At 70.1% G+C, this 113,079-nt stretch carries 111 protein-coding genes and 2 pseudogenes (2 of these 113 running past the window's edge); 58 read left to right on the forward strand and 55 right to left on the reverse strand.

Translation table 11 applies throughout. The features are described from left to right. Both Pph01_RS06435 and Pph01_RS06440 read left to right on the forward strand, forming a co-directional pair. Positions 1 to 94, forward strand: partial view of an MFS transporter gene (locus tag Pph01_RS06435; RefSeq protein ID WP_204072025.1) — the end only. Its footprint begins 1,367 nt before the window's first position; the window shows 94 of its 1,461 coding nt (coding positions 1,368-1,461); its start codon lies beyond the left edge, outside the window; its stop codon occupies positions 92 to 94. Between the two features lie 207 nt (positions 95 to 301). Next, a complete protein-coding gene (locus Pph01_RS06440) occupies positions 302 to 991 on the forward strand; it encodes an alpha/beta fold hydrolase (protein WP_204072026.1) in 690 nt (229 codons plus the stop codon). Here Pph01_RS06440 and Pph01_RS06445 read toward each other — a convergent pair. Beyond that, complete coding sequence (locus Pph01_RS06445) at positions 984 to 1,640, reverse strand: hypothetical protein (RefSeq protein ID WP_204072027.1); 657 nt, start codon at positions 1,638 to 1,640, stop codon at positions 984 to 986. The two genes, Pph01_RS06440 and Pph01_RS06445, sit on opposite strands and share 8 nt — an antisense overlap. 187 nt (positions 1,641 to 1,827) lie before the next feature. On the opposite strand from Pph01_RS06445, the gene rnhB reads away from it, so the two are divergent. Continuing rightward, a complete protein-coding gene (gene rnhB / locus Pph01_RS06450; RefSeq protein WP_204072028.1) occupies positions 1,828 to 2,577 on the forward strand; it encodes a ribonuclease HII in 750 nt (249 codons plus the stop codon). Positions 2,578 to 2,588: 11 nt separating this feature from the next. Here rnhB and Pph01_RS06455 read toward each other — a convergent pair whose 3' ends face one another. Beyond that, positions 2,589 to 3,422, reverse strand: coding sequence for an alpha/beta fold hydrolase (locus tag Pph01_RS06455; protein WP_204072029.1), 834 nt, complete (start codon positions 3,420 to 3,422; stop codon positions 2,589 to 2,591). A 125-nt stretch (positions 3,423 to 3,547) separates the two neighbouring features. Beyond that, a complete protein-coding gene (locus Pph01_RS06460) occupies positions 3,548 to 4,414 on the reverse strand; it encodes an NAD-dependent protein deacetylase (RefSeq protein ID WP_204072030.1) in 867 nt (288 codons plus the stop codon). Between the two features lie 142 nt (positions 4,415 to 4,556). On the opposite strand from Pph01_RS06460, the gene Pph01_RS06465 reads away from it, so the two are divergent. From Pph01_RS06465 to Pph01_RS43255, 3 genes are all read left to right on the forward strand, one after another. Then, positions 4,557 to 4,946 carry a PPOX class F420-dependent oxidoreductase gene (locus tag Pph01_RS06465; RefSeq protein ID WP_204072031.1) on the forward strand — a complete coding sequence of 130 codons (390 nt, stop codon included), beginning with the start codon at positions 4,557 to 4,559 and terminating at the stop codon, positions 4,944 to 4,946. A 226-nt stretch (positions 4,947 to 5,172) separates the two neighbouring features. Continuing rightward, positions 5,173 to 5,820 (forward strand): SRPBCC family protein, encoded by a 648-nt coding sequence (locus tag Pph01_RS06470; protein WP_204072032.1) that lies wholly within the window; start codon positions 5,173 to 5,175, stop codon positions 5,818 to 5,820. A gap of 160 nt (positions 5,821 to 5,980) precedes the next feature. Then, positions 5,981 to 6,349: a ClpX C4-type zinc finger protein gene (locus Pph01_RS43255; RefSeq protein ID WP_204072033.1), complete on the forward strand. Its 369-nt coding sequence runs from the start codon at positions 5,981 to 5,983 to the stop codon at positions 6,347 to 6,349. Between the two features lie 157 nt (positions 6,350 to 6,506). Here the strand turns inward: Pph01_RS43255 and Pph01_RS06480 are convergent, their stop codons facing one another. The 3 genes from Pph01_RS06480 to Pph01_RS06490 all read right to left on the reverse strand — a co-directional run bounded on the left by Pph01_RS06480 (position 6,507) and on the right by Pph01_RS06490 (position 9,058). Next, on the reverse strand, positions 6,507 to 7,316 hold the full coding sequence (locus Pph01_RS06480; RefSeq protein ID WP_239116481.1) for an SAM-dependent methyltransferase: 810 nt from the start codon (positions 7,314 to 7,316) through the stop codon (positions 6,507 to 6,509). 124 nt (positions 7,317 to 7,440) lie between these two features. Next, positions 7,441 to 8,202: an SDR family NAD(P)-dependent oxidoreductase gene (locus Pph01_RS06485; RefSeq protein WP_204072034.1), complete on the reverse strand. Its 762-nt coding sequence runs from the start codon at positions 8,200 to 8,202 to the stop codon at positions 7,441 to 7,443. A 211-nt stretch (positions 8,203 to 8,413) separates the two neighbouring features. After that, entirely contained in the window at positions 8,414 to 9,058 is a 645-nt protein-coding gene (locus Pph01_RS06490; protein WP_204072035.1) for a carboxymuconolactone decarboxylase family protein, read from the reverse strand. A 174-nt stretch (positions 9,059 to 9,232) separates the two neighbouring features. On the opposite strand from Pph01_RS06490, the gene Pph01_RS06495 reads away from it, so the two are divergent. The 5 genes from Pph01_RS06495 (at position 9,233) to Pph01_RS06515 (ending at position 13,595) form a co-directional block, all read left to right on the forward strand. Continuing rightward, on the forward strand, positions 9,233 to 10,099 hold the full coding sequence (locus tag Pph01_RS06495; protein WP_204072036.1) for an AraC family transcriptional regulator: 867 nt from the start codon (positions 9,233 to 9,235) through the stop codon (positions 10,097 to 10,099). Next, positions 10,096 to 10,506 carry a VOC family protein gene (locus Pph01_RS06500; protein ID WP_204072037.1) on the forward strand — a complete coding sequence of 137 codons (411 nt, stop codon included), beginning with the start codon at positions 10,096 to 10,098 and terminating at the stop codon, positions 10,504 to 10,506. Before Pph01_RS06495 ends, Pph01_RS06500 begins: the two co-directional genes overlap by 4 nt. A gap of 62 nt (positions 10,507 to 10,568) precedes the next feature. Further along, positions 10,569 to 11,699, forward strand: coding sequence for a WD40 repeat domain-containing protein (locus Pph01_RS06505; protein ID WP_204072297.1), 1,131 nt, complete (start codon positions 10,569 to 10,571; stop codon positions 11,697 to 11,699). 104 nt (positions 11,700 to 11,803) lie between these two features. Next, positions 11,804 to 13,015 (forward strand): PP2C family protein-serine/threonine phosphatase, encoded by a 1,212-nt coding sequence (locus Pph01_RS06510; protein WP_308441877.1) that lies wholly within the window; start codon positions 11,804 to 11,806, stop codon positions 13,013 to 13,015. A gap of 58 nt (positions 13,016 to 13,073) precedes the next feature. Further along, complete coding sequence (locus tag Pph01_RS06515; RefSeq protein ID WP_204072039.1) at positions 13,074 to 13,595, forward strand: HAD domain-containing protein; 522 nt, start codon at positions 13,074 to 13,076, stop codon at positions 13,593 to 13,595. A 26-nt stretch (positions 13,596 to 13,621) separates the two neighbouring features. On the opposite strand, the gene Pph01_RS06520 is transcribed toward Pph01_RS06515, so the two are convergent. Next, entirely contained in the window at positions 13,622 to 14,083 is a 462-nt protein-coding gene (locus Pph01_RS06520) for a MarR family winged helix-turn-helix transcriptional regulator (protein WP_204072040.1), read from the reverse strand. A gap of 61 nt (positions 14,084 to 14,144) precedes the next feature. Between Pph01_RS06520 and Pph01_RS06525 the strand changes: the two genes are divergently transcribed. Beyond that, the gene (locus Pph01_RS06525) at positions 14,145 to 14,903 is read left to right on the forward strand and encodes an SDR family NAD(P)-dependent oxidoreductase (RefSeq protein WP_204072041.1); all 759 of its coding nucleotides are present in this window, start codon (positions 14,145 to 14,147) and stop codon (positions 14,901 to 14,903) included. 94 nt (positions 14,904 to 14,997) lie between these two features. Here the strand turns inward: Pph01_RS06525 and Pph01_RS06530 are convergent, their stop codons facing one another. Continuing rightward, the gene (locus Pph01_RS06530) at positions 14,998 to 15,216 is read right to left on the reverse strand and encodes a DUF3099 domain-containing protein (RefSeq protein ID WP_275412801.1); all 219 of its coding nucleotides are present in this window, start codon (positions 15,214 to 15,216) and stop codon (positions 14,998 to 15,000) included. Positions 15,217 to 15,396: 180 nt separating this feature from the next. Here Pph01_RS06530 and ccmA point away from each other — a divergent pair, with 180 nt between their 5' ends. Further along, positions 15,397 to 16,023 carry a heme ABC exporter ATP-binding protein CcmA gene (gene ccmA / locus Pph01_RS06535; protein ID WP_204072043.1) on the forward strand — a complete coding sequence of 209 codons (627 nt, stop codon included), beginning with the start codon at positions 15,397 to 15,399 and terminating at the stop codon, positions 16,021 to 16,023. Next, positions 16,020 to 17,564, forward strand: a complete 1,545-nt coding sequence (locus Pph01_RS06540; protein ID WP_204072044.1) for a DUF6297 family protein — start codon at positions 16,020 to 16,022, stop codon at positions 17,562 to 17,564. Before ccmA ends, Pph01_RS06540 begins: the two co-directional genes overlap by 4 nt. A gap of 131 nt (positions 17,565 to 17,695) precedes the next feature. Here the strand turns inward: Pph01_RS06540 and Pph01_RS06545 are convergent, their stop codons facing one another. The 3 genes from Pph01_RS06545 to Pph01_RS06555 are packed head-to-tail and all read right to left on the reverse strand — an operon-like array spanning position 17,696 to position 20,317. Beyond that, positions 17,696 to 18,316 carry a PepSY domain-containing protein gene (locus Pph01_RS06545; protein ID WP_204072045.1) on the reverse strand — a complete coding sequence of 207 codons (621 nt, stop codon included), beginning with the start codon at positions 18,314 to 18,316 and terminating at the stop codon, positions 17,696 to 17,698. Between the two features lie 46 nt (positions 18,317 to 18,362). Further along, on the reverse strand, positions 18,363 to 19,640 hold the full coding sequence (locus Pph01_RS06550; protein WP_204072046.1) for a sensor histidine kinase: 1,278 nt from the start codon (positions 19,638 to 19,640) through the stop codon (positions 18,363 to 18,365). Further along, positions 19,637 to 20,317 carry a response regulator transcription factor gene (locus Pph01_RS06555; protein WP_204072047.1) on the reverse strand — a complete coding sequence of 227 codons (681 nt, stop codon included), beginning with the start codon at positions 20,315 to 20,317 and terminating at the stop codon, positions 19,637 to 19,639. Before Pph01_RS06555 ends, Pph01_RS06550 begins: the two co-directional genes overlap by 4 nt. A 93-nt stretch (positions 20,318 to 20,410) precedes the next feature. Here Pph01_RS06555 and Pph01_RS06560 point away from each other — a divergent pair, with 93 nt between their 5' ends. From Pph01_RS06560 to Pph01_RS06585, 6 genes are read left to right on the forward strand one after another with little or no spacing between them, the layout of a single operon-like run. After that, positions 20,411 to 20,899 (forward strand): hypothetical protein, encoded by a 489-nt coding sequence (locus Pph01_RS06560; protein ID WP_204072048.1) that lies wholly within the window; start codon positions 20,411 to 20,413, stop codon positions 20,897 to 20,899. Positions 20,900 to 20,956: 57 nt separating this feature from the next. Next, entirely contained in the window at positions 20,957 to 21,577 is a 621-nt protein-coding gene (locus Pph01_RS06565) for an RNA polymerase sigma factor (RefSeq protein WP_239116482.1), read from the forward strand. Continuing rightward, complete coding sequence (locus Pph01_RS06570) at positions 21,574 to 22,422, forward strand: cupin domain-containing protein (RefSeq protein ID WP_204072049.1); 849 nt, start codon at positions 21,574 to 21,576, stop codon at positions 22,420 to 22,422. Before Pph01_RS06565 ends, Pph01_RS06570 begins: the two co-directional genes overlap by 4 nt. Continuing rightward, positions 22,407 to 23,264: an ATP-binding cassette domain-containing protein gene (locus tag Pph01_RS06575; protein ID WP_204072050.1), complete on the forward strand. Its 858-nt coding sequence runs from the start codon at positions 22,407 to 22,409 to the stop codon at positions 23,262 to 23,264. The genes Pph01_RS06570 and Pph01_RS06575 overlap by 16 nt, the downstream gene beginning before the upstream one ends. Then, entirely contained in the window at positions 23,261 to 24,709 is a 1,449-nt protein-coding gene (locus tag Pph01_RS06580) for a hypothetical protein (protein ID WP_204072051.1), read from the forward strand. Before Pph01_RS06575 ends, Pph01_RS06580 begins: the two co-directional genes overlap by 4 nt. Further along, a complete protein-coding gene (locus Pph01_RS06585) occupies positions 24,700 to 25,389 on the forward strand; it encodes a hypothetical protein (RefSeq protein WP_204072052.1) in 690 nt (229 codons plus the stop codon). Before Pph01_RS06580 ends, Pph01_RS06585 begins: the two co-directional genes overlap by 10 nt. A gap of 69 nt (positions 25,390 to 25,458) precedes the next feature. Here the strand turns inward: Pph01_RS06585 and Pph01_RS06590 are convergent, their stop codons facing one another. From Pph01_RS06590 to Pph01_RS06600, 3 genes are read right to left on the reverse strand one after another with little or no spacing between them, the layout of a single operon-like run. Further along, entirely contained in the window at positions 25,459 to 26,475 is a 1,017-nt protein-coding gene (locus tag Pph01_RS06590; RefSeq protein WP_204072053.1) for a TolB family protein, read from the reverse strand. Further along, a complete protein-coding gene (locus tag Pph01_RS06595) occupies positions 26,472 to 27,857 on the reverse strand; it encodes an MFS transporter (protein WP_239116483.1) in 1,386 nt (461 codons plus the stop codon). Before Pph01_RS06595 ends, Pph01_RS06590 begins: the two co-directional genes overlap by 4 nt. A 2-nt stretch (positions 27,858 to 27,859) precedes the next feature. Further along, positions 27,860 to 28,747 (reverse strand): alkaline phosphatase family protein, encoded by an 888-nt coding sequence (locus Pph01_RS06600; protein WP_204072054.1) that lies wholly within the window; start codon positions 28,745 to 28,747, stop codon positions 27,860 to 27,862. Positions 28,748 to 29,171: 424 nt separating this feature from the next. On the opposite strand from Pph01_RS06600, the gene Pph01_RS06605 reads away from it, so the two are divergent. Next, positions 29,172 to 29,573 carry an NUDIX hydrolase gene (locus Pph01_RS06605; RefSeq protein ID WP_204072055.1) on the forward strand — a complete coding sequence of 134 codons (402 nt, stop codon included), beginning with the start codon at positions 29,172 to 29,174 and terminating at the stop codon, positions 29,571 to 29,573. Here Pph01_RS06605 and Pph01_RS06610 read toward each other — a convergent pair. The 5 genes from Pph01_RS06610 to Pph01_RS06630 form a co-directional block, all read right to left on the reverse strand. Next, positions 29,533 to 30,501, reverse strand: coding sequence for a cytochrome c oxidase assembly protein (locus Pph01_RS06610; RefSeq protein WP_204072056.1), 969 nt, complete (start codon positions 30,499 to 30,501; stop codon positions 29,533 to 29,535). The genes Pph01_RS06605 and Pph01_RS06610 overlap by 41 nt on opposite strands. A gap of 6 nt (positions 30,502 to 30,507) precedes the next feature. Then, positions 30,508 to 31,023, reverse strand: a complete 516-nt coding sequence (locus tag Pph01_RS06615; protein ID WP_204072057.1) for a DUF2243 domain-containing protein — start codon at positions 31,021 to 31,023, stop codon at positions 30,508 to 30,510. Positions 31,024 to 31,064: 41 nt separating this feature from the next. Next, entirely contained in the window at positions 31,065 to 31,385 is a 321-nt protein-coding gene (locus Pph01_RS06620) for a plasmid stabilization protein (RefSeq protein WP_204072058.1), read from the reverse strand. A 76-nt stretch (positions 31,386 to 31,461) separates the two neighbouring features. Then, complete coding sequence (locus tag Pph01_RS06625; protein WP_204072059.1) at positions 31,462 to 32,277, reverse strand: helix-turn-helix transcriptional regulator; 816 nt, start codon at positions 32,275 to 32,277, stop codon at positions 31,462 to 31,464. A gap of 210 nt (positions 32,278 to 32,487) precedes the next feature. Beyond that, positions 32,488 to 33,516, reverse strand: a complete 1,029-nt coding sequence (locus Pph01_RS06630) for an aldo/keto reductase (RefSeq protein WP_204072060.1) — start codon at positions 33,514 to 33,516, stop codon at positions 32,488 to 32,490. 198 nt (positions 33,517 to 33,714) lie between these two features. Here Pph01_RS06630 and Pph01_RS06635 point away from each other — a divergent pair, with 198 nt between their 5' ends. Beyond that, a complete protein-coding gene (locus Pph01_RS06635) occupies positions 33,715 to 34,626 on the forward strand; it encodes an NADP-dependent oxidoreductase (protein ID WP_204072061.1) in 912 nt (303 codons plus the stop codon). Positions 34,627 to 34,716: 90 nt separating this feature from the next. On the opposite strand, the gene Pph01_RS06640 is transcribed toward Pph01_RS06635, so the two are convergent. After that, positions 34,717 to 34,854 carry a hypothetical protein gene (locus Pph01_RS06640; RefSeq protein ID WP_204072062.1) on the reverse strand — a complete coding sequence of 46 codons (138 nt, stop codon included), beginning with the start codon at positions 34,852 to 34,854 and terminating at the stop codon, positions 34,717 to 34,719. 331 nt (positions 34,855 to 35,185) lie between these two features. On the opposite strand from Pph01_RS06640, the gene Pph01_RS06645 reads away from it, so the two are divergent. Beyond that, positions 35,186 to 35,668, forward strand: a complete 483-nt coding sequence (locus tag Pph01_RS06645) for a cupin domain-containing protein (RefSeq protein ID WP_204072063.1) — start codon at positions 35,186 to 35,188, stop codon at positions 35,666 to 35,668. A 105-nt stretch (positions 35,669 to 35,773) separates the two neighbouring features. After that, positions 35,774 to 36,637: a helix-turn-helix transcriptional regulator gene (locus Pph01_RS06650; RefSeq protein WP_204072064.1), complete on the forward strand. Its 864-nt coding sequence runs from the start codon at positions 35,774 to 35,776 to the stop codon at positions 36,635 to 36,637. A gap of 66 nt (positions 36,638 to 36,703) precedes the next feature. Here the strand turns inward: Pph01_RS06650 and Pph01_RS06655 are convergent, their stop codons facing one another. Then, a complete protein-coding gene (locus Pph01_RS06655; RefSeq protein WP_204072065.1) occupies positions 36,704 to 37,975 on the reverse strand; it encodes an amidohydrolase family protein in 1,272 nt (423 codons plus the stop codon). 61 nt (positions 37,976 to 38,036) lie between these two features. Here Pph01_RS06655 and Pph01_RS06660 point away from each other — a divergent pair, with 61 nt between their 5' ends. Next, the gene (locus tag Pph01_RS06660) at positions 38,037 to 38,549 is read left to right on the forward strand and encodes a MarR family winged helix-turn-helix transcriptional regulator (protein ID WP_204072066.1); all 513 of its coding nucleotides are present in this window, start codon (positions 38,037 to 38,039) and stop codon (positions 38,547 to 38,549) included. 44 nt (positions 38,550 to 38,593) lie between these two features. On the opposite strand, the gene map is transcribed toward Pph01_RS06660, so the two are convergent. Then, positions 38,594 to 39,361 (reverse strand): type I methionyl aminopeptidase, encoded by a 768-nt coding sequence (map, locus tag Pph01_RS06665; protein ID WP_204072067.1) that lies wholly within the window; start codon positions 39,359 to 39,361, stop codon positions 38,594 to 38,596. An 82-nt stretch (positions 39,362 to 39,443) separates the two neighbouring features. Here map and Pph01_RS06670 point away from each other — a divergent pair, with 82 nt between their 5' ends. Continuing rightward, positions 39,444 to 39,719, forward strand: a complete 276-nt coding sequence (locus Pph01_RS06670; protein WP_204072068.1) for a helix-turn-helix domain-containing protein — start codon at positions 39,444 to 39,446, stop codon at positions 39,717 to 39,719. 56 nt (positions 39,720 to 39,775) lie between these two features. Here the strand turns inward: Pph01_RS06670 and Pph01_RS06675 are convergent, their stop codons facing one another. The 9 genes and pseudogenes from Pph01_RS06675 to Pph01_RS06715 form a co-directional block, all read right to left on the reverse strand. Then, positions 39,776 to 40,771 carry an AraC family transcriptional regulator gene (locus Pph01_RS06675; protein ID WP_204072069.1) on the reverse strand — a complete coding sequence of 332 codons (996 nt, stop codon included), beginning with the start codon at positions 40,769 to 40,771 and terminating at the stop codon, positions 39,776 to 39,778. Between the two features lie 189 nt (positions 40,772 to 40,960). Continuing rightward, a complete protein-coding gene (locus tag Pph01_RS06680; RefSeq protein WP_239116484.1) occupies positions 40,961 to 41,935 on the reverse strand; it encodes an ABC transporter substrate-binding protein in 975 nt (324 codons plus the stop codon). A gap of 26 nt (positions 41,936 to 41,961) precedes the next feature. Beyond that, complete coding sequence (locus Pph01_RS06685) at positions 41,962 to 42,792, reverse strand: ABC transporter ATP-binding protein (RefSeq protein ID WP_204072070.1); 831 nt, start codon at positions 42,790 to 42,792, stop codon at positions 41,962 to 41,964. Further along, entirely contained in the window at positions 42,792 to 43,832 is a 1,041-nt protein-coding gene (locus Pph01_RS06690; RefSeq protein ID WP_204072071.1) for a FecCD family ABC transporter permease, read from the reverse strand. Before Pph01_RS06690 ends, Pph01_RS06685 begins: the two co-directional genes overlap by 1 nt. Next, positions 43,829 to 44,827 (reverse strand): FecCD family ABC transporter permease, encoded by a 999-nt coding sequence (locus Pph01_RS06695; RefSeq protein ID WP_204072072.1) that lies wholly within the window; start codon positions 44,825 to 44,827, stop codon positions 43,829 to 43,831. Before Pph01_RS06695 ends, Pph01_RS06690 begins: the two co-directional genes overlap by 4 nt. A gap of 239 nt (positions 44,828 to 45,066) precedes the next feature. Beyond that, entirely contained in the window at positions 45,067 to 45,756 is a 690-nt protein-coding gene (locus tag Pph01_RS06700) for a hemerythrin domain-containing protein (RefSeq protein ID WP_204072073.1), read from the reverse strand. A 232-nt stretch (positions 45,757 to 45,988) separates the two neighbouring features. Continuing rightward, the gene (gene eccCb / locus Pph01_RS06705) at positions 45,989 to 50,329 is read right to left on the reverse strand and encodes a type VII secretion protein EccCb (RefSeq protein ID WP_204072074.1); all 4,341 of its coding nucleotides are present in this window, start codon (positions 50,327 to 50,329) and stop codon (positions 45,989 to 45,991) included. After that, positions 50,295 to 50,756, reverse strand: coding sequence for a hypothetical protein (locus tag Pph01_RS06710; protein ID WP_204072075.1), 462 nt, complete (start codon positions 50,754 to 50,756; stop codon positions 50,295 to 50,297). The genes eccCb and Pph01_RS06710 overlap by 35 nt, the downstream gene beginning before the upstream one ends. A gap of 148 nt (positions 50,757 to 50,904) precedes the next feature. Beyond that, a pseudogene (locus Pph01_RS06715) lies at positions 50,905 to 51,147 on the reverse strand (transposase family protein); the annotation flags it as partial. Between the two features lie 94 nt (positions 51,148 to 51,241). On the opposite strand from Pph01_RS06715, the gene Pph01_RS42665 reads away from it, so the two are divergent. Next, positions 51,242 to 51,376, forward strand: coding sequence for a hypothetical protein (locus Pph01_RS42665; protein ID WP_373315638.1), 135 nt, complete (start codon positions 51,242 to 51,244; stop codon positions 51,374 to 51,376). Between the two features lie 42 nt (positions 51,377 to 51,418). Here Pph01_RS42665 and Pph01_RS06720 read toward each other — a convergent pair whose 3' ends face one another. Beyond that, positions 51,419 to 52,165: a phosphotransferase family protein gene (locus Pph01_RS06720; protein WP_204072076.1), complete on the reverse strand. Its 747-nt coding sequence runs from the start codon at positions 52,163 to 52,165 to the stop codon at positions 51,419 to 51,421. Between the two features lie 186 nt (positions 52,166 to 52,351). On the opposite strand from Pph01_RS06720, the gene Pph01_RS06725 reads away from it, so the two are divergent. From Pph01_RS06725 to Pph01_RS42670, 3 genes and pseudogenes are all read left to right on the forward strand, one after another. Then, a complete protein-coding gene (locus tag Pph01_RS06725) occupies positions 52,352 to 52,492 on the forward strand; it encodes a hypothetical protein (protein WP_204072077.1) in 141 nt (46 codons plus the stop codon). 413 nt (positions 52,493 to 52,905) lie between these two features. Then, a complete protein-coding gene (locus Pph01_RS06730) occupies positions 52,906 to 53,502 on the forward strand; it encodes a hypothetical protein (protein WP_239116485.1) in 597 nt (198 codons plus the stop codon). A gap of 883 nt (positions 53,503 to 54,385) precedes the next feature. Next, a pseudogene (locus tag Pph01_RS42670) lies at positions 54,386 to 54,538 on the forward strand (IS5/IS1182 family transposase); the annotation flags it as partial. Positions 54,539 to 54,738: 200 nt separating this feature from the next. Here Pph01_RS42670 and Pph01_RS06735 read toward each other — a convergent pair. Continuing rightward, positions 54,739 to 55,113, reverse strand: a complete 375-nt coding sequence (locus tag Pph01_RS06735) for a nitroreductase family deazaflavin-dependent oxidoreductase (RefSeq protein WP_204072078.1) — start codon at positions 55,111 to 55,113, stop codon at positions 54,739 to 54,741. Between the two features lie 196 nt (positions 55,114 to 55,309). On the opposite strand from Pph01_RS06735, the gene Pph01_RS06740 reads away from it, so the two are divergent. The 5 genes from Pph01_RS06740 to Pph01_RS06760 all read left to right on the forward strand — a co-directional run bounded on the left by Pph01_RS06740 (position 55,310) and on the right by Pph01_RS06760 (position 62,242). Then, entirely contained in the window at positions 55,310 to 55,933 is a 624-nt protein-coding gene (locus Pph01_RS06740) for a TetR/AcrR family transcriptional regulator (RefSeq protein ID WP_239116486.1), read from the forward strand. Between the two features lie 322 nt (positions 55,934 to 56,255). Next, entirely contained in the window at positions 56,256 to 57,065 is an 810-nt protein-coding gene (locus Pph01_RS06745; protein WP_204072080.1) for an FHA domain-containing protein, read from the forward strand. Next, positions 57,058 to 60,702, forward strand: coding sequence for a protein kinase domain-containing protein (locus tag Pph01_RS06750; protein ID WP_204072081.1), 3,645 nt, complete (start codon positions 57,058 to 57,060; stop codon positions 60,700 to 60,702). Before Pph01_RS06745 ends, Pph01_RS06750 begins: the two co-directional genes overlap by 8 nt. Continuing rightward, positions 60,699 to 60,884 carry a hypothetical protein gene (locus Pph01_RS06755; RefSeq protein WP_204072082.1) on the forward strand — a complete coding sequence of 62 codons (186 nt, stop codon included), beginning with the start codon at positions 60,699 to 60,701 and terminating at the stop codon, positions 60,882 to 60,884. The genes Pph01_RS06750 and Pph01_RS06755 overlap by 4 nt, the downstream gene beginning before the upstream one ends. Beyond that, positions 60,881 to 62,242: a protein kinase domain-containing protein gene (locus tag Pph01_RS06760; protein ID WP_204072083.1), complete on the forward strand. Its 1,362-nt coding sequence runs from the start codon at positions 60,881 to 60,883 to the stop codon at positions 62,240 to 62,242. The genes Pph01_RS06755 and Pph01_RS06760 overlap by 4 nt, the downstream gene beginning before the upstream one ends. A gap of 132 nt (positions 62,243 to 62,374) precedes the next feature. On the opposite strand, the gene Pph01_RS06765 is transcribed toward Pph01_RS06760, so the two are convergent. Next, positions 62,375 to 63,292: a phosphorothioated DNA-binding restriction endonuclease gene (locus Pph01_RS06765; protein ID WP_204072084.1), complete on the reverse strand. Its 918-nt coding sequence runs from the start codon at positions 63,290 to 63,292 to the stop codon at positions 62,375 to 62,377. Between the two features lie 611 nt (positions 63,293 to 63,903). On the opposite strand from Pph01_RS06765, the gene Pph01_RS06770 reads away from it, so the two are divergent. Next, positions 63,904 to 64,296, forward strand: coding sequence for a hypothetical protein (locus Pph01_RS06770; protein WP_204072085.1), 393 nt, complete (start codon positions 63,904 to 63,906; stop codon positions 64,294 to 64,296). A 216-nt stretch (positions 64,297 to 64,512) separates the two neighbouring features. Next, positions 64,513 to 64,815, forward strand: coding sequence for a DUF1905 domain-containing protein (locus Pph01_RS06775; RefSeq protein ID WP_204072086.1), 303 nt, complete (start codon positions 64,513 to 64,515; stop codon positions 64,813 to 64,815). 86 nt (positions 64,816 to 64,901) lie between these two features. On the opposite strand, the gene ltaE is transcribed toward Pph01_RS06775, so the two are convergent. Continuing rightward, positions 64,902 to 65,906 carry a low-specificity L-threonine aldolase gene (ltaE, locus tag Pph01_RS06780; protein ID WP_204072087.1) on the reverse strand — a complete coding sequence of 335 codons (1,005 nt, stop codon included), beginning with the start codon at positions 65,904 to 65,906 and terminating at the stop codon, positions 64,902 to 64,904. Between the two features lie 545 nt (positions 65,907 to 66,451). Here ltaE and Pph01_RS06785 point away from each other — a divergent pair. From Pph01_RS06785 to Pph01_RS06805, 5 genes are all read left to right on the forward strand, one after another. Then, positions 66,452 to 68,191 carry a serine/threonine-protein kinase gene (locus Pph01_RS06785; protein WP_204072088.1) on the forward strand — a complete coding sequence of 580 codons (1,740 nt, stop codon included), beginning with the start codon at positions 66,452 to 66,454 and terminating at the stop codon, positions 68,189 to 68,191. A gap of 247 nt (positions 68,192 to 68,438) precedes the next feature. Beyond that, complete coding sequence (locus Pph01_RS06790) at positions 68,439 to 69,281, forward strand: alpha/beta fold hydrolase (protein WP_204072089.1); 843 nt, start codon at positions 68,439 to 68,441, stop codon at positions 69,279 to 69,281. Between the two features lie 110 nt (positions 69,282 to 69,391). Further along, the gene (locus Pph01_RS06795; RefSeq protein ID WP_204072090.1) at positions 69,392 to 70,990 is read left to right on the forward strand and encodes a GMC family oxidoreductase; all 1,599 of its coding nucleotides are present in this window, start codon (positions 69,392 to 69,394) and stop codon (positions 70,988 to 70,990) included. A 143-nt stretch (positions 70,991 to 71,133) separates the two neighbouring features. Further along, positions 71,134 to 73,419: an NACHT domain-containing protein gene (locus tag Pph01_RS06800; RefSeq protein WP_204072091.1), complete on the forward strand. Its 2,286-nt coding sequence runs from the start codon at positions 71,134 to 71,136 to the stop codon at positions 73,417 to 73,419. A 7-nt stretch (positions 73,420 to 73,426) separates the two neighbouring features. Further along, positions 73,427 to 73,903: an HIT family protein gene (locus tag Pph01_RS06805; RefSeq protein WP_239116487.1), complete on the forward strand. Its 477-nt coding sequence runs from the start codon at positions 73,427 to 73,429 to the stop codon at positions 73,901 to 73,903. 137 nt (positions 73,904 to 74,040) lie between these two features. On the opposite strand, the gene ligA is transcribed toward Pph01_RS06805, so the two are convergent. Beyond that, on the reverse strand, positions 74,041 to 76,119 hold the full coding sequence (ligA, locus tag Pph01_RS06810) for an NAD-dependent DNA ligase LigA (protein ID WP_204072093.1): 2,079 nt from the start codon (positions 76,117 to 76,119) through the stop codon (positions 74,041 to 74,043). Positions 76,120 to 76,638: 519 nt separating this feature from the next. Here ligA and Pph01_RS06815 point away from each other — a divergent pair. After that, the gene (locus Pph01_RS06815) at positions 76,639 to 77,379 is read left to right on the forward strand and encodes an NPCBM/NEW2 domain-containing protein (RefSeq protein WP_204072094.1); all 741 of its coding nucleotides are present in this window, start codon (positions 76,639 to 76,641) and stop codon (positions 77,377 to 77,379) included. A gap of 36 nt (positions 77,380 to 77,415) precedes the next feature. On the opposite strand, the gene Pph01_RS06820 is transcribed toward Pph01_RS06815, so the two are convergent. After that, on the reverse strand, positions 77,416 to 78,285 hold the full coding sequence (locus Pph01_RS06820; protein ID WP_204072095.1) for a LysR family transcriptional regulator: 870 nt from the start codon (positions 78,283 to 78,285) through the stop codon (positions 77,416 to 77,418). Between the two features lie 156 nt (positions 78,286 to 78,441). Here Pph01_RS06820 and Pph01_RS06825 point away from each other — a divergent pair, with 156 nt between their 5' ends. Beyond that, a complete protein-coding gene (locus Pph01_RS06825) occupies positions 78,442 to 79,305 on the forward strand; it encodes an NAD-dependent epimerase/dehydratase family protein (RefSeq protein WP_204072096.1) in 864 nt (287 codons plus the stop codon). A 45-nt stretch (positions 79,306 to 79,350) separates the two neighbouring features. Here the strand turns inward: Pph01_RS06825 and Pph01_RS06830 are convergent, their stop codons facing one another. Continuing rightward, positions 79,351 to 80,265: a cyclase family protein gene (locus tag Pph01_RS06830; protein ID WP_308441881.1), complete on the reverse strand. Its 915-nt coding sequence runs from the start codon at positions 80,263 to 80,265 to the stop codon at positions 79,351 to 79,353. A 241-nt stretch (positions 80,266 to 80,506) separates the two neighbouring features. Here Pph01_RS06830 and Pph01_RS06835 point away from each other — a divergent pair, with 241 nt between their 5' ends. Continuing rightward, the gene (locus Pph01_RS06835) at positions 80,507 to 81,382 is read left to right on the forward strand and encodes a phytanoyl-CoA dioxygenase family protein (RefSeq protein ID WP_204072097.1); all 876 of its coding nucleotides are present in this window, start codon (positions 80,507 to 80,509) and stop codon (positions 81,380 to 81,382) included. Between the two features lie 131 nt (positions 81,383 to 81,513). Here the strand turns inward: Pph01_RS06835 and Pph01_RS06840 are convergent, their stop codons facing one another. After that, the gene (locus Pph01_RS06840) at positions 81,514 to 81,744 is read right to left on the reverse strand and encodes a hypothetical protein (protein ID WP_204072098.1); all 231 of its coding nucleotides are present in this window, start codon (positions 81,742 to 81,744) and stop codon (positions 81,514 to 81,516) included. A 22-nt stretch (positions 81,745 to 81,766) separates the two neighbouring features. Here Pph01_RS06840 and Pph01_RS06845 point away from each other — a divergent pair, with 22 nt between their 5' ends. Together Pph01_RS06845 and Pph01_RS06850 are read left to right on the forward strand one after the other, a co-directional pair. Continuing rightward, positions 81,767 to 82,360, forward strand: coding sequence for a DUF1697 domain-containing protein (locus Pph01_RS06845; RefSeq protein ID WP_204072099.1), 594 nt, complete (start codon positions 81,767 to 81,769; stop codon positions 82,358 to 82,360). Between the two features lie 123 nt (positions 82,361 to 82,483). After that, entirely contained in the window at positions 82,484 to 83,749 is a 1,266-nt protein-coding gene (locus Pph01_RS06850) for an FG-GAP-like repeat-containing protein (protein ID WP_204072100.1), read from the forward strand. 194 nt (positions 83,750 to 83,943) lie between these two features. Here the strand turns inward: Pph01_RS06850 and Pph01_RS06855 are convergent, their stop codons facing one another. From Pph01_RS06855 to Pph01_RS06870, 4 genes are all read right to left on the reverse strand, one after another. After that, on the reverse strand, positions 83,944 to 85,329 hold the full coding sequence (locus Pph01_RS06855) for a glycoside hydrolase family 5 protein (protein ID WP_204072101.1): 1,386 nt from the start codon (positions 85,327 to 85,329) through the stop codon (positions 83,944 to 83,946). A gap of 67 nt (positions 85,330 to 85,396) precedes the next feature. Further along, positions 85,397 to 86,194, reverse strand: a complete 798-nt coding sequence (locus Pph01_RS06860) for a carbohydrate ABC transporter permease (protein WP_204072102.1) — start codon at positions 86,192 to 86,194, stop codon at positions 85,397 to 85,399. Next, a complete protein-coding gene (locus Pph01_RS06865; RefSeq protein ID WP_204072103.1) occupies positions 86,178 to 87,128 on the reverse strand; it encodes a carbohydrate ABC transporter permease in 951 nt (316 codons plus the stop codon). Before Pph01_RS06865 ends, Pph01_RS06860 begins: the two co-directional genes overlap by 17 nt. 43 nt (positions 87,129 to 87,171) lie before the next feature. Continuing rightward, positions 87,172 to 88,548, reverse strand: a complete 1,377-nt coding sequence (locus tag Pph01_RS06870) for an ABC transporter substrate-binding protein (RefSeq protein ID WP_204072104.1) — start codon at positions 88,546 to 88,548, stop codon at positions 87,172 to 87,174. A gap of 596 nt (positions 88,549 to 89,144) precedes the next feature. On the opposite strand from Pph01_RS06870, the gene Pph01_RS06875 reads away from it, so the two are divergent. The 6 genes from Pph01_RS06875 to Pph01_RS06900 all read left to right on the forward strand — a co-directional run bounded on the left by Pph01_RS06875 (position 89,145) and on the right by Pph01_RS06900 (position 96,538). Next, the gene (locus Pph01_RS06875; RefSeq protein ID WP_204072105.1) at positions 89,145 to 90,251 is read left to right on the forward strand and encodes a LacI family DNA-binding transcriptional regulator; all 1,107 of its coding nucleotides are present in this window, start codon (positions 89,145 to 89,147) and stop codon (positions 90,249 to 90,251) included. 546 nt (positions 90,252 to 90,797) lie between these two features. Then, positions 90,798 to 91,154: a tautomerase family protein gene (locus tag Pph01_RS06880; RefSeq protein WP_239116507.1), complete on the forward strand. Its 357-nt coding sequence runs from the start codon at positions 90,798 to 90,800 to the stop codon at positions 91,152 to 91,154. 43 nt (positions 91,155 to 91,197) lie between these two features. Next, positions 91,198 to 92,217, forward strand: a complete 1,020-nt coding sequence (locus tag Pph01_RS06885; RefSeq protein ID WP_204072107.1) for an NAD-dependent epimerase/dehydratase family protein — start codon at positions 91,198 to 91,200, stop codon at positions 92,215 to 92,217. Beyond that, entirely contained in the window at positions 92,217 to 93,137 is a 921-nt protein-coding gene (locus Pph01_RS06890; protein WP_204072108.1) for an SMP-30/gluconolactonase/LRE family protein, read from the forward strand. The genes Pph01_RS06885 and Pph01_RS06890 overlap by 1 nt, the downstream gene beginning before the upstream one ends. A 1-nt stretch (position 93,138) precedes the next feature. Next, positions 93,139 to 94,134 carry an aldo/keto reductase gene (locus tag Pph01_RS06895; RefSeq protein ID WP_204072109.1) on the forward strand — a complete coding sequence of 332 codons (996 nt, stop codon included), beginning with the start codon at positions 93,139 to 93,141 and terminating at the stop codon, positions 94,132 to 94,134. Between the two features lie 49 nt (positions 94,135 to 94,183). Then, positions 94,184 to 96,538: a beta-xylosidase/alpha-l-arabinosidase gene (locus tag Pph01_RS06900; RefSeq protein ID WP_239116488.1), complete on the forward strand. Its 2,355-nt coding sequence runs from the start codon at positions 94,184 to 94,186 to the stop codon at positions 96,536 to 96,538. 83 nt (positions 96,539 to 96,621) lie between these two features. On the opposite strand, the gene Pph01_RS06905 is transcribed toward Pph01_RS06900, so the two are convergent. From Pph01_RS06905 to Pph01_RS06935, 7 genes are all read right to left on the reverse strand, one after another. After that, positions 96,622 to 97,494 carry an LLM class F420-dependent oxidoreductase gene (locus Pph01_RS06905; protein ID WP_204072110.1) on the reverse strand — a complete coding sequence of 291 codons (873 nt, stop codon included), beginning with the start codon at positions 97,492 to 97,494 and terminating at the stop codon, positions 96,622 to 96,624. 136 nt (positions 97,495 to 97,630) lie between these two features. Continuing rightward, positions 97,631 to 98,632: a Gfo/Idh/MocA family protein gene (locus tag Pph01_RS06910; RefSeq protein ID WP_204072111.1), complete on the reverse strand. Its 1,002-nt coding sequence runs from the start codon at positions 98,630 to 98,632 to the stop codon at positions 97,631 to 97,633. Positions 98,633 to 98,692: 60 nt separating this feature from the next. Then, positions 98,693 to 100,213 (reverse strand): aldehyde dehydrogenase (NADP(+)), encoded by a 1,521-nt coding sequence (locus tag Pph01_RS06915; RefSeq protein WP_204072112.1) that lies wholly within the window; start codon positions 100,211 to 100,213, stop codon positions 98,693 to 98,695. After that, entirely contained in the window at positions 100,210 to 101,118 is a 909-nt protein-coding gene (locus Pph01_RS06920; RefSeq protein ID WP_204072113.1) for a fumarylacetoacetate hydrolase family protein, read from the reverse strand. The genes Pph01_RS06915 and Pph01_RS06920 overlap by 4 nt, the downstream gene beginning before the upstream one ends. Positions 101,119 to 101,272: 154 nt before the next feature. Next, entirely contained in the window at positions 101,273 to 103,036 is a 1,764-nt protein-coding gene (locus Pph01_RS06925) for an IlvD/Edd family dehydratase (protein ID WP_204072114.1), read from the reverse strand. A 2-nt stretch (positions 103,037 to 103,038) separates the two neighbouring features. Further along, positions 103,039 to 103,830 carry an SDR family NAD(P)-dependent oxidoreductase gene (locus tag Pph01_RS06930; protein ID WP_204072115.1) on the reverse strand — a complete coding sequence of 264 codons (792 nt, stop codon included), beginning with the start codon at positions 103,828 to 103,830 and terminating at the stop codon, positions 103,039 to 103,041. Then, the gene (locus Pph01_RS06935; protein ID WP_204072116.1) at positions 103,827 to 104,933 is read right to left on the reverse strand and encodes an alcohol dehydrogenase catalytic domain-containing protein; all 1,107 of its coding nucleotides are present in this window, start codon (positions 104,931 to 104,933) and stop codon (positions 103,827 to 103,829) included. The genes Pph01_RS06930 and Pph01_RS06935 overlap by 4 nt, the downstream gene beginning before the upstream one ends. A gap of 466 nt (positions 104,934 to 105,399) precedes the next feature. Between Pph01_RS06935 and Pph01_RS06940 the strand changes: the two genes are divergently transcribed. The 5 genes from Pph01_RS06940 to Pph01_RS06960 all read left to right on the forward strand — a co-directional run bounded on the left by Pph01_RS06940 (position 105,400) and on the right by Pph01_RS06960 (position 109,506). Beyond that, positions 105,400 to 106,347, forward strand: a complete 948-nt coding sequence (locus Pph01_RS06940; RefSeq protein ID WP_204072117.1) for a phosphoglycerate dehydrogenase — start codon at positions 105,400 to 105,402, stop codon at positions 106,345 to 106,347. Between the two features lie 282 nt (positions 106,348 to 106,629). Further along, complete coding sequence (locus tag Pph01_RS06945) at positions 106,630 to 107,466, forward strand: YndJ family protein (protein WP_204072118.1); 837 nt, start codon at positions 106,630 to 106,632, stop codon at positions 107,464 to 107,466. A gap of 43 nt (positions 107,467 to 107,509) precedes the next feature. After that, a complete protein-coding gene (locus Pph01_RS06950) occupies positions 107,510 to 108,031 on the forward strand; it encodes a DUF1990 domain-containing protein (RefSeq protein WP_204072119.1) in 522 nt (173 codons plus the stop codon). A 118-nt stretch (positions 108,032 to 108,149) separates the two neighbouring features. Next, positions 108,150 to 109,154: a sigma-70 family RNA polymerase sigma factor gene (locus tag Pph01_RS06955; protein WP_204072120.1), complete on the forward strand. Its 1,005-nt coding sequence runs from the start codon at positions 108,150 to 108,152 to the stop codon at positions 109,152 to 109,154. Positions 109,155 to 109,281: 127 nt separating this feature from the next. After that, positions 109,282 to 109,506: a hypothetical protein gene (locus Pph01_RS06960; protein ID WP_203882545.1), complete on the forward strand. Its 225-nt coding sequence runs from the start codon at positions 109,282 to 109,284 to the stop codon at positions 109,504 to 109,506. 69 nt (positions 109,507 to 109,575) lie between these two features. Here the strand turns inward: Pph01_RS06960 and Pph01_RS06965 are convergent, their stop codons facing one another. From Pph01_RS06965 to Pph01_RS06985, 5 genes are all read right to left on the reverse strand, one after another. After that, entirely contained in the window at positions 109,576 to 110,010 is a 435-nt protein-coding gene (locus tag Pph01_RS06965) for a GNAT family N-acetyltransferase (RefSeq protein WP_204072121.1), read from the reverse strand. A gap of 90 nt (positions 110,011 to 110,100) precedes the next feature. Continuing rightward, positions 110,101 to 110,664, reverse strand: a complete 564-nt coding sequence (locus tag Pph01_RS06970) for a hypothetical protein (protein ID WP_204072122.1) — start codon at positions 110,662 to 110,664, stop codon at positions 110,101 to 110,103. A gap of 123 nt (positions 110,665 to 110,787) precedes the next feature. Continuing rightward, complete coding sequence (locus Pph01_RS06975; RefSeq protein WP_204072123.1) at positions 110,788 to 111,912, reverse strand: CU044_5270 family protein; 1,125 nt, start codon at positions 111,910 to 111,912, stop codon at positions 110,788 to 110,790. After that, positions 111,905 to 112,510: an RNA polymerase sigma factor gene (locus Pph01_RS06980; protein WP_204072124.1), complete on the reverse strand. Its 606-nt coding sequence runs from the start codon at positions 112,508 to 112,510 to the stop codon at positions 111,905 to 111,907. The genes Pph01_RS06975 and Pph01_RS06980 overlap by 8 nt, the downstream gene beginning before the upstream one ends. Positions 112,511 to 112,749: 239 nt before the next feature. Beyond that, positions 112,750 to 113,079: the final stretch of an ABC transporter ATP-binding protein gene (locus Pph01_RS06985; protein ID WP_204072125.1), read on the reverse strand. The gene runs 1,503 nt beyond the window's last position; the window shows 330 of its 1,833 coding nt (coding positions 1,504-1,833); its start codon lies off the right edge, out of view — the gene reads right to left on this strand; the stop codon is at positions 112,750 to 112,752.

Genomic DNA, 113,079 nt, shown 5'->3' on the forward strand with positions numbered 1-113,079 from the left:
GGCCATCCCCGGCCGGGCGGGAGGAGCGCTCGCCCGGCGCACCGCCCGGCAGGGATCCCAGGAGGCCGTCGTGGAAGGGTCCGCCCTCCGGTAGGGGCACCCCGCGTGGACGGCGCCGGACCGGGCGGCCCTGTGACCGGGGCCGTACGGCCGGCGCCGTCTCCGTCCGGGGTGAACGGCCGGCGCGGTGGTCGTCGAGGAGCGATCACCTCTACGTTGGGAGTCACCGGTTGAGCCGGAGTTCCCGGACTTCGCGACTCGCTTCCCGACGTCGTACGACATAAGAGGGGCCATCCAGCACATGTCGACTTACGTCCTCATCCCCGGCGCGGCGTCCACCCCGTGGTACTGGCACCGGGTCGTCCCCCTGCTCCGCGAACGCGGCCACGACGTCGTGGCGGTCGACCTGCCGTGCGACGACGACCGCGCGGGACTGGCCGATTACGCCGACGCCGTGGTGGACGCCGTCGGGGAGCGCACCGGCCTGGTGCTGGTGGCCCAGTCGATGGGGGGATTCACCGCGCCGCTGGTCTGCGACCGGCTCCCGGTCGACCTGCTGGTCCTGGTGGCCGCTATGGTCCCTCTGCCTGGTGAGAGCCCGGGCGAGTGGTGGGAGGCGACGGGTCACGACCAGGCGCGCCGGGAGAACGAGGAACTCGAGGGCCGTGACCCGGACGCGCCGTTCGATCCGCTCACGGTCTTCCTGCACGACGTGTCCCCCGAGGTGGCCGCGGAGTCGGCGCACCACGTGCGGGAGCAGTCGGCCACGCCGTTCGGCAAGCCGTGGCCGCTGTCCGCCTGGCCCGATGTCCCGACGCGGTTCCTCCTCTGCCGGGACGACCGTTTCTTCCCGGCGGCCTTCCAGCGGCGCGTCGTCAGGGAACGGCTCGGCTTCACCCCGGACGAGATGGGCGGCGGTCACCTGCCCGCGCTCGCACGTCCCGGCGAACTCGTCGATCGGCTGGAGGCCTACCGGACCGCCCTCAAATAAGCCCGATGACCATGCTGATGACGACCGCGAGGAAGAAGCCCACGAAGCCGCCGATCGGCGGATCCATCGGCTCGCGCTCCTCGGGCCCCCACCACAGCGGCCGGGGCTCGAGGAGCAAGTAGAGCAGCGCGCCGATTTGCCCGATCGTGAACAACCAGAGCCAGGCCCACCGGTTGGCCAGGCGGGTCCGCTTCGTGACGAGCATGATGAGCAGCGCGAAGCACCACGCGATCTGCACCACCGGACCCGTGCCCGGATCCGGAACCCGTAACGGCCAGACGGACAGGAGCCACCGTCCGGTGCCTTCGTACGGGCTGCGATGCACGACCTCCGTCCACCCGCTCTCGCGAAGGTCCTTCTGCCCTCGCGAATACAGATCCGTGCTGTGATACCAGGTCAGCGGGCCGGTCGACCAGCGCAGGTCCACTCGCGTCTCCGGCGTCGAGTAGTCCCGTTTCTCGGCGACGTAGGTGACATCCCCGGCTTTCAATCTCGCCCAGAACTCCTCGGCGGAACGTTCCCTGGGCACCGCGCCGGCCAGGGTGACCAGCACGCCCCAGAGCAACACGGCCAGCAGGATTCCGTGCAGGCACAGGCCGATGACCCAGTCCAGCTTGCGCATGACCCGCGGTTCCTGAAGCAGGTCCACTCTCACCCCTGGCGTACGTGTTGTCCGCCATTGTGGCGATCCAGGGGGATTCTCCGGCAAGGGAGGAACAGAACGCAATCGATCTCCCGTGCTGCCATGATGGGCCGATGCCGCGAACCCCCGAGCGAAACCCGGACGGCCACCTGACCGGACCCATCGGCAGAGCGTCCCTCCGCGGGCCGGCGTCATGAGCGACACGCTGCCCGGTCTCCCCGAGAAGGTGCCGGCCGGGCCACGCGAGGCGGCCGGTTACGAGATCGAACACCAGCTGGTGGCCGGCGGAGCGACCCGCATCGCCGGCGTGGACGAGGTCGGCCGCGGCGCCTGGGCCGGGCCGCTGGTGGTGTGCGCCGCCGTCACCGACCTGAGCCCGGCTCCGGAGCTGCCCGGCAGAGGGGCCAGGACCGTACGGCTCAACGACTCCAAACTCCTCTCCTCCGCGCACCGCGAGGGCTTCGCCGAAGTCCTTCCGGGATGGCTCGCGGGTCACGCGATCGGAGAGTCGAGCCCGGCGGAGATCGACGAGGTGGGCATGACCGAGGCGCTGCGCCGGGCGACCGTCAGGGCGCTCGAGGCACTGCCCCGGCGCCCTGACATGGTGATCCTCGACGGCAAGCACGACTTCCTCGGCCGGCCGTGGCGCGTGCGCTGCGAGATCAAGGCCGATCAACGCTCGGTCAGCGTCGCCGCCGCGTCCGTGCTGGCCAAGGTGCACCGTGACCGCCTGATGGCTGCGCTGTCGGCCGACCATCCCGAGTACGGCTTCGCCGACAGCGCGGGCTATCCCTCACCCGTCCATCAGGAGGCCCTGGCGGCCGGCGGGCCGACTCCGCATCATCGGCTCTCCTGGTCGTACCTCGACGACCTGCCCCAGTGGCGGCACCTCAGGAAACATCGTGATCCGCTGGCCGGTTCCGGCCAGATGACCCTGCTCTGACTACCCGACCGCTACTCGGCGAGGAAGGCGAGCAGCGCCTCGTTGACCTCCTCCGGATGCGTCCAGGCGATGTTGTGCGGGCCGCCCTCCACCTTCACGAACCGCAGATCCTTGATCAGCCCCGGGAGCCGGGCGGCGGTCGCCTCGAAGGGCAGGATGCGGTCGGCGTCGCCGTGCACGACCAGCGTGGGCACGTCGAACTTCGGCAGGTCATCGCGGAAGTCGGTCAGCCATGCGCCGACGCACGCGTACGTGGCGTGGGCCGACGCGCCCGCGGCGACGTTGAAGCTGCCCTGCCACGCCTGGTCGCTGATGCGGGTGCCGGCCAGCACGTCGACGTTGTAGAAGTTATCCAGGAAGTCCTTGAGGTAGGCGAACCGGTCCGCGACGATCGCCTTCTGGATGCCCTCGAAGACCGCCCCGTCGACGCCCTCGGGGTTGTCGTCCGTTTTCAGCAGGAACGGCGGGATCGCACCCAGCAACGCGGCCTTCTTCACGCGCGCCGTGCCGTACGTGCCGATGTAGCGGGTGACCTCACCCGTCCCCATCGAGAAGCCCACCAGCACCACGCTGTCGAGACCGAGTGCGTCGAGCAACGTGTTCAGGTCGGCGGCGAAGGTGTCGTAGTCGTACCCGACGGTCGCATGGCTGGACTGCCCGAAGCCGCGGCGGTCGTAGGTGATCACTCGATATCCGGCGGCGAGCAGGACCCGCTGCTGCTTCTCCCAGGAGTGCCCGTTGAGCGGGTAGCCGTGGATCAGCACCACCGGTTGCCCGGTGCCGTTGTCCTCGTAGTAGATCTCGATGTCGGCGCCGTTCTCCTGACCGACGGTGACCTTGGGCATGACATTCCCCCTAGAGTTCGTGACCACGTCACGCGTTCGACTTGATGAGACCGCGTGGCCCCAACCAAGGATGCCCCCTCGCCGCCGGCGGTCCGCAGGGCCCCCCACAGTGGGCACTGGGTCAGTCAGTCGGCCGGGCCGAGTTCCGCCAGGAGAGCGGTGAGGGCCGAGCCGAGCGGAGCGTCCAGAGCCACGAGGGCGTGGTCGTCTCCCCGGGTCGCGCCCTTGTTGATGATCGCGACGGGGATCGCGCGTTCGCCCGCATGACGGACGAACCGGAAGCCGGACATCACGGTCAGCGACGACCCGAGGACCAGCAACGTCCTGGCCTCCCCGGTCAGCGCATAGCACTCGTCGACGCGAGGGCGCGGCACGTTCTCCCCGAAGAACACGACGTCGGGCTTGAGCAGGCCCCCGCAGCTGTGGCAGTCGACGATGTCGAACCCGTCGATCTGGTCGTCGGCGATCACCGCGTCGCCGTCGGGATTGATCACGCTCGCCTGGGCGTGCCAGCCGGGGTTCGCCTCGCGCAGGCGCTCGTCGAGCAGCCCGCGGGAGGTGCGCCGGCCGCAGGACAGGCACATCACCCGGTCGATGGCGCCGTGCAGTTCGATCACCTGCCGGGCGCCCGCGGCCTGGTGGAGGCCGTCGACGTTCTGCGTGATGATCCCGGAGACCAGGCCGCGCGCCTGCAACTCCGCGACCGCGTGATGACCGGTGTTGGGCTCGGCGCGGGCGATGTGCCTCCAGCCCAGATGGCTGCGCGCCCAGTAGCGGCGGCGGGCCTCGGCGCTGCCGATGAACGTCTGGTACGTCATCGGATCGGCCTGTCGCTTCCTGCCGGTCTCTCCGCGGTAGTCGGGGATGCCCGACTCCGTCGACAGGCCGGCTCCGCTGAGGATCACCACCCCGCCGTCCGCCACGAGACGGACCAGCGTTCTGAACGCGGGACCGTCGACCGTGTCCGCGTGATCCGCCGACGCATCGGACATAACGCCATGAGGCTCATCTATCGCCCGAGTCACTCCTCCATGGTGCCCGACGCCCGCACCTGTCCGGGCCAACGCCCCAGGGCCGGCGGGCCCTCGGGCCGGCCGCCGGGAATCGATGATCGCCGGCCGTCGTTACCTCGCCATGAGCGTGATTCCCGATGACCTGGTTGACCTGCTCGAGCGGCCGATTTTCGGCAATCTCGGCACCATCCGGCCCGACGACACCGTGCAGGTGAACCCGATGTGGTTCGAATTCGACGGTGAGCAGATCCGGTTCACCCACACCACCTACCGCGCCAAGTACCGCAATCTGCAGCACAACCCGTCGATGAGCCTGCTGGTCATCGACCCGGACGACCCGCTGCGCTTCCTGGAGGTCCGGGGCGGCCTCGTCGACGTCGTGCCGGATCCCGAGGGGGCGTTCTACGTCCGCCTCGGGCAGCGTTACGGAGACGCGGACACTCCGCCGCCCCCGGACAGCAAGGACCGCGTCATCCTCGTGATGGACGTGCAGAAGACCGCGAGGAAGTAGCCGCACGCGGTTCCGAGCCGGTGGGGGGCATCCCTCCCACTGGCTTCGGCCGTGTGGGACGCCTGCGCCCCGCGACCCTCCTCCTTTTCCACGGTCCGCCGTTGCCGCTCACCTCGGGGTTTAGCCCCCGAGGCGCGGGCAGGGCATTCGTGGCAGCCCATACGTGGCCATGACCGCACGTGCCGTAACCACTCGTGGGGCCGTGGCCACAGGAGAAGGAGGAGGCATGAGTTCGATCGACCATTCCGTCGACGTGAATGTCCCGATCCGTACGGCGTACAACCAGTGGACCCAGTTCGAGTCCTTCCCGCAGTTCATGGAGGGCGTGGAGTCGGTCACGCAACTCGGCGACACCCGTACCGACTGGATCGTCGAGATCGCCGGTATCCGCAGGGAGTTCGCGGCCGAGATCACCGAGCAACACCCCGACGAGAAGGTGGCCTGGCGGTCCCTCGACCGGCCGCGGCAGACAGGCGCGGTCACGTTCCGCCGCCTCAGCGGGGACAACACCAGGGTGACGCTCCAGATGGAGTACGACCCCGAGGGCTTCGCGGAGAAGGCCGCCGACGCTCTGCGACTCGTACGCCTGCGCGTCAGAGGAGACCTGGAGCGGTTCAAGAGCTTCATCGAGTCGCGCGGCACCGAGACCGGAGCCTGGCGGGGCGAGGTTCCCGCCCCGCGTCACGAGTCCGGGACCGGCTCCGGATACGACGTCGGCGAGCCGATGCCCCCGCAGCCCGTCAATCCCGAGTACCCGCGTGAGACGCCGCTGCCTCCGCCGGGTCCCGGGCCCGTCCCGCCGGCACGCGGCACAAACCCTCCCCCGGGCAGCGGCCCCGTGCCCCCGCGGGACACGCCTGGGCCGGTCATCTGACGGCGTCGCGGGGCCGGCGACCTGGTCGTCCGGATCCGCGGGTGTCCGCGGACCCGGACAGGTCGGGGATTCCGCGCGGCTTGTCAGGCACTCCCTGACACTCTAGGCTGTGCGGCAGACGTCAGGCGTTCCCTGACATGTGCGCTGAGAGGATCCCCCCATGGCCGCGTCCGCCAAAGCCAAGACGATCGTGCAGTGCTCGTTCTGCGGGAAGCCGCAGACCGAGGTCCAGAAGGTGATCGCCGGGCCAGGCGTCTACATCTGCAACGAATGCGTGCGGCTCTGCCTCGTCATCCTCGAAGCCGAGGAGACCTCCCCCACCCCGCAGATTCCCGCGTGGGACACGATGACCGACGAGCAGATCCTGGAAATACTGCCCAAATTCGCCGCGGCGGGACGGCAGGTGGAGGACAGTCTGCAGGCGTGGGTCACCCGCCTGCGGGAGCGGAAGGTGACCTGGACCAGAATCGGGGAGACCCTTGGCATGACCCGCCAGTCCGCCTGGGAACGCTTCTCCGGCGAGGAATAACCCCACATATGGTGATCATGCGCAGGCTCGGCAACATCCCCCCTGCGCGTGATCATGCACAGTGGTCGGGCTGGTCAGGGCAGCCGTTCCCAAAGTGTGCATGATCACGGGGAGAGGGTGGGCAGGCGGGGCGGCGCATCGCCGAACCCGTGCATGATCACGCGGGGGTGTGGCGGGCGACGCCGCCTACTGCTCCGGCTTCGCCTTGCTTGACGATCGGCACGTCCAGCGGACGCCACTTCTGGAGGGCGACGACCCCCGGCTCGACCAGGTCGAGACCCTCGAAGAACGCCGAGACCTGCTCCGGCGTCCTGGACGCGGCGCCCGGCGCGGACGTGCGGCTGAACACCTGCTGCCCCTCGCGCTCCTGGTCCTCGCTCAGCGGCGCGATGGACCCGTGCGAGACGACGAGGTAGCCGCCGGGCGTCAGAGCCGAACGGAACGTCGCCGCGATGTCCGCCGCCTCGTCGTCGTCCGGGACGAAGTGCAGGACGCCCAGCAGCAGGATCGCCACGGGTTGCGAGAAATCGAGATGACCGCGTACGGCCGGATGGTCGAGCAGCGCCTGCGGCTTTCGCATGTCGGCGTCCACGGTGATCACGCGGGAGTTCTCGGAGAGCAGCGCCCGCGCGTGGGTGAGCACGATGGGGTCGTTGTCGACGTAGACCACCCGCGACTCCGGCGCCAGTTCCTGGGCGACCTGGTGGACGTTGCGCTGCGTCGGCAGCCCGGCTCCGATGTCGAGGAACTGCCTGATCCCCTGCCCGCTGAGGTAGCTCACGGCGCGCACCAGGAACTCGCGGTTCTCCCTGGCGATGTCCCGCAGGTTGGGCAGGATCGCGATGATCTTCTCGGCGGCCTCACGGTCGGCCGCGAAGTTGTCCTTGCCACCAAGGTAGTAGTCGTACATCCGCGCGACGCTCGGTGTGGACGTATCAACTCCGGACGGTGCTCTGAAGTCGTTCACGCCGCTCCTCACGCTGATCCCCGGTCAGAGGAGATCGTAATTCATTCACCCCCTCTTGTGGATCTTTATACGCCGTTCCGGATATTTTCGACGCCAATCGTTTGCAGATCCACTTCCGGACCCGTCAGACAGGATCGGACACCTTCCAGATCTGCCCGGTGGCGTCGCAGGGCAGCCGGGAGACCAGTGATCGCGCGGACTCTTCCGGGCTGATCAGCCCCTCCCGGTGATAGCCGGCGAACTGCTCGTGCAGGGCCGTGCCGATCTGGTCGGGATCGCTCTCGCGGATCCATGCCTGCATGGCGGTGTCCACCCGGCCGGGCCGGTACGCGTTCACGGTGACGCCGCTGCCGGCCACCTCGGCGGCGAGGTTGACGGTGTGGGCCTCCAGCGCCGCCTTGGCCGTGGCGTAGGCGTTGGCCCCGATCATGGACGTGGGGCGCTCCGCGACCCCGCTCGAGACGTTGACGACACGTCCCCACTTCCGGTCGAGCATGCCCGGCAGCAACTCGAAGGTGAGGGTGGCGACGGACACCAGGTTGACGTCGATCGCGGTGGCCCATTCGCCGGCGTCCAAGGTGGCGCTGGGGCCGAGCGGCCAGACGACGCCTGCGTTGTTGACGAGGATGTCGACGTCCCCGAGATCATCTCCCACACCGCCGAGCAGGTCGGAGATCCGGTCGGGACGGGTGAGGTCTCCCTGGACGACGAGCGCCTCGCCCCCCACGGCCCGGACCAGGCGTGCGGACTCGGCGAGCTCGTTCTGGGAGCGCGCCATGAGGACGGTCCGCGCGCCGGCCCGGGCCAGTTCCACCGCGACGGCCCGGCCGATCCCGCCACTGGCGCCTGTGACCAGCGCGGTCCTGCCTTCGAACGGCCTCATCATGATCATCACTCCTCGGTCGGCGATGAAGCCATGATGAGGCCGTGCCGCGACCAGCCCGACAGCGGGCCGCCCGCCAGGCCCGCTCGCCCGGCTGAGCAAGTCAGGCCCGCTCGCCCGACAGCGGGCCGCCCGCCAGGCTCGACCACCCCGCTGCAGCCTTCGGGCTTGCCACCCCGCTGCAAACGTCAGCCCGGTCGTCGGGCTGAGCAGGTCATGCCCGCTCGCCCGACTGCGCCGCCCAGTAGTCGCCCGACGCCCTCGACGCCGCCGAGGCCTCGGCCGTCTCGAAGCCCGGGGCCATGGACGCGGACGTTCCCGCCAGATACTCGTGGTGGTCGATGCCCAGCAGGCGGATCCAGCTCTGCTGGCCGTACGTCAGCGCGATGCAGCAGCCGAGCTCGACGAGCTCGGCCTCGGAGAAGTGCCGGTGCAGCCGCTCCCAGAACGCGTTGTCGGCCTCCAGGCCCCAGGCGATTGCCTCGGCGTAGGAGAGCGCCGCGCGCTGCCTCTCGTCGTACTTCGGGGACGTCTCGAAGTTCAGCAGGTCGTCGTACTGCTGCTCGACCAGGCCCGCGGCGGTGGCCTTGATCGAACGCTGGTTGCCGCAGAACTCGCACTTCACCGTGCGGGAGATGTAGACCCGGCAGAGTTCCTTGATCGCGTGATCGCAGACGCCGCTGTGGAACAGCGCCTTCCAGGAGTCGGCGAACGCCCAGAAGGCGTTCGGCGCGTGCGCGCGGACGGCGGAGCTCTCGGGCCGGGGGGTGCCTTCACGGGCACATCTGTGCATCTCCTCCCGCATCGCCTCGTCCATCTGCTCCATCGGTACGTAGCTGATGCGGTTCGTGTTCGTCACAGTGCGCTCCCATCTCGGTCGCCGTTCCGCCCCCGACCCAGAACGCCGCAATCGTTTGCACGTCCGATGCTGCCCCAGCGGGGTGTGGAGGTCAAGACACGCGGGGCCTTCCACCGCGCTCCGCGGGCGGCGAGGATCGGAGCGACACAGTCCGCGAGTCAGGCGGTGACGATCATGGCGGGACGGCCGACATCCGAGATCGTCAGCAGGCGTCCCGCGCCGCCGTTGCGGCCGTTCGTCACCTGGTACTGCGGATATCGCGACGCCGACGTGGGCCCGAGGCGGCACCGCGGCCTGCCGTCCCCGTATCTGACCGTGATCGTCACGTTGGACGAGCCGCTCGTCGTGGCCGCCCACCCCGACCTGCGCATTCCGCCGGCCGAGTACGGCACGCTCGTCGGCGGTCTCCACACGACTCCCGTCCTCATCACGCACGACGGCCGGCAGTCGGGCATCCAGCTGAGCCTTTCCCCGCTCGGCGCCAGGGCGCTGCTCGGCCTGCCGGCCGGCGAGCTCACCGGCTCCGTCCTCGACGCCGCCGACGTCGTGGGACCGTTCGCGAACCAGTTGCGGGAGCGGGTGCTGGACGCCCACGGCTGGACGGCGAGGTTCGGCGTTCTGGACGAGATGTTGTCGGCGCACCTCGACGCCGGAGCACGGCTCCAGGGCGAGGTCGTGCACGCCTGGCGGCGACTGCTGACGTCGGCGGGAGCCGTACCCGCCGCGGAACTGGCCCGCGAGGTGGGGTGGAGCGGCCGGTACCTGAGCCGACGGTTCGGCGTCGAGGTCGGGCTGAGCCCGAAGGCCGCGGCCCGGGTCGTGCGGTTCGACCGGACCCGCAGGTTCCTCATGCGGCAGGCCGCTGAGGACCGCGGTCTCCTCCTGTCCGACGTGGCGGCGGAGTGCGGCTACTACGACCAGGCCCATCTGGCGCGCGAGTTCGGCGAGTTCGCCGGCTGCTCGCCCTCCCGCTGGCTCGGCGAGGAGTTCCGATACGTCCAAGCCGGAGCGGACACCCTGATGTCAGACTCGGCGACATGACTGACGCAGCCCCACCGCCCCAGGTCTATCCCGCACTGCGCGCCCGCGACGCCCGTGCCCTGATCAGGTTCCTCGTCGACGCATTCGGCTTCGAGGAGACCGTCGTCTACGGCGAAGGCGACCGCGTCGACCACGCCCAGCTCTCCTGGCCGCTCGGCGGCGGCATCATGCTCGGCAGCGTCCGCGACGTCCCCGACGACCCGTGGCCTCTGCAGCCGGGCGCGTTCGGCGCGTACGTCGTGACCGACGACCCGGACGGGCTGTACGCGCGGGCGACCGCGGCCGGAGCCAAGGTGGCCCAGGAACTGCACGACACCGATTACGGCTCTCGCGATTTCACCGTCGTCGATCCGGAAGGCAATCTGTGGTCCTTCGGAACTTATCGGGGCGAACCCCGTAGAAATTGACTAAGTCCGTCATGCATGGCGTTCCGTGACGATCTCCGCCTGGGGCTGTCTAATGTCGTCCCATGCTGAACGTAGACCGGATGCTCGGTGACGACGACGACGTGGCCGGCAACGACGCCGGGCGCGCGCGGCTCAGGCGCCTCACCACGGTGCTGAGCCTGCTTGCGATCACGATCACGACGGGCGTCGTGATGTTGATCCTGGTGGTCGACGAGACCCGACGGCATCCTGTCCGCGCCCAGACAGCCCCCTCCTCCCAACCGCGGAGCGTCGCATCACCATCGCGAACCGCGCCCACGCCGGAGGCGTTGTCCGCCCCGGTGACCGACGGCCTGCGCCTGAAGGCCAGGCTCTCCGGCCACTGGTGGGCCGTGGGGCCGCTGGTCTTCAGTCCCGACAGCAAGTTCCTGGCCAGTTGCAGCGTCGAGGTCGGCCGAGTGTGGAACGCGGCGACCCGGCGGATCGTCAAGAGTTTCCGCCAGGCCGGCGGCGCCTCTGCCGGGTGCCCGGTGGCCTACAGCGCCGAGGGGACCACGCTGGTCCTCACCGACCACTACAACACGGTCCGGCTGTGGGACGTCGCCTCCGCCAGGACGGTCAGGACCATTCGCGTTCCCGGGAACTTCCTGTCCTCCGCCGTCCTGAGCCCGGACGGAAGGCTCGTCGCCACCGGTGGCAGGAGCACGCGCCTGTGGGACGCGGCCTCGGGAACGACCATCGCCACCTTCCCCGAGCCCAAGGGCACGGTCTCCCGCGTCGCGCTGAGCCCCGACGGGAAGACGCTCGCCTCGGGAGGCGGCGACGGCGCCGTACGGCTGTGGGACGTCACGACCCGGCGCCTCACCGCCACCCTGCCCGCTCATGCCGGCCGAGACATGTCCACGCTCGCCTTCAGCCCGGACGGGAAGTCCCTGGCCGTGTGCCAGAAGGGCGTCGTCGTGTTGTGGGACCTCACCTCCCGGAAGGTCGCCGCCACCCTCAAGTCGGGCGAGTGGGCCGATCAGCTGACCTACAGCTCCGACGGGAAGACCCTGGCCGTCGTGGACACCGGGGCCGCCCGGCTGTGGGACGTCGCCTCCCGGCGGCCGATCGCCACTGTGGCCGGGGCGATGTCGGCGGCTCTCAGCCCTGACGGCGAGACCCTGGCGACCGGCGAGCATGACGGGAGCATCCGGCTCTGGACGATCACCTGACGATACGAGGTCATGGGGCCTGCGCAGGGAAGCGTTGACCGTGACGGCGGGTCCCCAGGCGTACCGTCGTCAGATGAGGACGCACGGCGGGGGGAGGTGTGGCTGTGCGCGACGCCGAACAGATGCTGGCGGGCCTGTTGACTGCCAGCCACCTGGCCTCGCTGGAGGAGCTTCCCGCCCTGGTGGCCGAGCACGCCGCGACGGCCGGCATCACCCAGACGATGATCTACGTGTCGGATCTCCAGAGCCGTTTCCTCGCCCCTCTGCCGGGCCAGCTCGACGAGGCGGGCCGGCCGCTTGAGCCGATGAACATCGACGCCACCGTGGCCGGGCGGGCCTTCCGCAACGTGGAGGTCGTCCGGCCCCGCGCCCCGGAACCGGCGGAGACCCGGACGAAGATGTGGGTGCCCCTCCTCGACGGCACCGAGAGGGTCGGCGTGCTCGGGGTGACCGTGCCGGTGGACGACGAGTCCGCCGAACGGAACGCCTGCGCGCTGGCGTCGCTCGTCGCCCTGCTGGTCGTGAGCAAACGCGGATCCAGCGACGCGTACGCGCGGATCGTGCGCGCCCACAGGATGACGCTCTCCGCCGAGGTGCTCTGGAACCTGATGCCGTCGGGGACCTTCGCCAACGACGACATCGTGGTCAGCGCGGTGCTGGAGCCCGCCTACGAGGTGGGCGGCGACGCCTACGACTACGCCACCGACGGGGACAGGCTGCATCTGTCGGTCTTCGACGCCATGGGACACGACGCGTCCGCGGGGCTGACCGCCTCCGTCGCGATCGGCTCGTATCGCAACACCCGCCGCAAGGGCACCGATCTGCTCGCCGTCAGCGAGACCATCGACGAGGCCATCGCCGAGCAGTTCGGCACCCAGCGCTTCGCCACGGGCGTCCTGGCCACGCTCGACATCAAGTCGGGCTCGTTGACCTGGGTCAACCGGGGCCACCATCCGCCCCTGGTGATCCGCGGAGGGCGCCGGGTCGCGACGCTCGAGACCATGCCTTCGCCGCCCATGGGCCTGCGGCTCGGCGTCAACACCGGCCCCGCCCACTACCAGCTCGAGCCCGGCGACCGGCTGCTGATCTACACCGACGGGATCATCGAGGCGCGCAGTCCCGACCAGGAGCTGTTCGGCCTGGAGCGCTTCGTCGACTTCGTCATCCGCCGCGAGGCCGACGGCATGCCCGGCCCGGAGACCCTGCGCCGGCTGGTCCAGACGATCCTGGCCCATCAGCACGGAGTGCTCCAGGACGACGCCACGGTGCTGCTGGTCGAGTGGCGGACCCAGCGGGAGCGCCGTCTCACGATCTGATGCCCGGCCCGAATCGCCGGACGGCCACGCATGGACGCCCATGAGCGATCATGGGGTCATGCGGTCGAAACCCCTTCTGCTCCTGGACGTGGACGGCGTGCTCAACCCGTCCCGCCGATCGTCGCTCCGGTATCGCCGGCACATCTGCGTGGTGGACGGCGGTCTGTACAAGCTGCTCCTCGACCGGCGGCACGGTCCCCAGTTGCTCTCGCTCGCCCGCGACACGGGCGCCGAGCTCGTCTGGGCCACGACCTGGGAGGAGCACGCCAACGTGGAGATCGCCCCGCGCGTCGGGCTGCCGCGGCTTCCGGTCATCCGGGTTACCGGGGATCCGGTCTCGAAGGCCGGCGAGCACTTCAAGACCGGCGCGGTCGCCGACTACGTGGACGGCCGGCCGTTCGTGTGGTTCGACGACGGGCTGACCACCGCCGACCACGACTATCTCCGGGCGCACGAGGGCGTGGACGACTTCCTTCTGGTCCACGTCGACGCGCGTCACGGTCTCGGCGAGGACCACCTCACTCAGGCCCGCGAATGGCTCAGCACCTTCGCAAGCCGCCGACCAGGAGATTCGGCCTGACCGGCGGCCTCGGTCACCGGTTGGCGTCACTCTTCGGCGAGGACGGCTTCGTCGACGAGCCCGCGTAGCCGGTCGTTGGCCCGTTCGAGCGCGATGATCGTCAGCTCACGCTGCTCGTCGGTCGCGTCGCCCATCGCCTGCTCCGCAAGTTCGGCCCAAGCACCCTCGATGGCGGGCAGCAGTTCATGCCCCGCCTCCGTGACCACGATGCGCACCTGGCGGCGATCCGTGGCGACCGGCTCGCGGCGGAACCACCCGCCGCCTTCCAGCCGGGCCAGGCTCCGGGTCGCAGTGGGCGGCTCGATGCCGAGCCGTGCCGCCAATTCCGAGACCGTCATCCCCTCCGGCTCCTGGGCCAGGATCCACAGCAGGACGTCCTGCCCGGGGTGCAGGCCGAGCGTCGCCAGCTTGCGCGCCTTCGCCGCGCGGTAGAGCTTGCTCATCTTGTTCAGTGCCCGGTTGACGCGCATCGCCTCACTTGCATCCACGTGCCTCATCCTATAGATATTTAGTCGGCTAAAAGATAGTCGGCTAACCATTGGAGGAGTAATGGATCTCGGACTTGCCGGCCGCATCGTGCTGGTCACAGGGGCGTCCGGCGCCATCGGCTCGGCGATCGCCCGGGCGTTCGCCGCGGAGGGCGCCCTGGTCGCCGCCGGATGGCATGGCAACGAGGACCGGGCGCGCAGCCTCGCCGACTCGATCGTCCAGGCGGGCGGCAAGGGGATGGCGGTACGGATCGACCAGAGCGACCGAGGGGCGGCACAGGCGGCGGCGCACCAGGTCGAGCAAGAACTCGGTGACATCGCGATCCTGGTCGCCAACGCGGTCTCCTGGCCGACGATGACCCCGGAGACGTGGGACACCCTGACCGACTGCTTCACCGCGAACGTGACGGGGACGCTGGCGCTGATCGACACGGTCCTGCCCGGCATGCGCGGCGCCGGTTGGGGGCGGGTGGTGCTGATCTCCTCCGACGTGGTCGACCAGCCGATGCCCGCGGCCGTGGCGTACCCCGCCGCCAAGGGAGCCCTGGAGACGGCCGCCAGGGTACTCGCCGTCCGGGAGGCCCGGCACGGCATCCTCACCAACGTCGTCAAACCGGGCTTCACCCTGACCGAGAAGGCGTTGAACGCCCCCTGGCTGGGGCAACAGGCCGTCGACGCCGAGGCCGCCAAGACGCCGACGGGCCGCATCTGCACGCCGCAGGACGTCGCCTCCGTGGTCGCCTACCTCGGATCAGGCGCGAACGCCCACGTCAACGGGGAAACCCTCTCAGTGGCGGGTGGGCGGCACCTGACCCGCTAGAGGCCCCTTCCCACATGTTGAAAGATCATGAGTGTGCTGTGGTGATCGCCGTCGCGGTATGACCAGGGTTCGTGCGACAGCGTGCGCAATGGGGCTAGCCGCGGTCGCCGTCTCCGTCGTCCCCGCCGCCGCGGTTGGCGATGATCACCGCGAAGGGCGGGATCGCCAGCGCCACGATCGAGACCGCGATGGCCGCCGGGACCGAGAAACGCGCGATCACCGTCCCGGAGAGGACGAAGAGCGCCAAGCAGGTCCCCATCAGGATGAAATAGATCCGTCGACGGTTCCTCATGACGTCCTCCTCCGAGCTCACGGCCTTGCCCGGCCGATCCCCCAATCACTACCCGCACCGGCTCCCCACAGCGAGGAAGGGCACACTCCCACGGTCGGCGGGACTGCGAACGGGCATGCGCACTCCGCCAGGGTCAGGTCCGCCCGGCGGGACGGTGGACCGGCATGCGCACCCACCGCCCGCGGTCCATAGGCTCGAGCGGTGACTGACTCGATCGTCGTCGTCCGGGACGTGAACGTTGTACTGGGCGGCAGGACCGTCCTTCGTGATTTCGGCCTCACGGTCGCCCGCGGCGACGTCGTGGCCGTGCTCGGCCTCAACGGCGTGGGCAAGTCGACGTTGCTGCGCTGCATCGCGGGCCTTCAGCCGCAGACGTCCGGGGTGGTCGGGGTCCTCGATCGGCCGCCGTCCGACGATTCCGGCTTCTGGCGTGACGTCGTGCTCGTCGGCGACGAACCGGCCTGGTATCCCGGTCTGACCGTCCTGGAACATCTCGAACTCATGCACGCCGTCCACGGATCGTCCCGCTTCGAGGTCGAGGCGGCCCTGGACCTGTTCGACCTGGAAGAACGGCGCGACATGGTGCCGGCGAACCTCTCGACCGGGCAACGGCAACGGTTGTCGCTGGCGATGGCGCTGCTCCGGCCGAGCCGGCTCCTCCTGCTCGACGAGCCCGAGCGCGGGCTCGACTCGGCGTTCAGAACTCGGCTGGCGGCGATCCTCACCGAATACGCGGCCGCGGGCGGCACCGTGGTGATGGCGACCCACGACCTCGCGTTCGCCCGGGCGGCCGTCGCCCGCCAGGTCACGCTGGAGGCCGCGGCGTGAACGACGTGCGGGTCGTCCGCGCCTTCATCCGGGCGCGTGGCCGTGCCCCCGTGAGCTGGTCGGACCGGTATGTCTCCGTGTTCACGCTGACGGTGGTGGCGCTCGTCCTGGCCGACCCCCTGACCAGCGCGTTGGCCGCTGTGACGGCCGGCGCGAGCCAGGTGGATCCGTCCAGGCTGGGTGCGGGGATCGCCGTGGTCACGCTGGGATACGCGGGTTTCCTCTCTCTCGCCCGCATGTTCGGCCCGGTGGTGCTGCCCGCGGCCGACGCGGCCTGGCTGCTGCTCTCCCCTCTCCCGCGCCGGAGTGTGCTGCGACGGACGTCGGCGATCCTGCTCGCTGTCTCCTTGGCGGCCGGGGCCGCGCTGAGCCTTGCGCTGTTCGCCGTGCTCGCCGGATCCGCGGGCCACGGCACACTGGTCGTGGTCACAGCGGTGGTCGTCGGACTCTCCGCGGCCGTGGGCGGAATGGGCGCGGCCGTAATCGCCCAGTCGTCGCCCGCATGGGATTCGTGGCTGCGCGGAGCGGTCGGCTGCCTCGTCGTCGCGGCCGTGCTGGCCGCGGTGGCAGGGAGCGGCCCCGGACGGCACGCACTCGCCGCCGTCGCCGACGCACCGCGATCGCTGGGCGCCGCTGTCGTGTCGTCGTCGGCTGCCACGGCCCTCGTGCTGGTACGGCAGGCCTGGCGAGCCCTCGGCCGCATCCGTGCGAGCTCGCTCCTGGCCACGTCCACCCGCGCGGGCCACATCGCCGCCGCGGCCGTCGTCATGGATCCGGGCGCCCTGACCTGGGCGGCGGAGGAGAACCACTGGCGGGCCAGGACCCTCCGTTCCCGGCCATGGCCCGCGCTGCTGTCCCGGGGCGCGCCACGACCGCTTCGGGCCGTGTCCGCACCTCTGGCGACGGCCTGGCATGACTGGCGACGGCTGGTCCGCCGGCCCAGGAGGTCGGCGGCCCTGCTCGGGACCGCCGCACTGCCCGCCCTGGCCGCGCAGGCCCTGGGCGGGACGTCTCCCGTCGCGGTGGCCGTGCTGGCCACGGGTGCCCTGGCCGCGGCCGTCGTCTGCACCGCCGGCGCCCGCCGCGACGCCGAGAATCCCGGCCTCGCGCGGCTGCTCGGCGTGAACGCCCGTGCCGTACTCGCCGCACGGGCCCTGCTGCCTGCGCTGATGAGCGCCGCCTGGCTCTCGCTCGCCCTCGTGGGACTGGTCGTCACCGGCGCGCTTACGGGCTCGTGGTGGTTGCTCGGCCCACTGGCCGCTCCCGCTCTGGCCGCGGGGGCACTGCGGATGGCGCGGCGGCGGCCGATCGACCATTCCCTGCCGGTGATCGACACCCCGGCCGGCCCCGTCCCCACAGGCTGGATCGTCTGGGCGATGACGGGTGTGGACCTCACCGTGCTCGGCTGCGCGCCTCTGCTCGTCGCCCTGATGGTGCGGCCGCCTGTCACCGGTGCGCTCCTCGTGGCGCAGTCCGTTTTCGGCGTCGCGATTCTGGCCGCCTTCCTGCTCGGCGCGCGGACGGGCGTCCGAAGGGGGTGAACCCGTCCCCCCGCGGCGCGAGGCGTGCCGCGGGGTGTGCGCCACGGCCGGGTCGCGTCGGGCAGATCCCGCCCCCGCCGCACGCGGGGGCGGCATCTGCCCGACACTCCCCAGGTGTTCAGTCCGGACGGCTAGTCGCCGTGCCTGTCCTTCCCGTGGTCGTCACCGCCGCGGTCATCCGCGCCCCCGCGGCCGCCGTGCCGGTCACCACCGTGGTCGTCGCGGCCCTGGTCGTCGACGCCCCCGCGTGCCCCGAGCCGGTCGCCGCCGTGGTCGTCGGCGCCGTTGTCGTCGCGGATGCGGTCATCGCGGCCGCCGTTGTCGTCGTGACGGAACCGGACGACGGTCCCGGACTCCGCGGAGACCTGGATCTGGTACTCGATGCCGCCCTTGACCAGTTTCACCTCCCACACCCACCGGCCGTGCTCCAGTTCGCGTTCCACCTCAGTGACGCGCGCCCCGGGAACGCGCTTCGCGGCGATCTCGATCGCCTGCCGGGACGTGACCGCGTCCGCCGGCCTCGTGGGCGCGGTGGTCGGAGATGCGGTCGTGGGCGCGACGGCGGCGTCCGTGGGCGAGGGGCTCGAGCCGGTGCCGTCGACCGGTGAGGGGGTGGCCGCCGAGGGCGTGGCGGGAGCGGAGGGACCGGCCGCCGCGAAGGTGCTCGTGGCCACCAGGCCGAGGAGGGCGACCGATCCGGTCGCCGCGAGAGCCAGCTTCGCCGCCTTGCTGATGCGTGGTGTGTTCGTCATGTCGCCAGAATCGGCGCGAGCACGCTAAGCCCGCGCTCGCGCATCGTTAAGGGGTTCCTAATTCGAGGATCACCATGGCGCCGCCTCCGGGAGTCGTGTCGAGCAGGAGCGACCCGCCTGACGTCTCCGCGGTCCGCCGGGCGATGTCCAGGCCGAGCCCGGTCGAGCCCGCGCCGCTCCTGCCCCTCTCGAGGAGGTCTCCGGAGCCGGACGCAGGCCGGAGGCCGGGACCCGAGTCGGCCACCACCAGCCGCGCGCCGCCGGGCGAGGGCGTCAGCCGTACGCCGAAGGGGGTCCCCTCCGGCGTGTGCGCGAAGACGTTGCCGAGCAGTGCGTCCACGCAGGCGGACAGGTCGGCGGCGCCGACGGCCACCGTCAGCGCTCCAGGCGGCAGCTCGAGCTCCATCGGCCGGTCCTGGTCCTCGGCCAGGACGGCCCAGAACGTCACCCGTTCGCGCACCACCTCAGCCGCGTCGCAACTGGCGCTCTCCCGTGACCTGCGCCGTACATCGGTGATGACCGAGGTCACGGCCCGCTCCAGCTCGTCGACCCGGGCCTGCAGCCGCGCGGCCGACTCCGGGTCGGACAGCGACTCGACCTCCAGCCGCAACCCGGTGAGCGGGGTCCTGAGCCGGTGGGAGACGTCGGCGGCGGTCTCACGCTCCTCGGCCAGCAGGTCGCTGATGCGCCCGGCGAGATGGTTGAGCGCCAGTCCCACGTCGCGCACCTCGGGAGGCCCGCTCACGGCGGTTCGCGCGGCCAGGTCGCCTCCCGCGAGCCGGTGGGACACCCGGGCGAGGCCGGTCATTGGCCGGGTCAGCGCGAGCGCGAGGCGATCCGCCACGAAGATCCCCACCCCGATCAGGGCGAGCCCGAGGACGAGCATGCCGAGCCAGACCTCCCGGACCCCACGGGTGAGGTCCTGCCGGGTGAGCCCCGTCCGGACGACGGCCGTGCCGCCGGGAACGCCCTGAACGGCGACCAGGACCTCCGCCCCGGTGGGGGTCTCGGCCACAAGACTCCGTCCGCGTGCGGCGAGCTCCACCGCCGGAGACCGCCTCACGGGCGAGCCGACGACGTCGCCGCCGGGCAGGAAGACCGTGATCGCATGGCCGCTCGAGGCCGCCGTGCGCTCGGCCGTCAGCGCGAGACCGCCGGCGTCCGCCGTTCCCACGACCGCGGCGACGGACTGCGCCTCAGCGGTCGCCTGGCTGACGGCTCCGCTCTCGACGAGCTGGCGGACGAGCAGTCCCAGCGGGACGAGCAGGGCGATGAGCACGAGCGAGGTCGTGGCGGCCACCAGCAGGGCCAGCCAGCGCCTCATGACGGCTCGACCAGTTTGACTCCGACGCCGCGGACGGTCTGGATGTAGCGGGGATTCTGGGCGCTCTCCCCCAGTTTCCGCCTCAGCCAGGACAGGTGGACGTCGACGGTCTTGTCGGCCCCTCCGTACGGCACCAGCCACACCTCGGTGAGCAGCTCGCGTTTCGTGACGACCTCCCCCGGCCGGGAGGCCAGGTAGTACAGCAGGTCGAACTCGCGCGGCGTGAGGTCGAGGGCCGTCCCGCCGAGGGCCGCTTCGCGGCTGCGCAGATCCAGCCGCAGGTCGCCGATGACGACCGAGGAGTCGGCGCGCTCGTCGGACATCCGCCGCAACACGGCTCGGACGCGGGCGTCCAACTGGGCCGCGCTGAAGGGCTTGACCACGTAGTCGTCGGCCCCCGCGTCCAGCAGGCGCACCACCTCCGCCTCGTCGTCCCGCGCAGTGGCCACGATCACCGGGACGCGGCTCACTGCACGGAGCATGCGTAACATCTCGGCGCCGTCCAGGTCGGGCAGGCCGAGGTCGAGCACGACCAGATCGGGACGCTCCGCGAGGGCCAGCCGCAACCCGTCGAGCGCGGTGTGCGAGGACGACACGGCGTGCCCCCGCTCGCGCAACCCACGCGTCAGGGCGGTACGGATGGTCGTGTCATCCTCGACAAGCAGGACATTTGCCACGTGGAGCCACGCTAATGGGTTCCCGGCCGATGACATAGGGGCCTTATCACCCCCTTAACCCCGTCTTATCGCTCCGGCAGGAAGGATCGGCCCATGAACCGGCGCCTGCTCCTCGTGGTCACCGGGTGGCTGACGGTCGGGCTCATCGCCACCGGCGCGGGCCTCACCCTGACGACCCTCCTCGGAGAGACGATCACCGAGCTCGGGAGCCGTCCGCTGTCGGCCGACGAGGTCCAGCGGGCGCTCGATGCCTCCGACGCCGCGGCCACGAGTCCGTCGACCGTGCTGTCGCCCTCCCCGACCGCTCCCGCTCAGCCGCGGTCGTCCGAGCCTCCAAGGATGGCGGGAACGCCTCGCGTCATGACGCTGCCCGGAGGGGTCGTCGTCGCCCGGTGCTCCGGCGGCCTGGTCACACTGGAGTCGCTGACGCCGGCCCCCGGGTACGAGATCGACGACGCCGACCGAGGCCCGAGGGACCGGGCGCGGGTGAAGTTCGAAAGCGAGGAGGGGCACGGCCGCAAGTCCGAGATCGAGGTGCGGTGCTCCGGCGATCGCCCCGAGGGCACGATCAAGGACGACTGACCTCGGCCTCCGCATCCGGATGAACCGTCTGCACCGGATCGCGCGATAGACGTAGATGTGCATCTGTTTCACGCGGGACGCCGGGAACCACCCCCCATCGGCGCGCACAGCGACGACGCCGACCTCCTGACGGCCGTCGCCGCCAGGCGGGTCGAGGCCCTGAGACTCCTGCACCAGCGGCACGCTCCCTGGCTGCGCGCACGGCTGTCCCGCCGATGCGCCGACGCGGACCTGGTCGACGACGCCATCCAGGACACGTTCGTCGCCATCTGGCGGGACGCGCACCGGTACCGCGCCGCGCGCGGTGAGGCCGCGGCGTGGATCTGGACGATCGCCGTCCGCAGGCTGATCTCGGCGCTGCGCGGTCGCGGGAGTCCTCCGCCGACGGCCGCTCTCGACGACGTGCTTCCCGACGGGCCCCATGCGACCGGTCCCGCCGGGAGCAGTGCGCGCCTGATCACCGAGTCGGCCGAGGACGCGGTCCTGGTCGGCGTCGAGCACGGGGACCTGGGCGCCGCCCTCGCCGCGCTCTCGCCGGATCTGCGCGCCGCCATCGAGGCCACCGTGCTCGACGGCCTCACGACACGTGAGGCCGCCCACCTCCTCGGTATTCCCGAGGGCACCGTCAAGACCCGAGTCATGCGGGCCAAGGCCCGGCTCAGGGGGCATCTCACATGAAGTCGCAGTGGCATCTGCCCGGTGAGCTGATCCAGCGCTACGCGACGGGCCGCCTGGAACCGGTCCAGGTCATGTCCGTCGAGACCCATCTCTCCCGATGCGCGGCCTGCCGGGAGGCCGTGCCGTACGACGAGGAGTGGCTGGCGACCAGCTGGGAGCGGATCGAGGATCTCGTCGACCGCCCCTCGCCCCGTCCCGCCGCGCGACTCCTCCACCGGGCCGGCGTGCCCGACCACCTCGCGACGTTCCTCGCGGCGACTCCCACACCGGCCCGGGGATGGCTGGCGGCCGTGGGAGCGGTCCTGACCTTCGCCGTGACGGCGGCGCACCTCGCCGGGCAGGACCCGTTCTGGGCCGTGCACGCTGTGGTTCCCTTCCTCACGATCGCGCCCGTGCTCCCCCTCGCCGGCATCGCGCTGGCGTACGGCCCGCACGTCGACCCCGTGCACGAACTGCAGGCGGCCACCCCGATGGCGGGCCCGCGGCTGTTGCTTCTGCGCGCGCTCGCCGTGCTGGTGCCCGCCGTCGTCCTGACCTCCATCGCCGCGCCGTTCCTCCCCGGCCCGGGCCGGCTCGCGGCGGCGTGGCTGCTGCCCGCACTCGCGCTGACCGCGGGCACCCTCGCGCTGTCGACCCGCGTCTCGCCGCGGCTCGCGGCCGGCGGGCTCGTCACCGCCTGGCTGGCCGCCCTGGCCCTCGAAGGCGGCCTCGCCGGGCACGTGTTCGTCTTCTTCTCCCCTGCCGCCCAGGCCCTGTACGGCACGGCGGCGCCGATCCTGGCCGTGTTCGCCTATCGGCGGCGGGCCCACCTCGACCCTGGAGAGTCCCGATGGAACCGACTGTGACCGTTCGCGGCCTGACCAAGAGGTTCGGCCGCAAGACCGTCCTCGACGGCCTGGCCCTGGAACTCGGCCGCGGGGTCACCGGCCTGCTGGGCCCGAACGGCGCGGGCAAGACCACCCTTCTGCGGACCCTCGCGACCACTCTGGCTCCGGACGCCGGTGAGGTCCGAGCACTCGGGCTCGATCCGTCCGACCGCGTCCAGCGCACCGAGATCCGGCGCCGGCTCGGCTATCTCCCCCAGAGCCCCGGCCACTATCCGCACTTCACCGCCTTCGAACTGGTGGAGTACGTCGCGATCCTGAAGGAGCACGCCGATCGGCGCAAGCGCCACCGCGAGGTCCGCAGGGTCCTCGCGGAGACCGGCCTCACCGAACAGTCCAGGACGAAGGTCCGCAAGTTGTCGGGCGGCATGCGGCAGCGGCTCGCGCTCGCCCAGGCGCTGCTCGGCGATCCCGACCTCCTCGTCCTCGACGAGCCGACGGTGGGCCTGGACCCCGAGCAGCGGATGCGGTTCCGGGCGCTGGTGTCCCGCCTCGGCGAGAGCCGTACGGTCCTGCTCTCCACCCACCAGACCGAGGACGTCGCCGCGCTGTGCGAGCGGGTGATCGTCATGAAGGACGGCAGGAACGTGTTCGACGGGACTCCGCGCGACCTGGCGGCGACCGCCGCCGGGCAGGTCTGGTTGTCGCATCGGCCGCCCGCGGACTCGCAGTTGTTCTGGCGTGCCGCCGACGGCCGGTACCGCACGCTGGGCGCCCGGCCCCAGGACGCCGTCCCGGCCGAGCCCGGGGTCGAGGACGGCTATCTCCTGCTGCTCGGCGAGGCGGCGGAGGTCGCGGCGTGAACCTGTCGCTGGTGCGCTTCGAGGCACGGCGGCTGCTGCGCCATCCGATCCTCTGGGGCGCGACGCTGGCGGCCCTGGCGCTGTCCTTCGCCTGGGACGGACCGTGGCTGCCCGACATGACCATGGTGACGATCGACACGGTCACCGCGTCGACGCTCATCGGCGCCGCCGTCCTGGTCATCGCGAACCTGGCGACCGGCAGGGACCGGCGGCACGACCTTCCCGAGACGCTCGCCGCGCTGCCCACCCGGGCGGCGCCGCGCACGCGGGCGATCGTGCTGGCGGCCCCCTTCGCCGGCGGACTGGCGGCAGCGGTGATGATCTCCGCTCATCTGCTGGTCGTCTCGTCGTCGGACACCGCCGCCGGACGGTTCGACCCGTATGAGGCACTCGGCGGCGTCGGCCTGGTGGCACTCGCAGCCTCCGCCGGAGCGGCGCTCGCGCGCTGGACGCCGTCGTTGATCCTGCCGCCCGTCCTGATCGTCGCCGTGGCGTTCGACATGGTCGGCAACCCGTGGGCGGAGTACGGCGGGTGGCTCCTGCCGGTGATCCCCGGTCACAGCCCCGACTGGGGGCCCAGGCCCTCCGCTCCGCACCTGCTCTACCTCGTCGCGGCGGCCGTCCTGCTCGGTGCAGCCGCGCTCCTCAGGCACGGGCCGCGTTTCACCCGCGTCGCCGTCGCCGTCGTCGCCACGGCCGTCACCGCGGCCGCCGGGTCCGTCACGACCGCGGGCGCGCCGGTCATCCCGTGGCGCGGCACGGCCTCCCCGCCGCACCCGCCACGGCAGGTGTGCGAGGACTCCGCAGGGGTCACCTTCTGCGCCTATCCGGACTACACACCGTGGATCCCCGTATGGTCGGAGGCGATCAGACCGCTGGTCACCGCCGTACCTGCACGAGCCCTCGACCGGCTCCCGCCCATCCGGCAGCGGTCGTTCAACTCCTATCTCCCCTCGGGCGCGGGCGACGGGAAACCGGCCACCTGGACGACCTGGTCGACGGATCCCGCTCAGCATCGCGCGCTCCTCGTCGGGCAGGTGGCGGCCCGGCTCGCCGGGCTCGGCGAAGGATGCGACGGCCGGGGCCTCGCCCGCACCGTCGTCGCGCTCTGGCTCACCGGCCGGGCGGGTCCGCTGCTCGACGCCCCCGATCCCGCGTTGTGGCAGAGGGGCCCGGGAAACGGGCTCACCAATGGGCTGATCGAGGTCCCGATGGGCGACAACGCCGGCGGCCTGTCCGTACCCGGCCAGCTCGGCGGGTTGCGGTACGGCTCGGCAGAGGTCGGCTACGCGCGGCGTCTCCTCGAGCGAGACGACGCCGCCGGCCTCATCACGGAGAACTGGGATGTGCTCACCGCACCCGGGACGACCGTCGAGCAGGCCCTGCCGTTGCTCGGCCTCGGACAGCAGATCTCCGGACCGCGAAGAGAGGCCGAGTGCGCGTGACCTCGTCGAACGGCCTGCGGCACGAGCATGCGGCGTTCCGGGATCCGGCGGCCGGTCGAGTACACCTCCGCGTGGCGTGGGCACTGATGCGGCCGCTGGCGCGGGCGGTCGACTGGTCTCCTCTGGCGATCGCGGCTTCGCTCATCGTGTCCGTCGCGGCGCTGGTGCCGCCCGGTGAGCCGCTGGGCCCCGTGCCGGCGCTCGCCCTGCTGAGGACGGCGGCGCTGCTGCTCGGTGCCGCCGCCGGGTTCGCGCTGGTCGACGCCATGTCCGCGAGCACCGGTGCGGTCCCCGTGCCGCGCTGGGTCCGCCAGTGGGCCAGGACCGTGATCGCGCTGTCGGCCGCGGGACTGGTCTGGGCCGCGACATACGCCATCGTGGCGGCGAGGATCGTTCCCGGCGTGGCCGTCACACTGCCTGGGCTCGCCGTCGAAGCGGCCGTCTGCATGCTGGTCGGTTCGGCGGGGGCGGCGACGGCCGTGCGCCGGCATCCAGGCAGGCAGGCCGCCCTCGGCGGCGCCGTGGCACAACTCGCCGCCTACGCGGCGACTCTGATCACCGGCGCCGGCGTCTGGCCCGCCCTCGGTGACAAGCACTGGGACGTGACCCACGCCTGGTGGCTCGCCGCTCTTCCCCTCCCCCTCCTGGTCCTCGTCGCCGTCCATCGTGACGTGCGTTGATTGCGGCCTTTACAACGTAGATTCATATGGCCGTCTGCGACATCCCGACAGTGCATGCCGCCGCGGTCGTCAGCCGATGAAGGCGGGGTTGAGCGCGGCGAGGGCCACCCGCCGGGCCGCGCCGGGCCCGTCGGCGGGGACGGACCACAGGTCGTCGCCGTAGTCGCCGGCCAGGCCGTACATCACGGTGTGCTCGTCCGACCAGACGACCTGGTCGTCGACGCTGCGCGACTCGGCCAGCGGCGTCTCCTCCATCGTCTTCAGGTCCAGCGCGTACAGCCGCCACGGCTCGTCCGGGTCGGCGCCGGGGACGCGTTTCTTGAAGACCAGGCGGGTGCCGTCCGGCGACAACGACGGGCACTCGACGTTGGTGCGCATCGTGGTCACCGTCCGTGCGGCGATGTCGCCGCGGACCAGGTACGTCTGGCCCTTCGTGGCGAGCGTCGCGTAGAAATGCCCGTCGTCGGAGAAGGTGACACCCCAGAAGTTCACGTCGGCGGCGTGATACGGCCTGCCGTCCTTGATGATCGTGTAGGCCTCCAGGCTCGACGTCAGCTCCCACGTCCGGGTGTCGACGATCGAGGTGCGGGTGGAGAAGTTGCTTCCCGCGTAGGAGTCGCCGCCCACGAACACCGTCCACGCGGCCATGTGCCCGGACGGCGAGACCCGCGTCCTGGTCGGGATGCCCCCGACGGGGAACTCGCGCAGCGTCCGCAACCCGGAGTCGAGGATCGACGCGAAATAGGTCTCCTGGAGCGCGCCGTCCTCCTTGCGCAGGCACACCCCGGTCCCGGCCGCGGCGTAGAAGCGCAGGCAGCGGACCGGCGCGGCGACGCGCGCCCCGCCCGGGTCGCCCACCGGCACGGAGACCAGGTCGTCCCGGTACGGCCCCCAGGCCATGTTGCGGAAGACCATCCGTCCCGAGCCCGCGAGGCTCACGGAGCCTGCCGACACGGGCGGGCCGCCCGGCTGCGCCGTGTCACGCTCCCCCGCCCGCTGCGACGCGCGCATCACCGACGCGAACGCCACCGTCCCCAGCAGGGCCACCGCGACCACCAGGATGATCAGACGCGCCCGGGCCGTCATGCCGTCTCCGGTCCGCGCAGCGCGTACGCCGCCCACCCGGCGCACAGGGCGAGACCGGCCATGGCGATGCCGAGCACGGCCTGGTCGCCGATGACGGTCCACATCGCCCCGAAGGCGATCGAGCAGCAGAACCGGGCCAGCGCCTGTCCCGTCCCGATCAGCGCGAGCCCGCTCGCCCGCAACTCGGCCGGTACGGCACCCGCGGCCGCCGCGGGGAGCACGCCGTCGGTGGCGGCGTAGAAGGTCCCGTGCAGGGCGAGCACGACGAACGGCAGGACGTCGCCGTGCAGGGGCATCAGCAGCAGTCCGTACGCGAGGAGCAACGCGACATGACCTCCGAGGAACACGCGCCTGCGGCCGACCCGGTCGGCGAGCACGCCCAGCGGCATGGCGAGCACGAGGAAGAAGAAGGCGGTGCCGAGCGGCAGCAACGGGAACAGGCGCTCGGAGATCCCGAGCCGGTGCTGCAGCATCAGGTAGACGAACGCGTCGCTCACCGTGGTGAGGCCGAGCAGCGTCGCGGTGACGGTCAGGCGGCGCACGTCGGGGATGCGCAGCAACGCCACCGCCGAACGCAACGTGACCGCCGGCGAACCGGCCGCGGCGCCGCCTGATACCTCGTCGCCGCCCGGCGCACTCGTGCCGGCCGCGGCGCCGTCGCTTCCCCGGGCGCCCCCGGCGTCCGCCACGCTGGCGGTGCCCATGGAGCCGGCCGCGGGGGCACGGCCTCCGGGGACGAAGAGCACGAGGACCAGGACGCCCAGCGCCGCGATGCAGAAGCTCACCGTGAAGACCGCGTCGTATCCGTCCGTGGCGGCGCCCAGGACGAGGAACGCGACGATCGGTCCGAGAAGGGCCCCGCCCGTGTCCATGGCGCGGTGGACGCCGAAGGCGCGTCCCCTGTTCTCCGGCGTCGAGGCCAGCGAGATCATCGCGTCGCGCGGAGCGGTGCGTATCCCCTTGCCGGTCCGGTCGAGGGCCAGCACCCCGCTGATCAACGGCAGGGTGTGCACGATCAGGAGGAGCGGCTTGCAGAGGGCGGACAGGCCGTAGCCGATGACGGCGACCGCCTTGTGGCGGCGCCCCCGATCGGCGAGGTGACCGCCGAACAGGCGGACCAGTCCGCTGACACCGTTGTACACGCCGTCGAGCACGCCGAACCCGAGAGGGCTGAGGCCGAGACCGGCCACCACGTAGAGCGGCAGCACGGCGGTGACCATCTCCGAGGAGACGTCCGTGATGAGACTGACCGTTCCCAGCGCGAGAACCGTGGCCGGGATCGCCCGCAGGGCCCGGCCCGGCTGAGCGGCCCGATCAGTCCGACCTTGGTCCGCGTCTGCGGGCGCGGTGGCGGCGGTCGGGCCGCGATCAGCCAGGTACAAGCTCAGCTCCAGATTCCGGTGATGTCCGAGGCGGACGCGGCGTTGCCCGCGTGCGTGCTCGTGCCGACCATGTCCTCAAGGGTGCGGAGCAGGTTGTAGTGGTTGTACTTCGTGGCGGAGGTGCTGCCCGCCGTGACCGGCTGGCCGTACACGACCGTCGCGATCTTGTTGCCGCTCAGGCTGTTGTCCTCGTCGAAGGTGACGACGAGCAGGCTGTTGTTCGACTTCGCCCAGGTCGCGTACGCGCCGAGCTTGTTCTTCACCCACGTGTCGCCGGTCGAGACCGAGCAGTCGTGCATGTCGCTGCACAGGTTCGGCGTCACGTACGAGATCTTCGGCAGCTTCGTGAAGTCCGTCGGGAACTGCGCGAAGGTGTACGCCGAGGAGGTCGGGACGTTCTTGAAGCCGAACCACGGGTTGTGCTTCTGCGCGTACTTGCCGGAGCTGTTGGTGCAGACGGTGGAGCCCTGGCTGGGCAGGCCCTCGTTGTAGCTGGCCCAGGTCTTGCCCGCCGCGATCGTCTCCGAGGCCAGGTTGGCGGCGGAGCTGAAGCCGATCGTGACACAGCCGTCGCCGGTGATGCCCTGCGTCGAGCCGGAGAACATGGCGTAGTAGTTGGGCTGGCTCGGGTGCGTCTCGGCGTACATGTTGGTGAGGTTCGCACCGCCCTTCGCCAGCGAGTTGATGTAGGGGGCGCTGGAGCTGCCGATGACCTGCGAGTAGGCGTGGTTCTCCATGACGACCACGACGATGTGGCTGGGCGACGGCACTGTGGCGGCGGAGCTCGCCTGGGTGCCGGTCCACAGTCCGATCGCGGCGACGATCCCGACGGCTGAGGCGACCGAGACGAGCGCCTTGCGGGCACGCGTCTTTCTGGCGGATACGACCATGACTGTCCTTCGTACTGGGGGCTGCGAGGCGATGTCAGGGTAGATCCACTCCGAAAGATTCACTCAGTGAAACGAGGTGAATAGCGGCCAAACATTGGGTTCCAGATTTCGCCGAGTCAGGCCGGGTGTCGGGGCAGGCGGCAGCGGCGGCCAGGCCGGGGTCGGGGGTCGTGAGCCGGGCCGGGTCGGGGGTCGGGAATCGGGCAGGGGTCGGGGTTGGGAATCGGGCCGCAGCCGGAGGTCGGCGCCGACGACCGGTGCAGGCCTCCTCCTCCGTTTCTCACGGAAGTTGTACGGGATTCCATGAGAAACGGAGAGGGAGACGTCGCGCTCGGGAGCCGAGCCGGGCGCAGGAGTCACCTTCGCCGATGAGAGACTCCTCAGGCGTCCAGCCGCGACCCGCCCCCGCACCAGGAGTACGACAATGAGCACGACCATCGACAAGATCGCATGGATCCATCTGGAGGATGGCAGGGTCCTCAGCACCCGGTCGCGGGGCAAGGACGTCTTCTACTTCCCCGGCGGGAAGCGCGAGCCCGGCGAGAGCGACCTCGACACTCTCGCCCGTGAGATCGACGAGGAGCTGGCGGTCACCGTCGTCCCCTCGACCGCCGCGCTCCTCGGCACCTTCGAGGCCCAGGCGCACGGCCACGGGGGCGGCGTCACCGTACGGATGACCTGCTACACCGCCGACCACCTGGGCACGCCGACGCCCAGCAGCGAGATCGAAGAGGTCGTCTGGCTGACCTACGCCGACCGCGACCGCGTGTCACCCGTCGACCAGATCATCTTCGACCGTCTCCACGCGGAGGGTCGCCTTCGCTGACCAGTCCGCCGCTCGGACCCTGATCCGCGAACATCGCCGGCTTGCATGGGAACACGGCCCCGGCGCCCGCCACAGGCTGAGGACCTCCGTCCGGCATCGCCCATCCGGTACGAGCCGCACCCGCCGGCCCGGCTCCGAGACCTCGGCGGCGAGCCCGTTCCAGCGCCCGGCCACCGGCGAGGTACCACTGCACCGCGACGACGACGGCGAGCCCGACCTCGACGAGGTCCCCGCCGTAGTACATCAGCTCGGCGCCCGTCCGGACGTCGGCCGCCGGGAAGGCGGTGCCCGGCGGAGGCGCGGCGTACAGGGATTTGGCGAGGACCGCGTGCGCGGCGGAGGCGGCGACCAGGGTCGCCGCGCGCAGCCCCAGGCCGTGGTGATGACGCAACGGCTCCACCTGGCAGATCGCCGCGCTGAACAACAGGCCCGCGGTGACCACGTGCACGTGCACCGCGACGTGCAGCCACGTGTGGTGGTACGTGGCCGCGAACAGAGGAGTGCGATAGAGCAGCCACAGGCCTCCCACGTCCAGCACCGCGGCCAGAGGCGGAAAGATCAGCCACGTCGCGGGGCGGGAACGGACGACCGCGAGGAGGCCCCGACGTGCGCCGGGCCTCAGGACGCGCAGGGCTAGGGTGACGGGCCGGCCGAGGACCAGCAGCAACGGGGCGGCCATTCCGGCGAGCAGGTGCCTGGCCATGTGCTCCGTGAACTCCCCGCCCGGCATCGGCGACAGGGCCGCCGCCACCAGACAGACGCCGCCGAGGGCGAAACACCGGTCCCGTACGGCCGGCCAGGCGTGCCCGCGTCCCCGCAGCCCGGTCGCGGCGCGGATGTACAGGGCGACCGCACACAAGGCGGCGGTGGCGGCGAGCCACGCCGGCATGGCCGCGACCACGCCGTCAGGCGCGTGGTGCCCGTGCATCGCCGATCATCCTCCGCCGCCGTGGGCGGCGGCCCGCAACAACAGCACGCCGGCGACCAGGAGGATCACCGCGATCACGTTCCAGGTCCAGTCGTAGGGAACGAGGTTCACGTGGTACCGGATCTGGTGCAGGCCCAGAAGCTTGTGCTGGACGGTGCCGTCGTACAGCTGGAAGGCGCCCGCGCCGACGAGAGCGCCGCCCGCGAAGGACCGGCCTGAAAGGGCATCCCGGCGTCGCAGATCCGCGAACATGATCAGACCCATGACGACCGCGAACCATCCGAAGGCGTGGAACAACCCGTCGGAGACCAGTCCGGCGGCGAGGGTCGATCTGTCGTAGAAGTGATGCCAGTGCAGCAGTTGGTGGAACACGGTCTCGTCCACGAACGCCGCGACGCCGACCCCCACGAGGACGCCGGACCAGATCGACCGCGAAGGCGGCGCCTTCTCACGTTTCCGAGGGCCCGCGGCGCCGTCCGGCGCGCCTGAAGGGCCTGAAGGGCCCGAAGGAAAGGTACGCACACGATCACCTGCCTAGGGGCGGCGTCGCCCGGCGCCGCCTGTCAGCGGAGCGCCTTCTCCAGCTGCGCCTTGCTCATGGCCGAGCGCCCCTTGATGTTGCGGCGCCTGGCCTCCGCGTAGAGCTGCTCCTTGGTACGGCCGCCGGCCCCGGAGTGCGAGCGCAGCCCTCCGCGGCGGGAGGAGGAGATGTCGTCGACGGAGGTGCGGCTCGCGGTGCGGGACTCGCCCGCGCGGGCCCGTTCCTTGTTCACGGTCCGGGCGGCGATCTCCTCGGCCACCTTCTCGCTCTTGCCGCGCTTCTTGACGCTGTCCTTGATGTGCTCGTACTGCCGTTCCCGCTTGGGGCTGGAACCACGTGGCATGTTCCTCACCTCGCTGAATTGGCTGTCTCAGTCCGGGCTACCCCTGACGCCCGGACCGACACCCCCGGGCGCGAAGTCACCTGCCGACGGCGTGGGTCACGCTCAGCCTCTGCAGGGCGTCTTCGGACCGGCTGCCCGGATCGGCCTGGGCGACGAAGATCCGCTGGCCGGGAGAGCCGTCGATGGAGAACGTCGCGTGCCAGAGGTTCAGCTCACCGACCTCCCGGTGGACGAGCCGCCGGAACTCCTGGGTTCTGGCGCGGACGTCATGACGGGCCCAGATCCGGCGGAAGTCCTCGCTCTCCCGTGACAGTTCCTCCACCAGCGTGAGCAGGCTGGGATCGGGCCTCGGTCCGGCCATCGCCCGCAGGTTGGCCACCTTGGAGGAGGCCTCCCGTTCCCAGTCCGGGTAGAACCTGCGCGAATCCGGGTTGAGGAACGTCAGCCGCAACAGGTTGTCGGCGTGGTCCAGCCCTTCGTAGAGGGCGCCGCCCAGCGCGTTGCGCGCGAGCACGTCGAGGCGGTCGTTCGTCACGAGCGCGGGCGCGCGGTGCCAGCCGTCGATGAGCCGCACCACGTTGGGATCGACCTGACGCGACGACCCCGGCCTGCGCGCGGACGGCCTGGGGTTCGCCAGAGCGTGGAGATGCTCGGCGGCCTCGACATTGAGCCGGAGCGCCCGGGCGAGGGCTGCGAGCACCTGATCGGACGGGTGGAGTTCCCTGCCCTGCTCCAGCCTCACGTAGTAGTCGGCGCTGACCCCGGCGAGTTGTGCCACCTCGTCACGCCGCAACCCGGGCGTCCTCCGCCGTCCGCTGTCCGGCAGGCCGACGTCGTCGACGGTGACGGCTTGCCGGCGGGCGCGGAGAAACTCCCCCAAGGGGCTTCTCATGCCAGAAGACTAGAAAAACCCAGGTCAAAACGATTCAAAGAGGGCGTGTTAAACCCACCCCGGCGGGCAGGTTTTGCGGGCACTTTGCCGGGTCCGCTCCCCTCCCCCGGCACCGGGGACGCCCTGGACCCCCGTCCCGGGCGAGGCGCCGTTCCGGCGACCACCTCCGCGAAGTGATCGCCGGCGCCTGGCGCCCCGCCCCGGGCGTGGTCACCGCCTGCGCAGCGCCTTGTCCGCGAGCGCCGGAGGCACGTAGTAGTTGTCCGCCGGGTTCAGATCCGTGCCGGGCGGCACGATCTCGTCGATGCGGTCGAGGACGTCCTCGCTCAGCACCGTGCCCGCCCCGGTCAGCAGGCCGTCCAGGTGCTCCATGGTGCGCGGCCCGAGGATCACCGACGTGACGGCCGGATGGGCCAGGACGAATCCGAGGGCGAGGTGGGGCAACGGCAGGCCCGCCTCCTCCGCGAGCTTCGCCAGATCACCGACGGCCTGCAGTTTGCGCGCGTTCTCCGGCAGCGACGGGTCGAACTTGTGCCGCTCCACGCCCGCGCGTCCCGTGCTCGTCAGGTCGATGTCCGCCGCCTGCGTGTACCTCCCCGACAACCAGCCGGCCGACAGAGGGCCCCAGGTCAGCACGCCCATGCCGTACCTCTGGGCCGCGGGCAGCACCGCCGCCTCCACGCCGCGCGCCAGGATCGAGTACGGCGGCTGCTCGGTGCGGAACCGCACGTGGCCGCGCCGCTCGGACATCCACTGCGCCTCGACGATCTCTTGGGCGGGGAAGGTGGAGCTGCCCACGGCCAGGACCTTGCCCGCCCGGACCAGGTCGGTCAGGGCGGAGAGGGTCTCGTCGACGTCCGTGCGCGGGTCGGGCCGGTGGATCTGGTAGAGATCGATGTGGTCGGTGCCCAGGCGCCGCAGGCTGTTGTCCACCTGGCGGACGAGCCACCGCCTGGAGCCGCCCCCGTGGTTGGCCTCCTCGCCGAACGGGAGACCCGCCTTGGTCGCGAGGACGACCTCGTCACGACGGCCCTTGAGCGCCTTGCCGACGATCTCCTCCGACTCCCCCGCCGAGTAGACGTCCGCGGTGTCGACGAAGTTGATCCCGGCGTCGAGAGCACGATGGATGATCCGCACGCTCTCTTCGTGGTCCTTGTTGCCCAGGCGGCCGAACATCATCGTGCCGAGCGCGAACTCGCTCACCGAGATGCCGGTTCCCCCGAGAATCCTGCGCTTCATGGGTTCTGCCTCCAGCAGATGGTTTCAGGGATTCGGGACTCACCCTTCGCCACGGGCCGATCGCGCACCAGGCCCGGCCCAACCTGGGTCTGCCAGAACTACTCAGCGCCCGACACGCACCCGATGAAGATCGATTGCGAGAAGACAGGCGGGGTACGTTCGTCCTGCTCGATATCTCCGCAGTTGGCGAGGCCTGTCATGCGAGCCGTCACCGTCCGAGACCGCGCGGCCGGTGTTGCCGGGATCTCCCTGACGGAAGAGCCCTACCCCCACGCCGCCGAGAACGACGTCATCGTGCGGGTGCATGCCGCGGCGTTCACCCGCGGCGAGCTCGACTGGCCGGGCACCTGGTGCGATCGCGCGGGTCGCGATCGGACGCCGAGCGTGCTCGGGCATGAGCTGTCGGGTGTCGTCGCCGAACTGGGGTACGGGACCACCGGCCTGACCGTCGGCCAGCGGGTGTTCGGGCTGGCCGACTGGGCCCGCAACGGCTCGCTCGCCGAGTATGCGGCGGTGGAGGCCCGCAACCTGGCGCCGCTGCCGGCCGGTGTGGACCACATCGCGGCCGCCGCCCTGCCGATCCCGGGGCTGACCGCGTGGCAGGGCCTGTTCGACCACGGCCGTCTCGCTGCCGGCCAGACCGTCCTGGTCCATGGCGCCGCGGGCAGTGTGGGCGCCATCGCGGTTCAGCTCGCGCGCGAGGCAGGAGCCCGGGTGATCGGCTCCGGTCGGGCCGCCGCCAGGGACGCGGCACTCGGGCTCGGCGTGGACGCGTTCCTGGACCTGCAGGCCGATTCCCTGGAAGACGCCGGCCAGGTCGATGTGGTGTTCGACGTGATCGGCGGCGACATCCTGGACCGCTCGGCCGCACTGGTGCGCCCCGGCGGCACGCTCGTCACGATCGTCTCGCCGCCGACGGTCCGGCCCCGAGACGGGCAGGCGATCTTCTTCGTCGTCGAACCCGATCGCTCCCGGCTCGCGGATCTGGCTTGGCGGCTCCGGGACGGACGGCTCCGCCCGATCGTCGGGGCCGTACGGCCGCTTGCCGAGGCGCCCGCCGCGTTCACCCGGCCAGGCAAGACGATCATCCGGGTCGCGGACGACGAATAGCCGGTTTCGTACGGCCGACGGCGTGGGTTGCCGCCCCCTCCCGCGCGGGAGAGCCGGAACCGACCCGATCCTGCGGATCCCTGCGCCGGCTCAGCTGCCGGAGACGGGGTATCGGCTCGTGATCGCCACGCGGTTGAAGGCGTTCATGACCGTCGAAAGCCAGGCGACCGCCGAGACCTGATCCTCGGAGAGCACCGCGGCGGCCGCCGCGTAGTCCGCATCGCTCACATGACCATCCGACACCCGCGTGACCGCCTCAGCCAGGCGCAGGGCCGCGCGCTAAGGCGGCCGCGCCGCGGTTCGGTCCTCGGGCGGGTCGACCTGCGTGTGAGCACACCATCACCAAGGCTTGGACTCGCTCCTGGCACGTATTCGAAATGTCTGGGCATGGTACTCGGACAACTCCACCCAGCCTCGACTCGAGACGCACGCCGAGGTGAGCCGCGTCCGGCCGTGTCCGGTGGGGCGGCGAGCAGGAACTGCACGGCTTGGGCGGGAATTCAGGACGCATCGCAACACCCGTCCGCCCCGGAAGTCCAAGCAGGATGGGAGAGTCGTCATGATCCGAATACGGTTGGTCAGCGGTCTTCTGGCTGCCGGCATGGTGACCGCGGTCCCGGCATGCGGTGTCACGGACGACCATGCGACCGGAAAGGTGCCGGTCGCCGGCAAGGAGCCGGTCGCCGCCGTGGTCACCCAGCCTCCGTCCGAGACGCTCACGACCCAGTTGGAGCAGGCGCTTCCGAACGTCAAGGGCAAGACGTTCACCTCGGCGATCGTGGACTTTCCGCCCGCCGCACGCGCCGTCCCGCATCGGCACGGCAATGCTTTCGTCTACGCCTACGTGCTTGAGGGCACTGTGCGCAGTCAGCTCAAGGGCGAGCCGGTGCGCACGTATCACCAAGGCGAGAACTGGGTCGAGCAGCCGGGCGCCCACCATGTGCTCACAGAGAACATCAGCCGGACAAGACCGGCGAAACTGCTGGTCATCTTCATCTCCGACACGGGGGCCAAGCTCAAAATCGCTGATTCGCCGAGTTAGGGCACGGGTTCGCACAACGCGCGGCACGACCTGGCCGGTGCCTCGCGGGAGCCACGGGATCGCAGGTCAGCGGCATGGTGAATGCGATGTGCTTGTATGGCAGGCATGGGGCATGCCGCTGACGAGATCACTCCCTTTCTGAAGGCACGCAGGGCGGCGCTCGCCGCCGCCGACATGGGGCTCCCCGACGGGATCACCCGCCGGCGGGTCCGTGGACTGCGCCGCGAGGAGGTCGCCCAGCTGGCCGGGATCAGCGTCGACTACTACACGCGCATCGAGCAGGGACGGGCGCCCGCCGTCTCCGACTCGGTGCTCGACGCCGTCGCGCGGGCGTTGCGCCTCAGCCCGGCCGAGCACACGTACCTGCGCAACATCACGGCGCCGCGGCGAGCCGACGCGGGCGTGTGCGACGCGGGCACGGGTCCCCGGCCGGAGGTGCGGCCGCAGATCCGGGAATTGATGGACGCGATGGACGACGCCGTCCCCGCGATCGTGCACGGCCCGGGCATGGACATCCTGGCCTGGAACCGGCTGGCCGGCCGGCTGTCGTTCGACCTGGACGCGCTTGCCGAGGCCGAGCGCAACACCGCCCGGCTGATCTTCCTCCACCCCGAGGCCAGGACGTTGTATCCGGAGTGGCGGAACACGGCGGCGGTGATCGTGGCGACGCTCCGCTCGGACGCCGGGCAGCACACCGGTCAGGTCCGCGTGCAGCGGATCATCTGCGACCTGCGGGAGGCCAGCGAGGAGTTCCGGCGTCTCTGGGACGAGCAGACCGTGCTGGATCCGAACGTCGGCACGAAGACCATCCGCAACCCCGAAGTGGGCGACCTCCTGTTGACCTTCGAGTCGTTCCCGCTTTCCACCGACCCCGGCCAGCGACTGTGCACGTACACCGCTCCGAGGGGATCGGTGACGGAGGAGCGGCTGCGGACGCTGGCGGGCCGGGTCGGCGCGGATGTCGCCTGACACCTCCTGGCCGTTCCGTCCGGGGTCACGGCCACCCTGCCGCGGGAGGGCTCGGCCACAGAACGGCTAGACCGCGGCGAGGCGGGCGGCGGACTCGGCGAGGGGAGCCAGCACGTCCTCGACGACATGGTCGAGCAACCGGCCGTCCCGCTTGACGATCCGGCCGCCGACGACGACGGTGTCGACCGACCGGGTGTCCGCGGAGAGCACCACCGCGCCCACCGCGTCGTGAGCCGGAGCGACTCCGAGCAGGTCGGTCCTGAGCAGCACCAGGTCGGCCTGCTTGCCCACGCCGAGGGATCCGACGACGTCACCGAGCCCGGCGGTTCGCGCCCCGTCGAGGGTGGCCGCCCGCAGGGCGTCACGGGTGGTGAAACCGGTGTTCGGCCGCGCCCTCTCCAGGGAGTACGCCGCCCGCATCAGGCTGAACATGTCGCCGGGCCCGCTGACCACGGTGTCCGCCCCGAGCCCCACGGGAGCGCCCGCCGCCGTCGCACGCCCGGTGATCGGATAGCCGAGCCCCAGTTCCACCTCGACGACGGGTGAGACGGAGACGGCGCCGCCACTGGCGGCGATCCGCTTGAGCGCCTCGTCGGAGTAGTGGTTGCCGTGGACGTAGCTCGTCCTCGAGATGAGCAGGCCGTTGCGCTCGAGGAACTCGAGCCCGCGGTCGGCCTTCTCGGTGTCGTAGCCCATGTGGACGGTCACCGGCAGGTCGAGGTCGCGGGCCAGGCGCCACTCGTGCAGCGCCTCCTCCTCGCTGACGATCTCCGGGCCGAGTGGGGCGATCGCCATCGTCACCGTGCCGCCTGCCGTGCCGAAGTGCTCGTCGTGCACGCGGCGTCCCTGCGCGGCCAGTGATTCGGGATCGCCGCCCTGGGGGTGGCAGTACCCGAAGACGGCCCTGACCCCCGAACGCCGCAGCGCCTCGACGGCAGCCGTCGTGTGATCGGGCGTGAACTGGATGTGCGACCAGTCGACGAGCGTCGTGATGCCCGCGTCGAGGCACTCCAGCGCTCCCGCCAGGTTGCCGGCGTAGACGTCCTCCGGCCGGTAGGCGGGGGCCAGTCGCCCGAGCACGCGCTCGAGATAACCGGGGAAGCCGATGTCGGGACCGATCGCCCGGATGGCCGCCTGCCAGGTGTGCCGATGGGTGTCGACGAAGCCCGGCAGCACGAGCATGCCGCGTGCGTCGATCACCTCGGTTCCCTCGGGTGCGGTCAGGCCCGGCCGTACGGCCGCGATCCGGTCGTCCTCGACCAGCACGTCGGCGGGGGCAGCGGTGACGGGATCGGTGTCGACGGCGACGCCGCCCTGGATGAGCAGTCTCTTAGGCACGCCAAAAGCTTAAAGAAAAGCTTTCTTAAAAGCAATGTGATGAGAGAGGTACCCTCGACCCGTGCACGAAGGGGTACATGACGAGGTCGACGCGCTTGTTCCGGCGTGGGAGACGAGCATGGAGCCGCACGTCGTGGCCTGGCTCGAGCTCAGCAAGCGGGTCTCGCGCGTCGGGGGGTTGCTGGAGCAGGCGACCAGGACCTCGATCGCCGAGCTCGGCCTGACCTACGCCGAGTTCGACGTGCTTGCCGCGTTGCGCCGCGCGGGCGAGCCGTACCGGCTCAAGCCCAGTGAGCTGACCAGGTCGCTCTTCCTCACCTCAGGGGGAACGAGCAACGTCCTGCAGCGATTGGCGGCGGCGGGGCACATCGAGCGCGAGGCGGACGCGGAGGACGCGCGCAGCCGCTGGGTCCGGCTGACCGAGGAGGGCCTGCGGGTCACGGAGGCCGCGTTGGACGCCTCGGTCCGGGCGCACGCCGAGGTCCTGCGCGACGTCCCGGAAGACGCCGTACGGCAGGCCGCCGACGCCCTCCGGGAGGTCCTCCTGGTGATCGGCGGGCGACGTTTCCGCTGACCGGAGGCCGCAGACCCGGAACCGGACCGGCGGCGCGGGCCTGCTCAGGGCAGGGTGAGGACCCAGGGGCCCTCCGCGGTGACGGCGACGGTGTGCTCGATGTGCGCGGCCCGACTGCCGTCGGCGGTGTGCAGGCTCCACCCGTCCGGAGCGGTGCGGTAGTCGTCCCGACCGCCCGCCATGAACATCGGCTCGATGGCGAGCGTCAGGCCGGGACGCAGGGGAAAGCCGCGGCCCGGCCGCCCCCTGTTGGACACGTGGGGATCCTCGTGCATGCGGCGGCCGATGCCGTGGCCGCCGAAGTCCCTCGGCATGCCGCAACCGGCCTCCCGCGCCGCGGCCCCGATTGCGTGGCCGATGTCGCCGATGCGGTTGCCCGGCGTCGCCGCGGCGATCCCGGCGTCGAGAGCCGCCCGGGTGGCGTCGATCAGGGCCTGGTCGCCCGGCCGGGGAGTACCGACGATGAAGCTGTCGGCGGCGTCGCCGGTCCAGCCGTCGAGTTCCGCGCCGCAGTCGATGCTGACCAGGTCGCCGTCACGGAGGCGGTATCCGGTGGGGATGCCGTGCACGATCGCGTCGTTGACCGACGTGCAGATCACCGCGGGGAAGGGAGTGAAGGCGAAGGCGGGCCGGTAGCCCAGGAAGGGCGAGCCGGCCCCGGCCTTACTGAGCACGGCACGGGCCGCTTCGTCCAACTCCGTCAGGGAGACTCCCACGTCCGCCGCTTCACGGACGGCGGCGAGCGCGTTCGCGACGACTCTCCCGGCCTCCCGCATCGCCTCCAGCGCCTCCGCGGACTTGATCTCGACCATCTCGTACTGCTCCCATCCCGGTGACCAATTCTTATACCGGTATTAGTATCACGGTTCTGATGCCGGTATTAGTATCACGGGCATGGTGAGAACTCCTTTGACCCCCTGGGAGCGGCAGCGCGGAGAGCGGTTCGGCGCGCTGCTGCGCCAGGCGCGGGGCGAGCGCAGCATGGTGGAGGTCGCGGCGGCGGCCGGAATCTCCGCGGAGACGCTGCGCAAGATCGAGACGGGGCGTGCGCCGACGCCGGCGTTCTTCACCGTCGCGGCCCTGGCCGCCGCGCTGGAAATGTCCCTGGACGAGCTGGCCGGCGCCTGCGCGGTGGGCTCCGACGCCAGGGCGCTCCCCCTGCCGGCCTGACCGGGCACCGGCGGCCGGGGCACGGGCGCTGCCGGGCCCGAGCCGGCGCCGGCCGATCAGCGGGACGAGCGCAGGACCCAGGCCGGCGAGACGCCGTACTCCGCTTGGTGCAGGGCGGCGAACCGGCCCAGGTGGGCGAACCCCCAGGAACGGGCGATCGACGCCACCGTCTGCACGGACGGGTCCGCGGCGCACAGGTCGTCGTGCGCACGGCGGAGCCGGACGTTGCGGAGGTAGGTCATGGGCGGCACCCCGACATGGCGCTGGAAGCCCTCCTGCAACGTCCGTGCGCTGACATGGCATCGCGCGGCGAGCATGGAGATCGTCAGCGGGGTCTGCGGCTCGGCCTCCATGATGTCGATCGCGGTCCGGATCACGGCCGGGCGGCCCGCCTCGGCCGGGGCGTCGAGCCGTTCGCGGTACGGATGATCCGCGGCCAGCAGGAAGCCGCGGATGAAGCCGTCCACGAGCGGCGGCGCGACCAGCGGCTGCAGGACGACGCTGTCGGCGTCACCGAGCTGGTGGTTGAGCATCAGGAGCATGCGCGCCCAGCTGCGGGCACGGCCGGTCGTCATGTCCAGGCTCGGCGCGAAGGCGATCTGCGAGGTCGCCCGGTGCCCCAGCAGGGCCTCCAGTGAACGTTCCAGCGCGGCTCGCCCGAACCCCACGCAGACCAGCCGGCAGTCGCCGGCCCACCGCGTCAGGGTGGTCTCCCCCTCGGGCCGGTAAACCACCGCCGTGTCCCGCGTCGCCACCACGTCCACGCCGCGGTGCCGGGACTCGACGTGGCCGGCGATCGGGAGGAGCACATGGTAGCCCGCGCGAAGCTCGCTGCCCTCCACCCGCAGATCCACCCCGTGGACGGCGTCACCGAAGGTGAGCGGCCCGATCCCCCCGTAGCGCTGCACCGGCGCGACGGTGGTCGGCCTGCTCAGCACGGTGACCCGTAGCCGCTGGAACGCGGTGCGGCAGTCGTCGCCGGGCGCTTCGGCCAGGATCCCGCTCGCCGGCGAATCCGGCCGGGCCGGCGGCTCTGAGGTGGTGTCTCGCATGTGACGGCTATCCGCTCTTCGTTCCTCGGCTCTCCCCCGCGCCACAACGTACGGGACGAAAATTGACAAAAGGGCTATTAATCGCAAAAAGGCGGTAATAACGAACGACCCCGAGATGGGCGGCCGGGTTCACCGGCGGCCGGCCCATTCGGGGTCGTCCATGGATTCCGCGGGCGGCTGCCCGCGCGATCACTTCTGGATCAGCGGCATCAGGTACTTCTTGACGTCCTCGACGACCTTTCCCGCGGCGGTGACGCCGATTCCGGTCATCCAGATCTCGTCGTCCACGACCTGCACGTGCCCGGCCTTCACCGCGCCGAGCTTGTTCCACAACGGCCCGGCGGTCACCTCGGCCTGCTGCTTGGCGGCGTCCGGCCCGAACGCGCTCACGAAGATCATGTCGCCGTCGACCTGGTCGATCTGCTCCGGGCTGATCGGGGCGAACCGCCGGTCGGCCTTGCCCTCCAGGAGCTGCTGCTGCGGACGGCCGACGCCGATGTCGTTCAGCACGATCCCGGCGAACGAGTCGGGCCCGTACTCACGGATCTCGGCGGGCCTGAAGCGGATCAGGCTGATCTTCAGCTTGGCCGGGTCGCCGAGCTCCTGCCCCACCGCCTTGGCCTGCGCCTCGTACGCCTGAAGCTTCTGCTCTCCCTCGGCCTTCTTGCCGACCGCCTCCGCGTCCAGCAGGAAGTTCTCCTTCCACGTGATGCCGACCTTCTCGGTGAACACCGTGGGCGCGATCTTCGACAGCTCGTCGTAGAACTTCTCCTGCCGGAACTTCGACCCGAGGATCAGGTCGGGCTGCAGCGCGGCGATCGCCTCGAGGTCCGGCTCCTGGAGCGTTCCGACCGACTTGATCGTGGCAAAGGACGGACCCAGATATTTCGGGATACCGGACTGCTCGTCCGGCAGGGCTGCGCCGACCGGAGTGATGCCCAGCGTGTACAGGGAGTCCAGCTTGTCGGTGTCGAGCACCACGATGCGCGAGGGGTGCTCGGGCACCTTCGTCTCGCCCATGGCGTGCTTCACGGTACGCGTCGCGCCGGCCGACGAGCCGGAGTCGCCGCTGCCGCTGCCGCCGCCGCACGCGGTGAGGGCCAGACCGGCCATCGCGACGACGGCCACCCCTCTGGCCAGCCGGCCGAATCCGTGGAACCTCACTGTGTCTTTCTCCTATCGCTTTCCTGTTAGGCCGGCGCGTCCGGCACGACCATCGGCGCCCCCGTCACCGGGCACGGCACCACCACGCCGCCGAGGCCGAACACGTCGGCCAGCGTCTCGGCGCTCATCACCTTGTCCGGCGCGCCCTGATCGACCACCCGGCCGTCCTTCATGACGACGAGGTGGTCGGCGTATCGGCACGCCTGGTTGAGGTCGTGCAGCACGGCGATCACGGTGCGCCCGCCGTCGCGGTTGAGCCGCCGCAGCAGGTCGAGGACTTCGACCTGGTGGGCGAGGTCCAGATACGTGGTGGGCTCGTCGAGCAGGAGCGCGTCGGTGTCCTGCGCGAGCGTCATGGCGATCCACACCCGCTGCCGCTGGCCGCCGGACAGAGCCTCCACGCTCTGGTCGCGCACATCGGCCAGGCCGGTCAGGGCCAGCGCCCGCTCGACGGCGGCGGAGTCCTCCGAGCCCCACTGCCGGAACCACCGCTGGTACGGCTGGCGGCCCCGGGCCACCAGGTCGGCCACGGTCACCCCCTCGGGAGTGACCGGGCTCTGCGGCAGGACGCTGAGCCGGCGCGCGAGTTCGCGGGTGGGCTGCGCGTGCAGGTCCGTCCCGTCGATGAGCGCCGCGCCCCCACGAGGGGTGAGCAGCCGGGCCAGGGTCCGCAGCAGGGTGGACTTCCCGCAGGCGTTGGGGCCGATGACGACGGTGAAGGCGCCGGCAGGAAGTTCGAGGTCGAGCCCCTCGATGATCAGCCTGTTGCCGTATCCCACACTCAGGTCGCGGGCGGCCAGCCGTACGGGCGCGCGCGATTCCCCGCCGTCCGCAGGGGACGGGTGCTCGGTCGTCATCAGGGCGTCCTCCGTACGAGCAGCCACAGCAGATAGGGGCCCCCGAGGACGGCGGTGAGCACGCCGACGGGAAGCTGGACGGGCGCGAACGCCGTGCGGGCGATCAGGTCGGCGACCACGGTCAGCAGCGCTCCGGCGACGGCGGAGCAGGCCAGCGGCGGGCGCCCGGCGCGCACGAGGCGGCGGGCGAGTTGCGCGGCGGCGAGCGCGACGAAGTCGACGGCCCCCGCCTGCGAGATGGCCAGCGCGGCGAGCACCACCGCCACCACGCCGAGCAGGAGGCGCCGTTGCGTCACCCGCACGCCCAGGCCGCGGGCGACCCCGTCGTCCAGGGCGGTGGTGTCCATCGCGCGGCCGGCCCACAGCAGCACCGGCAGGAGCACCAGCAGCGGGATCAGCAGGATCCGCGCCTCGGGGTACCCCGTCCCCGCCACGCTGCCCGCGAGCCAGATCTGGGCGCGCTGCCCGTCGATCGCGTCGGCGCCCACGATGAAGATCTCGGTGAGCGCCTTCGTCGCCAGTGCGACCGCGATCCCGCACAACACGAAACGGCGGGCGGCAAGGCCGTAGCGCCAGGACAGCGTGAACACCAACGTGGCCGCGGCCAGGCCGCCCAGCAGCGCGAACGGCCCCAGCCAGGCGGCGCCCAGGTCGGTGCTCATCACGACGGTCGCGGCGAATCCCGCGCCCTGGCTGACGCCGATGACATCAGGGCTGGCGAGCGGGTTTCTGCTGATCGCCTGGAGCAGCGCACCTGACAGCCCGAGCAGGGTGCCCACGGTGAGCGCCACGACGATCCGCGGAAGCCGCAGATCCTGGACGACGACGGTGAAGGGCCCGTCGCCCGCGAGCGCGCGCACGACGTCGGCGGGGGCCACGAACGTGCTGCCCACGCCGAGCGACAGCACCACGGCGACCGCGGTGAGGGCGAGGAGCAGCAGGAACACCGCCGCCGCACGACGGCGCAGCACGAACGTCAGGGGCCCGGCGCTCGCGACGACGCGGCCCGCCACCGGATAGGACGGCACGCCGGTCTTCATGCGGTCACCGTCCGTCCGCGCCGGACGAGCAGGATGAGGAAGGGGGCGCCGACGAGCGCGGTGATGATTCCGGCTCTGACCTCGGCGGGCGGGACGACCACCCTGCCGATCACGTCCGCCCCCAGCAGCAGTGTGGGCCCGAGCAGCAGCGATACGGCCATCACCCACCGGTGGTGAGCGCCGACCAGCCCGCGCGCCAGGTGCGGAAGGGCGAGCCCGACGAACCCGATGGGCCCGGCCGCGGCCACCGCGGCGCCGGTAAGGACGATCGCCGCGACGGCGGCGGTCAGCCGTACACGGCCGACGTTGCGGCCGAGGCCGCGGGCGACGTCGTCACCGAGGGCAATGGCGTCCAGGCCGCCGGCGACGCCGAATGCCAGCACGATTCCGGACACCATGAACGGCAGCACCCACAGGGCGACCTCGATCGGGCGGCCGGACAACGATCCGACGGCCCAGAAGCGGTACTGGTCGAACGTCTTCACGTTGACCGTGAGGACCCCGATCACCACGCCGGTGAGCGAGGCGTCCAGCGCGGTGCCCGCCAGCGCGAGGGTGACCGGCGAAGCGCCGTCGCGGGTGCGGGCCGCCAGGGCGTAGACGAAGGTCCCGGCCAGCGCGGCGCCGGCGACGCCGAACCAGATGTAGCCGGGCAGCGTGGTCATCCCGAAGATGTTGATCGCGGCGACCACCCCCAGCGAGGCGCCGGAGGAGACGCCCATGATCCGCGGGTCGGCCAGCGGATTGCGGGTGAGCGCCTGCATCAGGACTCCGGCCGTGGCCAGTCCCGCGCCGACGGCGATCCCGATGATCGTCCGAGGCACCCGGAGGGACCACAGGATCGCGCTCGCGTCGCTGTCGTCCGGCCGTAGCAACACCTGCAGCACGTGGCCGGGCGCGATCCCCCGGCTGCCCGCCGCCAGGCTGAGCAACACGGTGGCGGCCAGCAGCACCGCGGACCCCGCCAGTACGGCGAGGCGCCTGTTCGTCCTCATCGCCCGCCGTTCACCCCGTGCCCCGTTTCGCTTGATCAAACTAGGTAAGGCTTACCTAACCGGGGGGATCCTAGGGGATGACCATTACGAACGACAAATCAGGAAATATCCGGCGAGGCGTGTGACGCCGGAGCGGGGGCGAGCCGCTCCGGCGACACGACACTGCGACCCAGGGCGGCATCGGTGCCGCTCCGGCGACACGACACTGCGGCCGGGGCGGCGGCGGTGCCGCGCCGGGGTCACACCTCGGTGCTGCGCGGCGGGGTCGGCGTCCCGTGGACGCGCTCGGCGTAGGCCGCGAAGGCCTCCGTGGCCACCTGCCTGATGAGCGGGCGAGCCTCGGGCGGCATGTTGGCGATGGCGATGTCGACGACCTCGGGATCGCCTTCGTACATCAGCATGCCGAACCCGAGCGGAAGGCCCTCCGGGTCGGCCTGGGCCGCTCCCGCCTGGACCATCTGGTTCCACTCGGTCGCGGTGATGTGGCTCTCCATGAGCGGGACGACGTGCTCCTCCTCCGCCTCGAGATGCTCCCTCAGCAGGGGAAGCAACCGGTCCAGGGCCTCGGCGAGCACCTGGCGGGACTCGCCGGTGGCGAGGTCGCGCCAGGCCGCGATCGCCTCGTCCACCTCGGCCGCCACCTTCGCGACCTTCTCGTGCTGGTCTTCCATCAGATGGACGAAGGGCTCCAGTTCCGCGGGAACGCGCTCGGCCAGCATCGGCCAGACGAACTCGTCCTCGCTGTGGTGGTGATGATGGAGGAGGGTGGACACGCTCTCGACGTGACTCGCGATGATCTGCGCACGCTCGAGGTCGCCGGCCGTCACACCGCGGACCAGTCCCGGCATGAGACCGAACTCCCGCCGGAACATGTCGTGCAGCATGTACATTTCGCGGCCGTCGAAGTACGGCCCAGAGGTGATCCCCACAGCACTCTCCAGATGCATCGTCGGTTCGGGACCGAAGCGGTCCCGGCGCAGGCCACGATGGGTGGCAAGGCTCACGTGATGCTAATTCCGAACGCGCCGCCGCTTTCGGGGCGACGCGGAATGTGGCCAGCGTTCCGCGCTAATCGGACAGGGCTCGCATTGACCGGCATACCTTCTGGTCGGAGCAGGCTCCAGGTGATCTTGCACCCACTGCGCGACGCAGCGGTCGGCCTCATTCGGAAACATGGGCGACCTGGATCAGTCGTTGTTGTTGCCGGGTCACCAGCACTCCACGTCCCGAAGGTTGCCGAGACGGACGCACGTTGCCGATGAGATGCCCTTCCGCCTTGTCCCCGGAGAGAAGGAGACCACCGGTTCCCAGGTCTCGCAACCTCTGGAGCACCGGCTCGAACAGGGCTCGGCCGGCTCCACCTGAGCGGCGGGCGACGACCAGATGCAGTCCGATGTCATGCGACATCGGAAGCAGCTCGGTCAGCGGAGCCAGCGGGTTGCTGCCCAAGGTGGCCACCAGGTCGTAATCGTCCACCAGCAGGTAGAGCTCCGGCCCCGTCCACCACGAGCGGTTGCGGAGTTGCTCTGGTGTGACATCAGGGCCGGGCAACCGCTCTTCCAACGCGGATTTGAGATCGGCGATCGTGGAGGCGAGGGCAGGCCCGGAAGCGGCGTACCCGATCAGGTGTTCCGTGTCCACTGCACCCAGCAGCGCCCGCCGGTAATCGGCGATGATTATCCTGGCCTGCGTGAAATCGCTGCCCGCGACAATACCTCTGGCTATCAGCCGCAGCGTGTTCGACTTCCCGGATTCGTTTTCGCCAAAGATCATCATGTTTGGCTCGGCTTCGAAATCCCACACGACTGGAGCTAGATCCCCTTCGCCCACCCCCAAGGGGATCAGGTGACCGAGGGGGCGCTTCAACGCGGCGAAGTCAGCCAACGGCAACACTCGGGGAAGCAGCCGGACCTGCGGCGCAGCCGGACCCCGCCATGCTTCACGCACTGCGTCGACCAAGTCCCGTACACCTGTGCCAAGGTCCTTCACTGAGGCGTGCCCATCGATCCTGGGCAGGGCTGTCAGGAAGTGGAACTGGTCTGGGCTGAGCCCGCGCCCCGGCGTGCCTTCAGGCACCGAAGCCGCGATCCGTCGGTCGACCTCCGACTCCCCGGGATCTCCGAGGCGCAGTTCCAGCCGAGTGCCGAAAGTGTCCCGCAGAGCCGGCCGAACCGCGGACCAGCGCTCCGCGCTGAGCACGAGGTGGATCCCGTAGGCCGCGCCACGATGGGCGATGGCCAGAACATGGGGCTCGAGTTCCTCGAAGTCCTGGCGGAGCACACTCCAGCCGTCGATCACCAGGAACACGTCACCGAACTGATCTTCCGGCACTTGTCCGGCAGCCAACTGTTCGCGGTACGTATGCGCCGAGTCGAAGCCTCTCTTCAAGAAGATCTCTTCGCGCTGCGCCCGGATGTTCGCGACCTCCAGGACGATCCGGCGGACGCGTTCGCCCTCCAGTCGACCACCGACTCCACTCATGTGCGGAAGTCCGGACAGGGCGGCCAGCCCGCCGCCGCCGAAATCCAAGCAGAAGAACTGCACCTCGGTCGGCGTGTGGGTGAGTGCGAGCGAGGAGATGAGGGTGCGAAGCAGCGTCGTCTTGCCCGACAGCGGACCGCCGACGACGACCGCTTGTCCCCCTGCACCGGACAGATCGGCGTAGAGGACGTCACGCCGTTGCTGGAACGGCCTGTCCATGATGCCGAGCGGGACGCGCAGTGATGAGTTCCCGGCGGACGGATCCGGCATGAGTCCACGCTCAGGATCGATGGCGAGACCCGGCAGCAGCGCATCCAATGTGATCGGGGCGCCCAGTGGGGGAAGCCACACCTGGTGGGCCGGCGGCCCCTGGCCCGCCAATTGCCGCACGATCACATCGATTGTCAGGTCGCCGGGGACCGGCCCCCCTTCACCGGAGTCCTCCGGGGGGACGTGAACGGGGCCATCGGTATCCGGTCGGCGGTACGGATCCGAAGCGTAAGCGCCCTTGAACCTCTCCCGCGAGCCTGTGCCGCTGAACTGCAGGTAGCCGGAGCCGGGCAAGGGCAGGAGCTGGTAGGCGTCCGGCACTCCGAGGACGGCGCGACTTTCCGTGGCGGAGGAGGTCCTCAGCCCGATCCGGTAGCTGAGGTAGGTGTCCAAGCCTCGTAGAGTGCCCTCTTCCAAACGTTGCGAAGCCAGGAGCAGATGTACACCGAGGCTGCGACCCAGCCGGCCGATCTGTGTGAATGTGTCAATGAATTCCGGCTTCGCCTTCAGCAGTTCAGTGAATTCATCGATCACGATCAGCAGTGACGGCAGCGGGGCCAGTTCCGTCCCGGCGGCCCGAGCAGCCTCGTAATCCCATACGCTGGCGTAATTTCCGGTCGCCAGCAGCTCCTGCCTCCGGGCCAGTTCTCCAGCGATGGCGTCACGCATCCGGTCCACTAGGACCAGCTCGTCCGCGAGATTCGTGATCGATGCCGCCACGTGCGGCAGGGCGGTCATCCCGTTGAAGGTCGTGCCGCCCTTGAAGTCCGCCAGGATGAAGTTGAGATTCTCCGAGGAATGAGTCACGGCCAATGCGAGAACCAGGCTGCGTAACAACTCGGACTTGCCGGAACCGGTGGCTCCGACGCACAGACCATGCGGGCCCATGCCACCGCGCGCGGCCTCCTTCAGATCGAGCATCACCGGCTCGCCCTCGTAGCCGATTCCGATGGGCACTCGGAGCTGTTCCTGCAGCGGACGGGGACGCCACATCCGCGCAAGGTCGATGTCGGCAGCGTCTGCGATGCCGAGCAGTTCAGTCAGGAGCACATTCGAGGCGAGCGGTTCGGGCTCGTCGGGCTCGGCGGCCTCCACGGATGACCAGGCGTCCTGCACCTGGATCGACAAGGACACAATGGCTTCGCGGTCCCCGATGTGGTCCGCGTCCGCGTCGATCCTCGGCAGGGCCACTCGAAAGGGCCTGCCCCCCACGAGTCCCCTACCCGTGGCCAACGTGCTGGACAGCACCGAGTCGTATCGGGAGTCGCCCGGATCTTCCAATGCCAGCTCGTACCGCGTGCCCAAGATACTCAGTAGTTCTGCGGGTATATTGCTCCACTGCCGCGACGACAAAACGACATGAACGCCGTAGTAGAGGCCGGCATTGGCGACGCGCTGGACTTCCTGCTCCAGCACCTCTCGGCCGAGTGAGAAGTCGAGCCAACCGTCTATGACCAGGAACACGTCGCCATGCATTCCTGGCGGAAGCTTGCGTGACACCCGCAGCGCGCGGAATTCATCCACCGACTCGATGTCCAGTCTGCGGAATATGCTCTGCCGCGATTCGATGATGTCCTGGGCCTTCGTGAGAACAGCGGTGACCATGTCGGCTTCGTGAGGGGCGGCCACCATCTGCACATGCGGCAGCCGACGCAGCACACCGAGTCCGTTCACCCGTCCTTCCAACAGGAAGAAGACCGCTTCTTCGGGGCTGTGCGTCAGCGCCAGCGCCATCAGGAGCGTGCGCAACAGCGTTGTCTTACCGCTGCCGGACTTGCCCACCACCGCGACGTGCCCGCCACGACTGGCCAGATCCGCGACCACCGGTTCCTCTCCGGTCCGGCGGTCGATCCGGCCGATGGGCACTTCCAGGCGAGAGGACCCCGGCCACGCCTCGCATCTCAGGCCCTGATCCATCGTGCTGACCAGTGGCGGCAGCAGTGACCCCAGAGCCAGGCCGTCCGCGATCCGGGTCGCGTTCCAGCTTCCGGACCGCTCGTGAATCGACGGCGCGTAGGCGAGATCGACGCGCCCCACACAGGAGCCTTTCTTGGTCGGCTTCTGCTCCTCGCCCAACTGCGAGACCACGGCGCGGAAAACGTAGTCGTACAACTCGTCGGGGGTGACGATGCCATCCCGGTTGGCGTCGGCTGCGCCCGACCGCAGGCCTTCGATCACTGCACTGGTGAATACCGAGGCCGGTTCACCGTTGTCGGTGAATTGGGTCCCCTCATAGGCGTAGGCAAGGCTGGTGGTCGAAGTCAGTACGACGGTGCCCTTCCCCACCACCTCGCGTTCCACGTCGACTCGCCGTTCGGACCGCGTGGACAAGCCCCGGTTGAAGAGCCCGCCGTAACAACAGTCCAATAGGACGATCTTGGCCGCCGCCTCGCACTCATCGAGAAGATCGTGAACGAAGGAAGCCCGGATCGCCGTGGTGTTCCGGCGGACCAGTTGCGTGTCAACGGTCGCGAAGAACAGCCGGTCCATGTCGTTCGCCAGCCCATGACAGGCCATGTAGAGCAGTACCAGGTCATCGGGCATACGGTTCGTGAGCAGCTCTTCGATGGCCGCCTCGATCTCCGCCTTCGGACGGTTCAGCAGAACGCGCACATGGTCGAACCGGCCAATCGACTGATCTTCGAGCAGTACCGCCAGCTGGCCGGCGTCTCTGCCCGGGGCACGGAGCTGGTTCAGTCCCGGGTCCCCGTAACCATCAGTTGCGATCAGTAGCGCGATCCTCCGGCCCACGGAGCGTTTCCCCTTCCTTCGCCACCGCCTCGGCGTTCCCGACTTCAGCGGGACGACCCCACACAGCTGCCAGCTCGATCAGCTGCTCCGCCGGAACGCCCGTCCCAGAAGCCGTGACGGTGCCCTGAACACCATTGACCTCCCAAGTGACGGTGGCCTCAACCACAGCTGACCGGTCAAGCCGTCGCATCACCACTTCCAGCACCGCCTTGACCACAGCGCTGGAGAACGCACCGCTGACTATCAGCACACCGAGCTGAGTCGCCAATCCAGGCCTCGCACCAGTCGGCACGTGGGACTGAGGCTTGCGGGTCACCTGGACGGTACCCAAGCTCCGCAGATCATCGTGGAGCTGCCGGGTCAGCCGGTCGAGACGCTCACTCTCGACACCGGGGGCCGCCTCGATCGTCAGTTCCACGTCCTGCATCGCCCGTCCTCCGTGGTGCGCATGGTCATTTCTGACATTCTGTCAAGCGAAGCTCTGGAGCGAGTGGATTATGAGGGGATCAAACCTTCGGAGCCTCGGCTGTAGCTCCAGGCCGTCGATCCGGGACGCTTGAAACAGTGAGCCCTTTTCATCGTGAGTAGCGGTCCGCTTCGACGCCTTCGAGGACGAGGATGGCCTGCGCGATTGCTGTGGTGCGGCGGGGGTAACAGCGCAGCTTCGTGAGGACTTTCCAGGCTTTCAGGATCGCGATGGCACGTTCGCCGAGGGCTCGGACGCGGGCGTGGGAGCGGTTGACCTCCTTCTGTGCGCGGGACAGCCGCGGCCTGTGCCGGTGGCGTTTGAACGGGGTGCGGATCGTCCCGCCTGTCCCTTAGTACCGCCGGATGGTCTGGGCCGCAGGGGTCAAATCGGTCTTCGCCCGCCGTGGCACCCCGCACGGCTCCGGCCTGGGTAGGCATCGCTGAGTGATCGAGCAGACGATCGCCCTGCTGCACTGGTTCCGCCGCCTGCACATCTGCTGGGAGATTCGCGACGACATCCACGAAGCCTTCATGACCCTCGCCGCCGCCATCATCTGCTGGCGACGCCTCATCCACTGATCATCCGATAGGACTTCTCATGGCAGTCGGGCCCGCGCAGCCTCACAGCCGGGATCTCAGCACGTCGACCTCACAGCCCGGCGCGAACGGGTCGAAGCCGTGCTCGACCAGCCAGCGAACCACTAGCAGGCTTCGCAACGACCACCACGCGCGGATCACGTCGAGGTCGACGTCGGCGCCATAGCCGGCGACGACGTCGCCGAGGCGCTCCTCGCGTCCGAGCGTCAAGGTGGCGAGGTCGAACAGGGCATCACCTTGGCCCGCCTCGGACCAGTCGATGATGCCCGTGATCCCGTCGCCGTCGACGAACACGTGAGCGATCTGCAGGTCGCCGTGCGTGAACACCGGAGCCCACGGCCGGAGCGCGGCCTCGGCGACCTGGCGGTTGCGGGTGACCAGGTCGGCGGGCAGGACGCCGTTCGTCACGAGCCACTCGCACTCGCCGTCGAGATCCGCCGCCAACTCGTCGAGGCCCCGGCCGGCCCGGCCGGGCCGGGGCGGCAACGGCGCGTCGTGCAACCTCCGGATGGCGGCGCCCGCCGCGGCCCACGCCGCCGGGGACGCGGTCGACGGCTCGCCGAGGCGGCCGAGCGCCGTCCCCGGGACTGCGGCGATGGCGAGCACCGGCGGCTTGTGCCACAGGACCTTCGGGGTCGGGACCGGTGCCAGGGCCATCGCCTCGACCTCGACGTCGATGCGCGCCTGATCGGCGTCCACCTTCAGGAACACGTCGCCGACGCGCAGCGTCGCGCGCTCGGAATGGGCGACGACCATTTGGACTTCATCCATGGGCGACCAGTATCCCGGGGATGATCGTCGACGTCGCCGGGTCTATCGCGTGCGATGGCGCGGCTGACCGCGTCCCGCTACCGAGCGGCCTCGTGCGACACCGACCGCTGACCAGGTCAAGTCTGCCACTTTGTCAGGAGCCCTAAGTGCGTCGATCAGGCCGACGGTCCGGGCGGCGGTCAGGTCGTGCGCGCCACGCAGTTCCACGACCTGGTCCGGACGCTGCTCGCGACGCTCGTGCGGATTCCGGTGATGCTGGTGCCGGACCTGAGCCTCCAGCCGGTGGACGTGTCCGAAGTAGCCGACCGGTTCGCAAAATCGGGCTGATCGTCGGGGGCCCGGGAACGCGACGGGCCCCCGACGGGGATCGCCCGGGGCCTGTCGGGGGTTGCTGGTCAGTGGTGGATGATCTTGCCGCAGTCCGGTGCAGCATCCAGCCCACGACCATGATCGGTCTCACCGATAACCGCCGTACCGATGTTCCCCAATGCTGGTCACCCCCCAGGTCGTGTTTGTTCGCCTCGCGAGCGTGATCGGTTAGGCGGCTCCAAAAACTCCGGCTGGCGACGGTGCTGAGACGGCCCGGATGCGGCAAAAGCACGCTTAGCCCACATCCGGGGCGGCGACGCTCGTCATACGACGGGTGTGCTTCCACACCTGCAGTGGTTCGGCATTCGAGATGCCCCCAAGGAGCGCGGACGTCTGCGCCGCGAAACCCACCGGATCCATAGGGGGAAGAAATGGCTGTTCGGAGTATGCGAGCCGTCGCCGCGCACGCGGTGGCGGTGCTGCTGGCACTGACGTTGCTCGGCGGCTGCGGAAGCGACAGGACCGCCGCCGTGGCGCCCGAAGCGCCGGTCGCCCACAACCCGGCCGTGGTCGCCACGCCGACGGCGGACACCGAGAGCGAGTACACCTCCCCGTGTCCGACGGCGGCCAACGCCAGGCCGTTCGCCAAGACCCGCTTCGCGCTGCACGCGGGTCTCGCGCTGGGCGCCTTCCATCGCTACATCTACAAGCCTCTGGGCAGCGGCGGCTTCAAGGCCGGCGCGGAGAAGCGGAAGCGCACATTCCTCAAGGCGGCGGTAGCGGGAGCCTTCACCCTGCACCAGTTGAAGGTCGCCAAGAACTTCGCTGTGGCCAATCCGACGCTGTGCAGGGCGATGGAGGGCGTCAGCGGCAAAGTCAGCGCGCTGACCGACAAGCTGAAGAGCGGTACCGCCACCGAGGCCGACCTCGACGCCCTCAAGGGCTCCATGGACGGCCTGCAGCAGCACGCAACGGAGACGGGCTACCCGTTCCAGGAGCGGAACGTCACCGTCCCCGGCGCCGCCTGACCCGGCCAGGTCTCGTCTCTACCACGGAACCTCTCCGACTCCGGAAGGCCAAGCCTCGGATGGGCGCGGGGCCGCACCTAAGATCCGCAGCAGCTGCTGGCCTCGGCACTGTCGTTGAAGTCCTGGGATCGAACGATGATCCGTTGCTATGCGGTCGGCCTGTCGACGAGACTTGGCGCAAACGACAAGGGGGCGGCACGTGGCTCGCCCCCTGGTCCTCACATCCGGCGCCTTTTTTGGGCAGCTCCTAACATTTGCCGACTTGCGGGCACTTGACGTGACCCTTGCGATCCCTGCAGCACTTGAGCTTGTGGTGGGAACTGCATCTGTACCAGCACTTCGCGCCGGGCTTCGGCGCGGTGCTCACAGCCGCCGATTCCTGGCACGACTGGAGCGTCATCGTCCTGAAGTGATCCGCGCCAGCCGGCGCGGTCTGAGAGACTCCGATCGGCATGATGGCGAGAGTGAGCAGCGCCGAGCCGAAGGCTAACGATCTGGGCTTCCCCCACATGAGTGCCTCCTCCCAGGTCGGGCCGATAGTCGGCGACCGGGTCCGCACCACCATTGTTCGTCGGCGAGCCCGACGGCATCCAGACGACTTGGCCTTTCTCTAAAGGACTCGTTCGGAGCCTTATTCGGGGCATTCGCCGCACTTGACGTAAACCATCGCGGACAAAATCTATCCGGCGCCGTCTACGACTGAACTTTTGTCGCTGCGCCGCCCTCCCCGCGCCGGGCCGCCGGCAAACGTCCCGCCCACGCAGGCATCGACTGTTTCATCCGGTGCGGCGCTGTTCCGCGCCGCTGTGCGAGCGCCGGGTCTCAGTGGCGGGACGGAGGCCCTCCGCCGCCGAACACAAGGTATGGCGCGCCCATGTAGCCCGCCCACATCGGCTCCCTTGGTGAACGCGCCGTCACGATCCTGAAAGCCTGGAAAGTCCTCGCGAAGCTGCGCTGTCGCCCTCGCCGCGCCACGGCAATCGTGCAGGCCATCCTTGTCCTCGAAGGCATCGAAGCGGACCGCTACTCAGGATGAAAGGGCTCAGTGGAACGCACGCCCCACGGGTTCCCCTTGCACGCGCTGACGGAGACGGTGACCGCAACGCAGTCCCCCGGCGGGGGCCTGGGACAGTGCGAGCGCTCGCGTCCGGGAGGCGTCGGCATTGCTGGGCGTCGAGGTCGTCCTCAGCGAGTTGTTCGTAGCGGCGGCCGAGGCTCGGCGCCGGACGTCGATCGTCAGCCTGCGACCAGGTCCATACGAAGGAACTCGGTGATGCGGAGCAGCCTCGGTGGGCGTGCCACGTCATCGGGGAGAGCCTGGAATGCCTCGGCTTGCCCGACGAGGCGTGGGGCGGCGAGTTCCACCTCCCTCCCGTCGACCCGGAGCCGCGCACCGTCGGCTGCCAGGACGTTCTGCACCCAGTCCGAGCGCGATCCATACACCAGGACGAACAGGTAGCCGCCGTCGACAGGATGCGCGTCGAGCGGCGTGTAGTACGTCGAGCCCGAAATGCGGCCGACGTGGATCAGCACCGGCCACGTCCCGCCCGCGATCGCGCGAGGGTTGAACACCCGCTTGTTCACGTGCCCCCACCACCTCGGCATCGGCATCGGAATCTCCTGCTCTCGCCCCGGCGGGGCGCGTGGTGGGTCGGACATTCGCCGAGCCCTCCGCTGATGCCAACGGAGGACTTACGCTTGTAAGGCGCCTTACGTACGTAAGGCTGACTTACGGTTGTAAGGCTGTCAACCCGCTCATTACCCTGGAGCCGTCGTGTCACCACCACAACCACTCAGCAGAGGTCGCGTGCTGGAAGCCGCGATCCGGGTCGCGGATCGCGGCGGTGTGGAGGCGATCACGATGCGACGGGTGGCGCAGGAACTGGGCGTGGAGGCGATGTCGCTCTACCACCACGTGCCGAACAAGGACGCGATCCTCGACGGCGTGGTCGACATGGTGTTCGCGGCGATCAAGCTGCCCCGTGTCGAGTGCGACGATTGGCGCGACGCGATCCGTGCGCGCGCCTCCTCCGCACGTATGGTCCTGTCGCAGCACAGCTGGGCTCTGGGCCTCATGGACTCCCGCCGCAATCCAGGACCGGCGACGCTACGCCACCACGACGCCGTCCTCGGCGTCCTCCGGGAGGCGGGGTTCACGCTGCCGATGGCCGCCCACGCCGTCTCTCTCATCGACAGCTACATCGGCGGGTTCGTCCTCCAGGAGGCGAACCTGCCGGTGACGACGCCGGGCGACGTCGAGGAAGTGGCCGGCGGCATCCTCGAGCACCTGCCGGCGGACGAGTTGCCGTATCTCACAGAGATGATCGTCGACCACGCCCTGCGGCCGGGCTACGACCACACCGGCGAGTTCGGCTACGGCCTGGACCTGATTCTGGATGCGCTCGAAGCTCGCCGGAGGCAGAGCGCCTGACGACAGCCCGTCCAGATGCGGCTGTGGCGCCCCAAAGGCAACAACCCGATTCCTGGACAATCGAGAACTGGCTGGACCCCGGCTCTTCTCTTGCGTGCACGCCATTCGAGACGAAACATTCGGCCGAGTATCCCATTCTAATTCTCGCCCGGTAGACGACTCCCCTTTTCGCTGGTTGCCGGAAAACCATTTCTCGATCCGAGAACGACGACTCCACACCACAAAACATTTCGGGAGGGCATTGGCCAGCCGGCGACCGGGACCGGTCCCGAACTGGAAGCGGTAGCGTGCGATCGTCCCGCAGGACAGGAGGGAGCGCGAGGTGACGATCAGAGAATTCGTGCCGCAGGTATTGCCGAGTTCCATGCGCAGCCTGGCGGGTGGGGTGCCGCCGGCACCGCCGGGCACGATTTTCGCACTGGCCGCCTCCAACGGGTTCGCGGTGCCGCCCCGGAAGTTCACCCTTCATTTCGGTCGCGGCGAGGACGACGTCCACGTGCCGGTCGGCGTCGGCGATCCGTATGTCAGCCGGCTACAGGGTGTGCTGGTGTGTGACGGCCGGGAATGGTGGGTCCGCAACAAAGGCAAGCTGCCGATTCAACTGCCGGGCGGAGCGCTGTTGTTGTCCGGCCACGAACTGCTGATCGAACCCGGTTACACCCCGTTGCTCATCGGTTCCGCCAAGCGCCGGTCGCATCTGCTGGAGATCCACGTCGTCGGTTCACCGGCCACCGATGCCGACGGCGATCAGCACAACCGGACCAAGGCACCGGATGTCTACGAGCTGAGCCTGGTGGAGCGGCTGGTGCTGACCGCGCTCGCCCAGCGATACCTGCGCCAGGAACGCTATCCGCAACCCGTGTCGTGGAACCAGGTGGCCGACGACCTCAACCGGCTGCCGGACGGCAGACAGTGGACGCCGAAGACCGCGGCGCACATCGTCGGCGCGGTGCGCGAGCGGCTGGCGGAGGGCTCCGATCCGATACCGGGCATCCGGCGCGAGGACGGGGTCGGCGAACCGGTGGGCAACACGCTGAACCACAACCTGATTCAGGCGCTGCTGCGCAGCGCCACGCTGATGCCGGCGGATCTGCACCTGCTCGGCGAGGACCCCGATGAGAACCATGAGTGAGATCACGTTGACGTGGCGGGTCGGCGAGGTGGTCGACGGCCGGTACGAGGTGACCCGGGTGCACGAGCACGGCGGGATGGGCGTGGTGTACCGGGTCCGGCACCTGGGGTGGGACATCGACCTCGCGGTGAAAAGCCCGCGGCCGGACCTGTTCCGCACCGCGGAGGATCAGCGACGGTTCGTCGACGAGGCGGAGACGTGGGTCTCGCTCGGGCTGCATCCGCACGTGTGCAACTGCTACTACGTCCGCGTGCTCGACGGCGTGCCCCGGGTGTTCGCCGAGTACGTCCCGGGCGGCAGCCTGCATGAGTGGATCGACGACCGGCGGCTGTATGACGGCGACCCACCCCAGGCACTGGCCCGGATCCTGGACATCGCGATCCAGACCGCGTGGGGACTCGACCACGCCCACGGCCGCGGCTTGGTGCACCGGGATGTCAAGCCCGCCAACGTGCTGCTCGACGCCGAGGACGGCGCGGTCGTCGCGAAGATCACCGACTTCGGCCTGGCTCGGGCGCGGGACCTGGCCGCCACGGTCAGCCCCGACGCGCCGCCCGGCGCCAGCATTCTGGTACCCGGCGGCGATGGCATGACTCCGCGGTACGCCTCTCCCGAGCAGGCGGCCGGCGAATCGATGGGGCGGCGCACCGATGTCTACAGCTTCGCGGTGTCGGTGCTGGAGATGTGCATCGGCGAGGCGACGTGGATGGCCGGGCCCGCCGCGGGTGCCGCGCTGACCGGCTATCGCGCCGGCGACGTGGCCGGTGCCGTCGTCATCCCGCCGGTGCTCGGCGACCTGCTCGAGCGCTGCCTGAGCCACGACCCCGCCGACCGGCCGAACTCCATGGCCGACGTCGCCTCCGAGCTGATCGACATCTACCGGGAAGTCACCGGCGACGCGTATCCGCGCCCGGCTCCCGTGACGGCCGACCTGCTCACCGGCGAGCTCAACAACCGGGCGGTGTCGCTGCTCGACCTCGAGCGGCGATCCGAGGCCGATCAGGCCTTCGAGCGGGCGTTGGCAGCCGATCCGCAGAACGTGCGCGCCATGTACAACTCCGGGCAGGCCCTGTGGCGTCGCGGCGCCGTCACCGACGACGCCCTCGTCGCCGAGATCGAGGCGGCCCGCGCGGACACCGGCGACCCCTGGGAGGTGCGGTATGCGCTCGCCCAACTCCACCTGGAACGCGGTGACCTCAGCACGGCTCGCAGGTTTCTCGACGAACTGGCCCAGGAGCGGCCGGACGAGCCGGAGGTGCTCGCCGCCCTGCGCGTGATCCGGTCCGGTGAGATCATCGACGCCCGCCGCACCCGCGAATGGCCGGTTCCCTGGCCGCTGCGCCCGCGCGATCTCTGGGACGTCGGCAGGCACGCTGAACGGACCGCGCTCGCCCTCACTCCCGATGGCCGGTTCATGGCGGCCGGCGGCTGGGACGGGGTGGTCCGCATCTGGGACGTCCACAGTGGGCAGCTCGTGTGGACGCTCAAGGGACACCGCACGACCGTGCACGCGGTGGACCTCACCCCGGACGGGCGCTTCGCCGTCTCCGTCTCTGAAGACGAAACCGTGATGTTCTGGAAGCTGGCCAGGGGCCGGTTCGGGGGCTCTCCCAAGGGCCGCCGCCTGTACGCCAGCCCCAACCCTCCGTCATGGGCCGGCGACGGCGGCTCGCGCCTCGGCGTCACCGCGGTCCGGCTCACCCTCGATGGGCGTTTCGCCCTCTACTCGGGCCTGGACGGCGGGTTCCGGGTCTGGGATGTCCACAGTGGACAGCTGCGGACGCTCGACGAGGCCGCGACCGACCGGTTGGTGGAGGTGAGTGCCGACGGACGCCTGGCGCTCTCCGTCAGCGGGGAGAAGCCCGGACGCTCCCGGAAACGGGTTGTGCGGCTGTGGGATCTGGCCGACGGCCGGTGCCTGCTGGAGCTGCCCGGACACGAGTCGGCGGTGACCGCCCTGTCTCTCAGCGCCGACGGCCGTTTCGCGGCCACCGATTGCCGCCAGGGGGCGATCCGCGTCTGGGATCTCCGCGATGGCCGCTGCGTGCACGTCCTGACGGGCGGTATCACGGCCGACGCCCTGTCCTTCAGCGCCGACGCGCGGTTCCTGCTGTCCGGCACCGAGTACTCCGATGCCATCCGATTATGGGAACTGGACCGCGGCCGATGCCTGCGGACCTTCCGCGCACATCAGGGTGGTACCACCGTGGTCCGGCTGGACGCGGACGCCCGGTTCGGACTCTCGGTCGGCCAGGACAGGACGGTTCGGCGATGGGAACTGCCCGGCGCGTACCGCGGCGCCCCGCTGCTGAGCCGGCCGCGCCCGCACGTCGAGCTGAGCCGGCTGGGCGGCCGGGTGGACGAGCTGGTCGCCGAGGCGGAGCGGGCGACGGCGGACGGCCGTTTCCCCGCGGCGCTCGAACGACTTCGGCAGGCACGCGCGGTCACCGGGTACGAGCGGGAGCCGCGCGTCATGTCCGCCTGGTGGACATTGGGCCGCCACTCCGTCCGGACGGGACTGCGGGCGGCCTGGTCGTCGCGGGCCTTGCAGACCGATGAGCTGACCGCGGTCGACCTGACCCCCAACGGCCGCATCGCCGTGTCCGGCGGCCGCGACGGGACGGTTCAGCTGTGGGACCTGATCACAAACAGCCGCCTGAGGGTTCTCGAGGGACACGAGGAGATGGTGGAGTCGGTCCGTCTGAGCGCCGACGGACGATTGGTCCTGTCGTCGAGCCGGGACCGCACGGTGCGGCTGTGGGATGTCGGCACAGGCGCGTGTCTGCACGTGCTGAACCGCGCGAAGGGGGCGATGTACCACTCGGCGCCGGTGCGGTTCAGCGCGGACGGCAGGCAGGCCGTGGTCGGCGGCCAGGACGGCCTGATCCGGTACTGGGACCTGGAAACCGGCGCCCTGACCCGGGAACTGGGGAAGGGTGCCTGGGGAGTCGACGACATGTGCGTCGGCGACGACGGACGTCTCGTCGTGATGGCCAAGGGCGGCAACGCGGAAGTGTGGAACCTGACGGACGCCCAGCCCCTGCACCGTCTCCGTGGGGTCGAGCGTGGCCTGCTCGCGCGCAATATACGCTCGATCTCGCTCAGCGCCGACGGGCGTTTCGCACTGGCCGGCGACGACAACGGCATCCAGTTGTGGAACATCACGACCGGGGATGTCGTGCGCACGCTCGACCTGCCGGAGTCGAACGGGTTCCACACCGTCAGGATGACCGCTGACGGAAGGTTCGCGGTGTCCGGCCACTACTGGTCGCACACAACGGTCTGGGACCTCCGCAGTGGACAACGCGTACGGGCCCTCGACGGCCACGAGCAGGGGATGAGCTGTCTCGCGCTGACGCCCGACGGCCGCTTCGTGCTGACCTCGACGGGCGGCAGCCTGCGCCTGTGGGAGCTCGACTGGGAGCTCGCCGCCCGGGACGCGGCCGACTGGGACGACGGCGCGGCGCCGTACCTCGAGGGGTTCCTGCGACGGCACGGTCCACAGTGGACGGACGAGGATCTCGACGCCCTGACGGGCCGGCTCGAGGACGCCGGCTATGGCTGGCTGCGCGCCGACGGGGTGCGAACCCGACTCGACAGCATGACCGCCGACCGGGGCGGCTCCGCGACCCGATGACCGGATACACCGACAGCGCGGCGCTCGCTCTCGGCGTCGCCCGGATCGAGGCGCGGTCCGTCCGGGCGTCCGAAATCGGGCCGGGGCATCTGCTCGTGGCGCTGAGCTCGATCCGAGTCGAGGCCGCCGGCAGCGAACTGGTCTGCACCCCCACCCTTCAGCCAGGAGGTACGGCTCGATGACGGCCACCGTCACGTTGCGGCTCGTCAAGGGGCGGCTCGACCGCACCGAGTACGTTTTCGACGAGCGGACCACCTGCATTCTCGGCCGTGCCGACGACTGCGCACCGCGACTGCCGGGCGACGAGTACCACCGCACCGTCTCCCGGCACCACTGTCTGCTCGACATCAACCCGCCCGACGTACGCATCCGCGACTTCGGCAGCCTCAACGGCACGTTCGTCAACGGCGAGAAGATCGGCCAACGGGAGGCACACCAGACGCCGGCGGAGGGCGCGGCGATCTCCTTTCCGGAACACGACCTGACCGACGGAGACGAGATCCGGCTCGGCGAGACGGTTTTCCGGGTGGCGATCCGGCTCCCGGCCGGACAACACACCCTGTCGCTGGCCCGGTGCGCGAAATGCGGCCAGGAGGTGGGCAGCGAACTCGGCGGCCGGTCCGGCGAATACGTCTGCGCCGCCTGCCAGGCCGAGCCGGGCGCCATGGCCGAACTCCTGGTGGGCCTCGCGCGCAGCGGGCACCGCGAACTCACCCCGATCGCCGGGTACACGCTGCTGAGGGAGCTCGGCCGCGGCGGGATGGGCGTGGTGCATCTCGCCCGCCACGAACACACCGGCCAGGAGGTGGCGCTGAAGGTGATGCTGCCCAGGGTCGCGGCGAGCCCGACCGCCCGCGCGCGGTTCTTCCGCGAGGTGGAACTCACCAGGGCGCTGCGGCACCCCAACATCGCCGTGCTCTACGACACCGGTTTCGCCAACGGCACGTTCTACTTCACCACCGAATACTGCGCCGGAGGCAGCCTGGACCGGCTCCTAGCTCGTCGGGGTGGCCGGCTCGAAGCCGCCGACGCCGTACGACTCGCCTGCCAGGCCCTGGACGGCCTGGCACACGCACACAGCGAGAACGTCGTCCACCGCGACCTGACCCCGCACAACATTCTGCTGGACGCGACCAACGGCTCGCTGGTGGCCAAGGTGGGCGACTTCGGCCTCGCCAAGGCCTTCGACCAGGCGGGCCTCAGCGGCCTCACCAGAACCGGCGCGACCGCCGGCAAGCCCCTGTACATGCCCCGCCGGCAAGTGATCAACTTTCGTGACGTCACACCGGCCGTGGACGTGTGGGCGCTCGCCGCGTGCCTCTACCACGCACTGACCGGCGCGTACCCCCGGGACTTCCCGCGCGGCAAGGACCCCTGGCAGGTCATCCTGCAGGCCGAGCCGGTGCCGATTCGACGACGCGAGCGGAACGTCCCGGCGCCCCTCGCCGAGGTCATCGACGAAACACTCCGCGAGAACCCGAAGGGCGCCTTCCAAACCGCGGTCGAGTTGCGCCGCGCACTGCTCGCATGTTCACGCTAGAACCTGGCAGGAAGTGTCACTCGCCGCTGAAGTACATCTCAGAAGCAGCACTGCGAATGAGCACGACAGGCCGGCCGTCTTCCGGGAACGACAGGGGTGCGGTACAGGAGAGAGCGAACCGGTCCAACGCGGTCAGACGGCTCCTGTGATCGAGACTCGGGCGGGTGCGCGGAAGACCTGTCGGCTGTGCCACTCGATGTGTGTCGGCTCGACGCCGTCGAGCCCGGGCCGGGGCTCACGAACCCGGCGGCCTCCCAGGGACAACACCATGCTCCTCGCCGAGGCGGTTCTCCCGACGAACTTGGCGGACACTCTGATCGTCCGCTCAGAGGTAAGACCGAAGACACCCTTGTCGAACAGCTTGTGATGGAGAACGCACAGGCACAGCCCGTTGGCCACCTCGTCCGGTCCTTCGAAGGCCCACCAGCGGACATGTGCGGCGTCCAAGCCGACCACGGTCCCGTCCAACCAGCCGTCGTACTCGCAGAACGCACAGCAGTAGTCGTAGGCCATGAGGATCTGCTCGCGGAATGCCGGATCACGGCGGGGTTGATCATCGCCCGGGAGGGCTTCTTGACTTGGATGCCCAAGCTCGAGGCTTTCCAGTTCCAGGCCGGCCGAGATGCAGATGTCCGCATGTAAGGAAGGCTCGAAGTTCGCGTCGAGGAGAACCCTGGCAAGTCTCGCCACCAACCGAGAATCATCCGACAGTGCCTTCACCAGGTCCGGATGGAGGCGCCCCGACGCCTTGCTCTCCCTGAGACGACCAAGCTCCGAACCGGGGCTTCCCGGGCCGTTCTCGGTCTCAACCAGCCAAACGCCGTCGCTGGTCAGATGGTGAAACGGATACCCGGGGCTGGTCTCCCGTGGCGGGCCGAATTCCTTGAGCAGGCGTTTCAGATCCGCCTCAGCCGCACTGAACGGGATCGGCTCGCCACCTCGGCGCTGGAACCGGCCGAGGGCGTAGAGCAGCAACAACGGCTTGTGCGGGGCCCGCTCGCCATTACGCGTCCATCGCCTGAGATCGGTGATTCTCTCCGTCCAGTCCATAAGTCGCCAGTCTAGGGCGATCTTGCGTGACCGCAGAGACGACGTCCAGAGGGGACGCCACCGTCGAGGACGTCCTTCTTTGTTGTGGTACTGCGTCAAGCCAACAACATTCCACTCCAAAGGCGATTCATTCTGGAGAAAGAGGCCAAGAGCGACATTCATCACCAAACCGGTTTATCTAGTGACCATCTCCACGGGAATCGCAGGAGGACATGCGGCGCCAATCCGGCGTAGGCCAGGAGACCGCGACCAGACCGTGGGTCTTGGTGCGAAGAGCTGCGCTTTTGGGCATCTGTGTGAGGTCGCCGCCGTTCGGCCAGTAAGCGAACGTCGGGGCCGGGACACCTCTGACGCGCCCTGCGCCGGGCAGCGCCGGGCAGCGGGCAAATCAGATATAAATGACAGTTCTGAGCAATATGCTCGCCATTTGGTCAACATCATCAATAAAACGACAACCGGCGCGCAAAAGCGCCCGAACGTCGTTTGACGCGCGGTCGCCACGGAAAGCAAGACGACAGATGGATGGCCCGAAAAGGGTCTCCACAAGCGCATATGCCTGATTACCTAGGAACTATCAAAGCAATTGGGTAAACGTTTTAGGAGGAAATTAAATGCCCAACTTCAGGAGCCTCGTCGGCGTTCTCGCCATCAGCACTTCGCTGACCGGTGGAGCCATCGCCCTCGACATCGCCATGACCGCTGGCGCCGCGAACGCCGGCACCGTCATGGGCGGCTGCGGCGGCTGTGGTAACGGGTGGGGCCGTGGACACCGCAATCACAACCGCAACTGGAACCGCAACCACGAGCGGCAGCACGAACGTCAGCGCCAGCACCAGCGCCAGACCCTGATGCGCGACTTCACCCTGCTCATAACGCCGTTCCAGAAGTCCGACAACAAGGCCAATCCATTGCAGAAGCAGAACACGGAGGCCGAATCGAAGGCCGTCTACCCGCCCGCTCCGTCGAGGCATGCGCCGGTCATCACCCCCGGGATGTCGGGTTGACGTCGTGATCGAGGCCTCCCCGATGGCTGCCGGGGAGGCCTCGTCATTCGTTCGAACGGCAGGAACGGCTAGCTGTACTCAGTCAGGGCATCGGTGACAGTCGGCTGACCGGCGGCCGGCAGCGTTCGGCCGGTGCTCCGAGCGTCGAGAGGGAGCGCTCGGTGCACACACCACGGACCACCCAGGACTGTCGGAACCCAGTGTCATGATGAACTCGTGGTGGTCATTTTCGACGCCGAGCTGTGGATATGGGATGCCCGGCGCGCCGACACGTGGACCTTCGTCAGCCTGCCTACCGAGGCATCCGAGGAGATCCGTGACCTGGCAGGCGGGCCGCGTCGCGGCTTCGGTTCGCTGCGAGTGCGGGTCACGGTCGGCGGTAGCACATGGAAGACCTCGATCTTCCCGGACAGCGCGCATGGCAGCTACGTGCTGCCCATCAAACGTGCTGTCCGCACAGCCGAGGCCCTCGACGCGGGTGACATCGCGACCGTAACCCTCGAGCTCATCGACTTATGACCACCGGGGCTTGGAGGAGCTCGAGGTGCCCAGGCGATCGGCACCCGTCGGGCACTCACCCAGCCTTCGCCGCATCGTTCCAGCGCCTATTCAGCGAAATACGACTTCACCGCCGACACGAACGTATCGATGTCCTCGCGCGTGAGGTCCATGTGCGTGACGAAGCGTGACGCGTACAGCATCTGCGTGAGAATGCCCTGCTCCTTCAGCGATGCTTCGAGCGCCGCGCAGTGCTCCTGCGGAAACCGCGCGAACACCATGTTGGTCGCGTGCGACTGCACCTCAACCTCATCGATGTCAGCGAGCCCACGCGCGAGATACTCGGCGTTCTCGTGGTCTTCCGCGAGGCGATCGACGTTGTGTTCCAGGGCGTACAGGCACGCCGCCGCGAGCACTCCGGACTGCCGCATGCCGCCGCCCAGCATCTTGCGCCAGCGGCGCGCGCTCTCGATCAGGTCGGCGCTGCCGACCAGCACCGAACCGACAGGCGCTCCCAGGCCCTTCGAGAAGCAGATCGAGACCGAATCGAATGGTGCGCAGAGCGCGGCGATCGACTGCCCCGACGCGACGGCCGCGTTGCAGACGCGCGCGCCATCGAGGTGCGTCACGAGACCGCGGCTGTTCGCCAGCGCGACCGCTTCGGCGACATACCCGGCCGGCAGCACCTTTCCGCCGATCGTGTTCTCGAGTGCGAGCAGGCGCGTGCGGGCGAAGTGATCGTCGATCGGCTTGATCGCGGCGGCGATCTCATCGAGCGGCAGGGAACCGTCCGTGGCGTTCGTAATCGGCTGCGGCTGAATGCTGCCGAGCACGGCCGCGCCGCCGCCTTCGTTCCTGTACGTGTGCGCCGACTGGCCCACGATGTATTCGTCGCCGCGTCCGCAATGCGCCATCAACGCGGCGAGGTTGCTCTGCGTGCCGCTCGGGAAGAACAGACCGGCTTCCTTGCCTGCGCGCTCCGCCACGGCCGCCTGCAGGCGCAGGACGGTGGGGTCGTCGCCCCAGACGTCGTCACCCACTTCGGCCGCCGCCATCGACGCCAGCATCGCCTGACTCGGACGGGTAACGGTGTCGCTGCGCAGATCAATCATGTCAATCCTCCCGTGAACGGCGTCAGGCGCCCGCAGCAGCTGGGAGCGCTGATGCGGGCCGGATGACGGGATCACAGGAGTGTAGTGCGATCCGGCAATAAGGCTCTAAGTGAGTCAAACCAGGTCAAGACCACCGAACTCGCGGCGTCTGTCCGCGCATCAGAGAGGCACGGCCGCTGTCGGCGGCTCGCGCAGCGATCTCGCACGCGTCGACTTCGCGGATGGGCTGCGTCTGAGGGGCTGACTGTCGGACGGGGGTCATCACTGAGCGTCCCCTGTTCGTCGTTCGGGCGGACGCCATCTCGAACTCGGGGATGAGCCGGTCGGATGACTAAAGCAAGCGACAACTGAATGCGTCGCATCGACATTCCGAATTGTTCCCATTTGAGGGGAATTTCCTAATAGCGCGAGACCTGCGCCGAGGAAAATGTGCCGAACCAGACGTGGCGACTCCGGCCTCCACTCCCGGCGATCTACGCATCCATCACCTCACTGATACTGTTCTGCCTCACATGTCGTGCTAAATCCGCTATCGGGGAGTCGGTGTGGCGCTGGCACTCACGGTCGATGACCCGCGCCGCCTGGGCGTCTACGAAATCGTGGCGCGCATCGGAGAAGGCGCACAGGGCGCGGTCTACCTCGGGCGATCGCCATCGGGCGATCAGGTCGCGGTCAAGCTGCTGCACGCCCGGCTCTCCGGCGATCCCGAGGCGCGCGCCAGGTTCCTGCGCGAGGTCTCGGTCGCCCAGCGGGTCGCCCGGTTCTGCACCGCGCCCGTCCTGCACGCCGACCTCGAGGGCAACCAGCCCTACATCGTCAGCGAGTACGTTCCGGGGCCGTCGCTGCGCGAACTCGTGCAGCGTGAAGGGCCGCGGCGAGGAGCCTCGCTCGACCGCCTGGCGATCAGCACGGTGACCGCTCTGGCCGCGATCCACCGGGCGGGTGTCCTGCACCGCGACTTCAAGCCGGCCAACGTGCTGATGGGCCCGGAGGGCCCCGTCGTCATCGACTTCGGCATCGCCAAGGCGCTGGACACACCCGGCACGACGGCCACCGGAGACACCCTCGGCACGCCCTCCTACCTGGCCCCCGAGCAAGTCCACGGCGCGAACGTGACGCCCGCGGCGGACATGTTCGCCTGGGGCATCACCATGGTGTTCGCCGCCACCGGGACTCCCGCCTTCGGTTCGGACACCATCCCCGCGGTGATCCAGCGCATCCTCAACGAGCAGCCCGATCTCACCGCCCTGGACGCACCGCTGCGTGACGTGGTCGCCGCATGCCTGTCCAAGGATCCCGCCCGCCGCCCCTCGGCCGAGGACGTGCTGGCCTACCTGATGGGGCAGCAACCGGCCGGATCGAGCACAGGCGATCCGCGGAGCAGCGAGAGTCACTGGAACACCCTCACCCCACGCAGCGATCAAACAGTCGACCGCAGGAGCGGCAGCGGAAGTCCCGGGAACGGGAATGGCGTTCATATCGGGAACGACGGACACGTCGCCGACCAGACGCACGCGGGCAAAGGCAAGCCGCGACGAGCTGTCACGCTGACGGTCTCGGCGGTGGTCGCCTGTGCCGCCCTGGTCGCCGGCACCCTGGCGCTCACGAGGTCGTCCGACGTGCCCGGCGGATCCACCGCCATCACGCCGCAGGCGCAAGCCGTGGCCGAGCCCGGCGGCGACCAGGCCCAGGACGACGGTCAGGCCGCGGACAGCCGGCCTTCAGGCGGGCAGGCCGGCGGACAGGCCAACGGACAGGCTGGCGGGAGCTCGCCGGACAAGACCTCCGCGACCAAGGGCCCGAACGCGGCCGGCGCCTCCGCTCCCCCGCCCGCGACGTCGACTTCCCGGCCCACTCCCGCGAGCACCGCACCGCGACAGACGGACCCCGCATCGCCGCCTTCGTCACCCACCCCGTCGGCACCCGTGCCGAGTTCCGCCCCCGCCACGACACCGCCCAAGCCGAACCCGTACACGGCGACTCAGGTGTGCGGGTCCGGATACAAGGTCATCGACTCGCACGCCCTGAACGGCGCCACGATCTACCTGCTCTACAGCAGCGGGTCGGGGAAGAACTGTGTGGTGACGATGTCGAAGTACGTCATCACACAGAAGATCAAGATGAGTGCCGTTCTGCAGGTTCAGGGCGGTTCCACCGGCAGCGACTCGGGAAGCTACACCGCCTACGCGGGCCCGATTCGGTTGTCGGCCCCGGGCACGTGCGTGATCTGGGGCGGCGGGTACGGCTCGGCCAGCTGGAAGAGCAGCTGGTCCCACTGCGGTTAGGTCGCGTCTCCCCGGGCGGTCGCGCATCCTGCTTGCCGCCTTGGCCGACGACCTGAGCGCCGCTGCCAGACGGGCGCATACCTACCGGTAGAGCGAGGTCGGCCCGGCGCCGAGTTCGCATCGCCGTTCGTCGTACTCACCAGGTGCCGTCGCCTTCCTCGGCATTATTGCGAACAGTGTGCGCATTAAGCTACCGTCCGACTGGAATCAGCGAACACCGTTCGCATATTTCTGAGGGGGCACGGTCGTGAGCGGTTACAAGACAGGCTCGGTGACGTCCGCCGACGGGACGGTCATCGGTTACCGCCAGCTGGGCAGTGGTCCTGCGGTGATCCTCCTGCATGGCGGCATGCTGGCCGCGCAGCACCTGATGAGGCTCGCCGACGTCCTGTCGAGCCGGTACACCGTCTATCTGCCCGACCGGCGCGGTCGCGGCGTGAGCGGTCCGCATGGCGCCGACTACCGCATCGCCCGCGAGGTCGAAGACGTGCAGGCACTGGCCGCGGCGAGCGACGCCTCGCGGATCTTCGGGCTCAGCTCGGGCGCGCTCGTCGCCCTGCGCACGGCCCTGGAAATCCCGTCGATCGCTCGGGTCGCGGTGTATGAGCCGCCCTTGGACGTCGACGGCTCGGTGCCGGTGAGCTGGGTGCCGCGCTTCGATCGCGAGATCGCCGCGGGCAAACCCGCGTCCGCTCTGGTCACCGCCTTGAAGGGCTTGGACGTCGAACCGGTCTTCGGCCGCATCCCGCGGTTCGTGCTCGTTCCGCTCATGACGACGGCCATGCGGCTTCAGCGCGGAGGCCCTGCCCACGAGGTGCCCGTCGCCGAACTGATCCCCACGATGCATCTCGACCTGAGGTTGATCGAGGAGATGACCGGAACGGCGAAGGACTACGCGGCGCTTGACACGCCGGTGCTCCTCCTGGGCGGCGCGAACAGTCCGGCCTACTTCGCACGCATCCTGGACGAACTCCACCGCGTTCTGCCGCACGCCGAACGCGTCACCTTCCCCAAGCTCGGGCACTCCGGTACGGAAAACGACGGAGACCCACAGGTGGTGGGTGAAACATTGCTCCGCTTCTTCGGCTAGCGACTCGGAGGTCATCGGCGAGGGAGCCGTCTGCAGGCATCGCGACCGGCGCGATCACGACGGACTAGACCCATTGACTGATATATACGGACATCGATATATCCATTCAGGTGATCGATTACGTGATCGTCGGGGCGGGGTCGGCCGGATGCGTCCTGGCCAACCGGTTGTCGGAGGACCCGAAGGTCCAGGTGCTGCTGATCGAGGCGGGCGGGTCCGACCGCAACCCGCTCTACGGGATTCCGAAGGGGTTCGGAAAACTCTTCGACGACCCGGCCAAGGTCTGGCACTACCCGACGCGTCCGTTCGGCCCGAGCGCGCAATCCGAGATCTGGCCTCGCGGGAGGGTCCTCGGCGGGTCCAGCTCGATCAACGGAATGGTGTACAACCGGGGTCAGCGGGCCGATTACGACGAACTCGTACGGCTGGGCAATCCGGGATGGGGCTGGGACACCATCCTGCCGATCTTTCGTGCCATCGAGGACAACGCGCTGGGCGCGACGGAGACCCGCGGCGCGGGCGGGCCGTTGCACGTGTCCCTCCCCCGCGATCCGGATCCGCTCTGCGACGAGATGATCGAAGCCGGCGCGGCACTCGGCCTGACCGCCATGGCGGACGTCAACGAGTCCGACGGCGAGCGCATCGGTCACGCGATGGCGACCATCAAGGACGGACGGAGATTCAGCGCGGCCAGGGCGTTCCTGCACCCCGTCCGCGGCAGGAGCAATCTCACCGTCGTGACGGGCACCCTCGTGACGGAGCTGCTGTTCGAAGGCGACAAGGTCATCGGTGTCCGGGCTCGCGATTCCAGGGGCGGCATGGTGGACTACCTGGCCCGCAGAGAGGTCGTCCTGTCCCTCGGCAGCCTCGCCACGCCCAAACTGCTGCAGTCATCCGGAATCGGGCCGTCCGACGTGTTGCGCGCAGCCGGGGTCGAACTCCGCCTGGAACGGGCGGCAGTGGGCGCGCACATGCGTGAGCACCGATGCCTCGCGCTGAAGTTCCGTCTCAAGGAGAACCTCGGCTACAACCGGCTGCTCTCCACGCCGGCCAAGCAGGGCGTGACCGCGCTGAAGTACCTGTTGAACCGGAAGGGCCCGCTCGCCGCCCCCGCGTACGACGTGATCGCCTTCCTCAAGTCCCGCCCGGAACTCGACCGCCCGGATGCCCAGTTGCTCATGGGACCGTGGTCGGTCTCGACGTACAAGGCGGGTGAGACGGTCACCGTCGAGAAGGAGCCCGGAGTGTCGGTCGTCGCCGAAGTGCTCCGCCCGACCTCGGAGGGCAGCGTGACCATCACGTCGGCCGATCCGGACGCTCCGCTGCGGGTCGATCCCGGCTACTTCGGTTCCGACCACGACCGTCGGGTGGGCGTCGACCTCTTCCACCGGATGCGCGAGTTCTTCGCCCAGGAACCGATCGCCTCGAGGCTCATGCACGAGACGTTCCCGGGCCTGGAGGTCCAGTCGGACGAGGACGTCATCGACGCCGCGCTCGACGGAGGCTACTGCGGTTACCACGCGATCGGGACGTGCGCCATGGGGCCGGACGACGACCACGTGGTCGACTCCCGGTTGCGGGTGAGAGGCGTCGACGCTCTCCGAGTGGTGGACTGCTCGGTGTTGCCGACGATGGTGTCAGGCAACCTGAACGGGCCCATCATGGCGATGGCCTGGCATGCCGCGGACCTCATCCTCGACCGGGCCTGACACGCATCCATCCAGGGCACAGCGGCCGGCCCGGATGGTCGACAGGACGACGCGATCCCAGGTCGCCTGGATCCGGCACCGAGCCCGCTGTCCTAATGCGGACAAATTCCTCCGTCCATCATCAACGCTGTCACCATGTGGGAATGAGAGGCCTGCCCGGGTGGCGACGCGTCGCGATCCCGGTCGGGGCCGTGGCGGTCATCCTCGGGATCAGTTACGCCCTGGCCGAGCTGTCCGAGTCGGACAAGGCCGCCAACTGGGCACAACTCGCCAGCGTCGCCCTCGGCGTGCTGGCGCTCATCCCCCCGGTGGTCGGCACCTGGCGGGAGCGGCGGCCCGGCAGTACCAGCACCCCCGACCAGGTCGACCGGGCCGAGCAGGCGCTGCGGGTCCTCGTGCGCGCGCAGTGGCGCGAGGAGATCCTCATCCGGGAGCTCGACGAGCCGTCGCCGCTGCCGGTCCGCTGGCGCATCTCCGGTCTCGACGTCATGGACCAGGACGACCGGATCGACCGGCCGAGGTTCCTCCGCTCGTGGTTCGGCCTCGGCCGCGTGCGGTTCGACGGGCGCACCGACCGGATGCCCGAGATGGCGGGACGCTTCCGCAAGCTCGCGCGGCGGCGCCTGGTGATCCTGGGCGAGCCGGGGATGGGCAAGACCACTTTGGCCGTGTTGCTGCTCAGGGAACTCCTGGAGGACCCCCAGCCCGGCGACCCCGTGCCCGTGCTGCTGTCGATGTCGGGCTGGGACCCGGAGGCCGAGTCCGTGCACAGGTGGCTCGTCCGTCGGCTGCGGGAGAACTACTCGGCGCTGCGGGCCCCCGACTTCGGGCCCGACGCCGCGCGCGGACTCGTCGCGCACCGCCGCATCCTGCCGGTCCTCGACGGTCTCGACGAACTGCCCGTCCGGATCCAGCCCCGGGTGATCGCCGCGCTGAACGCGGCCCCGACCACCGAGGCGGTGATCCTCACCTGCCGCACGTCGGAGTATCTGACCGCCGTCAGTCTTCCCGGCGGAGACGTGCTCGCCGGCGGGGCGGTCATCGAGCCGCGGCCCGTCAAGAACGCCGACGTGATCGCGTACGTCCGCAACCGCCTGGCGCCCCGTCAGGCGGCCGCGTGGACCGGCCTGCTGTCCACCATCAAGAGCGATCCGGACGGGCCGGTCGCCGGCGCTCTGTCCACGCCCCTGTCGTTGTGGTTGTTGTGCAAGGTCTACATCGAGACCCACACGGACCCCGCCCCGTTGTGCGACCCCGCGCGCTTTCCGACGGCGGCATCCGTCACCGACCACCTTCTCGACAACCTCGTTCAGGCCACCTTCGCGGCGACCCCGACGGAGCACGACCCCGCCGACCCCCACGACCACGACCATCCGTTCCGGCCGCACCGCGCGTGGAACCCCGAGGACGCCAGGCGCTGGCTGGCCTTCGTCGCCCACCACATGTCCGCGACCGGCACCCGGGACTTCCGCTGGTGGCACCTGCACCGCGCCGTGTCCCGCCGCTGGAGCACGCTGGTCGGCGGCGTGACCGTGGGACTCACGGTGGGCCTGACGGTCGGGCTGACCAGCGACGCCATCGTCGCCCTGAGGAGCCCGCACGAGGGCAGCCTGTGGAACGCGCTCCTGTTCGGCCTCGCGGGAGGCCCCGTCGGCGGGCTGGTCGGCGGCCTCACCGGCGGGTTCATCCTGGAGCGGCTGAAGGGCTCGACACTCGAGCCGGCCTACGCGAACCTGCGGCTGGGCGGGCACCTTCAGCGGCTCGCCGGGCAGCTCACGCTGGGGCTGGCCCTCGTGCTCCCCGTGGGCATGCTCGCCGCCTTCGCGTTGTGGCGCGTCGCCGGGATCAGCTCGGCGGCCGGCGACTTCGTCCTCTTCGGCCTGGTCGTCGGCACCGTGGGGGGTCTCACCCTGGGGCTCAACCGGTGGGTGACGACCCCGCTGACGAGCGACCGGCCGCAGGCGCCGCTGATCACGCTGCGGCGCGACCTCCAACTGGTGTACGGACGGTCGCTGACCTTCGGGCTGGCGCTCGGACTCGCCTTCGGAATCGCCGGAACGCTGGTGAACGGGTTCTCCGGACTGCTGCGGGGGGTCGAGGCCGGGGTCGCCTTCGGCGTCGCGGGCGGAGTGGTCTTCACGCTCACCTTCGGGTTCACCGGCGCCAGCTCCATCTACATCGTCGCCGTGTCGATGCTGCGCCTGCGCGGCCGGACGCCGCGGCGGCTCATGAACTTCCTCGAGGACGCCCACCGAATGGGCCTGCTCCGCCAGGCGGGTCCGGTATACCAGTTCCGTCACGCCAAGCTCCAGGATCGCCTCGCCCAGCTCCACCAGCGGCACGCCCCGGCCGTCTCGCTCAGCACGGACACCGCGGCCCGCCGTACGACACCCGGGAGGTCGAAAGGTCATGAACGATTCGGTTTCTGATCGGCGAGTGCCGTTCGACGTGACCGGCTACGAGTTGCGCGCCCGCCAGGGCCCGTGCTTCGTCTGCTCCCTCGTCGACGGCGCCCCCGGCTACCGGCACGAGGTGGTCTTCGAAGACGACCGGCACATCGCCTTCCTCGACCGCCATCCCACGGTGGTGGGCAAAACCCTGGTCGCGCCCAAGGCGCACATCGAACACGCCGTCCGCGATCTCGACGAGGGCGACTACCTGGCGTTGATGGCGCTGGTCCGCCGCGTCGCCCTCGCGGTCGAGGCGAGCGTCCCCACCGAGCGCACCTACCTGCTGTCGCTCGGCAGCCGCCAGGGCAACGCCCACCTGCACTGGCACGTCGCGCCGCTGCCGCCGGACGTCCCGTACGGTCGGCAGCAGTACTACGCGCTGATGACCGAGAACGGAGTCATCTCCCAGACGCCCGAGCAGATCGCCGAAGTGGCCGGCCGCATCCGCGCGCACCTGGAGTGAACGACGGACTGGCTGGTCAGCGCATCGCGCCGGGCCGCGCGACCGCTCTCTCGCCGCCATCGCCGGCATGGCCCGCCGCCGCACCCGAGGAAAACCCGCCTAACGCCACGCACGCCGCATCTGCTTCAAACACTCACTTACAGATAAGCGGCCACCTGGGCGGCGAAGTCGTCGGAGGTGACGATCGGCACGCCGAGCACCTCGGCCTTGGCCCGCTTGGAGCCCGCGTTCTCCCCCGCCACCAGCAGACTGGTCTTGGCCGAGACGCTGGAGGAGGCGCGGCCGCCGGCTCGTTCGATGAGCTCGTTCATCTCGTTACGCGACAACGCCGCCAGCTTCCCGGTCATCGCACCGGTGACCACGATGGACATGCCGGCGAGAGGCAGGTGAGTGCCGGTGTCCGCGACGGCGGCCTGGTCGTCCGGCGCGGGGGGCGCGACGCCCGGCTCCGTCATGTTCACCCTCGCCATGACCAGCTTGTCGATCAGCGGCGCGACCTCGATCAGCTCGGCCACCACGACCGGCGCCTTCTCCGGGCCGATGCCCTCCACCTGCTGGATCGCCTCGGCGTCGGCGGCGCGGATGGCATCCATCGTGGCGAAGTGCCGGGCGATGCGGCGGCTCATGGAACGGCCGGTGCCACGCACGCCCAGCGCGCAGAACACCCTGCTCAGCGACTGGCCCTTGGCTCGCTCGAGGGCCGCCAGCAGGTTGTCTGTGCTGGTCTCCCCCATCCGCTCCAGCCCGAGCAGCTGCTCGCGGGTCAGGAAGAACAGGTCGGCGAAGTCAGCGATCAGCCCCGCGTCCAGCAGTTGCTGGATGCGGTTCTCCGCCAGGCCCTCGATGTCGAGCTGGTCGCGGCTGACGGCGTACGTGATCGAGGCGATCGCCCGGCACCCACGGCCGCGCACGCACCGCCATCGCTCCTGGCTGGTATCGATGGCGTCGCCGCAGGACGGGCAGACCGCCGGGATCGGGATCGGCCGCTCGTCGCCGGTGCGCAGGTGCACGACGGGCGACTCCACCCGCGGGATCACGTCGCCCGCCTTGTAGACGGTCACCCTGTCGCCCAGCATCAGGCCGCGCCGGGAGATGTCGGCGACGTTGTGCAAGGTGGCGTAGGTGACGATGCTGCCGTCCAGCTCGACCGGCTCCAGCACCGCGCGCGGGGCGATGACGCCGGTGCGGCCGGTGTTCCACTCCACGGCGAGCAAGCGAGTGATCTTCTCGACCGGCGGCAGCTTGAATGCCACGGCCCACCGGGGCGCACGAGAGCTGAACCCCGCCTGTGCCTGATCAGCGGCCAGATCGCACTTGATCACGATGCCGTCGATGCCGAACGGCAGCTCGGCACGGATCGCGGCGATTTCTCTGACGCGCTCCTGCACCCGCTCCAGCGTCTCGGCCACGATGCCGGCAACAGGCGTTGCGGCCGTGGTCTGCACGCCCTGCGCGGCCACCCAGTCCATGACCTGGCTGTGCGGCAGCTCGCGCAGGCGCACGGCGAGGTCGGAGTCGTCGTCGGGCGGCGGCAGGACGCCGTACCCGAAGAAGGTCAGCTCGCACACGTACGGACGGTCCTGAGCCCGCAACGTGCCCGCGGCCGCACTGCGCGGGTTGGCGAACGTGGTGCCGTCGTGTGCCTGCCGCTTGGCACACGCCTGCTCGAACTGGGAGGCCGTCATCATCACCTCACCGCGCAGCTCCACCGTGACCGGCTCGGCCAGCCGGTCGGGCAGGCCGACGATGGTGCCCATCGCGTGGGAGACGTCCTCGCCCGCCGTGCCGTCGCCCCGTGTGACCAACTGCGTCAGGCGGCCGTGCCGGTAGCGGGCGGAGATCGCCAGCCCGTCGAGCTTGGGCTCTACGCTCCACACCGTGACGGGCCTGCCGAGCCTGCGCTCCAGCCCGGCCGCCCAGTCGGTGAGCTGCTCGGCGCCGAACACGTTGTCCAGGCTGAGCATGGGCACGGTGTGCGGCACGTCGCCCACCACGGCCCCGCCGGCCACCTTGCCGGTCGGTGACGAGGGCAGCACCGACTCGGGGTGCGCCTCTTCGTAGGCCTGGATGCCGCGGACCAGCCGGTCGTAGGCGTCGTCGTCGAGCGTGGAGGTGCCGTCGGCGTAATAGGCCACGGACGAGTCGACGGCGAGCTGGACGGCTTCGGCGTAGGCCGTGGCGTCGGCCAGGGCGGTGATCGGGGGCGCGTCGGTCATGGACTCATCATGCCTGTCGCCACTGACATTTCTACGCCTCAGATGGCCGCCTGAGCTGGGACGGCAGGTGTTCGGCAGCGACCGCATCCTGCTTCCGGCACTTGATCGCAGAGGCACCCGAAGGGGCTTGGCGCGAAATGTCGCTTTCATATTCCCTGGGGACACTTACACCGATTTCCTGAAGATCAATTCACTCCGAAACGTAGCCGTCTCCCCAGCTCAAGGGGAGATCATCGACTCCTGGTCAACATGGGTCCGATTGCCGTGACTGCCGCCACAAAAGCGAATCAATAACACTTATCCGCGTAAATCAGAAATGAGTTGCGCTGAAGTAACGATGGAACGATTCATCGGCGAGTCCGTCGTTCATCCCATTAAATTCACGCTGACCGATGTGGCGGCCCGATCACGGTGAACGCCGCGCGTGATGCGGCGTCGGCGCGAACTCCCGTTCTCGGCACCTCCGACACCTCGTGCGCATCGCCGGTGCGACACCACGAACGAGAACGGACGACCGTCATGGCAGCGAACACCTCGAAGGACAAGGTCGGCCATGGGTCCGATGTCCAGGTCGCCCGGATCACCACGCGCGGCGCGATCATCACCGCCCTGATCTCGATGGCGGGAACCGTCGTGGTGGCGGTCGTCGGGGTGCGTTTCGCACCGAGCGAGGTCTCCCAGGCGATCGTCCCCAACGCCTCGGTCACGCACACGGCGACCGTGACGGTCACCGCGACGCCGACGGCCACCGTGACGCTCACGCCGTCGTCGGGTCAGTCCGAGCCATCCGGCGCGGGTGCGACCACGGGCGCCGGCACGGCCCTGGCGTACGGGGACGCCGTGTCGCACAAGGACTGTTCGGTCCCCAATCGCGGGCAGAACCCGTGGTTCGACCAGTCGGTCTCGCTCGACCGCACGGGCACGCAACTGCCGGCGATCACGTGCAGGATCAACTGGACGGGGGCCACGACGGGCAATCTGGACTACCTCGTCCCCACCGGGGCGCACGAACTGTCCGCGCAGGTCGGCATCGACCGGCAGTCGCCGAACACCACGGCACTGGTGCGCTTCGATGTCCTTTCCGTCGACGGCACGAAACTGACGTCGGCGACCGCGACCTACCAGAACCCGCAGCAGATCAAGGTGCCGGTCGCCGGAGGAAGCCGCGTCCGGCTCCAGGTGACCATGGTCCGCAGCACCGAGGAGATCACCTACAACGGCTTCGTACGCGTCGCGTGGGCGTCTCCGGCGTTCGCGTGACAAGACGCCCGCACGCATGCCGCACAGGGCTGACGGTCAGCGCGTCGCGCCGGCGAGTTCGACGAACTCGCCGATCAGCGGATCGTGACGGGCCGACACCCAGGCCAGTGCCACCTCACTCGGCGGTATGTCGAGGATGGGCACGCAGGCCACATCGGGCCGCTGGTAATAGGTGGCGGTCGACTCGGGCAGGATGCTGATCCCCCGGCCTGCCGCGACGTGCTCGAGCTTCTCCTCCACGCTGTGCGCCTCCGGGACGGGCGTCTCCCGGCGCTCCCGCAGCTCCCTGGCCACCCGGCCCCACTCCGGCACCGAGTCGGGATGTTGCAGCAGGTGTTCGTCAGCGAGATCGCCGATGTTCACCGACGTCTCGCCGGCGAGCCGGTGATCGCTGTGGAGGACGGCCATCCGCCGTTCGCCGAAGAGCGGGCGCACCTCGAGCCCGGTGGGGTCGATCGGCAGCCGCACGTAGCCGACGTCCACCCGGCCGTCGTGCAACACGCTCACCTGGTCGTTCCAGCTGGTGCGCAACACCTCGACCGTGAGCCCGGGATGCGCCTCGCCCAGTGCCCGGACCGGACCGGTGACGGTGAGGCCGGGCATGAAGCCGACGGTGAACGTGTCGACGGCCCGGGCGGCCTGGGCGACCCGGCGGCGCAGCGCCTCCGCTCCAGCCAGTACCAACTCGGCGTCGGCGACCAGCTGCTCCCCCGCCGGCGTCAGTCTCGTGCGACGCTTGTCGCGGACGAACAACTGCGCGTCCAGCTCCTTCTCGAGGGCCTGGATCTGCCGTGACAGGACGGGCTGGGCGATGTGCAGCCGTTGCGCGGCCCTGCTGAAGTTCAGCTCCTCCGCAACCGCCACGAAGTAACGCAACTTCCGAAGGTCGACGTCCGCATGCCCCATACCTTCAGGGTATTACGTGATGGAAAAGAGGTCTTGGACGGCCCTCGCCCTCCGGGACCAGAGTTGACCTCGTGGAACGCGTCGTCGTACGCGTCCGCGGCGGGGGTCCGGCCGGCCCGCCGATCATCTTCTGGGCATCATCTGAAGGAGCAGGACATGAGGGTCTTCGTCACCGGGGCCTCCGGCTACATCGGCCAGGCCACCATCCGCGCCCTGACCGCACACGGGCACACCGTCGCGGCGCTGGCCCGCAGCGACGACGCGGCGCGCACCGTGGCCGCGCTCGGCGCGGAGGTGGTCCGCGGCGGCCTGACCGATCTGGACGTGCTGCGCGACGCGGCGGCCGGCGCCGGCGGCGTCATCCACCTCGCCCAGCACCAGGGCGGCGACGTCGCCGGGGTCGATCTGGCCGCGGCCACGGCGATGCAGGTCGGCGCAGGCGACCGGCCGTACGTGCACACCGGAGGAGTCTGGGTCTACGGAGACACCCGCGGGGCCGTCGAAGAGGATGCCCCGCTGTCGCCGCCCTCGATCGTCGCCTGGCGGTTGGACAACGAGAAGCGGGTCCTCGCCCGGGCGGACCGCGGCGGCCGGCCGGTGCTCGTGATGCCGGGCATCGTGTACGGCGGCGGGCGCGGGCTGATCGAGGACTTCTTCGTCAAGCCCGCCAGGGACAAGGGCGAGGTCCGTTACATCGGGGACGGCTCCAAGCGATGGGCTCTCGTGCACGTCGACGACATCGCCGACCTGTACGTGCGCGCGCTCGGCGCCGAGTCCGGCACGAGATACGCGGGCGTCGGCGGGGAGGCCCCCAGCGTGCTGGAGGTGGCCCAGGCCGTCAGCGAGGCGATCGGGCATCCCGGAAAGATCGCCTCGATCACCCTCGCACAGGCTCGGGACGAGATGGGCCCCATCGCCGACGCCTTCGCCCTGGACCAGCGGTTCACCTCCGCGCGGGCGCGCGCCGAGCTCGGCTGGCGCCCGGCTCCGCGCGACGTGCTGAAGGCGCTGGCCGGCTGATCTCCTTGTCATCCCGTGCCCGCCCGGGGCGCACGCGGAGCGAACTCACTCCGGCAGGCGCGCGAAGGCGCGGACGGGAATCGTGCCGAACCCCTCGACGCGCAGCGGCACGGCGGTGAACTTGGCGCCCGTCGGCGGGAGCCGATCGAGACCGGTCAGGTGCTCGACGACGGGAATGCCTGCCGCGAGCAGCAACGTGTGGGCCGGCCGTTCGAGGTCGGCGGTGTCGTCGATGTTGAGCGCGTCGATCCCGACCAGTGCGGCACCCTGCTCGACGAGGTGGGCGGCGCCCTCCCGAGTGAGGAAGTGCCGATCCTCCGCGTAGCCCGCCGTACCGAACCGGGCGTCGTCGCCGGTATGCAGAAGCACGGCCGCGCCGCGGACGTCCAAGCCTGCCAGCGCCCCCACGCCGATGCCCGCCCGCCGGTCCCCCGTCACCCTGGCGACCACCGCGGGGAGGTCCGCGGTCGCCTCCAGCGGGATCGACGCGAGGTCCGTCCCGCCGGCATAGCGGTGGTACGGCGCGTCGAGATAGGTCCCGGTGTTGCCGACCAGAGTGAGCCTGTCGATGGCGAACTCGGTGCCGGGAGCGTACAGCTCACGCGAAGACTCCCTGGTCAGATGGGCGTCGATCTCCGGAGCGGGAAGGCCGGGATAAGTCACCATTCCGGCTCGGATCACATGGCCGAGCTCGACGAACCGGCCACCCGCCTTCACCGTCGTGTCCCGGCGATCCGACGGCCCTCCCCGGGTGCCCTTGTGCCGTTCGGCGAAGACCTCGACGTTGGCGAGCTCGACCGTGTCGGTCATCAGCAGACCCAGCGAGGCCACGAAGAGGGCGCCGATCTGCGTCTCGGTGACGTCGGGGCCGGGGACGTCCACCCGGAACCCGTGCACGGCGAGGTCTCCACCGTTGCCGAAGGCGATGGCGGCGTCGAAGGAGGCGCGGTATTCGGTCATGGAGGTACGCCTACCACGGGAGCGCGGTCACTGCGCCGCGGACCCCGTCCGGCCAGGCTGACGAACCTCTTTCGGAGTTGTTTGTAACTTTTAGGCGTTTCGGTCCACTTCCTCCTGTGAACCCGAAACGGGCCTTCGGCGAATAGAGGGTGACCCGTGCACGGCTTCAGCGGGCCCACAGGCCTGTCGAAGCCCACGGGTTCCAGTTGTTCATCGAGGGACCACCGAAAGAACGTTACCCATGACCCAGTTCTCCGTGATCGACACCTGGACGCCCATGACCGCCGCCGAGCGGGAGCAGTTCGAACAGGACGGCTTTCTGGTCATCCCCGGTGCGCTCAGTTCCGAGGAAGTCGATCACTACCAGGGCGCGATCCAGCGCGTCTACATGAACTCGCCCGAAGGAGCCGAGGGCGTCGCGCTGCATCAGCTGAGCGCCGCGACCCACTGTGCCGAGCTGGCGGGACTGCTGGATCATCCGGCCGTCTTCCCCTACGTGTGGTCCCTCCTCGGCTGGAACGTGCACGTCTATCACTCGCATTTCGACGTTCATCCGATGCTCCGCAAGCCCCGGCCGTTCCGGTGGGAGTGGCACCAGGACGGCGGCCGGCAGAACCGGGAGATCGAGGCGGATCCCCGGCCGAGACTGTCGGTGAAGCTGGCCTTCTGGCTGTCCGACGTCTCCCGCGCCGGCCGGGGCAACCTGACCGTCATCCCCGGCAGCCACAGGACCAACTGGCTGCCCGGCCCGCTGAGGCGCGACCTTCCGCACCCGCGGCCGGAGGGCGCGGTCGAGCTCACGGTCAACCCGGGTGACGTGCTGCTGTTCGACCGCAGGCTGTGGCACGCGCGGTCGGACAACTACTCGGACTTCACCCGCATGGTCGCGTTCTTCGGCTACACCTACCGCTGGATCACCATCCGGGACGAGGTGGCCGACCTGTCGCGGCAGCCGTGGTTCGGCACGCTCAGCCCGGTTCAGCGCCAGCTTCTCGGGCACGTCGGCGACGGGTCCGGCGACCACGGCTGGGGCCACTTCCCGGAGACCACGCCGCTGTACGGCGAGCTCGCGGAGCGGGGTCTGCTCGATCCCTCGTATCCGCCCCTCATCCCCTGACGAGCCCCCGAGGTTCCCCTGCCCCGGAGGTCCCCCTCGTCAGGAGAGAGCAGGCCCGTCCCCAGCGGGCCTGCTCTCGCTTTTCAGGCATGGACGTGTTCAGGCATGGACGGGTTCAGGCATAACGCCTCTCACGCGACGACGCCGAGGCCCTCGACCACGCGAGCGAAGCGCACGACCCGCTGCGCCTGGGCTCGCGCCGCTGCCCGCGTGGGCTCGCCGACGGGGACGGCGCCGAAGGCGTCGTGATGGGAGGTGCCGTACGGGTTGCCGTGCGCCGGGTCGGTGTAGCCGGGCGGCACCAGGACGCCGCCGACTTCCAGAACATGACATTCGGCGGCAGGTATGGGCGGTAGCGTCACTCCCGACCTAGGAGGCGACGCCATGCGATACGTGGCGCTCTTGCGCGGTATCAACATCAATCCCCGCAGCCAGATGGCCATGGCCGACCTGCGCGCACTGCTGGAGGGGCTGGGACACACCGGGGTGAGCACCCACCTGCGAAGCGGGAACGCCGTGTTCACCGGTGACGAGGAACCCCGTGAGCGGGTCGCCTCCGCAATCGAGCGGCGGATCACCGAAGAACTGACAATGGAGGTGGCCGTCATCGTCCGGACGGCCGGGGAACTGCGCGCCGTGGTCGAGGAGAACCCGCTGGAGGTGCGGGACCCGGCCAAGTTCGCGGTGGTCTTCCTTGCCGGCGAGCCGGACAGGAGGACGCTGGAGGGCATCGACCCGGCGAGCTACGCCCCGGAGGAGATGCGCGTCGGCAGACGCGAGCTCTACATGTACTTCCCCGACGGTCTCCGGCGCCCGAAACTGCCGCCGCTGCTGGAGAAGCGGTCGTCGGCGGTCGCCACGATGCGCAACTGGAACACGGTCACCAAGCTCCTCTCCCTGGCAGAGGACCGAGCGCCGCCTCCATTTCTCCTGACAAATCACGCCTTCGTATCGCATGACCGTAGATCGATCCCATGATCGATATTCCGGTGTACGGTGACCCACTGGCGACCGCGGGCGGGTGGACCATGCCTTGCCGTGCAGGTCGGGCATGCAGGAGAGGAACCCCCCTTGTCGCAACCATTCGAGTCGCGTCCGTCGATGTCGCGTTCGTTCAAGTCGCTTTCGTCGAGACGCGGACGGCTGCTGCGCGCCTCTGCCACCGGTGTGGTGCTGGTGGTCGCCGCGGGCGCGACCATGAGCGGTTCGGCCACAGCGGCGGAGGAGGACTACCTGAGATGCCCGCGGGGCTACTTCTGCCTGTTCACCGGCATCGAAGGCAAGGGAGGCATCTACAAGTACCGGACCTCGCAGTCCGACTTCGGTGCTCCCGGCCGTAACGCGCTCTCCTGGATCAACCGGACCAAGAACTTCGCGTGCCTGTGGCCCGAGAAGAACTACACGCTGAAGCCGACGTTCAACGGCCCCGTCCCCGTCACCGACAACCCGGCGGAGGTGAACGGCGACACCACGTCGTCTTCGATGTTGAGGATGTACCGCCATCACGTCGGATCGATGACTCTGGCGCCCACCCGGCACGAATGCGAATGGCGCAAGCAGTACATCGACTGGACCCCGGTGCAGTACAGCCCGCCGGGCACGCCGAAGCCGTTCGGCTCCTTCCTTGGCAACGGTCAGAGCCAGGTGCTGATGCGCTCCGCGCAGGGCCGGTTGTGGGTGCTCCCGGGTGACCTCAGCAAGCCGCCCAACCTCGGAACCCGGCTGAGCGGCATGACCGTGCTCGTCAGGCACGGGGACTACACCGGCGACGGCCGCGAGGACATCTTCGCCCGCGACAAGGCCGGCGTCCTGTGGCTCTACCCCGGCAACGGCAAGTACGCCCTCGGCGCACGCAGGCTGATCGCCTACGGCTGGAACAACAAGACCGCCATCGCCGCCGTCGGCGACATCACCGGCGACAAGAAGAACGACCTGATGGCCCGCGACAAGGCCGGGGCCCTGTGGCTCTATCCCGGCAACGGCAGGGGCGGCTTCGGCGCGCGCACCCGGGTCGCCAGCGGCTGGAACACCATGACCGCCCTTCTCGGGCCGGGGGACCTCAGCGGCGACGGCAAGGACGACATCGTCGGCCGCGACAACGCCGGAGCGCTGTGGCTCTACCCCGGCAACGGCAAGGGCGGCTTCGGCAAGCGCGTCCGGCTCGTCACCGGCGTCTCGCGGACCTGGAAGCTCTTCGCGCCCGGCGACGTCACCGGTGACGGACGTAACGACATCTACGCTGTGGACGCGCTTGAGGCCGGCCACGGCGAGCTGCTCCTTTTCTCGGGGACCGGCAAGGGCCTCCGGCGCGAGCCCGTCTACTACCGGACGGTGTACAACACGGACTCCAAGGAAGTCCTCTTCTGAGCCGAGACCGCGAACGCGCCTACGCCGACTTCTACCGCTCGATCAGGAGAGACCGCGCCGTGGCCGCGGAGCGCGCGGACGTCCCGACGTCGTGAACGTCCCCACGGCATGAACGGGGCGGCTCCGGGAGACATCCCGGAGCCGCCCGGCTCACTCGCGCGATCAGACCCGCCGGAATTACCGTGCGGACGGCCTCAGCCGGCGCGCAGTTGCTCGACGAGGCTCGTCCTGATGTCGCAGTTGCGCAGCGCGAACGAGTCGGCGAGGGCGATCAGCTCGTCGTCGTCCAGCCCGCGGAACAGCTCTGCGTATTCATAGGCCAGGGGCTGGGCGACCGTGAGGTTCAGGATGAGCGTGCGGACCCAGTCGAACCGGCCCCACGGGTACGGGTCGAAGCCGGGGAACTCACGCGCGATCATGTCCTGGAACGGCTTGGTCACCTCGATGATCCCGTTCCCGTCGCTGCCCCAGTTGTCGGCGCCGAGCCGGTTCTTCTTCGCCACGAAGTCGCCGAAGCGCTTCATGTACGGGGAGTCGGGGCGGACCATGGCCACGCCCTGCCGTCCGAGGTCCTTGTACATCCAGCTCGACCACCCGGCGCCGTCGCGGCGGTAGATGTCGAGCTGGTCCGCCAGGACCTGCCGGCGCATGGCGTCCTTGTGCTCGTCACCGGTGTAGATCGGGGCGAACTCCCCCACCCAGATCGGCGTCCCGGTACGGCGGCTGTATTCGGTGCGCTGGAGGTACTTGGCCTCCAGCGCCGCCTTGTCGTAGTGCTTGCCGTCAGTGACGCCCGGGTAGTCGCCGCCGTTGCCCATGCCCGGGGCGGCGTAGTCGTGGCAGACGTAGACGGTGTTGTCCCATTCGGCGTCGAAGACGTCGAACTCGGTCGAGTAGGTGTTGCCGTCGAGGAACAGGATGTGGCGGTCGTCGATCGCGCGGATGGCCTCGACCAGGCGGGTGTAGAACGGCCCGACCACCTGGCGCGACTCGTCCGCGGGCTCATTGATCGGGTTGTAGCCCGCCACCCAGGGGTTGTCCTTGTAGTGCTCGGCGATGCGCTCCCAGATCGCCACCACCCGATCCTGGAAGTGGGGGTGGTCGAAGAACGCGGGCCGGTGCGTGGGGTTGTCGGAGTGCCAGTGGTGGTTCTGCGAGCCCGGCAGCGCGTGCAGGTCGACGACCGAGTAGATCCCGTGCCGCGCGCAGGCCTCGATCGCCCGGTCGAGGTGGCGGAAGCCCTCCTCCTTGAACTCGAACGGCCGGGCGTCGTCCTCGAAGTGCCGGTAGTTGACCGGGATCCGGACGCAGTTCATGCCCATGTCCGCCAGCAGCTTCGCGTCGTCCTCGCCGAAGAACGCGGTCAGCAGCCGCTCGAAGAACAGCTCGTACTTCTCGTCCCCGAGGACCTCGCGGACCGTGCTGCGCATCAGTGATTCGTTGGCGGAGTAGCCGGTGATGAAGTTCTCCATGTTCAGCCAGCCGCCGACGGCCACACCCCGCAGGCGTACGGGCGTGCCCGTCTGGTCGACGAATTCGCGGCCCGCCGTACGGAGGAAGGCCGTGCTGTCCGACGTCATGTGCTCTGTTCCTCAAATCTGAAAACGCGGTGGATCACACGGGGGAATCGGGGGGTGTGCGCGGCGCCTACTTCAGCGCGCCGGCCGCCAGGCCGCGCTCGAAGAGGCGCTGCAGGCAGAGGTAGGCCACGATCTCCGGGATGGCGGTGATGACGGCGCTGGCCAGGACCTTGGTCTGGTCGTTGCTGAACTGGCTGACGAAGAACTGCGGCAGCAGCGTGATCGTCTGCTTGGCCGGATCCTGGATGAGCACCAGCGGCAGCAGGTAGTCGTTCCAGGAGCCGATGAGGGTGAGGACGACGATCGCCGCGGCGATGGGCCGCGTCATCGGCACGACGATGTAACGGAAGGCGGTGAAGATGCTGGCGCCGTCGACCCGTGCGGCGTCGAAGAGCGAGTCGGGGACTCCGTCGATGAACTTCCTGGCCAGCAGGACCGCGAAGGGGATCTGGAGCGCGGCCAGCGGCAGCACCACCGCCCAGTACGTGTCGTACACGCCGATGCTGAGGGTGGTCGCGAACAGCGGGGTGAGCAGCACGACCTCGGGCAGGGTGAGGGCGGCCAGGATCATCCAGAAGTACACCTCCTTGCCGCGGATGTGCAGCTTGGAGAACCCGAAGGCGGCGAACATGGTGAGGACGTAGACGATCAGGATCGTCGAGGCCGACACGATGACGCTGTTCCTGAAGAACGTCCCCACGGTGCCGACGGCGAACACGGCCTCGTAGTTGCCGAGCCCCTTGCCCGCCAGCGACCCCTGGACCATGACCACCAGGGGGAACAGGTAGGGGATGATCATCAGGGTGACGAGGAGCTGCAGCAGCAGCTTGGTGGACACCCTGCGGGCCTCAAACACTGGATTCACCGTCCTTACGGTTGGCGCGGGCCGCCACGGCGATCGCACCGAGCAGCGCCAGGATGAGCAGCAGGATCGACAGGGCCGCCCCGTAGCCGACGTGGGCCGACGGGATGCTGATCCGGTAGATGTAGGTCCCGAGGAACTCGGTGCTGTAGTTCGGCCCGCCGATGGTCACCAGGTACGGAACGTCGAAGGTCTTCAACGCCCCGATCACCCCGAGCATCGCCAGGGCCACCGTCGTCCCCCGCACGCCGGGCCAGACGATGCTGACCAGGACGCGGAGGTTGCTCGCCCCGTCGGTGCGCGCCGCCTCGAGCGTCTCGGGGTCGATCTGCCCCATGGCGGCGAAGTAGAGCACGAACGTGAGGCCGGTGAACTGCCACACCGTGATGAACATGATCACCGGCATCGCGGTGCTCGACTGGGCCAGCCACGGCTGGGACAGGAAACCGAGCCCGAGGTGGTCCAGAGCCCAGTTCAGCTGGCCGTCCGCGGCGAACATCTGCCGGAACACCGGCGCCATCGTCGCCGGCGCGAGGACCACCGGCGTGAACACGAGGACCTTGTAGACGGCGCCCAGCTTCACCTTCGAGTGCAGCAGCGCCGCGAACACGAAGCCGATCGCGGTCTGCACGGTGAAGGTCACGACGAAGAAGACCACCGTGTGCCAGATGGCCTTCCAGAAGATCGGGTCCTGCAGGATCTCGCTGTAGTTGCCGAGCCCCACCGACGTGGGGGTGGGGCTCGTGCCGTCCCAGTCGAGTGTCGAGAGGTAACCGGTCTCGATGATGCAGTAGTAGAGCAGGCCGACCACGAAGACGAACGCCGGCATGATCCACGGCAGGCCCGCGGGCCTCCCGCCCCTCTTCCGGGAGCCGTCCGGAAGAGGAGCGGGCGATGGACGGCGCGCCCCGGTCTTCGGCGAGGTGATGGAAGTCATGAGTCTCCCTGCGCGTATGGGATGAGACGTGCCGCCTGCGGCTCTACTTGATCTTCTCGGCGGTGCTCTGCAGCGTCGCGGCGGCCTGCTCGGGGGTGGCCTGTCTCGCGGCCACGGTGGTCGAGGCCACGCCGATGGCGGTCTGCAGGTCGGCGCTCACCGTGGCGAGGCGCGGCTCGCTGGACTTGCCCGCGTCGCTGATCAGCTTCTCCAACGCCGGCTGCTGCACCGCGGGGTTGACCAGCTTGATCGAGTTCCAGTCCGGCTGAACGCTGGTCAGGGCGGGGATGTCGTTGAGGATGTCGGCGACCGCCTGCTGGCCGGCCTCCGACGTGCCGAGCCAGGTCGCGAAGGTGGTGGCGGCGGCGATCGACTTGGACTTCTTGTTCACGGCGAGGCCGAAGTCGGCGTCACCGTAGAGCGAGCCGACGTTGCCGGTGCCGGCCACGTCCGGGAACGCGATCGGGAGCTGGGTGAACGGCTTGGGGTCGCCGACGCCCGCGCCGGAGATGGCGGCCGTGCTGCCGTCGACGGTGGAGTACTGCATGTACCAGGTGCCCATCATCACCATCGCGGCCTTGCCGGACATGAACTCGTTGTTGGCGTCGGGGTACTGCTGCGTGCCCAGCGCGCCCTCCTGCATGATCCCGTCGTCGAACAGGCCCTTCCAGATGGTCAGCGCCTTGACGATCGTCGGGTCGGTCCACGGGACCTTCTTGTCGAGCGCCTGCGCCCACACGCCCGGCTTGACGTTGTTGCTGATCGCCTGCAGCGTGTCCTCGTTGAACGCGGTCTGGGCCGCGCCCTGGACGAAGCACTTGATGTCGTGGGTCTTGAAGGCCGCGCAGACCTGCTTCCACTCGTCGTAGTTCGTCGGCGGCTTCAGGCCGTACTTGTCGAACAGGTCCTGGTTGACCCAGACCGGCCCGGCGAAGTTCGAGCCGACCGAAAACGCGGCGAGCTTGCCGTCGGTGGTCAGGCTGGACACCCCGATCGGGGCCAGCTTCGACTTCCAGTCCGCGCCCAGGGCCTTCTGGACGGCCGGCGTGAGGTCGACGGCGTTCACGCCGTAGATCTCGACGGAGCCGTTGGCGGCGCCGGGGGCGACGTCGAAGACGTCCGGGCCGACCGAGGAGGCCAGGGCCGGACGGATCGCGGCGTCGTAGCCGTCGATGGTCAACTTCTTGTAGGTGACCTTGATGTTCGGATAGACCTTGTTGAACGCCTTGATGTAGGCCTCGGCGGGGGCCGCGTCGGGCGTCCACCCCCACCAGGTGATCGAGCCCGAGTCGGCCGAACCCTTGTCCGTGGTCTCGGTCGTTCCTCCGCCGGCGCATCCGGCGAGCGCCAGTGCCGCGGCCGTGAACACGGCCGCCGCTCCGGGGAGACGGCGCTTCCAGATTCGCGAGGATCCCAGCATGTGAACTCTCCTTGCACGTGACTCGCACGCACTGGTCGTGGGAACGTCGCGCCGTCCTCCGCTGCATGGGGACGGCCACGACGGCCTGTGCTCACGCATGAGCACGGGGGTCCCGCTCGCACGCGGCGACGATGTCGGCACGGGGTCGCGGGACAGGGCGTGCGTCCTCCTCCGGCCTGGGGTCACCGGCCGGTGGAGCTGCACTGCTCACGGATACCGAAAGTTTCGGAAAGTCTTCTTGTGAGAGAAAAACACCGGCCCGGCGACAGTGTCAATAACTTCGGCCGAATTTGTTTCCGTTCAGTTACGAGGAGCGGGTCTCGCGGCCCCGGGTGAAGGCGCCCGTGTTTCGGCACGGACCGGTCACCCGAGATCGTCGGGGTGATATCCGCAGGTCGTCGTTCAGACCACTCGACCGCGTAGCGGATCCAGAACGCCGCGCGGGCCGATGCCGGAGCGTGTCGGCGGGCCACATCGAGGCCCAATTCGGACAATCAGGTATTGACGTCGTTCGCAGCTTACCTGTCGCGAGCTCCGCAGGCCCGTCACCAGCGGTGCTACCGTTATAGAAACTTTCGACAGCACTGGCTCAGCGCATGAGAGGTGTCGTGGCGACCGAGCAGGAGACGAGGACACAGAAGCGGACGGCGGGGAACTCCCGGAACGCCGACGCCGACCGCGTGACCATCGCGATGGTCGCACGCGAGGCGGGCGTGTCCGCGCCGACGGTGAGCAAGGTGCTCAACGGCCGGGAAGCCGTGGGTCCCGAGACCCGCCGGCGGGTCCAGGACGCGCTGATCTCGACGGGATACCAGCGCAGGGCCAGGGCGGAGACCGGAAAGGTCGGCCTGGTCGACTTCGTCATCACCGAGCTGGACACCGCCTGGGCCTGTGAGCTGCTGCGAGGCGCCGAACAGGAGGCCTACCGGCTGGGGGCCAGCCTGGTCCTCACCGTGACGCACGACCGGAAGGCCCAGCCGCGCGAATGGCTCAAGACCATCGCCTCCCGGCCCACCGACGGGGTGGTGCTGGTCGTCTCCAACACCCGGCAGGTGAGCGCGGAGACGCTGCGCCCGATCGACACCCCCTTCGTCGTCATCGACCAGGTCGGCGGGTACGACCGCGACGTTCCGACCATCGGGGCCACCAACTGGGCCGGCGGGTTCGCCGCCACCGAGCACCTGGCCGAGCTCGGCCATCGCCGGATCGGAGTGATCACCGGGCCCGCGGACGTCCGATGCAGCCTGGAACGCCTCGACGGCTACCGCGCCGCGCTCGGGCGGGCGGGCCTGCCTCTCGACGAGAGCCTGGTGCGGCAGGGCGACTTCTACGCCGAGGGAGGCAGACGGGCCGCGCTCGAACTGCTCGACCTGCCGGAGCCCCCCACGGCCATCTTCGCCGGCTCCGACCAGCAGGCGGCCGGCGTGTACGACGCGGCCCACTCCAGAGGCCTGCGCATCCCCGACGATCTCAGCGTGGTCGGGTTCGACGACACCGAGGTCTGCGAGTGGATGTTCCCCCGCCTGACCACCATCCGGCAGCCGCTCGCCCAGATGGCCGTGCTGGCCATCCGCAACGTGCTGGAGACCACGCACACCCCCGGTGAGCAGCCTCTCCACCTCGAGCTGTCCACCAGTCTGGTGACCAGGGACAGCACCGCGCCCTGGACGGCCCCCGCGCGGGCCGCGCGCCGCCGGGCCTGACGGCCGCCGCGATCCACCGGGACGGCCTCGCTCGTTCCTGCGAGAAAGACCTGCGCGGGGCGGACGATGCGAAAGTTTATAGAAAGTTGTTGAGGGGTCATCCCTCCGCAGTTCCACTCTCGGCCGCGCAGCGTCGCGGCCCGCACGGCCCTCCGCAGATGAGGCCCCCGCCGCCTGCGGAGCGATCCGTTCGAATATCACGATCATCTGCTCTACCAGGCAAAACAATCGGACGATATGGTTGGCGTGAGCCGTTCGCCGACGTGGCCCGCCGCCTGCGGCGGCACGGGTCGCGACCGGTCCCACCGGAGCACGAATGATCATCGCCCAGGCGCTCTGACGGGCGGAGATGTCATGGTGTCGACATTCCGGCGGTCGCCTGACCCTTGACGTTCGTCGAGCGACCGTTCTACGTTGTGACTGCGGACCTTAAGTTTCACATTTCTTTCGAAAGTTTTCGGCTTCCTTACTTTCCTGCACGACCCGCCGTGGCGCCCGGACACCTGGTCGACCGCCCGGCGCTGAAAGGAACCCCTCTTGCCTCTTGTGCAGATCGACCTCGACCGTTCCCTGGCCGAACGGCTGGGCGAGCAGATCAGCGACGGGATCCACCAGGCTCTGGTCGACGGCCTCGGCATGGACCCGACCGACAAGTTTCAGATCTTCCGCACCCACGCGCCGGGAGAGATCGTCTTCGACCCGGGCTACAACGGAGTCGACCGGCGGCAGCTGGTCAGCATCCAGATCCTGATGGTGCACATGTACGACGTCACCACCAAGTACGCGATGTTCGACCAGATCGCCAAGCGGCTGGAAGAGATCGGCATCCGGCCCGACGACCTGCTCATCAGCATCGTGGAGAACGGCTTCGAGGACTGGTACGCCGGCAAGTCCCGCAGCTGACCGCATCCCGCCCATTCCTGAACCCAAGATCCGGAGTCCTGCAGTGAAGGTTCTCTACATCGGCGGCACCGGCACGATCAGCTCGGCCTGTGTCGCGGAGTCGGTCCGCCAGGGGCAGGACGTGCACGTCCTGAACCGCGGTCGCACCGCCGGCCGGCGGCCCGTCCCGGCGGGGGTCACCACCATCGAAGGCGACGTCCAGGACGCGGAGTCGATGCGCCGGGCCCTCGACGGCGCGTCGTACGACTGCGTGGTCAACTTCCTCAGTTTCGGCTCCAAGGACGCCTCCGCGGCCGTGGACCTGCTGGAGGGCCGGACGAACCAGTACATCCACATCAGCAGCGCGTCGATCTACCACAAGCCGGTACGGCAGGTGCCGTTCGTGGAGTCGACCACGCGGCGCAACCCCTACCTGGGCTACGCCAGGGAGAAGATCGCCGCCGAGGACGTCCTGCGCCGGGCGTACGAGGAGCGCGAGTTCCCCGTCACGATCGTGCGGCCGTCGCACACCTACGACGACGCCCATCCCCCGCTTCCCGGCGACTGGACGGCGTGGGACCGGATCGTGCGCGGCGACGAGCTGGTCGTCCCCGGCGACGGCACGAGCCTGTGGACCCTCACGCACGCCAGTGATCTCGCCGTCGGCCTCGTCGGGCTGATCGGCAACTGGCAGGCCGTGGGCGAGGACTTCCACATCACCTCCAACGAGGCGCTGACCTGGAACGAGATCTACGACATCATCGGCCGCACGGCCGGAACCCAGGCCAGGCTCCTGCACCTGCCCTCGGAATTCCTGCCGGTCGTGGCCCCGGACTGGTTCTGGTCGGATCTGATCGTCGGCGACCTGCAGCACAGCGCGGTGTTCGACAACACCAAGATCAAGCGCTTCGTCCCGTCGTTCCGTCCGACGGTCACCTGGTCGGAGGGCGCCCGCCGGCTGTTCGCCTGGCGTGCGGACCATCCCGAGGAGACCCGCCCCGACGCCTCGACCGACGCGGTGCTGGCGCGGCTCGTCGAGGGCCACCGTCTCGCCTCGGCGGCTCTGGCGCCGCTGGCGCCGTGATGGGAGCGTCCCCGGCCGAGCCGGCGAAGGGCGATCTGGCGGAGGGCGATCTGGCGGCGCTGCCGTGGCTGGACGTCTCTGGCGTCCACTGCGAGGGCGTCGTGTGGGACGCCGCCCTCGGGCGGGTGCGGTTCGTGGACATCCCCCGCGGGCGGGTGTTCGACGCGGACGTCGACACCGGCGACGTCAGGTGGTTCGACCTGCCGGCGCCGGTCACCGCCGTCCATCCCACGACGGACCCGGCGACCGTCGTCGTCGCGGACGGCGACGGCGTCGCACTGGCCTCGCGGGACGGGCTGACCGAACGGCTCGCCGCCCCGCTGGCCGGGCGGCCGCGCATCCGGATGAACGACGCCGGCGTCGATCCCGCGGGACGGTACTTCGCCGGCAGCATGGCCTACGACCAGGAGCCCGGGGCGGCGAGCCTCTACCGCCTCGACGCCGACCGCTCCCTGCACACGGTGCTGACCGGCGTCACGATCAGCAACGGTGTCGACTGGTCGCCGGACGCGACCCTGTGCTACTTCGTGGACACTCCCCTGCGCCGCGTCGACGTGTTCGACTACGACGTGACGACGGGCGCGCTGTCGAACCGGCGCGTCTTCGCCGACACCTCCGCCGCCGCCGGGATGCCCGACGGACTGACGGTCGACGCGGAAGGCGCCGTATGGGTGGCCTTCTGGGGAGGATCGTCCGTCCGCAGGTTCGGACCCGACGGCCGCCTGGAGCGCACGATCACCCTGCCCGTCTCGCAGGTGACGTCGTGCTGCTTCGCCGGTCCGGAGCTGGACCAGCTCATCATCAGCACCTCCACCGAGGACCTCTCCCCCGACGACCTGCGGCGTCAGCCCATGGCCGGCATGATCTTCCGGGCCGAGCCCGGGTGCCGTGGCCGCCGCACGACCGAATTCGTGATCTGACATGGCCGATGACCTGACCGACGACCGGCGCACCGCCGCGTACGAACCGCCCGACCCGGCGGAGCGGCGCGCGTTCGGCCGCACCGGTCTCACCGTGACGCCCATCTGCATCGGGACCAGCCCGCTGGCGAGCATGCCCACGCTGTACGGCTACGCGGTCGACCAGGAGCGGGCCGAGGCCACGGTCGAGGCCGTGCTCGACGGCCCGTTCAACTTCCTCGACACCTCCAACAACTACGGCGGGGGCAGCGCCGAGCGGCGCATCGGCGCCGTGGTGCGCCGGCGTGGCGTGCCCGACGGCTTCGTCCTGGCCACCAAGGCCGACGCCGACCCCGACTCCGGCGACTTCTCCGGCGAGCGGGTACGCCGCTCGGTCGAGGAGAGCCTGGAACGGCTGGGCGTCGACCACGTGCCGATGATGTACCTGCACGACCCGGAGTTCCACGTCACGTTCGAGCAGGCCATGGCTCCAGGCGGCCCGGTCGAGGCGCTGGTGGAGCTGCGCGACGCCGGTGTCGTCGGCCACCTCGGGATCGCCGGAGGACCGGTGGAGCTGATGCGCCGGTTCGTCGGCACCGGCGTGTTCGAGGCCGTGATCAACCACAACCGGTGGACCCTGGTGAACCGTGAGGCCGACCCGCTGATCGACGACGCCGCCGAGCGGGGCGTCGCCTTCGTCAACGGCGCGCCGTACGGCGGGGGGATGCTGGTCAAGGGCCCCGACGCGCAGCCCCGCTACGCCTACCGGGACACCGACGAGTCGGTCAGGGACGCGGTCCGGGCGATGAAGCGGGCCTGCGACGCCCACGGCGTCCCGCTCGCCGCCGCCGCGCTGCAGTTCTCGCTGAGGGACCCGCGGGTGACGTCGACCATCGTCGGGATCTCCGAGCCCGCGCGGATCGCCACCACCCTCGATCTCGCCACCACCCCGATACCGCCGGAGCTGTGGGACGAACTCGACCAGTGCACTCCTGCGTACGGCGGGTGGCTGGACTGATGCCGACGACGGCCGTACGAGCGATTCACACGACCAAACGGAGAACACCGTGGCTTTGAGCACTGAAACCTCGCCGAAGGTGTGGAAGGACACCGCCGTCCCCGACGAGGAGCGGGTCGAGGCCCTGATGGCCCGGATGAGCGTGGCCGAGAAGGTCGCGCAGCTGTACGGCGTCTGGGTGGGGATCAAGGACGAAGACGGCGAGATGGCTCCGCACCAGCACGAGTTCACGTCGCTGCCCGTCGGGTGGGACGAGCTGGTGAAGAACGGCATCGGCCAGCTGACCCGGCCGTTCGGCACGACGCCCGTCGGCGTTCTCACGGGGGCGACCACGCTCGCGAACGCGCAGCGGTCGATCACGGCGGCCGGACGCTGGGGCATCCCGGCACTGGTGCACGAGGAGATCCTGACCGGCCTGGCCGCGTGGAAGGCCACCGTCTACCCGTCGCCGCTGTGCTGGGGGGCCAGTTTCGACCCGGACCTCGTGGAGCGGATGGGGGCGCAGATCGGCGCGACCATGCGGCGGCTCGGCGTCCACCAGGGTCTGGCCCCGGTGCTCGACGTGGCCCGCGACCTGCGGTGGGGTCGCGTCGAGGAGACCATCGGCGAGGATCCGGTCCTCGTCGGCACGATCGGCGCCGCCTACATCCGCGGCGTGCAGTCCGCGGGCGTCATCGCCACCCTGAAGCATTTCGTGGGCTACTCCGCGTCCAAGGCGGGCCGCAACCTCGCCCCGGTGTCGGCGGGCCGCCGTGAGATCGCCGACGTCCTGCTGCCGCCGTTCGAGATGGCGCTGCGGGCCGGGGCCGACTCGGTGATGAACTCCTACGCCGACATCGACGGGGTGCCCGTCGCGGCCGATCCCGCGCTGCTCACCGACCTGTTGCGCGACACCTACGGCTTCACCGGCACCGTCGTCGCCGACTACTTCTCCGTCGCCTTCCTGCAGACCCTGCACAACGTGGCGGAGTCGCCCGCCGACGCGGCCAGGCTCGCCCTCACCGCGGGGATCGACGTCGAACTGCCCACGGTGAACACCTTCGGCCCGCCGCTGATCGAGGCGATCGAACGCGGCGAGGTCGACCCGGCCCTCATCGACCGCGCGCTGCGGCGCGTGCTGCTGCAGAAGTGCCGGCTGGGCCTGCTCGACGAGGGATGGGACCCCGAGCCCTCCGTACTCGCCGAGGAGGGGACGGAGACGGGCGAGGCGGTGCTGGACGGCGACGAGCAGCGGGCCCTGGCCGCGGAGCTGGCCCGCCGCTCGGTGGTCCTGCTGCGCAACACCGGCACGTTGCCCCTGGCGCCGAGGCTGCGGCTCGCCGTCGTCGGGCCGCGCGCCGACACCCCGCAGGCCATGATGGGGTGCTACTCCTTCCCGATGCACGTCGGCGTGCACCATCCGGACGTCCCCGTCGGCATCGAGGTGCCGACCCTGGTCGAGGCGCTGCGCGCCGATCCGGCGGGTTACGACGTGCGTTACAAGCAGGGGGTGCCGGTCCTCGGCGGCGACGACGAGGGGATCGCGGCGGCCGTCGCGGCCGCGGCGGCCGCCGACGTGTGCGTGGCCGTGCTCGGCGACCAGGCGGGCCTGTTCGGGCGGGGCACCTCCGGCGAGGGCTGCGACACGGAGAACCTGCGCCTTCCCGGAAGGCAGGAGGAGTTGCTCGAGGCCGTCCTGGCCACGGGCACTCCGGTGGTGCTGGTTCTCCTGGTCGGCCGGCCGTACGAACTCGCCCGGCAGGTCGACCGCCTGGCGGCCGTCGTGTGCGGGTTCTTCCCCGGCGAGGAGGGCGCTCGGGCCCTGGCCGACGTCCTGTCCGGCCGGGCCGACCCGGCGGGGCGGCTCCCGGTGAGCTTCCCCGGCGACGGCGCCACCCAGCCCTCCACCTACCTGGCCGCGCCGCTCGCCCGGCGCAGCGAGGTGAGCTCGGTGGATCCCACCCCGCTGTTCCCGTTCGGCCACGGGCTGTCCTACACGCCGATCACGTGGGGGGCCGTCACCGCCGGCGCGGCGAGGACGTGGCCGACCGACGGCGCCTTCGACGTGCGGGTGACGCTCAGCAACGACGCCGCCGGCCCGGTCTCGGAGGTCGTGCAGGTCTACCTGCACGACCCGGTGGCGGAGGTCGCCCGCCCGGTGCAGTCGCTGCTGACCGCGCACCGGGTCGACCTGGAGCCGGGCGAGACGCGGGAGGTCACGATCTCCCTGCACGCCGACCAGACCTCCTATACCGGAGCGGCGGGACGGCGGCAGGTCGACCCGGGCGAGGTCGAGCTGCGGATCGGGGCGTCAAGCGCCGATATCCGCGAGACCGTCTCCGTCACGATGACCGGGCCCCGGCGCCACGTCGGGTTCGACCGGGTCATGGAGGCCACCGTCACCACCGCGGCGGCCCAGGGCTGAGGACGCCTCGGGTCGCCCGCCGGCGCCTGGTCCCGCCGGCGGGCGACCCGACTCCTAGCCGGCCACCGCCGGGTTGTCGTGTGTCAGCCGATCGCGGCGACGCGTGGGGCGACGCGCTCCGCCACGTGTTCGGTGAAGTCGACCGGGTGCCGGTCCGGCAGCACCTGGATCTCGCTGATCCCCAGCCTCGCGTACTCCTCCGCCTCGGCGAGGAACACGCCGGTCTCCTCGAGGACCGGGCGGCTGAACATCACGGTCTTCTCTATGGCGTCGTAGTCGCGGCCCTCGGCGTCGCAGTGCGCCCGCAGCACGTCCAGCTTGTGCGCCACCTCCTCCGGGCCGGTGGCGAACAGGTTGCAGGCGTCCCCGTACCGGGCGACCAGTCGCAGGGTCTTCTTCTCCCCGCCGCCGCCGATCATGATCGGCGGGCGCGGCCGGCCCAGCGGCGCCGGCACGCACAGGGTCTCCTCGAGCTGATAGTGACGTCCGCGGTAGGGGCCGTCGTCGTCGCTCCACATCTGAAGGCAGATCTGGACCGTCTCCTCCAGCCGCTCGAACCGCTCGGCCATCGGGACCACGGGCACGCCGAGCCCGCGTTGCTCCCGCTCGTACCAGGACGCGCCGATGCCGAACTGCGCGCGGCCGCCGGACAACACGTCGAGGGTAGTGACGATCTTCGCCAGCAGGCCGGGGTGCCGGTACATCGCGCCGGTGACCATCAGGCCGAGCGTCATGCGCGTGGTCAGCGCGGCCACGTACCCGAGCGTCGTGTACCCCTCCAGCATCGGCTCGTGCGCGCCTCCGCGGCGGTGCCGCATCTGGAAGTAGTGGTCCATCGGCGTGAACGACGAGATCCCCGCCTGTTCGGCGACGCGGGCCGTCTCCGCCAGCGTCGGCGCGATCAGCTGGGGATCCGCCGGGGTCGAGAAGTTCCAGTAGTGCAAACCGAGTTTCATGTACCCCTCTGCCTGGCGGGGCGGCCGGACCGCGGTTCCACACCCGGGCCCTGGCCCGCCCCCGCCGAAATCGACTGCGCAGTGTCTCACAAATCGCGCATTCGATGGCAGGCCGGACGTCAACCGGCCGACGAGGTCACTCGCTCGGGTACCGCAGGCCGATCTGGGCGCGCACCTCGTCCATCGTGCCCATGATCTGGCAGGTCTCGTCGAGCGGCATCACGGAGCTCTCCAGCAGACCGGCGCGCACGCACCGCGCGACCTCCTCGGCCTGGAAGCGCAGCCCGCTGCCCTCCACGGGGAAGTCGTAGCGCTCCACCGCCCCGGTCCGCGTGGTCAGGGTGAACGACTTCGGCGTGTGGAACATCTGGTCGACCTCGATCCGGGCGTCCGTCCCGGAGATCGACGCCTGGTTGCGCAGCCACGCCTCCATCGAGGTCGCGATCACCGACTGCCGGCCCTGCCCGTACTGGAGCACCACGGCGGTCTGGGCGTCCACCCCGGTGTCGCCGAACTGGGCCGCCCCGAGCACCGACGCCGGCTCGCCCATCACCATGGACGCGAACGACACCGGGTAGACCCCGAGGTCGAGCAGGGCGCCGCCGCCCAGGTGCGGGTCGAACATCCGGTGCGCGGGGTCCTTCTCGAACCAGACGCCGAGCTCGGCGTTGACCTGCCGGAGCTCGCCGAGACGCCCCTGCGCGAGCAGTTCGCGGATGCGGACCATGTGCGGCAGGAAGCGCGTCCACATCGCCTCCATCAGGAACACGCCCTTCGCGCGGGCCAGCTTCACGAGCTCCTCGGCCTCGGCCCGGTTGATCGTGAACGGCTTCTCGACCAGGACGGCCTTGCCGGCCTCGAGCGCGGCGACGGCCGCGTCCCGGTGCCCGCTGTGCGGCACCGCGACGTAGACGGCGTCGATGTCGTCGGACTCCAGCAGCCCGGCCAGGTCGGCGGAGAACCGCGTGGCCCCCGTCTTCGCGGCGAACGCCTCGGCCCGCTCGGCGGAACGGGACGCGACCGCCACCACCTCGCCGTCGTCGGAGAGCCGCAGGTCCTCGGCGAACGCGCTCGCGATCCCGCCGGTGCCGATGATCGCCCAGCGGAGGGGAGTGGGGGCCTGGGGTTGTGTCGTCATTGCAGCAATGTCCCTTATCGGAGGAATCAGCGTGTCCAGCATGCCGTCCGGCACGAACCGCTATGCGACCGGGGTGAGGACGCCGTCGACGCGGCGGACCAGTCCGGCGGCGCCGGCGGGGACGTCGCGCAGCTCGTCGGGCAGCAGCTCCTGCGGGACGTTCTGCAAACTGATCGGGCGCAACCAGCGGCGGATCGCCGTGGTGCCCACGCTGGTGTGGAGAGCACTCGTGGTCGCCGGGTACGGCCCGCCGTGGTGCATGCCCCACGCCACGGCGACGCCGGTCGGGAACCCGTTCCACACCACGCGGCCCACCGTGCCCGCGAGCTGCGCGAGCACGAGGGCCGACAGTTCGGCGTCAGCCGCGTCGGCGTGGACCGTCCCGGTGAGCGCCGGCCCGAACCGCCGCAGCAGTTCGAGCAGCCGCCCCTCGCCGTCGTACTCGACGACGACCAGGACCGGGCCGAAGCACTCCTCGGTCAGGGCGCCCGTGACCGAGGCGACGTCCGCCCGCAGGAGCAGCGGGACGCCCGTCCAGCCCTCGCCGATGGCCTCATGTCCACGGGCGAGCACCTCGACGCCGTCCATGCCGAGGAGCGTCTCTGTGCCGCGCAGATAGGTGCCGGCCGTCCGCTCGCTGAGCATGACCCCGGCGGACATCGCCGCGACCCGCTCCGCCAGCGATCGGCGGACGGTCTCGCCGTGCGCGCCGGCGGGGAGCAGCACCACGCCGGGCTTCGTGCAGAACTGCCCCACACCGAGCGTGAAGGAGGCGGCGAGGCCCGCCGCGATGTCCTCGCCGCGCGCCGCGGCCGCCGCGGGGCACACGACGAGCGTGTTGAGGGCACCGAGTTCGCCGTAGAAGGGGATCGGCGACGGCCGGGACGAGGCGACGTCGAACAACGCCCGCCCGGCGCCGAGCGAGCCGGTGAAGCCGACGGCCTGGACGGCGGGGTGCCTGACCAGGTCGACGCCCGCCTCGCGGCCGAAGACCAGGTTGACGACGTCGGGGGTGACGCCCGCCGCCGCCGCTCCTTCGGCGAGCGCCTCGTGGGCGCGCACCGACGTCGCGGGATGCGCCTCGTGCACCTTGGCGACGACCGGGCATCCGGCGGCCAGCGCCGACGCCGTGTCGCCGCCGGGCACGGAGAACGCGAACGGGAAGTTGCTCGCGCCGAACACAGCGACCGGGCCGAGCGGGACCAGCATGCGGCGCAGGTCGGGACGGGGGCCCATCGGGGTGTCCCCGGCGTGGTCGATTGTGGCCTCGAGGTAGGCGCCGTCCTCCACCACGTCGGCGAACAGGTCGAGCTGGTAACACGTCCTGGTCAGCTCGCCGTTCAGCCGCTGCTCGCCGAGGGCCGTCTCACGGTCGGCGACGGCGACCAGATCGGTCCTGGCGTCCTCGATCGCGCCCGCCATGGACCGCAGCAGCCGCGCCCGCCCCGCGCGCCCGAGCGCCGTGAGCTCCCGTGCGGCCGCCTCGGCCCGCGCGCACAGGTCGTCGAGGTCCGCCGACGTCGTGCCGGCCTCGATGCGCTCGACGACGCGCCCGGTGCGCGGATCGATACTGTCGATCATGACTGCCGCCCTTCGGTGGCGTGGCCGTACGCGGGGTTCACACCCGGCGGCATGCCGCGGACCACCGTGTTGCCGAGCACGCCGACTCCGCTGATGGCGATCTCGACGGTGTCGCCGTCCGCGAGCGTGAACGGCGCTTCGGGCACGAGGCAGGTCCCGGTCGACAGGATCACCCCGTCCGGGTGCACGTCGCCGCGCATCAGATACGACACCAGCTCGTCCAGCCGCCGGTGCAGCCGCGCGGTGCTCGTCTCACCGCTCCACTCCCGCCCGCCGTTCCTGCCGATCGTCATCTCGATCGTGAGGTCGTACGGATCCTCGACCTCCCAGACCGGAGTGATCCACGGACCCAGGCCGCACCCACCCCAGTAGATCTTGGCCTGGGGCAGGTAGAGAGGGTTCTCCCCCTCGATGCTCCGCGAGGACATGTCGTTGCACACCGTGTAGCCGACGGTCTCCCCGAAGCGGTTGACCACCAGCGCCAGCTCGGGCTCGGGCACGTCGACGACGGAGTCGGCGCGTACGGCCAGGCGCCCGCCGGGGCCGACGACCCGCCACGGCACCGACTTGAAGAACAGCTCCGGCCGCTCGGCGTCGTAGACCAGCTCGTAGATGGTCGCGGCCCGCTCGCTCTCCTCGACCCTGGCCTCACGGGACGTCTCGTACGTGACGCCCGCCGCCCACACCTCGGTCGTGCCGTCGACGGGTGCCAGGAGGTCGACCTCCGAGAGGGGCACCCGGTCGCCGAGCGGACCTCCTGCGAGCAGGGCGCGCAGGTCGGCCAGCGGCGACGCCCAGAGCTCCGCGAGCGACGTCACTCCCCCGAGCTCGGCGACGTGGCCGTCGTCGTGCAGCCCGATCCGGGGCCGCGCGGATTCCCGCGTCCGATACCTGACGATGTTCACGGTGACTCCTTGGCGCTGCTTACCGGTGCGACGGGCACGGGGACGGGATGACGACGGCCGGGGGGCACGAGAATAGGCCGCGAGTTACGGAAGTGTCGCCGGGCTGCCGCGACGGCCGGAGAGCTGGCGGCCGTCGAAGCGCGACGGCGGGCTGTCAGTGCGAGTCGCGCGGGACCTCGCTTCCGCGGCTGCCGCGCAGGAACTCGAAGTCCACCCCTTCGTCCGCCTGAAGGACGTGCCGGCGGTAGAGCCAGCGGTACCCGCCCTCCTCCTGCGTGGCAGGGGCCTGCCACTCTGCGCGCCTGCGGTCGAGCTCCTCGTCGCTCACGTGCAGGGTCAGCCGCCTGCCCGGCACGTCGAGCTCGATGCGGTCGCCGGTGCGCACCAGCGCGAGCGGGCCACCGACCGCGGCCTCCGGTGAGACGTGCAGGACCACGGTGCCGAACCCGGTGCCGCTCATGCGCCCGTCGCTGATGCGCACCATGTCGCTCACGCCGTCGCGGAGCAGCTTCGCGGGCAGCGGCACGTTGGCCACCTCCGGCATGCCCGGGTAGCCCTTGGGGCCCGCGCCCCGGATGACCAGCACGTCGTCGGGGGTGACGTCGAGGTCCTCGTCGTCGCACACCGCGTGGTAGGCCTCGGGCGAGTCGAAGACCAGCGCCCTGCCCTCGTGGTGCATCAGGGACGGCGACGCGGCCGACTGCTTGATCACCGCGCCGTTCGGGCAGAGGTTGCCGCGCAGGATCGCGGTCCCGGTGCCGGACGGCAGCAGCGGCTCGGTCAGCGGGCGGATCACCTCGGTGTTCCAGCAGACCGCGTCCGCGACGTTCTCCCCGATGCTTCGGCCGGTGACGGTGACGGCGTCCGAGTGGAGCAGGCCCGCCTCGTCGAGCTCGCGCATGACGACCGGCAGGCCGCCCGCGTAGCAGAAGTCCTCCATGAGGAACCGGCCCGACGGCATGAGGTCGACGATCGTCGGCACGTCCCGGACGAGCGTGTCGAAGTCGTCGAGCTTCAGGTCGACGCCGAGCCGACCGGCCAGGGCGGTCAGGTGGATGATCGCGTTGGTGGACCCGCCGATGGCGGCGTTGGTCCTGATCGCGTTCTCGAAGGCCTCCCGGGTGAGGATCGCGCTCGGGCGCAGGTCCTGCTCGACCATGTCCACGATCCGCCGTCCGGCCTGCTGCGCGACCTCCATCCGGCGCATGTCCACGGCGGGCCAGGTCGCCGAGCCGGGAAGCTGCATGCCGAGGGCCTCGGCCATGCAGGCCATGGTGGAGGCGGTGCCCATCGTCATGCAGTGCCCGTTCGACCGGGCCATGCAGCCCTCGGCGGCGTAGCCCTCCTCGACGGTCATCCGGCCGGCCTTGATCTCCGCCTCGAACTTCCAGACGTGGGTGCCCGAGCCGACGTCACGGCCCTGGAACTTGCCGTTGAGCATCGGGCCGCCGGTCACCATCACGGCCGGGAGGTCGACGCTGGCGGCGCCCATCAGCAGCCCCGGCGTGGTCTTGTCGCAGCCGGACAGCAGCACCACGCCGTCGAGCGGGTTGGCCCGGATGAGCTCCTCGGCCTCCATGGCGAGCAGGTTGCGGTAGAGCATCGCGGTCGGGCGCATCAGCGTCTCGCCGGTCGCGAGTACGGGGAACTCCAGCGGGAAGCCGCCCGCCTGCCAGACGCCGCGTTTCACCGCCTCGGCCACCCGGTGCAGGTGCGAGTTGCAGGGCGCGAGCTCGGACCAGGTGGTCGCGATGCCGATGACCGGGCGGCCGTCGAAGACCTCCGGCCCGAACCCCTGGTTGCGCATCCAGGACCGGTACAACATTCCCGCGCGGCCTTCGGCCCCGAACCAGTGCGCGCTCCGCCTGGTGCGGCCGCCGCCCTGCTCCGGCTCCGTGCCGTCCGCGCTGCCCGACATGTTCACATCCATCCTCCGTCGACGATCCACTTCTGGCCGGTGCACATGGCGCTGTCGTCGGCCGCGAGCCACAACACCATCCGTGCGACGTCGGCCGGCATGATGTTGTCCTTCAGCGACTGGACCTGGTCGAGTTTCGCCAGCGTCTCAGGCGTGACCAGTTGCGCGAGCTGCCGTTCGGTGAAGACCCATCCCGGGATGAGGCAGTTGACGCGGATCCGGTCCGGCCCGAGCTCACGAGCCAGCGTCCTGGTCAGGCCCTCGATGCCCGCCTTGGACGTGACGTACGCCGGCAGGCCGACGAAGTCGGCGTGCGCGCTGATCGAGCCCAGGTTGACGATCGAACCGCCGCCGAGCGCGCGCATGCCGGGGACGACCGCCTGGATCGCGAAGAAGTGGTGCTTCAGGTTGACCGCGATCGCGTTGTCCCAGTAGGCCTCGTCGACCGCCGCGCTCTCATGGCGCTCGTCGTTGGCCGCGTTGTTGACGAGGATCGAGATCGGCCCGAGCCTGTCCGTCACCTCCGCGACGGCCGCCCGCACCTGGGTGACGTCCCGGACGTCGGCCTCGACGAACACCGGCTCCGGGCAGTCCGTACGGCTCAGCCGTTCGAGCAGGCGCTCGGCCCCGGCGACGTCGATGTCGGCGAAGCCGACCCGTACGCCCTGGGCCGCGAGAGCGGAGACGAACTCCGAGCCCAGACCGGTCGAGCCGCCGCTGACGAAGGCGACCCGGCCGCGGAGGCTCGGATAGGTGGCGTAGCGCGCCTCGGCGGCTTCTTGCGCGATGGTCACTGCGACTCCCACGGGAGAATCACGCCCCGGCCGACCGAACCGCTGGTCAGGTCGGCGAAGGCCTCGTTGATGCGGTCGAGCGGGTACCGCCTGCCGATGAGCGCGTCGAGCGGCAGCCGGTCGGCGAGGTAGAGCTCGAACAGCCGGGGAAGGTCCACAAGCGGGTTGGCCGAGCCGTACAGGCTGCCGACCACGCGCTTCTCCCGCTGCACGAGCAGGTTGATCGGAACGTCGAACGTCGTGCCGACCGCGCCGAGGCCGACCGCCACGAGCGTGCCCCCCGGGCGCAGCACGTGGAGGGCCGTCTCGAGCGTGGCAGGGCGGCCGACCGCCTCGATCGCCCACTCCATGCCGCCGGGGCGGATCGCGCGGAGGGCGTCGGCGGCGTCCTCGCGGGAGGCGTCCACGGTGTGCGTGGCGCCCAGCCGCTCGGCCATCTCGAGCCTTTCGGGGACGACGTCGACGACGACGATCGGGTTCGCCCCGGCCAGCACCGCGCCGAGCACGCTCGACAGCCCGACGCCGCCCGCACCGAAGATCACGATGCCGTCGCCGGCGCAGCGGCCGACGGCGTTCAGCACGGCGCCCACGCCGGTGATGACCGCGCAGCCGGCGATCGCCGCGATCTCGGCCGGGACCCCGTCGGGCACGGGCACCACGGCGTGCTCGGACACGACGCAGTGTTCGGCGAAGCAGGAGACGCCCAGCAGGTGGTGAACCTTCGTGCCGCCGGCGCTCAGGCGGCTGGTCCCGTCGAGCAGGCCGCCGGAGCTCGACTGGATGCCGGCGGCCTCGCACAGGGCGGGCCGTCCGACCAGGCAGTAGCGGCACCGGCCGCAGCGGGGCCGCCACATCAGGCAGACCCGGTCGCCCGGCGCGAACCGGGTGACGCCCGGCCCCACGGCCTCGATCACGCCGGCGCCCTCGTGCCCGGGGACGACGGGGAGCGGGCACCGCAGGTCGCCGGCGAGATAGTGCTGGTCGCTGTGGCAGACGCCGGCCGCCTCGACTCTGACGAGGACTTCGCCCGCGTGCGGCTCGTCGAGTTTCAGCTCGCCGACCTGCAGAGGACTTCCGACGTTGTGCAGCAGCGCGGCTCTCATCTGACCCATCCGTCCCCGACCGCCTTCGCCACGGCCGCCGAACCCGGCTCCGGCGTTCGGCCGGCGACCTTCGCTCAGGCCTTGAACTCGATCGCTGCCACGCTAGGTGTTGCAATCAGACGTCGTCAACAGTTTCGGAAACATTCGCGATTCCAGAGGTAGGGAACCGCACCACCCTTCGGGTGACCAAGCACCGGCGCACTTCCGGGAGCATCAGCGCGGGGAACGGCAATGACGCCTCTCACCTGTGGTTATGTTTCGGTCATCGTTCCATCCGGCAGGGATGCGAGCAGGGTCCGGAGACGCAAGAAGGCTCCGAAACTTGCCGAACACGATCGCAACTATCGAGGCCGCGGGGCTGGACAGAGCCCGGTTCCGCGTCCGCCGGCAGCGCGGTGACACCATCTGAACGTGCGCGCCGGACCGCATCGGCGAGCGGTGACATCCGATGCCGACGAGGAGAACGATGAGCCTGAAGATCCTGCTGCCGACCACCATTCCGCTGGATCCGCGGCTGCCCGGTGACTTCACCGTCGTCTCCTACGATCCGCACGAACCTCTGCCGGAGCACGCCGTGGACGCCGAGGCTCTCGTCGTGTGGGGGAACTCCGGGGAGATGCTCCGCGACGCCGCGCGGCGGCTCGGCTCGCTCCGCTGGGTGCAGACGCTGGCCGCGGGTCCGGATCAGGTGCTGGCCGCCGGGTTCGCGACGGACGTCGTCATCACCTCCGGCCGCTCATTGCACGACGGGCCCGTGGCCGAGCACACGCTGGCGCTCGTGCTGGCCGCGGCACGCAGGCTGCACCGGCTGACGCGGGCGCAGATCGGCCATCGCTGGGCGGGCGAACTGGGCGGCATCCAGCCGATCACCACGAGCGGAGCGTTCCGCACACTTCGCGACGCCCGCGTGCTGATCTGGGGCTTCGGCTCGATCGCCGGCACGCTCGCGCCGCTGCTGACGGCTCTCGGCGCCCATGTCACCGGCGTCGCGCGCACGGCGGGCCAACGCGGGGGTCACCCGGTCATCAGCGCGGACGAACTGCCCGGCGAACTCCCCGTCACCGACGTGCTGATCATGATCCTGCCGTCCACCGACGCGACCCGTCACGCCCTCGACGCCGCGAGGATCGCACTCCTGCCGCCGCACGCGTGGGTGGTCAACGTGGGACGAGGCTCCACCGTCGACGCCGCCGCGCTGCTCGGCGCCATCCGGGCCGGACGACTCGGCGGCGCCGCGCTCGACGTGTTCGAGGACGAACCGCTCCCCGCCGACTCCCCGCTGTGGGACGAACCCGATGTGATCATCAGTCCGCACGCCGCCGGAGGACGGCCGCTGGGCGCCGACGCGCTGATCGCCGAGAACGCGCGCACTCTGATCGAGGGCACTCCCCTGCGCAACGTCGTCGCCCGCTGACGCGCGGCTGGTACGCACGCTTGGTGACACGCGGTCGGTGGCCGGGCGCGCGCCAGGCCGATCCGTTCACGAGCCGGTCGCGCGCGCCGTGCACCCGGTGATTCGGACTGAGAACCGGCTTCTCGCCCAGTCGGCTCCCTGTACGGCATCGGCCTTCGGTTCTCACGGAAGCCGCTCACGATTCCGTGAGAACCGAAAGGCGGTCCAGGCCTTCGCAGGCCGTCGACGGCTTGATACGGTGTGCTCATCGCTCGACTTTGAACACGTTCAAGAAGAGGCGCAATGACTCCCCTCGTCAACGTGATCATCATGCTCGGCATGCTGGTGGTGGTGCCCGCCGGCCTTGCCCTGATCAAAACTCCCCGCCATGTCCGCGTGGTGTGGATCGCCGGAGCGCTGCCGGGAGCGGCCTCCCTCTGGATCGGGCGGGGTGTGGTCGCCGCCGGGCTCGCCACGCTCTACGCAGGCGCCACCGGAGTCCTCGCGTCGCACGCCGCCGTACGGGCGTGGCACGCCGCCGTGGACGGGTGGCGACGCCGCTCTCTCGCTCTTCGGGAGGTGGCGGTGCTCACCGCGATGGCGTCCCCGGCCGTCGCGGGCGTCTCCCTCGTCTGGGAGCGCGCCGGGCACACGCTCCTCGGCTTCAAACCGTCCCTCCTCGCCCTCACCGTGGCGCACTTCCACTTCGCCGGGTTCGCCGCGGCGCTGGTCGCCGGGCTCGTGTGCCGCGCGGCCGGAGAGCGGAGGGCGGCCGCCGCGGCCGCCCTGGCCGTACCCCTGGGAACGGCTCTCGTGCTGGCCGGTTACTTCGTGGACGACTGGGCGGAACTCGCCGGCGCGGTCGTCCTCACCGCGGGGATGTGGCTGGTCGGGTGGCTGACCTGGACCGAGGTGCGTCGCGACGTCACGGACCGGCTCACGCGGGGGCTGCTCGCCGTCTCGGCCGCCGTCCTCGTCGCGACGATGGTCCTGGCACTGAGCTGGGCGTTCGGCGAGGCCGCCGGCGTGCCCCATCCGTCGGTCGAGTGGATGGCCGCCACTCACGGGGTGTGCAACGCATTCGGATTCGCCCTGTGCGGTGTCGCCGCCTGGCGCAGACTTCGGCCCCGTCCCCTGTGAACCCGTGCGGACCCGTGTGACACGGCGTCCCGGAAGGAGCGCGATGGATCTGCAGCGGTACCAGAACGCCGAGCTGACCTACGAGGAGGCCGGCGCCACCGGATCGGGAGACCTGCCCGGTGGATATCGCCATCTTCGCCGCCGCTACGACCTGGGTGAGGCCGCCTCGTTCCGCGGCGCGGCCGAGGCTCTGCTGACCTGGCGGATGCACGCCGCGCTGGGATTGCGCCCGCAGGCCACGGCGCCGAGGGCCGCGCCCGGCGTCGTCGTGGTCAGCCGGCTCGGTCCCGGCCCCCTCGCGCTGAAGGCGCCCTGCAGGGTCGTCTGGGCGATCGACGAGGACCGCCGGGCCGGCTTCGCGTACGGCACGCTGCCCGGCCATCCGGAGAGCGGAGAGGAGTCGTTCCTGCTCGAAGTGGCGGACGACGGCTCGTTGTCCTTCACCATCAGCGCGTTCACCCGGCCCGGGCGCTGGTACACGCGTCTCGCCGGGCCGATCACCGCAATGGCGCAACGGGTGTTCGCCGACCGCTACGCCGCGGCACTGCGTCACCACACGCGCTGACGCACATCGGTTCAGAAAACGTGTCCGCCGACCGCCCAGTTCGCCCCCCGACCGGTGTCCATACACGGACGGACGTACGACAGGATGCGCGAAGAAGGGTGACGCGAAGGTGGGAGCAGTGACAGCCGACCTGATCTCAAGGGCACGGGCCGGGGACGGCGACGCGTTCCGGGAGCTGACCGAGCCGCACCGCCGGGAGTTGCAGGTGCACTGCTACCGGATGCTCGGCTCCTTCCAGGATGCCGAGGACGCCCTGCAGGACGCGCTGCTGGCCGCCTGGCAGGGCTTCGGCGGGTTTCAGGGGCGCTCCTCGATCCGCACCTGGCTCTATCGGATCGCCACCAACCGGTGCCTCAACGTGCGCCGCTCGGCCAGCCGGCGACCGGCCAAGGAGTGGGACGTGCCCGGGGTCGAACCGCCCGAGCCGACGCGGGTCGGCGAGGTCGTGTGGCTCCAGCCGTTTCCCGACGCCCTCCTTGACGGCGCGATTCACGTGCCGCTCGGCCCGGAGGCCCGCGTCGAGCAGAGCGAATCCATTTCTCTGGCGTTCGTGACCGCACTCCAGGTCCTGCCGCCTCGCCAGGTCGCCGTCCTCGTCCTGCGCGACGTCCTCGGATTCCACGCCGCCGAGGTGGCAGACATGCTCGACTCGACCCTCGAGTCCGTCAACAGCGCCCTCAAACGGGCGCGCGCCGGCCTGCGGCGACGGCTGCCGGCTCCCGACCGCGAACCGCCTCCCGCCTCCGGCTCGCCCGCCGAGGACGCCGTCGTGGCGAGGTTCGTCAGCGCGTACGAGTCGGCCGATCTCGACGCGCTGGTGGCCATGCTGACGGACGACGTCTTCATGTCGATGCCGCCGATGCCCCTCGAATACGAGGGCCGGGACGTCGTGGCCCGCTTCTGCACGGGCATCTTCGGCGCGGGCCGGAGGTTCGACCTCGTGCCGACGCGCGCCAACGGCCAGCCGGCGTTCGGAGCGTACCTGCGCACCCCGACCGGCATCCGGCACGGGACCGGCCTCGTGGTCGTCACCCTCTCCGGCGACCGGATCTGCGCCATGACCCGCTTCGACAACAGCGCGCTCTCATGGTTCGGGCTGCCGCGATCGCTCCCGAGCCGGTAGCCGCACGTCATCTCCTCGGGCCTGACGACTTTGAGCGGACGAATCACCCGCACTGGTGGAATCTGCAAAGATTCCGATCAAGCCGTACACAAGCGGCCTTAAAGATCGTAAACATTGGAGATACCCCATGGCGGTTTCTGCCAACCTGGACAAGCTGCTCGACCGGGAGTACGAGGAGTACACCCTGGACAAGCTCGTGGACGCTCCCGTCGCCGCCCTCGCCGGCGTGGGTGAGGCCGGCGCCGAGGCGCTGGCCCGCACGCTCGGCATCGTCACGATCGGCGACCTCGGCCGCAGCCAGATTTTCCGCTACGCCGCCGCGCTCGTCGCGCTGGACGACAGCGCCAAGTAGTCGTTCACCGCGCGTAACGAGAAGGGTGCCGCCCGATCCTCGGCGGCGCCCTTCCGCGCGCCCGGCCCTCTACAGGCTGATCTGGTAGAGGATGAAGCCCCGGTTGACGGCCACCTGGTCGTACAGCCGGCGGGCGGTGGCGTTGGTCGCCTGGGTGGACCAGTACACCCGGCTGCACTCCCGCTCACGCGCCCATTCGGTCACCGCCCCGATGAGTGCGCGCGCCACCCCCTTGCCCCGGGCCTCCGGCGCGGTGAACAGATCCTGCAGGTAGCACACGTCCGGCGCTGTGGTGCTGGCGTGCACGAGGAAATGCGTGATCCCCACCAGCCTGCCGTCGATCTTCGCGCCGAAGGCGTGCATCCGGGTGTCCTCCTGGAAGGCGTTCCAGGCCCTGTCGTACATCTCGGCGGGGAGCGTCCGCTCGTAGAAGGTGTTGTAACCGCGGAACAGCGTCTGCCAGTCGTCGCGGTCCGCCGGGGTGAGACCGCCGATGCCGATCATGTGGGTTCCTCCAGAAGGGGCTCAGGAGGCTCCACCCTATTTCCGCACGCTCATGGGAGATCGGCACGGAACCGGACGCCGCCGCGACGGTCACCTGACGGCGAACCAGACGTCTCCCTGTCCGGCGGTGCGCGTCAGGTGCACCTTCCAGCAGCCCTTCTTCGGGAAGACCAGGCCGGTCCCCCACTCTTCGCCCGGCCGCTTCCAGTTCGACCCGGAATGTTGCTGCGGCCCCCACGCCAGCGTGGCCTTCGTGCCGTCCGGGAGCGTGGCGCCGACCACGAGAGGCCCGCTTCCGGTCATCCGCCAGACGATCTTCACCTCCTCGCCCCGCTTGAACGGCACGGCCGCGAACGGCAACGCCCACAACTCGGCGTCCGGGGAGGTCCCCCTCAGGTCCGGCATGCCCGCCCCCGTGTCCGTGACCGGCGTGCCGCACCGACCGGCCGCCGCCTCCGCGGTCGACAGGAGCGAAGGCGTCGGGGTGGCCGGGACACTGCTCGCGGCAGCGGACGCACCGGCGGTCGCGGCGGGATCCGTCCCACCAGCAGAGGCCGTCCCACCAGCAGGAGCCGTCCCGCCGGTGGGGCCGGACGTGCAGGCGGCCGTCGCGAGGGCGGTCGCGATCACGACGGGCCTGATGGATATGCGCATGATTTCCTCCTCCCTGCTTCTACTCCGCGGCAGGGCATCGGGTTCCCGTGTCGGGTCGCCGGAGACGCGGCGGAGGCCGGAGTGGGCGAGTCACTCCGGCCTCCAGTCTCAGAAGGCGGTCGTTCAGCCGTGGTGCGGGGTGTCGCCGGTCCAGCCCGCCTGCATGACGCTCTGCTCGGTCAGGACCGTCCCCGGGCCGAGGCCGCGGTACGTCCCGCCCACGATGGTCTGCTTGTCGCCGATCACCTTGTTGGTCTTCGGGTCGAGGATGATCTGGTACTCGTACGTGGCGCCGCTGCCGTCGATCATCTTGCCCTCGGCCGCGATCCCGACACCGGTGCGGCCGTCCAGCGACTTCACCTTGCCCACGCCGCGGACGCCCGGCAGGTCGGCGAGGGCGCGGAACGCCTTGGCCCGGATCTCAGGCGAGGCCGGCTGCTCGATGAGGAAGTAGAACCCCTGGAAGAGCCTGCCCGCCGGGTCCGACGTCGCCTGGGGAAAGAGCAACTCCTGGAACCGCGCCGGGTCGGAGGCGATCTTCTCCTTCTCGGCCCAGGTCAGCTGGGCGCTCGGCGGGCACTTGGCGGCGGCGTCGGCCCGGGCGCACAGCTGCTTGAAGGACGCCGAGGCGGACTTCTTGACCTCCGGGGTGATCCGCTTCGTGGTCCACGCGCCGTCGGCCAGCGTGTAGGTGAAGAAGTCCTCGTTGTTGCGCACCTTGAAGGACGCCGGCGAGCCGGCCGCCTTCCACGCCGACTTGTCCGCGGCCGTCAGCGGATAGGCGGCCAGGTCGCGCTGGAAGGTGTAGTCGGTCTCCTGCGCGGACGGCGAACGCCAGCCGTCGAACTCGTTCGGACCGAAGACCGTGTATGGCGTCGCGCCCTCCACCCTGCCGGAGGAGCCGCTGATCATGTGCAGCCGCCAGAACCTGCCGGTCGGCTCGTTCGCGGCCTGGTCCGCCGCAGCCAGCAGGATCGACTTGGCCGACAACTCCGTGGTCGGGGCGCCCGCGACGGGGGACGTGCCCGCGCCGCCCCCGTTGCCGATGCCCACCGCCGTGACGGCGACCGCGGCAGCGGCGGCCGTGGCGAGCAGCCCCAGGCCCACGCGTGCGCGGCCGCGCAGGAATCCGGGCCGGGACGACGAGCGGCCGCCCTCGTGAGCGAGCCTGGCCCGGATCCGGGTCTCCAGCTGCGGATCGGGCGCGATCTCCCCGTAGACGTCACGTACCATCTTCAGGTCATCCATGCTGGTCCTTCTTTCGCGAAAAGTCCGTCAGGTCGTTCATGGGGTTGGTGTCGCCCAGGACCGCGCGCACCTTCTTCCTGGCGCGGTTCAGCCGGGATCCGACGGTCCCGTACGGAATGCCGAGGGACGCGGCGACCTCCTCGTGGGTCAGCCCGGCCAGGGCCACCAGCAGGAGCACGTCCCGATCGCCGTCGTTCAGCGAGGCGATCGCCGCGGCCAGCGCCGGCTTCAGCCCCTGGGCCGTGACGTCGGAGACGACCCGGTTCTCCGGTCCTTCGGCGTGGGGCTCCGGGCCCTGCCTGCCCATGGCCCGCAGCGCGCGCAACTCCACCCGCCGCTGCCTGCTGATCAGGTTGGTCGCGATGCCGTACAGCCATGGGCGCACGCCGCCCCGGCTCGCGTCGTAACGCGACCGGTTGCGGAACGCGGTGAGAAAGGTGTCGGCGACGACGTCCTCCGCGGCGCTCGGCCCGAGCCGGCTCGCCACGTATCGGTGGATCTCGCTGAAGTGCGCGTCGAACACCGCGGCGAACCGTTCGGGTTCGTCATGGGAGCGCCGGATCTCGGTGGACGCGTCCGGCCAGGGTGGGGCGGTCACGAAGGCCTCCCTGTCATCGGTTCCCTCTCGACGGAATGAAAGCGGTCAGTGTGTATAGCCCGATCCCCGGATCTGCTTTCACGCTCGTCGTAAGGAGTCGTCCGGCTCAGGACGAAAAGTCGCCATATGGGGTGGCGACCAGCATGCCAACCCGTTCGGCCAGGTCAAGCACAGGGTGCGGAACGCGAGCGCGACCGCCGCGGTGCGGCCGCGCTCGCTCGTGCGAGTCGGCGGGAGGGTCAGCCGCCTGGCCGCGCCGGGCGTTCGGACCGCTCTTCGGCTTCGACGACGCGCTCCTCGTGCCACAGCCGCCGCATCTCCGGGCAGTTCTCGAGCAGATCGCCGAGCGTGCCCCGGCCGGCGACCCTGCCGCGATCGAGCACGACGATCTGGTCGGCCCGTTCGAGCGCCGCCTGCCGGTGCGACACCACCAGCAATGTCGCGGGGCCGCGCCCGTCGCGGGCTGCGCCGGCGATCCGGTCCCACAGCAGCTTCTCCGTCTCCACGTCGAGAGCGGACGACAGATCGTCGACGACCAGCAGGTCAGGCATCCGGACCAGCGCCCGCGC

Origin of the sequence: Planotetraspora phitsanulokensis (assembly GCF_016863295.1) — a bacterium.
Taxonomy (GTDB): Bacteria; Actinomycetota; Actinomycetes; order Streptosporangiales; family Streptosporangiaceae; genus Planotetraspora; species Planotetraspora phitsanulokensis.

Coding starts and splice junctions, on each gene's coding strand:
- Pph01_RS06440 (WP_204072026.1), top strand. CDS start 302: ATGTCGACTTACGTCCTCATCCCCGGCGCGGCGTCCACCCCGTGGTAC.
- rnhB (WP_204072028.1), top strand. CDS start 1,828: ATGAGCGACACGCTGCCCGGTCTCCCCGAGAAGGTGCCGGCCGGGCCA.
- Pph01_RS06455 (WP_204072029.1), bottom strand. CDS start 3,422: ATGCCCAAGGTCACCGTCGGTCAGGAGAACGGCGCCGACATCGAGATC.
- Pph01_RS06460 (WP_204072030.1), bottom strand. CDS start 4,414: ATGTCCGATGCGTCGGCGGATCACGCGGACACGGTCGACGGTCCCGCG.
- Pph01_RS06465 (WP_204072031.1), top strand. CDS start 4,557: ATGAGCGTGATTCCCGATGACCTGGTTGACCTGCTCGAGCGGCCGATT.
- Pph01_RS06470 (WP_204072032.1), top strand. CDS start 5,173: ATGAGTTCGATCGACCATTCCGTCGACGTGAATGTCCCGATCCGTACG.
- Pph01_RS43255 (WP_204072033.1), top strand. CDS start 5,981: ATGGCCGCGTCCGCCAAAGCCAAGACGATCGTGCAGTGCTCGTTCTGC.
- Pph01_RS06485 (WP_204072034.1), bottom strand. CDS start 8,202: ATGATGAGGCCGTTCGAAGGCAGGACCGCGCTGGTCACAGGCGCCAGT.
- Pph01_RS06495 (WP_204072036.1), top strand. CDS start 9,233: ATGGCGGGACGGCCGACATCCGAGATCGTCAGCAGGCGTCCCGCGCCG.
- Pph01_RS06500 (WP_204072037.1), top strand. CDS start 10,096: ATGACTGACGCAGCCCCACCGCCCCAGGTCTATCCCGCACTGCGCGCC.
- Pph01_RS06505 (WP_204072297.1), top strand. CDS start 10,569: ATGCTGAACGTAGACCGGATGCTCGGTGACGACGACGACGTGGCCGGC.
- Pph01_RS06515 (WP_204072039.1), top strand. CDS start 13,074: ATGCGGTCGAAACCCCTTCTGCTCCTGGACGTGGACGGCGTGCTCAAC.
- Pph01_RS06525 (WP_204072041.1), top strand. CDS start 14,145: ATGGATCTCGGACTTGCCGGCCGCATCGTGCTGGTCACAGGGGCGTCC.
- Pph01_RS06545 (WP_204072045.1), bottom strand. CDS start 18,316: ATGACGAACACACCACGCATCAGCAAGGCGGCGAAGCTGGCTCTCGCG.
- Pph01_RS06550 (WP_204072046.1), bottom strand. CDS start 19,640: ATGAGGCGCTGGCTGGCCCTGCTGGTGGCCGCCACGACCTCGCTCGTG.
- Pph01_RS06560 (WP_204072048.1), top strand. CDS start 20,411: ATGAACCGGCGCCTGCTCCTCGTGGTCACCGGGTGGCTGACGGTCGGG.
- Pph01_RS06570 (WP_204072049.1), top strand. CDS start 21,574: ATGAAGTCGCAGTGGCATCTGCCCGGTGAGCTGATCCAGCGCTACGCG.
- Pph01_RS06575 (WP_204072050.1), top strand. CDS start 22,407: ATGGAACCGACTGTGACCGTTCGCGGCCTGACCAAGAGGTTCGGCCGC.
- Pph01_RS06590 (WP_204072053.1), bottom strand. CDS start 26,475: ATGACGGCCCGGGCGCGTCTGATCATCCTGGTGGTCGCGGTGGCCCTG.
- Pph01_RS06600 (WP_204072054.1), bottom strand. CDS start 28,747: ATGGTCGTATCCGCCAGAAAGACGCGTGCCCGCAAGGCGCTCGTCTCG.
- Pph01_RS06605 (WP_204072055.1), top strand. CDS start 29,172: ATGAGCACGACCATCGACAAGATCGCATGGATCCATCTGGAGGATGGC.
- Pph01_RS06610 (WP_204072056.1), bottom strand. CDS start 30,501: ATGCACGGGCACCACGCGCCTGACGGCGTGGTCGCGGCCATGCCGGCG.
- Pph01_RS06620 (WP_204072058.1), bottom strand. CDS start 31,385: ATGCCACGTGGTTCCAGCCCCAAGCGGGAACGGCAGTACGAGCACATC.
- Pph01_RS06625 (WP_204072059.1), bottom strand. CDS start 32,277: ATGAGAAGCCCCTTGGGGGAGTTTCTCCGCGCCCGCCGGCAAGCCGTC.
- Pph01_RS06630 (WP_204072060.1), bottom strand. CDS start 33,516: ATGAAGCGCAGGATTCTCGGGGGAACCGGCATCTCGGTGAGCGAGTTC.
- Pph01_RS06635 (WP_204072061.1), top strand. CDS start 33,715: ATGCGAGCCGTCACCGTCCGAGACCGCGCGGCCGGTGTTGCCGGGATC.
- Pph01_RS06645 (WP_204072063.1), top strand. CDS start 35,186: ATGATCCGAATACGGTTGGTCAGCGGTCTTCTGGCTGCCGGCATGGTG.
- Pph01_RS06650 (WP_204072064.1), top strand. CDS start 35,774: ATGGGGCATGCCGCTGACGAGATCACTCCCTTTCTGAAGGCACGCAGG.
- map (WP_204072067.1), bottom strand. CDS start 39,361: ATGGTCGAGATCAAGTCCGCGGAGGCGCTGGAGGCGATGCGGGAGGCC.
- Pph01_RS06670 (WP_204072068.1), top strand. CDS start 39,444: ATGGTGAGAACTCCTTTGACCCCCTGGGAGCGGCAGCGCGGAGAGCGG.
- Pph01_RS06675 (WP_204072069.1), bottom strand. CDS start 40,771: ATGCGAGACACCACCTCAGAGCCGCCGGCCCGGCCGGATTCGCCGGCG.
- Pph01_RS06685 (WP_204072070.1), bottom strand. CDS start 42,792: ATGACGACCGAGCACCCGTCCCCTGCGGACGGCGGGGAATCGCGCGCG.
- Pph01_RS06690 (WP_204072071.1), bottom strand. CDS start 43,832: ATGAAGACCGGCGTGCCGTCCTATCCGGTGGCGGGCCGCGTCGTCGCG.
- Pph01_RS06695 (WP_204072072.1), bottom strand. CDS start 44,827: ATGAGGACGAACAGGCGCCTCGCCGTACTGGCGGGGTCCGCGGTGCTG.
- Pph01_RS06710 (WP_204072075.1), bottom strand. CDS start 50,756: ATGCAGGACGTGGAACTGACGATCGAGGCGGCCCCCGGTGTCGAGAGT.
- Pph01_RS06720 (WP_204072076.1), bottom strand. CDS start 52,165: ATGGATGAAGTCCAAATGGTCGTCGCCCATTCCGAGCGCGCGACGCTG.
- Pph01_RS06730 (WP_239116485.1), top strand. CDS start 52,906: ATGGCTGTTCGGAGTATGCGAGCCGTCGCCGCGCACGCGGTGGCGGTG.
- Pph01_RS06735 (WP_204072078.1), bottom strand. CDS start 55,113: ATGCCGATGCCGAGGTGGTGGGGGCACGTGAACAAGCGGGTGTTCAAC.
- Pph01_RS06750 (WP_204072081.1), top strand. CDS start 57,058: ATGAGTGAGATCACGTTGACGTGGCGGGTCGGCGAGGTGGTCGACGGC.
- Pph01_RS06755 (WP_204072082.1), top strand. CDS start 60,699: ATGACCGGATACACCGACAGCGCGGCGCTCGCTCTCGGCGTCGCCCGG.
- Pph01_RS06760 (WP_204072083.1), top strand. CDS start 60,881: ATGACGGCCACCGTCACGTTGCGGCTCGTCAAGGGGCGGCTCGACCGC.
- Pph01_RS06765 (WP_204072084.1), bottom strand. CDS start 63,292: ATGGACTGGACGGAGAGAATCACCGATCTCAGGCGATGGACGCGTAAT.
- Pph01_RS06770 (WP_204072085.1), top strand. CDS start 63,904: ATGCCCAACTTCAGGAGCCTCGTCGGCGTTCTCGCCATCAGCACTTCG.
- ltaE (WP_204072087.1), bottom strand. CDS start 65,906: ATGATTGATCTGCGCAGCGACACCGTTACCCGTCCGAGTCAGGCGATG.
- Pph01_RS06800 (WP_204072091.1), top strand. CDS start 71,134: ATGAGAGGCCTGCCCGGGTGGCGACGCGTCGCGATCCCGGTCGGGGCC.
- ligA (WP_204072093.1), bottom strand. CDS start 76,119: ATGACCGACGCGCCCCCGATCACCGCCCTGGCCGACGCCACGGCCTAC.
- Pph01_RS06815 (WP_204072094.1), top strand. CDS start 76,639: ATGGCAGCGAACACCTCGAAGGACAAGGTCGGCCATGGGTCCGATGTC.
- Pph01_RS06820 (WP_204072095.1), bottom strand. CDS start 78,285: ATGGGGCATGCGGACGTCGACCTTCGGAAGTTGCGTTACTTCGTGGCG.
- Pph01_RS06825 (WP_204072096.1), top strand. CDS start 78,442: ATGAGGGTCTTCGTCACCGGGGCCTCCGGCTACATCGGCCAGGCCACC.
- Pph01_RS06830 (WP_308441881.1), bottom strand. CDS start 80,265: ATGACCGAATACCGCGCCTCCTTCGACGCCGCCATCGCCTTCGGCAAC.
- Pph01_RS06835 (WP_204072097.1), top strand. CDS start 80,507: ATGACCCAGTTCTCCGTGATCGACACCTGGACGCCCATGACCGCCGCC.
- Pph01_RS06845 (WP_204072099.1), top strand. CDS start 81,767: ATGCGATACGTGGCGCTCTTGCGCGGTATCAACATCAATCCCCGCAGC.
- Pph01_RS06850 (WP_204072100.1), top strand. CDS start 82,484: ATGTCGCGTTCGTTCAAGTCGCTTTCGTCGAGACGCGGACGGCTGCTG.
- Pph01_RS06855 (WP_204072101.1), bottom strand. CDS start 85,329: ATGACGTCGGACAGCACGGCCTTCCTCCGTACGGCGGGCCGCGAATTC.
- Pph01_RS06865 (WP_204072103.1), bottom strand. CDS start 87,128: ATGACTTCCATCACCTCGCCGAAGACCGGGGCGCGCCGTCCATCGCCC.
- Pph01_RS06870 (WP_204072104.1), bottom strand. CDS start 88,548: ATGCTGGGATCCTCGCGAATCTGGAAGCGCCGTCTCCCCGGAGCGGCG.
- Pph01_RS06875 (WP_204072105.1), top strand. CDS start 89,145: ATGAGAGGTGTCGTGGCGACCGAGCAGGAGACGAGGACACAGAAGCGG.
- Pph01_RS06890 (WP_204072108.1), top strand. CDS start 92,217: ATGGGAGCGTCCCCGGCCGAGCCGGCGAAGGGCGATCTGGCGGAGGGC.
- Pph01_RS06895 (WP_204072109.1), top strand. CDS start 93,139: ATGGCCGATGACCTGACCGACGACCGGCGCACCGCCGCGTACGAACCG.
- Pph01_RS06905 (WP_204072110.1), bottom strand. CDS start 97,494: ATGAAACTCGGTTTGCACTACTGGAACTTCTCGACCCCGGCGGATCCC.
- Pph01_RS06910 (WP_204072111.1), bottom strand. CDS start 98,632: ATGACGACACAACCCCAGGCCCCCACTCCCCTCCGCTGGGCGATCATC.
- Pph01_RS06915 (WP_204072112.1), bottom strand. CDS start 100,213: ATGATCGACAGTATCGATCCGCGCACCGGGCGCGTCGTCGAGCGCATC.
- Pph01_RS06925 (WP_204072114.1), bottom strand. CDS start 103,036: ATGTCGGGCAGCGCGGACGGCACGGAGCCGGAGCAGGGCGGCGGCCGC.
- Pph01_RS06935 (WP_204072116.1), bottom strand. CDS start 104,933: ATGAGAGCCGCGCTGCTGCACAACGTCGGAAGTCCTCTGCAGGTCGGC.
- Pph01_RS06940 (WP_204072117.1), top strand. CDS start 105,400: ATGAGCCTGAAGATCCTGCTGCCGACCACCATTCCGCTGGATCCGCGG.
- Pph01_RS06945 (WP_204072118.1), top strand. CDS start 106,630: ATGACTCCCCTCGTCAACGTGATCATCATGCTCGGCATGCTGGTGGTG.
- Pph01_RS06950 (WP_204072119.1), top strand. CDS start 107,510: ATGGATCTGCAGCGGTACCAGAACGCCGAGCTGACCTACGAGGAGGCC.
- Pph01_RS06960 (WP_203882545.1), top strand. CDS start 109,282: ATGGCGGTTTCTGCCAACCTGGACAAGCTGCTCGACCGGGAGTACGAG.
- Pph01_RS06965 (WP_204072121.1), bottom strand. CDS start 110,010: ATGATCGGCATCGGCGGTCTCACCCCGGCGGACCGCGACGACTGGCAG.
- Pph01_RS06970 (WP_204072122.1), bottom strand. CDS start 110,664: ATGCGCATATCCATCAGGCCCGTCGTGATCGCGACCGCCCTCGCGACG.
- Pph01_RS06975 (WP_204072123.1), bottom strand. CDS start 111,912: ATGGATGACCTGAAGATGGTACGTGACGTCTACGGGGAGATCGCGCCC.